The sequence below is a fragment of the Vibrio sp. VB16 genome (genome assembly GCF_015594925.2).
Lineage (GTDB): Bacteria > Pseudomonadota > Gammaproteobacteria > Enterobacterales > Vibrionaceae > Vibrio.
In genome coordinates this window covers 980,415-1,095,757 of the sequence record NZ_CP087591.1, presented here as the reverse complement: position 1 = coordinate 1,095,757, position 115,343 = coordinate 980,415, and the positions used below count along the sequence as shown (strand labels likewise).

At 42.1% G+C, this 115,343-nt stretch carries 91 protein-coding genes and 1 pseudogene (1 of these 92 only partly in view); 31 read left to right on the top strand and 61 right to left on the bottom strand.

What is annotated here, in order from left to right; genetic code table 11:
- The 3 genes from ssnA to mocA form a co-directional block, all read right to left on the bottom strand.
- Positions 1 to 755, bottom strand: the 5' portion of a protein-coding gene (ssnA, locus tag IUZ65_RS21295) for a putative aminohydrolase SsnA (protein WP_195706020.1). The gene continues 574 nt to the left of window position 1, outside the view; only the first 755 of its 1,329 coding nucleotides appear in the window; the start codon lies at positions 753 to 755; its stop codon lies beyond the left edge, outside the window.
- Positions 756 to 769: 14 nt separating this feature from the next.
- The gene (ygfK, locus tag IUZ65_RS21290; RefSeq protein ID WP_195706019.1) at positions 770 to 3,874 is read right to left on the bottom strand and encodes a putative selenate reductase subunit YgfK; all 3,105 of its coding nucleotides are present in this window, start codon (positions 3,872 to 3,874) and stop codon (positions 770 to 772) included.
- Positions 3,875 to 4,449: 575 nt separating this feature from the next.
- Complete coding sequence (gene mocA, locus IUZ65_RS21285) at positions 4,450 to 5,025, bottom strand: molybdenum cofactor cytidylyltransferase (RefSeq protein WP_229638267.1); 576 nt, start codon at positions 5,023 to 5,025, stop codon at positions 4,450 to 4,452.
- 45 nt (positions 5,026 to 5,070) lie between these two features.
- On the opposite strand from mocA, the gene yqeC reads away from it, so the two are divergent.
- Together yqeC and yqeB are read left to right on the top strand one after the other, a co-directional pair.
- Entirely contained in the window at positions 5,071 to 5,913 is an 843-nt protein-coding gene (yqeC, locus tag IUZ65_RS21280; protein ID WP_229638266.1) for a selenium cofactor biosynthesis protein YqeC, read from the top strand.
- 18 nt (positions 5,914 to 5,931) lie between these two features.
- Complete coding sequence (yqeB, locus tag IUZ65_RS21275; RefSeq protein WP_195706017.1) at positions 5,932 to 7,530, top strand: selenium-dependent molybdenum cofactor biosynthesis protein YqeB; 1,599 nt, start codon at positions 5,932 to 5,934, stop codon at positions 7,528 to 7,530.
- A gap of 270 nt (positions 7,531 to 7,800) precedes the next feature.
- Here yqeB and IUZ65_RS21270 read toward each other — a convergent pair whose 3' ends face one another.
- Positions 7,801 to 8,625 carry a LysR family transcriptional regulator gene (locus tag IUZ65_RS21270; protein WP_195706016.1) on the bottom strand — a complete coding sequence of 275 codons (825 nt, stop codon included), beginning with the start codon at positions 8,623 to 8,625 and terminating at the stop codon, positions 7,801 to 7,803.
- 110 nt (positions 8,626 to 8,735) lie between these two features.
- On the opposite strand from IUZ65_RS21270, the gene IUZ65_RS21265 reads away from it, so the two are divergent.
- On the top strand, positions 8,736 to 9,170 hold the full coding sequence (locus IUZ65_RS21265) for a hypothetical protein (protein WP_229638265.1): 435 nt from the start codon (positions 8,736 to 8,738) through the stop codon (positions 9,168 to 9,170).
- 105 nt (positions 9,171 to 9,275) lie between these two features.
- Here the strand turns inward: IUZ65_RS21265 and IUZ65_RS21260 are convergent, their stop codons facing one another.
- From IUZ65_RS21260 to IUZ65_RS23530, 3 genes are all read right to left on the bottom strand, one after another.
- Positions 9,276 to 9,920 (bottom strand): DUF4386 family protein, encoded by a 645-nt coding sequence (locus tag IUZ65_RS21260; protein WP_195706015.1) that lies wholly within the window; start codon positions 9,918 to 9,920, stop codon positions 9,276 to 9,278.
- A gap of 119 nt (positions 9,921 to 10,039) precedes the next feature.
- Entirely contained in the window at positions 10,040 to 10,360 is a 321-nt protein-coding gene (locus tag IUZ65_RS21255) for an isochorismate lyase (protein ID WP_195706014.1), read from the bottom strand.
- Positions 10,361 to 10,550: 190 nt separating this feature from the next.
- Positions 10,551 to 10,820, bottom strand: a complete 270-nt coding sequence (locus tag IUZ65_RS23530) for a GNAT family N-acetyltransferase (RefSeq protein ID WP_231363616.1) — start codon at positions 10,818 to 10,820, stop codon at positions 10,551 to 10,553.
- Positions 10,821 to 11,252: 432 nt separating this feature from the next.
- Between IUZ65_RS23530 and IUZ65_RS21240 the strand changes: the two genes are divergently transcribed.
- Positions 11,253 to 12,584, top strand: a complete 1,332-nt coding sequence (locus IUZ65_RS21240) for an MFS transporter (RefSeq protein WP_195706013.1) — start codon at positions 11,253 to 11,255, stop codon at positions 12,582 to 12,584.
- 139 nt (positions 12,585 to 12,723) lie between these two features.
- Here IUZ65_RS21240 and IUZ65_RS21235 read toward each other — a convergent pair whose 3' ends face one another.
- A complete protein-coding gene (locus tag IUZ65_RS21235; protein ID WP_195706012.1) occupies positions 12,724 to 13,638 on the bottom strand; it encodes a DMT family transporter in 915 nt (304 codons plus the stop codon).
- A gap of 150 nt (positions 13,639 to 13,788) precedes the next feature.
- On the opposite strand from IUZ65_RS21235, the gene IUZ65_RS21230 reads away from it, so the two are divergent.
- Complete coding sequence (locus tag IUZ65_RS21230; protein WP_195706011.1) at positions 13,789 to 14,244, top strand: Lrp/AsnC family transcriptional regulator; 456 nt, start codon at positions 13,789 to 13,791, stop codon at positions 14,242 to 14,244.
- Positions 14,245 to 14,380: 136 nt separating this feature from the next.
- On the opposite strand, the gene IUZ65_RS21225 is transcribed toward IUZ65_RS21230, so the two are convergent.
- The gene (locus IUZ65_RS21225) at positions 14,381 to 15,139 is read right to left on the bottom strand and encodes a substrate-binding periplasmic protein (RefSeq protein WP_195706010.1); all 759 of its coding nucleotides are present in this window, start codon (positions 15,137 to 15,139) and stop codon (positions 14,381 to 14,383) included.
- Positions 15,140 to 15,605: 466 nt separating this feature from the next.
- On the opposite strand from IUZ65_RS21225, the gene IUZ65_RS21220 reads away from it, so the two are divergent.
- A complete protein-coding gene (locus IUZ65_RS21220; RefSeq protein ID WP_195706009.1) occupies positions 15,606 to 17,207 on the top strand; it encodes a cation:proton antiporter domain-containing protein in 1,602 nt (533 codons plus the stop codon).
- A gap of 124 nt (positions 17,208 to 17,331) precedes the next feature.
- On the opposite strand, the gene IUZ65_RS21215 is transcribed toward IUZ65_RS21220, so the two are convergent.
- Positions 17,332 to 17,577 (bottom strand): Rho-binding antiterminator, encoded by a 246-nt coding sequence (locus IUZ65_RS21215; protein WP_195706008.1) that lies wholly within the window; start codon positions 17,575 to 17,577, stop codon positions 17,332 to 17,334.
- Positions 17,578 to 17,848: 271 nt separating this feature from the next.
- Here IUZ65_RS21215 and IUZ65_RS21210 point away from each other — a divergent pair, with 271 nt between their 5' ends.
- On the top strand, positions 17,849 to 18,808 hold the full coding sequence (locus tag IUZ65_RS21210; protein ID WP_195706007.1) for a transposase: 960 nt from the start codon (positions 17,849 to 17,851) through the stop codon (positions 18,806 to 18,808).
- Between the two features lie 245 nt (positions 18,809 to 19,053).
- Here the strand turns inward: IUZ65_RS21210 and IUZ65_RS21205 are convergent, their stop codons facing one another.
- The 12 genes from IUZ65_RS21205 to ygeW form a co-directional block, all read right to left on the bottom strand.
- A complete protein-coding gene (locus IUZ65_RS21205) occupies positions 19,054 to 19,809 on the bottom strand; it encodes a hypothetical protein (protein WP_195706006.1) in 756 nt (251 codons plus the stop codon).
- A gap of 637 nt (positions 19,810 to 20,446) precedes the next feature.
- A complete protein-coding gene (locus tag IUZ65_RS21200; protein ID WP_195706005.1) occupies positions 20,447 to 23,128 on the bottom strand; it encodes a hemagglutinin repeat-containing protein in 2,682 nt (893 codons plus the stop codon).
- A 182-nt stretch (positions 23,129 to 23,310) separates the two neighbouring features.
- On the bottom strand, positions 23,311 to 23,610 hold the full coding sequence (locus IUZ65_RS21195; protein ID WP_231363615.1) for a hypothetical protein: 300 nt from the start codon (positions 23,608 to 23,610) through the stop codon (positions 23,311 to 23,313).
- 37 nt (positions 23,611 to 23,647) lie between these two features.
- Positions 23,648 to 32,383, bottom strand: a complete 8,736-nt coding sequence (locus IUZ65_RS21190) for a two-partner secretion domain-containing protein (RefSeq protein WP_195706004.1) — start codon at positions 32,381 to 32,383, stop codon at positions 23,648 to 23,650.
- Positions 32,384 to 32,398: 15 nt separating this feature from the next.
- The gene (locus tag IUZ65_RS21185; RefSeq protein WP_195706003.1) at positions 32,399 to 34,087 is read right to left on the bottom strand and encodes a ShlB/FhaC/HecB family hemolysin secretion/activation protein; all 1,689 of its coding nucleotides are present in this window, start codon (positions 34,085 to 34,087) and stop codon (positions 32,399 to 32,401) included.
- Between the two features lie 417 nt (positions 34,088 to 34,504).
- On the bottom strand, positions 34,505 to 38,104 hold the full coding sequence (nifJ, locus tag IUZ65_RS21180; protein WP_195706002.1) for a pyruvate:ferredoxin (flavodoxin) oxidoreductase: 3,600 nt from the start codon (positions 38,102 to 38,104) through the stop codon (positions 34,505 to 34,507).
- Positions 38,105 to 38,113: 9 nt separating this feature from the next.
- The gene (locus IUZ65_RS21175; RefSeq protein ID WP_195706001.1) at positions 38,114 to 39,745 is read right to left on the bottom strand and encodes an NAD(P)-binding protein; all 1,632 of its coding nucleotides are present in this window, start codon (positions 39,743 to 39,745) and stop codon (positions 38,114 to 38,116) included.
- 241 nt (positions 39,746 to 39,986) lie between these two features.
- Positions 39,987 to 40,889, bottom strand: coding sequence for a carbamate kinase (gene arcC, locus IUZ65_RS21170; protein WP_195706000.1), 903 nt, complete (start codon positions 40,887 to 40,889; stop codon positions 39,987 to 39,989).
- Positions 40,890 to 40,968: 79 nt separating this feature from the next.
- Entirely contained in the window at positions 40,969 to 42,408 is a 1,440-nt protein-coding gene (gene hydA / locus IUZ65_RS21165) for a dihydropyrimidinase (protein WP_195705999.1), read from the bottom strand.
- 202 nt (positions 42,409 to 42,610) lie between these two features.
- Positions 42,611 to 43,828 (bottom strand): YgeY family selenium metabolism-linked hydrolase, encoded by a 1,218-nt coding sequence (locus tag IUZ65_RS21160; protein ID WP_195705998.1) that lies wholly within the window; start codon positions 43,826 to 43,828, stop codon positions 42,611 to 42,613.
- A gap of 120 nt (positions 43,829 to 43,948) precedes the next feature.
- Positions 43,949 to 45,130, bottom strand: a complete 1,182-nt coding sequence (gene dpaL / locus IUZ65_RS21155) for a diaminopropionate ammonia-lyase (protein WP_229638336.1) — start codon at positions 45,128 to 45,130, stop codon at positions 43,949 to 43,951.
- A 126-nt stretch (positions 45,131 to 45,256) separates the two neighbouring features.
- Positions 45,257 to 46,444, bottom strand: a complete 1,188-nt coding sequence (gene ygeW, locus IUZ65_RS21150; protein WP_195705996.1) for a knotted carbamoyltransferase YgeW — start codon at positions 46,442 to 46,444, stop codon at positions 45,257 to 45,259.
- Between the two features lie 416 nt (positions 46,445 to 46,860).
- Here ygeW and IUZ65_RS21145 point away from each other — a divergent pair, with 416 nt between their 5' ends.
- Positions 46,861 to 48,612 (top strand): sigma-54 interaction domain-containing protein, encoded by a 1,752-nt coding sequence (locus IUZ65_RS21145; protein ID WP_195705995.1) that lies wholly within the window; start codon positions 46,861 to 46,863, stop codon positions 48,610 to 48,612.
- A gap of 105 nt (positions 48,613 to 48,717) precedes the next feature.
- Here the strand turns inward: IUZ65_RS21145 and IUZ65_RS21140 are convergent, their stop codons facing one another.
- The 3 genes from IUZ65_RS21140 to IUZ65_RS21130 all read right to left on the bottom strand — a co-directional run bounded on the left by IUZ65_RS21140 (position 48,718) and on the right by IUZ65_RS21130 (position 50,358).
- On the bottom strand, positions 48,718 to 49,065 hold the full coding sequence (locus IUZ65_RS21140) for an XRE family transcriptional regulator (RefSeq protein ID WP_195705994.1): 348 nt from the start codon (positions 49,063 to 49,065) through the stop codon (positions 48,718 to 48,720).
- 196 nt (positions 49,066 to 49,261) lie between these two features.
- A complete protein-coding gene (locus IUZ65_RS21135; RefSeq protein ID WP_195705993.1) occupies positions 49,262 to 49,876 on the bottom strand; it encodes a fumarylacetoacetate hydrolase family protein in 615 nt (204 codons plus the stop codon).
- 29 nt (positions 49,877 to 49,905) lie between these two features.
- Positions 49,906 to 50,358: a MarR family winged helix-turn-helix transcriptional regulator gene (locus IUZ65_RS21130; protein WP_195705992.1), complete on the bottom strand. Its 453-nt coding sequence runs from the start codon at positions 50,356 to 50,358 to the stop codon at positions 49,906 to 49,908.
- A gap of 110 nt (positions 50,359 to 50,468) precedes the next feature.
- On the opposite strand from IUZ65_RS21130, the gene IUZ65_RS21125 reads away from it, so the two are divergent.
- Entirely contained in the window at positions 50,469 to 50,891 is a 423-nt protein-coding gene (locus IUZ65_RS21125; protein WP_195705991.1) for an organic hydroperoxide resistance protein, read from the top strand.
- A 192-nt stretch (positions 50,892 to 51,083) separates the two neighbouring features.
- Here the strand turns inward: IUZ65_RS21125 and ppnP are convergent, their stop codons facing one another.
- The 3 genes from ppnP to IUZ65_RS21110 form a co-directional block, all read right to left on the bottom strand.
- Entirely contained in the window at positions 51,084 to 51,365 is a 282-nt protein-coding gene (gene ppnP / locus IUZ65_RS21120) for a pyrimidine/purine nucleoside phosphorylase (RefSeq protein ID WP_195705990.1), read from the bottom strand.
- A gap of 573 nt (positions 51,366 to 51,938) precedes the next feature.
- Entirely contained in the window at positions 51,939 to 54,431 is a 2,493-nt protein-coding gene (locus IUZ65_RS21115) for a sensor domain-containing protein (RefSeq protein ID WP_195705989.1), read from the bottom strand.
- Between the two features lie 157 nt (positions 54,432 to 54,588).
- Positions 54,589 to 55,497: a DUF808 domain-containing protein gene (locus tag IUZ65_RS21110; RefSeq protein ID WP_195705988.1), complete on the bottom strand. Its 909-nt coding sequence runs from the start codon at positions 55,495 to 55,497 to the stop codon at positions 54,589 to 54,591.
- A 263-nt stretch (positions 55,498 to 55,760) separates the two neighbouring features.
- Here IUZ65_RS21110 and IUZ65_RS21105 point away from each other — a divergent pair, with 263 nt between their 5' ends.
- Positions 55,761 to 57,716: a PAS domain-containing sensor histidine kinase gene (locus tag IUZ65_RS21105; RefSeq protein WP_195705987.1), complete on the top strand. Its 1,956-nt coding sequence runs from the start codon at positions 55,761 to 55,763 to the stop codon at positions 57,714 to 57,716.
- A gap of 160 nt (positions 57,717 to 57,876) precedes the next feature.
- Here IUZ65_RS21105 and IUZ65_RS21100 read toward each other — a convergent pair whose 3' ends face one another.
- Together IUZ65_RS21100 and IUZ65_RS21095 are read right to left on the bottom strand one after the other, a co-directional pair.
- Positions 57,877 to 59,421 carry a DUF3369 domain-containing protein gene (locus IUZ65_RS21100; RefSeq protein ID WP_195705986.1) on the bottom strand — a complete coding sequence of 515 codons (1,545 nt, stop codon included), beginning with the start codon at positions 59,419 to 59,421 and terminating at the stop codon, positions 57,877 to 57,879.
- Positions 59,422 to 59,688: 267 nt separating this feature from the next.
- The gene (locus IUZ65_RS21095) at positions 59,689 to 59,889 is read right to left on the bottom strand and encodes a restriction endonuclease subunit S (RefSeq protein WP_195705985.1); all 201 of its coding nucleotides are present in this window, start codon (positions 59,887 to 59,889) and stop codon (positions 59,689 to 59,691) included.
- A gap of 318 nt (positions 59,890 to 60,207) precedes the next feature.
- Between IUZ65_RS21095 and IUZ65_RS21090 the strand changes: the two genes are divergently transcribed.
- The 6 genes from IUZ65_RS21090 (at position 60,208) to IUZ65_RS21065 (ending at position 67,068) form a co-directional block, all read left to right on the top strand.
- Positions 60,208 to 61,164, top strand: a complete 957-nt coding sequence (locus IUZ65_RS21090; protein WP_195705984.1) for an AAA family ATPase — start codon at positions 60,208 to 60,210, stop codon at positions 61,162 to 61,164.
- 73 nt (positions 61,165 to 61,237) lie between these two features.
- A complete protein-coding gene (locus IUZ65_RS21085; protein ID WP_195705983.1) occupies positions 61,238 to 62,167 on the top strand; it encodes a DUF58 domain-containing protein in 930 nt (309 codons plus the stop codon).
- Positions 62,164 to 62,643 carry a DUF4381 domain-containing protein gene (locus tag IUZ65_RS21080; protein ID WP_195705982.1) on the top strand — a complete coding sequence of 160 codons (480 nt, stop codon included), beginning with the start codon at positions 62,164 to 62,166 and terminating at the stop codon, positions 62,641 to 62,643. The genes IUZ65_RS21085 and IUZ65_RS21080 overlap by 4 nt, the downstream gene beginning before the upstream one ends.
- 4 nt (positions 62,644 to 62,647) lie before the next feature.
- On the top strand, positions 62,648 to 63,613 hold the full coding sequence (locus tag IUZ65_RS21075; RefSeq protein WP_443083752.1) for a vWA domain-containing protein: 966 nt from the start codon (positions 62,648 to 62,650) through the stop codon (positions 63,611 to 63,613).
- Positions 63,606 to 65,414, top strand: a complete 1,809-nt coding sequence (locus IUZ65_RS21070) for a vWA domain-containing protein (protein ID WP_195705981.1) — start codon at positions 63,606 to 63,608, stop codon at positions 65,412 to 65,414. Before IUZ65_RS21075 ends, IUZ65_RS21070 begins: the two co-directional genes overlap by 8 nt.
- Position 65,415: 1 nt before the next feature.
- Complete coding sequence (locus IUZ65_RS21065) at positions 65,416 to 67,068, top strand: BatD family protein (protein WP_195705980.1); 1,653 nt, start codon at positions 65,416 to 65,418, stop codon at positions 67,066 to 67,068.
- A gap of 34 nt (positions 67,069 to 67,102) precedes the next feature.
- Here IUZ65_RS21065 and IUZ65_RS21060 read toward each other — a convergent pair whose 3' ends face one another.
- The 4 genes and pseudogenes from IUZ65_RS21060 to IUZ65_RS21045 all read right to left on the bottom strand — a co-directional run.
- Positions 67,103 to 67,813, bottom strand: coding sequence for a substrate-binding periplasmic protein (locus IUZ65_RS21060; protein ID WP_195705979.1), 711 nt, complete (start codon positions 67,811 to 67,813; stop codon positions 67,103 to 67,105).
- 165 nt (positions 67,814 to 67,978) lie between these two features.
- Entirely contained in the window at positions 67,979 to 68,443 is a 465-nt protein-coding gene (gene soxR / locus IUZ65_RS21055) for a redox-sensitive transcriptional activator SoxR (RefSeq protein ID WP_195705978.1), read from the bottom strand.
- A gap of 209 nt (positions 68,444 to 68,652) precedes the next feature.
- Positions 68,653 to 71,298 (bottom strand): mannosylglycerate hydrolase, encoded by a 2,646-nt coding sequence (gene mngB, locus IUZ65_RS21050; protein ID WP_195705977.1) that lies wholly within the window; start codon positions 71,296 to 71,298, stop codon positions 68,653 to 68,655.
- A 305-nt stretch (positions 71,299 to 71,603) separates the two neighbouring features.
- Positions 71,604 to 72,054: pseudogene (locus tag IUZ65_RS21045) on the bottom strand (fructose PTS transporter subunit IIA); the annotation flags it as partial.
- Between the two features lie 278 nt (positions 72,055 to 72,332).
- Here IUZ65_RS21045 and IUZ65_RS21040 point away from each other — a divergent pair.
- Positions 72,333 to 73,052 (top strand): GntR family transcriptional regulator, encoded by a 720-nt coding sequence (locus IUZ65_RS21040; RefSeq protein ID WP_195705976.1) that lies wholly within the window; start codon positions 72,333 to 72,335, stop codon positions 73,050 to 73,052.
- Positions 73,053 to 73,254: 202 nt separating this feature from the next.
- Positions 73,255 to 76,053, top strand: coding sequence for a M16 family metallopeptidase (locus tag IUZ65_RS21035; protein ID WP_195705975.1), 2,799 nt, complete (start codon positions 73,255 to 73,257; stop codon positions 76,051 to 76,053).
- Between the two features lie 227 nt (positions 76,054 to 76,280).
- On the opposite strand, the gene pstB is transcribed toward IUZ65_RS21035, so the two are convergent.
- The 24 genes from pstB to IUZ65_RS20915 form a co-directional block, all read right to left on the bottom strand.
- Complete coding sequence (pstB, locus tag IUZ65_RS21030; protein WP_195705974.1) at positions 76,281 to 77,030, bottom strand: phosphate ABC transporter ATP-binding protein PstB; 750 nt, start codon at positions 77,028 to 77,030, stop codon at positions 76,281 to 76,283.
- Positions 77,031 to 77,094: 64 nt separating this feature from the next.
- The gene (gene pstA, locus IUZ65_RS21025; protein ID WP_195705973.1) at positions 77,095 to 77,958 is read right to left on the bottom strand and encodes a phosphate ABC transporter permease PstA; all 864 of its coding nucleotides are present in this window, start codon (positions 77,956 to 77,958) and stop codon (positions 77,095 to 77,097) included.
- Positions 77,959 to 77,963: 5 nt separating this feature from the next.
- A complete protein-coding gene (gene pstC, locus IUZ65_RS21020; protein WP_195705972.1) occupies positions 77,964 to 78,884 on the bottom strand; it encodes a phosphate ABC transporter permease subunit PstC in 921 nt (306 codons plus the stop codon).
- Positions 78,885 to 78,979: 95 nt separating this feature from the next.
- On the bottom strand, positions 78,980 to 79,801 hold the full coding sequence (locus tag IUZ65_RS21015) for a phosphate ABC transporter substrate-binding protein (protein WP_195705971.1): 822 nt from the start codon (positions 79,799 to 79,801) through the stop codon (positions 78,980 to 78,982).
- A 414-nt stretch (positions 79,802 to 80,215) separates the two neighbouring features.
- Positions 80,216 to 80,764, bottom strand: coding sequence for a DUF1097 domain-containing protein (locus IUZ65_RS21010; RefSeq protein ID WP_195705970.1), 549 nt, complete (start codon positions 80,762 to 80,764; stop codon positions 80,216 to 80,218).
- An 11-nt stretch (positions 80,765 to 80,775) separates the two neighbouring features.
- Positions 80,776 to 81,660, bottom strand: coding sequence for a 3-hydroxy-5-phosphonooxypentane-2,4-dione thiolase (gene lsrF / locus IUZ65_RS21005; RefSeq protein ID WP_195705969.1), 885 nt, complete (start codon positions 81,658 to 81,660; stop codon positions 80,776 to 80,778).
- Positions 81,661 to 81,670: 10 nt separating this feature from the next.
- The gene (locus IUZ65_RS21000) at positions 81,671 to 82,312 is read right to left on the bottom strand and encodes a DAK2 domain-containing protein (protein ID WP_195705968.1); all 642 of its coding nucleotides are present in this window, start codon (positions 82,310 to 82,312) and stop codon (positions 81,671 to 81,673) included.
- A gap of 129 nt (positions 82,313 to 82,441) precedes the next feature.
- The gene (locus IUZ65_RS20995; RefSeq protein ID WP_195705967.1) at positions 82,442 to 83,437 is read right to left on the bottom strand and encodes a dihydroxyacetone kinase subunit DhaK; all 996 of its coding nucleotides are present in this window, start codon (positions 83,435 to 83,437) and stop codon (positions 82,442 to 82,444) included.
- 61 nt (positions 83,438 to 83,498) lie between these two features.
- A complete protein-coding gene (locus IUZ65_RS20990; protein ID WP_195705966.1) occupies positions 83,499 to 83,813 on the bottom strand; it encodes a VOC family protein in 315 nt (104 codons plus the stop codon).
- A 324-nt stretch (positions 83,814 to 84,137) separates the two neighbouring features.
- The gene (locus IUZ65_RS20985; RefSeq protein ID WP_195705965.1) at positions 84,138 to 84,494 is read right to left on the bottom strand and encodes a helix-turn-helix domain-containing protein; all 357 of its coding nucleotides are present in this window, start codon (positions 84,492 to 84,494) and stop codon (positions 84,138 to 84,140) included.
- A 144-nt stretch (positions 84,495 to 84,638) separates the two neighbouring features.
- Entirely contained in the window at positions 84,639 to 85,979 is a 1,341-nt protein-coding gene (locus IUZ65_RS20980; RefSeq protein ID WP_195705964.1) for a DEAD/DEAH box helicase, read from the bottom strand.
- A 188-nt stretch (positions 85,980 to 86,167) separates the two neighbouring features.
- Entirely contained in the window at positions 86,168 to 87,280 is a 1,113-nt protein-coding gene (locus IUZ65_RS20975; RefSeq protein WP_195705963.1) for a GGDEF domain-containing protein, read from the bottom strand.
- Positions 87,277 to 87,741: an oxidoreductase gene (locus tag IUZ65_RS20970; RefSeq protein WP_195705962.1), complete on the bottom strand. Its 465-nt coding sequence runs from the start codon at positions 87,739 to 87,741 to the stop codon at positions 87,277 to 87,279. The genes IUZ65_RS20975 and IUZ65_RS20970 overlap by 4 nt, the downstream gene beginning before the upstream one ends.
- A 123-nt stretch (positions 87,742 to 87,864) precedes the next feature.
- Positions 87,865 to 88,461 (bottom strand): hypothetical protein, encoded by a 597-nt coding sequence (locus IUZ65_RS20965; RefSeq protein ID WP_195705961.1) that lies wholly within the window; start codon positions 88,459 to 88,461, stop codon positions 87,865 to 87,867.
- A 537-nt stretch (positions 88,462 to 88,998) separates the two neighbouring features.
- Positions 88,999 to 89,898 carry a dihydrodipicolinate synthase family protein gene (locus tag IUZ65_RS20960; RefSeq protein WP_195705960.1) on the bottom strand — a complete coding sequence of 300 codons (900 nt, stop codon included), beginning with the start codon at positions 89,896 to 89,898 and terminating at the stop codon, positions 88,999 to 89,001.
- Positions 89,895 to 91,598: a dihydroxy-acid dehydratase gene (gene ilvD / locus IUZ65_RS20955; protein WP_195705959.1), complete on the bottom strand. Its 1,704-nt coding sequence runs from the start codon at positions 91,596 to 91,598 to the stop codon at positions 89,895 to 89,897. The genes IUZ65_RS20960 and ilvD overlap by 4 nt, the downstream gene beginning before the upstream one ends.
- A 2-nt stretch (positions 91,599 to 91,600) precedes the next feature.
- The gene (gene dgoD, locus IUZ65_RS20950; protein WP_195705958.1) at positions 91,601 to 92,758 is read right to left on the bottom strand and encodes a galactonate dehydratase; all 1,158 of its coding nucleotides are present in this window, start codon (positions 92,756 to 92,758) and stop codon (positions 91,601 to 91,603) included.
- 8 nt (positions 92,759 to 92,766) lie between these two features.
- Positions 92,767 to 94,047: a TRAP transporter large permease gene (locus tag IUZ65_RS20945; protein WP_195705957.1), complete on the bottom strand. Its 1,281-nt coding sequence runs from the start codon at positions 94,045 to 94,047 to the stop codon at positions 92,767 to 92,769.
- On the bottom strand, positions 94,047 to 94,592 hold the full coding sequence (locus tag IUZ65_RS20940; RefSeq protein WP_195705956.1) for a TRAP transporter small permease: 546 nt from the start codon (positions 94,590 to 94,592) through the stop codon (positions 94,047 to 94,049). The genes IUZ65_RS20945 and IUZ65_RS20940 overlap by 1 nt, the downstream gene beginning before the upstream one ends.
- Before the next feature lie 53 nt (positions 94,593 to 94,645).
- On the bottom strand, positions 94,646 to 95,629 hold the full coding sequence (locus IUZ65_RS20935; protein ID WP_195705955.1) for a TRAP transporter substrate-binding protein: 984 nt from the start codon (positions 95,627 to 95,629) through the stop codon (positions 94,646 to 94,648).
- 18 nt (positions 95,630 to 95,647) lie between these two features.
- Entirely contained in the window at positions 95,648 to 96,310 is a 663-nt protein-coding gene (locus IUZ65_RS20930) for a 2-dehydro-3-deoxy-6-phosphogalactonate aldolase (RefSeq protein ID WP_195705954.1), read from the bottom strand.
- Positions 96,303 to 97,199 (bottom strand): 2-dehydro-3-deoxygalactonokinase, encoded by an 897-nt coding sequence (locus tag IUZ65_RS20925; RefSeq protein WP_195705953.1) that lies wholly within the window; start codon positions 97,197 to 97,199, stop codon positions 96,303 to 96,305. The genes IUZ65_RS20930 and IUZ65_RS20925 overlap by 8 nt, the downstream gene beginning before the upstream one ends.
- A gap of 106 nt (positions 97,200 to 97,305) precedes the next feature.
- Positions 97,306 to 98,022: a FadR/GntR family transcriptional regulator gene (locus IUZ65_RS20920; RefSeq protein WP_195705952.1), complete on the bottom strand. Its 717-nt coding sequence runs from the start codon at positions 98,020 to 98,022 to the stop codon at positions 97,306 to 97,308.
- Positions 98,023 to 98,374: 352 nt separating this feature from the next.
- The gene (locus IUZ65_RS20915) at positions 98,375 to 99,886 is read right to left on the bottom strand and encodes a PTS fructose transporter subunit IIC (protein ID WP_195705951.1); all 1,512 of its coding nucleotides are present in this window, start codon (positions 99,884 to 99,886) and stop codon (positions 98,375 to 98,377) included.
- Between the two features lie 612 nt (positions 99,887 to 100,498).
- Here IUZ65_RS20915 and coxB point away from each other — a divergent pair.
- The 4 genes from coxB to IUZ65_RS20895 are packed head-to-tail and all read left to right on the top strand — an operon-like array spanning position 100,499 to position 104,848.
- A complete protein-coding gene (gene coxB, locus IUZ65_RS20910; protein WP_443083751.1) occupies positions 100,499 to 101,701 on the top strand; it encodes a cytochrome c oxidase subunit II in 1,203 nt (400 codons plus the stop codon).
- The gene (gene ctaD, locus IUZ65_RS20905; protein ID WP_195705950.1) at positions 101,698 to 103,329 is read left to right on the top strand and encodes a cytochrome c oxidase subunit I; all 1,632 of its coding nucleotides are present in this window, start codon (positions 101,698 to 101,700) and stop codon (positions 103,327 to 103,329) included. The genes coxB and ctaD overlap by 4 nt, the downstream gene beginning before the upstream one ends.
- An 8-nt stretch (positions 103,330 to 103,337) precedes the next feature.
- On the top strand, positions 103,338 to 103,952 hold the full coding sequence (locus IUZ65_RS20900) for a cytochrome c oxidase assembly protein (protein WP_195705949.1): 615 nt from the start codon (positions 103,338 to 103,340) through the stop codon (positions 103,950 to 103,952).
- Complete coding sequence (locus IUZ65_RS20895; RefSeq protein WP_195705948.1) at positions 103,949 to 104,848, top strand: cytochrome c oxidase subunit 3; 900 nt, start codon at positions 103,949 to 103,951, stop codon at positions 104,846 to 104,848. The genes IUZ65_RS20900 and IUZ65_RS20895 overlap by 4 nt, the downstream gene beginning before the upstream one ends.
- A 38-nt stretch (positions 104,849 to 104,886) precedes the next feature.
- On the opposite strand, the gene IUZ65_RS20890 is transcribed toward IUZ65_RS20895, so the two are convergent.
- Complete coding sequence (locus IUZ65_RS20890; protein ID WP_443083759.1) at positions 104,887 to 105,081, bottom strand: DUF2909 domain-containing protein; 195 nt, start codon at positions 105,079 to 105,081, stop codon at positions 104,887 to 104,889.
- Between IUZ65_RS20890 and IUZ65_RS20885 the strand changes: the two genes are divergently transcribed.
- The 7 genes from IUZ65_RS20885 to IUZ65_RS20855 all read left to right on the top strand — a co-directional run bounded on the left by IUZ65_RS20885 (position 105,080) and on the right by IUZ65_RS20855 (position 110,632).
- Complete coding sequence (locus IUZ65_RS20885) at positions 105,080 to 105,859, top strand: SURF1 family protein (RefSeq protein WP_229638262.1); 780 nt, start codon at positions 105,080 to 105,082, stop codon at positions 105,857 to 105,859. The two genes, IUZ65_RS20890 and IUZ65_RS20885, sit on opposite strands and share 2 nt — an antisense overlap.
- Complete coding sequence (locus IUZ65_RS20880) at positions 105,856 to 106,431, top strand: hypothetical protein (protein ID WP_195705945.1); 576 nt, start codon at positions 105,856 to 105,858, stop codon at positions 106,429 to 106,431. The genes IUZ65_RS20885 and IUZ65_RS20880 overlap by 4 nt, the downstream gene beginning before the upstream one ends.
- Positions 106,432 to 106,441: 10 nt before the next feature.
- Positions 106,442 to 107,506, top strand: coding sequence for a COX15/CtaA family protein (locus IUZ65_RS20875; RefSeq protein WP_195705944.1), 1,065 nt, complete (start codon positions 106,442 to 106,444; stop codon positions 107,504 to 107,506).
- Positions 107,499 to 108,404 (top strand): heme o synthase, encoded by a 906-nt coding sequence (gene cyoE, locus IUZ65_RS20870; protein ID WP_195705943.1) that lies wholly within the window; start codon positions 107,499 to 107,501, stop codon positions 108,402 to 108,404. Before IUZ65_RS20875 ends, cyoE begins: the two co-directional genes overlap by 8 nt.
- A gap of 197 nt (positions 108,405 to 108,601) precedes the next feature.
- Complete coding sequence (locus IUZ65_RS20865; protein WP_195705942.1) at positions 108,602 to 108,874, top strand: Lpp/OprI family alanine-zipper lipoprotein; 273 nt, start codon at positions 108,602 to 108,604, stop codon at positions 108,872 to 108,874.
- Positions 108,875 to 109,171: 297 nt separating this feature from the next.
- Positions 109,172 to 109,960 carry a ribonuclease H family protein gene (locus IUZ65_RS20860; protein WP_195705941.1) on the top strand — a complete coding sequence of 263 codons (789 nt, stop codon included), beginning with the start codon at positions 109,172 to 109,174 and terminating at the stop codon, positions 109,958 to 109,960.
- Between the two features lie 81 nt (positions 109,961 to 110,041).
- On the top strand, positions 110,042 to 110,632 hold the full coding sequence (locus IUZ65_RS20855) for a hypothetical protein (protein ID WP_195705940.1): 591 nt from the start codon (positions 110,042 to 110,044) through the stop codon (positions 110,630 to 110,632).
- A gap of 23 nt (positions 110,633 to 110,655) precedes the next feature.
- Here the strand turns inward: IUZ65_RS20855 and IUZ65_RS20850 are convergent, their stop codons facing one another.
- The gene (locus IUZ65_RS20850) at positions 110,656 to 110,892 is read right to left on the bottom strand and encodes a DUF1059 domain-containing protein (protein ID WP_195705939.1); all 237 of its coding nucleotides are present in this window, start codon (positions 110,890 to 110,892) and stop codon (positions 110,656 to 110,658) included.
- A 229-nt stretch (positions 110,893 to 111,121) separates the two neighbouring features.
- Here IUZ65_RS20850 and IUZ65_RS20845 point away from each other — a divergent pair, with 229 nt between their 5' ends.
- The gene (locus tag IUZ65_RS20845) at positions 111,122 to 113,563 is read left to right on the top strand and encodes an EAL domain-containing protein (protein WP_195705938.1); all 2,442 of its coding nucleotides are present in this window, start codon (positions 111,122 to 111,124) and stop codon (positions 113,561 to 113,563) included.
- A 26-nt stretch (positions 113,564 to 113,589) separates the two neighbouring features.
- On the opposite strand, the gene IUZ65_RS20840 is transcribed toward IUZ65_RS20845, so the two are convergent.
- Positions 113,590 to 114,486 (bottom strand): L,D-transpeptidase family protein, encoded by an 897-nt coding sequence (locus IUZ65_RS20840; RefSeq protein WP_195706463.1) that lies wholly within the window; start codon positions 114,484 to 114,486, stop codon positions 113,590 to 113,592.
- 319 nt (positions 114,487 to 114,805) lie between these two features.
- Here IUZ65_RS20840 and IUZ65_RS20835 point away from each other — a divergent pair, with 319 nt between their 5' ends.
- Positions 114,806 to 115,150 carry a hypothetical protein gene (locus tag IUZ65_RS20835; protein WP_195705937.1) on the top strand — a complete coding sequence of 115 codons (345 nt, stop codon included), beginning with the start codon at positions 114,806 to 114,808 and terminating at the stop codon, positions 115,148 to 115,150.
- The last annotated feature ends 193 nt before the right edge of the window (positions 115,151 to 115,343 follow it).

Here is a 115,343-nt window from a genome sequence, read left to right as displayed (position 1 = left end):
CTGTCCAAACGTTCAACAATATCCTGGCTGTAATGATGATGACTGTGAGTGACGTCATAGCGGTCTTCTGCTACATGGATATGAATACCACGTCCAGTCGCCTTAACCGCTTCAGACATCATGGAAAGACCTTCATCCGTCACCGTAAATGGGGCATGTGCACCAATATGCGATTCTACAAGATACGGTTCTTCCCCTTTCACTTTAGCGTTGTCAATCAGTTGAGCAAAGGCAATATTCTCTTCAACTCCGGCCATCATTTCTTGCATGCCACCATTACGGTCGGTGGTCTCAAAGCACGTCATTCCACGCAAACCTGCTTTTAAGAAACCGCTACGCAAAGTTTTCAACGAACCAGCGATATAGTTTGGCGAAGCATGGTGATCAATCACCGATGAGCAGCCATTCTTAATCGCTTCCAATGAACAAATCAGGCCACTGTAATACAGCGCTTCTTCATCTAAGGCTCGATCCATACGCCACCAAAGGTTCTTCAGAATCGAAATAAAATCTGGGCTTGGCTTGATATCAGCCATTATGCCGCGAGCAAGACCCGAGTAAAAATGGTTGTGCGAACATACAATGCCCGGCATAACCAATTTTCCATTCATCTCTTTTACCGTCGCTCCGGGGTAATTACCCGACAGATTTGAACCGATCGCTTTGATAACACCGCCATCAAGCACGATATCAACGCTTTCCTTAATCAGTGCAGGTTCTAACTGCACCGCCGTTGCATTTTTTAGTATTAACATTCCTGACTCCTAACCTATAAATCAACGCTACCAAGCAAATAATTATGATGCGCATGAACGTAGCTAATCATTGTCGCTTCATCCGTCATCGACACAGGCATATCCAGTTCACTCTCGTTATTAATGCTAAAGGTATATGTTTCACCTTTTGAACGAACTAATACTTCCTTACCCTCTACGTAGAAGCCTTCATTGGTGCTGTTTGCAAAGTCATCGCGTAGATTAAATATGGTGAATTTGTCTTTGTAAGGCTTGCTGTCCCAAGGGCAAAACTGAGCGCAGTTACCACATTCGTTACAGTAAGCGTCGATGTGCAATGTTTGGAATTGGTCTTTGAAACCTGGAATAGGTAACGATATATTGGCTCGGTTAGGACATACGTCTACACACTTACTACAGATATAATTACATTCCAGACAGCGACTTGCTTCTTGCTCTATGAAGCTTTCACGGTCGGACTCTTCAAGTTCGTTAACGTTGATCATTTGAACTTGAATATCCCCTTTACGTGCATATATCGCCTCGGCCTTAACCTTAGAAGAAACATCGGCGAGGCTTTCTGTTTTAGATTCTCGGGCCAATATCGTTGTTGCAGTTTTCCGACCACTGGAGATAGCAGAAACGATAGATGAAGGACCTGTATGGGCATCACCCATTAAGAAGACATTCTCTACGCCTGTTTCACAGCTTTCTTCGTCAACAATAGGCCAGCCATTTTCACCCATTGGAATACCAATACGACCAAGTGCATCTCGGTTTGACTGTTCGCCAACAGCGGTAATGAGCGCATCCACCTGAAGCTCAATGGTCTCTTGTGTGGCAACTGGACGACGACGACCTTTCTCATCAGGCTCTCCCAATTCCATAACACGAGCGGTTAGCTTGCCATCGGCATCGAATTGCTCTGGATTAGTGAGGAACATAAACTGAACGCCATCTTCAACCGCTTCTTCATACTCTTCTTTGTAGGCGGGCATTTCAGCAATTGTACGGCGATACAGTATGGTTACCTTCTGAACGCCATCAACTTTAAGGGCAGCACGAGCACTGTCCATCGCCGTGTTACCTGCACCAACAACCGCAACATGACTGCCAAGCTCCAGTTTTTCACCGTCATTGAACTGACGTAGAAATTCTAGCGATTTATAGATATTGCTATTGTCACCTGCAAGTGAAATAGGGTTGCCTTTATCCGCTCCTATTCCTAGACAGATATATTTGAAGCCACTTGATTTTAGTGCATCCAAGTCTAAATTCGGGTTGCAACCGTATTCAATATGAACACCATGAGCGGTAACAAAATCAATATCGTGTTGAATCACTTCTGCCGGAATTCGGAATTGCGGAATGATATTCTTTACCACACCGCCCGCGTTTTGCTCTTTCTCAAATATGGTGACTGGATGACCCGCTCGTGCCATAAAGTAGGCAGCGGACAAACCAGCAGGACCGGCTCCGATAACCGCGACAGGGTATTTTTCGCCATCTAAATCGGGTTCATGCCACTTGGCTTTATAGCTTTCCCAACCTTTATCAAGTGCGATTTTTTTCATTTCACGAATGTTCAATGCACCTTCGTAGTCACGACGGGTACAGTTGTACTGGCATTGATGATCACAGATATGTCCGGTAATGGCAGGCAAAGCGTTACGAGAATAAATAACCTCTAATGCTTCGGTGTACTTTTGCTCGCCCAACAGACGAATGTACTCGGGGATATCTTGGCTAATAGGACAGGCAGTGACACAAGGTGCAATATAGCAATCGGTCAATGGCAGCGCTTTTTTGACACTGATTTCTTCTGGTCCACGCCACTCTTTTTGTACGTAATCTGCGACCAGCGATTTTGCCGCTAGTGCTTCAAGTTTCACGAGGTCAACTTTTTGCATTCCCCATTCATCACTGGTTTCTAGCTCTTTCGCGCAGTCCGTCAAGCGAAGATAACCACCTGGCTTCAGCAAGTCAGTTGCCATTGTGATTGGGCGAATCCCCGTTTCAAAAATTTCTTTAATATTAAACTTGCTAGCACCACCGGAATACGAAATAGGCAATGTTCCGTCGAATTCTCGAGAAAGTTCAAGGGCGACGTTAACCGACAGTGGAAACAAAGCACGACCAGACATATACATCTCTTTGTCGGGTAAGCGCCCTTTGCGATTCAAAGTACCAAGTGTGTTAGTTAGCTTAACGCCAAACCCGATATTTTTTGCTTTGCCTAATTCGACCAAACGATGAAGCATTGCTTTCGCGTCTTCTATCTGCAAGTCGTGGCCGAATGACTCTTCGCTTAACGCAATATAGTCAAATCCAGCGTTATCTAATATCTCACGTACACGTTTGAAGCCCAATAAAGTAGGGTTCAATTTCACAAACGTGTTGATGCCCTTCTCTTCGATCATATATTGACAGATCGCTTCTATCTCATGTGGTGGGCAACCATGCATAGTAGATAATGTGACACCACGTGTCAGTTGAGGCGTAATCGTCTCAGTAAGCTGGTTAAGGCGTGGTGAACTAAACTCGTTAGCAAAATCTGGTTTCGCGATAAAACGATTCAATTCATCGATATATGCCCCGAAATTTTCATGCTTACTTGAATCAAGCATGTCATGGATATATTTCTGCATTGGTGCTGTCTGGATCCCAGCAAGGTCATAGCCCACACTCATATTAAAGACAAAAGATTTTGCTTCACCTTCTAATCGTGGAGCAAAAACTTCTTCTAATAGATGCAGTGCAATCCACGCTTTAAGGTATTCGTCATACGCTTTTATTAAAGTGAATTCGGTTGACCATTCGGTGTTAAAGCACTCATCTTCTGCGTCGATACAGGGTTTAGCTATTTCCAACGTATCAAGCTTCTGAACTGTCTTCAGCTCCATGAAACGACCACCCGCTAGCCAAGAACAGATAATATTCTGTGCCAATTGAGTATGCGGGCCGGCTGCTGGCCCGACTGGTGTTTCACAATTCTCACCCCAAACAGAAAGATCTTTGTTGCTCTCCTTGCGATAAAATTGCTTTGCTGGAATCCCAAAAATCGACTGGCTTTCCTTATACTCGCTAAAGATACGATGAAGAAGCTCGCCGAACGGAACGGGACGCATGATGTCTCCCATGATAAATCTCCTTGATGCTATAATTGCTTGTTTGGTTACAGCCAGTACATTTCGTAATGCAATGTGTGGGGCTAAATATGTCGGTCTCAAAGTGATAGGTCGAAAAAAATCAACCAACTATATTTAATAAAGAGCAACTACTGAGCCAGATATTAAAATCGAGATCATCAAGTCGATTGTTCTAAGTTAAATTCGTGACAGAGGTCGAAACTAAGGTCCATTGTGTGAGCGCACGCACCTGAAGATAAAGCGTTTAATAATGAGCAAGATAAGTTGGAAATGATTATGATTCTTAGTCAAAGTAAAATACCTATCAAATTAATAAATAACTATCACTTTGATACCGTTTATTTTGATAGGTATTATCAGAAACAGAAACGTTAAGAAATTATTTAATTTAGAAAGGTGAAATGTGATTTATTCTCAATAACAAGATAAATTCAAATAAACTGCCTAGATTTTTACACAGTATAATTATTAACTGGTGATAGTGGCTTATTATCATTTTGATAATAATTCACTATCAACTCTCATAATGATAATAATAAAATTGGGAATGGTTTAATGCATCAGCTTCAACGCCGACAAAGTGCGTCATAGGCTTCTTGCGTGTCAATATCGAGCAATATTTCTGATTCCTTCATTCCCACATATTTCACTTCGCCACTCTGTATCAATTTCTTCATCTTACTGTCCAAAGGGGCATTGGCTATCTCAGCCGCCATAGAATAGCAGAGTAAAACCGGGTGTCCTGGGGCTTGAACTGTGCCGGGGAAGACCGTACGTTGACCGCGTTCATCCCACACCCTCTGATAGATATCAGCAGAGACACATGGCATATCACCATGACATATAAAGAAATTTTCCGTTTCAACCTGTTTAACCCCATACTGAATGGAGCTAAACATTCCCTGTTCAAAGCCCGGATTTACCACCACAACTATATTGTCGTTGTTCTGATAGCGTTGGGCTAATTCACTACCGCGGTGACCCACGACAAGTATTACTCGAGCGCAAAAGCCAAGTGCATTTTCGATACTTTCATCAAGGATTGTATGGTGAAGGTAAGGTAGCATCATCTTCCAGCGTCCCATTCGAGAAGACAGGCCAGCAGCAGGCATTACGCAGTCTACATGTTGACGTTGAACCATTATTTTACCCATTTATTAGCATTAATCTCATTAAAAGGAGGCCATATGATGATGGGGTTTGACGACCAAGAACGACCTTTTTTATCATTTAAGGCTTCCGTATCAAAGCCGCTTGTTATTTCACTTGTAGGCGGCGGTGGTAAAACATCAACGGCGTTTTGGCTTGCCAATCAATTCAAAAAAAAAGGCCATCATGTTTTTATTAGCACTACTACAAAAATGTATTTACCTGACAGTGAACAAGCTGACAATTTTATTAACCTCCACGACACCAACGAACAACTAATAACATACCAGCACTTGGATTTATTAGAGCCAAGTATCACTTTTTGTTATAAAAATAAAATTAGAACAGATAATAAAAATAACAAAATTAAAGTGTCGGGTGTCACAAGTCAATTTATTGATAATTTAAAAAATGACTCCCCTTTCACAGTTTTTATTATTGAGTCAGATGGTGCTAAACGTTTACCAATAAAGGCACCTAATAGGCATGAGCCTTGCATCCCGAATACTTCGGATATAGTTATCGGTGTCACTGGTGCAGAAATTATTCATACTCGGGCGATACCCGAGAGAATTCATCGATGGGACACGTTTTCTGCACTGACCCAATGCTTGGATGGCGAACTCATTGACCACCGAGTGCTGGGAAACTTGATTGAACATCAACATGGAATGTTTAAGCACGCTCCCAAAGATGCCATCAAAATTTGGTTGATAAACAAGCTGGATCTGGCCACTGATTACGACAAAATCGTAACGTTGGCCAATAAAATTATCAGCGAAACCACAAAACTTGATGCCATCTGGCTTGCGACGATGAACAGTCATACGCCGATTAAAGACGTACTGACGAGAAACTCGCCCATAAAGCGCTCGTCATGAGAACTGAGGTCATGATTAATGAACATTTTTGCAAGAGCAGCACAATTAGAAGAAGAAAACGTTCCATTTGCACTAGCAAGCATCATTGAAACACGTGGGTCAGCACCGCGTCATTCTGGGCAGATGATCGTTAAAACTAACGGCACCATTATTGGCACCGTTGGTGGTGGCATGATTGAACGCTATGTGATTGAACAATCATTGGAAGCGATGTCGGAAAGAAAAGCTCGAGTGGTCAAAGGTCGAATGACACAATCTGGTCCTGAAGCGATGGGAATGGACTGTGGAGGTGCAATGAGTGTGTTCATTGATGTGTATGGCCTTCGCCCTAGCCTTTTGTTAATTGGCGGCGGTCATGTTAATCGAGCGGTCGCGCACGCGGCGCACGTGCTTGGTTTTGATATTACGGTTGCCGACGCGTACGAAGATAGCCTTGCAGAAGAACATTTTCCAGAGGGGACCAAATGCATCCTTGGTAAGAGCATGGAAGATGCTATCGATAAGTTGAACATTACCGAAGAGAGTTTTGTGGTTATCGCCACGAACCACCAAGACAAAGACGCTATCTCAAAGATAGTGAATCGTGATACTCGATATACGGGTCTCATGGCGAGTCGTCGCAAGGTTCAGACTCTGTTTAATCACCTTAGAACATGCAATGTCAGCGAAGAACACATCCAAGCAATACACTCTCCTATCGGGTTCAATATTGGTGCGGAAACCCCAGACGAAATCGCCATCAGTATCATGGCTGAAATCCTTAAGGTTAAACATCAGTCTGCTGGCGGATTAATGAAAGATGATCCCCGTATTAATCGCAATAGATTGGTTCTTATTCGAGGCGCGGGAGATATTGCTACGGGCGTCGCCATTCGTCTGAAAAATTCAGGGTTTAAAGTCGTCATGACGGATATTTCACAACCCACAGTAATACGCTGCACCGTCTCTTTCGCCCAATGTTTGTACGGTGAACCTTCTACCGTGGAAGGGGTCACCGCTAGAAAAGCAAACAATTGTAAAGACGTTTATAAGATAATCGACGACAACGAAATCGCCGTTATGGTTGATGAAGAGTGCTGCTCTATCGACAAACTAAAACCAACCTTTGTGATCGATGCAATTCTCGCGAAACGTAATCTAGGCACTCGCCGTGATATGGCGCCAGTCACCATCGCGCTAGGCCCTGGTTTTACGGCCGGTGAAGATTGCGACGCGGTAATAGAGACAAATCGCGGCCATTACCTAGGTCGAATTATCTATAACGGTGTCACTCAAGCCAATACGGGGATTCCGGGTAATATTGCCGGTTATACTCACCAAAGAGTTATGCGCGCAAGCAATGATGGCGTTATGCATAATCATGTCAAACTGGGTGATATTGTAGAAGAAGGAGATGTCGTCGCTCATGTTGGTGACAACCCAGTCATCGCGCCACTAAGCGGAATGGTTCGAGGGTTACTGAATGAAGGGCTCACGGTCACTGAAGGATTTAAAATCGGCGATATTGACCCTCGAGGAATCGAAGCCGATTATACAACCGTGTCGGATAAAGCCAGAGCCATTGGTGGTAGTGTGTTAGAAGCAATGCTTCACCTAGAACATACTGAATTGAGTTAATCTTTCACGTAAGATTGTTTTATTAATCCATTAAAAAAAATCAAAAAACCACTCTCATACGAGTAATGCTGTTAACTTAAGACATCAAATTCCGTCATCCTCACGAAAGTGGGGATCTAAACCCACCCAGATTCCCGTTTTCACGGGAATGACGACGAATACTTTTTCTCAAGTGAACGGAATTTCCCTCATACGAGTGGTTTTTTAATGGAGGATAACTTGAACTGCCTTTTAACAGCATATGATTTCTTTGCGCCATAAACCTATCGATTATGTGAACTGTATTTCTTTAATGCTTTCTACTAGTTTATTGGGTAGCTTGCGATATGCTAGGACAATAGAACGTGTTATTGGTCTGTCCAAGTCAATGGAAATATACTTTAAATCATCATCTTGCTTGATGTATGATTCTGGTATTACTGCTACCCCTAACCCTAATTTTACTAAGCCTTGCAGTTGTAGATCGTGGATAGCTTTACCTTTGTAAATAATAGATATGTTCTTCTCATTGATAAGACGTTCAAATGCTTTTCGATTGGTACAATAAGGTCTTTCAATAAACTGGAGGCCTTCAAGCGAATTGAGACTGACTTCATCGTTTTTCGCTAATGGATGATCTCGACACACAACTAGTTTATAACCTTCCTGACGAAGTAGTTTAAACTCAAATTGCGACGGTAACCGTTCTTCATCAATGATGGCAATTTGCGCTTGTTCAATAGAGTCTGCGATGGACAAGTTAATATCTAATGACACATTTCTTATAGATTCAATAATGCAAAAATAATATTCAATGTTGATATCTGGTTGTATATATATATGTAGTTCAATTTTGCTATCGGGTATAAAGGCCGCTCTTAATTGTTGGCTTTGCAATAACAAATCAGACGCTAGCTTGTAGAGTTTGTGCCCCTCTTTTGTCGGTTTAATACCCTGTTTATTACGCTCAAAAACTATCACCCCTAAGTTTGTTTCTAATGACTTTATAGCATGAGTAATCGACGGTTGGGAGATGTAACATCGCGATGCTGCTGCAGTAATAGACCCTTCTTCATAGGCGGCCAAAAAGTAATGGAGTGGTTTTATCTCTATCATATAATTTATCTATGGATAACAAATATAATCAATATTATATCTATAAAAGAAAAATTGCTATTTTTGTGTCTACAGATAATACAAAAATTCATCTAACAAGGTCATCTCGTATGGCGACTAAAGAAGGGAACCAGAATATGTTCGAGCGTCACAGTGATATTGCAATCCATCAAGTATTAAACCGATTTGAAAAAGGAGATTTAACATTGCTAGAACTCATCGCAGACGATATCAATCTGCGAATAGACCATTATAAAGATGATGCCGATATTGATTGGCAACAATGTGACAATAAAGAGGGTTTTATCGAAGTATTAGCTCGCTTAGGCACAGAAATTTTTCCTAAAGGAACGACAATTACAGGACTAAAATCAGAGGCATTAGGGAACGGGTGGTATGTGACAACATTTGATCAATCATTTTGGTATGGCTTGGCTGAAGAAGCGGTAAAGAGCCGAACGTATATTGTTTCTCATGAATTAGATGGTCAACTAGATTATTTTCGTGAAAATGTAGGCACACTTCAATATAAAACTGTAGCTTAGCTTGTGAAATGCGAAATTAATTAATACCACAACTTATCTTGATGATTTTTCGTAACACAATCTCCAAACACTACCGTTTCAACAGGTCGCATTTTTGATTGCTTGTTAGCTTTTGCTACTCGTGAGCATTGTTACTCCCAACCAAGTGAACCATACAATTTGGCTTATTCCAAAAATTTCAGTGAGTACTTCAGCAGGGTAAGTAGTGAGGATACCAACAATACCAATGAAAACCCCAAAGTAGTTAAGCATTTTAGGAAGCTCGCCATTTTTTAAGGCGGCAAAACTTAACAATAGAACCCATAGACCCCCAACAACTTCGTTCCCACCACCTAAGCCTTCAACTACAGAATAGATAGTCCGCCAGACTGTCATAGCTTGTTCTGGATCCTTAGCCGAGATCTCCAAAACTGTAGCTAAACCTATATTTGCAATCATTCCGCTAGCAATGACTAAACCCACCCAAACAATCCCAAATATAGAAGCAATTTGTGAAAGGATTGGGCTATTCCCCTTCAAACGGTCATGAATCGCCAGAACTAATACAGCCAAAATAATGCCAAATAGTACATAAATTATGAGATTTACGATGGACAGGACACCCTGATTTTCAGCTAGAAAAGCGAGTTGTTTCACAGTATTAACATCAGTAGGGAAATCCCAGAACGCCCCAAAAAACACGAAAGCTGACACGTAAATAATGGATTCCAAAAGAGCAGCAACTCCTCCTGTTTTTTGTAAATTTTTCACGATATAGACCCCATGTTAATTGAGTATTCAGAAAGCTAACGCCTTGCTAAGCGGATTAAAATGGTTGGTTAAAATCGCACAGCGATAACCAACTGTTTTAATTCCGTTTAAGCAACTTGTTATACGTTTGTTTGCTCGGATGCCCATTCGGACATTTCTTCTTTAATAAAATGATTCACTAAATCTCGATACATTTTCTCAATGGCATCAGGGCTTAGCCCTTCAGATGAAGCCCAAATCCTACGTTGCTCCAACATAGACTTAAAACGTTCAGGAGCTCGTACAGATGTTTCTGAAGTCTTAAACTTCGCAGCCGCTTTAACATACTCAAATCGTTTACCTAAAATAGCGATAATATCTCGATCCATACTATCGATCTCAACGCGAATATCTTCCATACCTGAGCAATTTTTAGGTTCAATCTTATTTTTATAATTCATGGTTACTCCATAACTTAGATAAAATGTATAACGTTTTAATTAAGCTGCCGCCACCACTGAACTTGATTCGAAGAACGTGGCTCCCAGCGGTCAGCTTGAATTTTTTGTTAGCCATTTGCCTTAAATGCTTCATGAAACATGACAATCCCTTGTAGCGTTCCATCGGAAAACGATAACGCAAGAAAAAACTCTAGGGAAACCTATCGTGTATTAATTTTGGAGAATTACGAAAACCGAACCGGTTATAATAATTCGGATCACCCACAAGTGCACAACCTTGAGCTTTAAGTTCTTTCAGCATGGACAACCCATTGATCATAAGCGAATTCCCTATGCCCTGCTTGTAATACTCTGGCAATACAGAAATAGGGCCGAGATCGTACCAGCCTATTGTGCCATCTGAAATAGTTACTGGCAAAAAAGCAATATGCCCAACAATTCTACTATCAATTTCTGCCACAAGTGAAATTGTAAGTACAACCGTGATGTTAAGACAACACAAATATACACTCACGTTATTAGTCAGCACTTTGCTGGCACAATTAGCCCATTGGATTGTCTGTAACGAAACTGTTGCTTTTTTAACTGCTAAAATGGATAAACACTGTCTTTTTGCCATTAGTTCACGTATTTAAAAAACGGTCTTCTCACATCAGGGAAAGGTTGATTCTGACACGTTTCGGGGCAAAAACAATTTAGTGACACTCTGCCTTGTTATTCCTAATTAAGCTTGTGATTTTTCTTCATTCCCACACCGATCTTTAGATGCAAAAAGATGAGTACCTTGGGCTCTCTAAATCAGAAATTTATCGGTTTTCACAACAATGTTGTGATTTCAAAGGCGAAAGGGTCTATACATAGTAATGTGTTATTCAAAGTGTAGACAAAATTAATGACGCTCAAAGAAATCCTTCAAATCCGTAATGTCCGCTACTTCTTAATGTTTCGAAGCAGTTACTTTGCGCGTTTTTATTACCCCGTATTCACCCTACTCTATTTAGATTACGGCTTAACCCTCTCTCAATTTGCCATGCTTAACGTGGTTTGGGCTGCCACTATTGTTCTTGCTGAAGTCCCATCGGGTGCATTTGCCGATACCCTAGGGCGCAAAAAACTCGTGGTGTTATCTTCGGTTGTCATGTTTATTGAAATCACAATGATCGCCGTTGTTCCCACTGGTGACCCCTCTTTAGTATTCATTGTATTTTTGATCAACCGAATTCTAAGTGGCTTAGCGATGGCTTTGGCAAGCGGTGCCGATGAAGCCCTGGCTTACGACACGTTAAAAGAGCAAGGCAAGGAAGAAGCGTGGCCGAGAGTCTTACAAGTCCAGCTTCGTATTTCCTCTAGTGTCGGCATTTTTGTAACACTATTAGGTGCCGCTATGTATGATGTTAACTTTATGGCTAACATTTTCCATGCTCTCGGATTAGCAGAGCCCGAAAGTACCAAAGACCTGATGCGTATTCCCGTTTATGCCACTTTATTTGTCGCGATGATCGCCATTTATTCTGCGATAAACATGAGAGAGGATAAAAAAGTATTGCCAAGCAATCAGACCAAATTAGCAACAACCATAACAAGCCTTAAATTAACGGCAACTACTGCTAAGTGGGTACTCGCTACACCTTATGTTCTATTCATCCTGCTCTACTACAGCTTATTCGAACACACTTCGCGTATGTTTTTAACCATGAACAGCCAATATTATCGTGCTATCGATATTCCCATTATCTATTTCGGCTTGATTGGCGCAGGGATAAGTTTGCTCCAAATTCTATTGGCAGGTCAAAGTCGTAGATTAGCGGAAAGCATGGCTACCAAAAAGTTTATTTTTGTTATGGGTTTAGCGGCTATGGCGACCTATTATTGGATTAGTCTGGGATGGTCAATTTACGGGGTGATACCAGCACTGATCCTAATTTTCATTACTATGACCATGAACATTTTCATTAGTTATCACCTCAATAAAAAGACCGAATCACACAATAGAGCAACCGTATTAAGCTTTAAGGGTTTGATGTTTAACCTCGGATACGGCTCGATTGGCACCTTGTATGCCTACTACTATAAATTGGTGTCTCAGAACTACTCCGAACAGCAAATAGAACATCACATTGACTTCATAGCCTCACTTTCTTCATTTTTCTATTACTTTACGTTTTTGTTTATTTCAATCAGTGCGGCATTTTATTTTAAAGACAGAAAGAAGGCGATTTTTTGATATTAATTATTTATGGACAAACATGAGCCTGCTGAGATCACGCTGACTCGAGAATGGATCGCCTGATTCAGAGAACATCGTATCTACTTCTTTCGCAAGGTTGGTATTTTCTCTCACGTTCCCACGCAATGGAATGTCTCTAAGAACGATTGGATAAGATGACGCCAGCTATTGTCAGAGCTATCCCGCATAAGATAACTATTGATAGCGGCTCATCAAAGATTACAACAGCAAGTAAAGCGGTTAATCCCGGTGAAATAGAACCTATAATCGAAGCTCTGTCAGAGCCCAATTGGTTCACGGCATACGAGAAACCAATCGTCGCCAGAATACCAACGCCCAGCCCCTGAACTAATACAAATGGAAGCGCTTCTTGAAACGAAAAAGAACCAAAATTGGTCGTGACTAACTCAAAATAGATTAATCCCAATGTAATGAAGAAGGATAGATAAGAAAGGATAATTGCTACCGTAATCGGGTTCAGACCTGCACGCTTTAATCCTATTGTATATCCAGCCCAAATCACCGCTGCGCTGAGTAAATAGAAGATACCTCCAGTCATCTCACTTGAGGTATTAACGGTGCGATCTAAGACCATTGTTACAATACCTGCAAGTATCAGTGACAATGAGAAGACTTGCTTAGTTGAGATATTTTTACGATAAAAAACGTAAGAAAGGACAGCAACAAAAAATGGTGAAGTGCCCGCCAATACTGTTCCAACATAAGCAGCTGGTGTCGTTTTTGCCCCCAAAGAAGCCAAAAATAGAAATGGTACTCCTCCAAGTAAAACCAACAGAACATCTGAAAAACGGATTTTTTTTATCGCTTTTAGATGAGAAGGAACCAGTGGAGCCAAAAGTATTAAAGGTACAGCAAACCTTATCAACGCGACGTCAGCAATACTGAGAGGTGAAGCGCCTATAGCACGAACGGTAAGTGAAAACCCTGACCAAATCAGCAAAACCAAGGTCATGACTATATATCCATTTCTTAATGGTGATATATAGTTGAGACTCGATTTACTCGCTTGTGACTGAATAACCTTTTCCATTTAGATAAAACCTGCTTTATCGAACCTGTCATAAGATTATCCATCAAAATTGACGCATTAATTAGGCAATCATTTAGAATAGATTGGCCATTATTGGCTAATTCAACTAAATTATATCTAATTATTGCTTTAAACCGCCAAGGAGTGAATATGGATAGAATAGATCGTCATATGCTGGAAGTACTTCAAAAAGAGGGACGTCTTTCTACAGCTGAACTGTCAGAGCGAGTTGGACTTTCTCCTTCTCCTTGTGCAAGACGTTTAAAGCGCCTTGAGGATGAAGGTTATATTGAGGATTATCAGGCGAATTTGAACAAAGGTCGAGTAGGAATAACGATGACTTTTTTTGTTGAAGTGAGTCTAAGCAATCATCAGGAAGAGTCGATTAAGAATTTTGAATATGTGCTTTCTGACATGAAAGAGGTGATCAATGGGCATATCGTTTCTGGAGGATATGACTACCTGTTAGAAGTCGCAACAGCAGACTTGGCGGGTTATGAGGCATTCACAAGGAAGTTACATAAAATAATCAGCGTAAAAGATATCCATACGCATTTATCCGTAAGACAAGTCACGACTAAGAAGTCATTGCCAATATATCTTTAACGCTGTAATCACAGTAGATATTTTATTCGCTAAAACACAAAGGCGCAATCTGACTCATTGTTGGGTAGTTATAAGTCAACGATATTGCTATTTTAATTAATAAAGGATTAGCTGACAAATACCACTATGTACTGATTTACTCTTCAACAATGTTCGCAAAATCAAGATCATACTTTCTGCTTAATTTTAAGATCTCCCCACTCTCAATCATTTTTTCGAATTCCAGATCAAATTGGATTAAAAAACCATCCAGTATCCTTTTTCTAGAGAATCCATAATATCCCTTATTCACTATAAGAGGTGGTAAGATCATTTTCACTTTATCTTTAATTTTCAGCTCATCGATGAGCTTTGATGCGCTTCGAGGATGGCTTACAAGTAAATCAATTCTATCCGCAAGTAATTTTTGGAAATTAGCTTTTACTGTATTCGTCGTCTCAATTCTTAAATTCCTCTTGTATTGATCAAATTTTGTACCGTAACTCCACCCTCGAGTAAGACCAATATGCAGTCCTTTGAGCGAAGAAAATTCATTGTCCCATTTAAAAGAATTATCTGCCTTAACATAAAATACCATAGGATCTCGATAGAAAGCGTACTTAGTATAATTCATGAACTTTTCTCTTTCAGCGGATTTATAAGGGCCTATCAGTACATCTGCCTCACCACGTTCAATCATTTTTAAAGCCCTCTTAAAGGGGTATATTTCTATTTTGAGATCATGCCCTAGTCTATGTACAATTTTATTTGCTATGTCATAACCTAATCCATAAAAGTCACCATCATGTTTTTGTTCCAATATAGATGGGAAAGTAGTTCCGACAAATAAATACGTTTCAGCAACAGCAGTGCTTGAGATAATGAAAGACAAAATCATAATAAAAACATATTTCATAACCATTATCCTTCGCTCTATATATTCGCTCAGCTAAGCGACATAACATCTTAATCTTACGTATGCGCGTTTCCCCCCTTAGAAGGCAACGATCAAAATACCATTGAGCCGCTGAAAAACAAGGGAGTTGAAGTTATATCTCCAGATAATTTGTCATTAAGCCGTATATGTATCATTTTCAAAATTATGCCTTTAACAACAAACACAATTATCTGTATTGATGTTCAATAGAAAGGCTTAAAACTTAGGGCATTAACAAAAAACACTATCGATTTCCCTCGGTATTTCGCCGTTTTTTTCGTAGGCCAATCTTACAATTAGCAAAAAAAAGCCAAGAATCTCTTCTATCTTTACAAGAATAACGACGATATTGCCACCAAATTAGGCCGAGGTTGTTAAGCTGATTTCTGTCATGTGTGACAACTCGTTGAGTATATTCCTCAGTTAGATAACCATCAGGACAAGCATGGATCCGCAGTTACTTTCAATACACTACAGCGACCCATTATGGATAGCGATAGCCTTTATTTGCGGTCTGATAATAAAAACTTTTGGACTACCTCCACTTGTTGGATTCCTTATCGCTGGTTTTATACTTAACGCGCTTGGAGCCAAAGGCGGCGGATTTCTGGGCGTATTGGCTGATCTTGGTATCACCCTTTTATTGTTTTCCATCGGACTAAAATTAAAACCAAAGTCGCTTGTAAGGAATGAAGTGTGGGGGGTCGCAACGCTGCACATGACGATTTCTACAGCACTTATCGCTTTCTTGTTGATACTTCTCTCCTATACATCTATTCCACTGATTTCAGATTTGAAGGTTGAGGCCGCGTTGATTATTGGTTTCGCCTTGTCTTTTTCTAGCACGGTTTTTGCTGTCAAAGTACTCGATGAAAATGGAACAAACAATACGTTGCATGGGCAGGTATCAATTGGTGTGTTGGTAATACAGGATATTGCAGCGGTAGTTTTTATAGCCATATCGATGAGACATTTACCCTCGATATGGACTTTTTCCCTTATAGCATTGCTCCCACTTAGGTTTGTTCTGTTTAAAGTATTCGATAGAGTTGGGCATGGTGAACTCTTAATTCTTTTTGGTATTACCATGGCACTTATTGGTGCCGATTTATTTGAATTAGTGGGGATTAAGGAGGATGTAGGTGCTCTGGTGTTTGGTATGTTGCTTGCCAATCATCCAAAGTCAAATGAACTGGCAAAACACCTGCTTGGGTTTAAAGAACTATTTTTAGTGGGCTTTTTTCTTAGTGTTGGTATGACGAGCATGCCAAGTGGCAGCGAAGTTATGATCGCTTTATTATTTATACTGTTCCTGCCAGTAAAAATAGCGTTCTATTTTGGTTTGTTCAGTCTCTTTTATTTAAGAAGTTACTCAGCATGGCGAACATCACTTAACCTTGCGAGCTACAGTGAATTCGGTCTAATTGTGAGTGCCATTGCCGTGTCGTCGGGCTGGCTACCCAATGAATGGTTAGTGGTTCTTTCTGTTGTTTTGTCTATCTCATTTATCATTTCAGCGCCATTGAGCAATGCCGGAGAGCGCTTGTATGAACAATGCAAATTAAAACTAAACCGACTGGAAAGAGAAAAACGTTTGGTGGGCGAAGAGAATATTGACTTAGCGCACATAAAGGCTGTCGTTTTTGGTATGGGAAGCATGGGGCAGGCTGCGTATAACGCGCTAGAACCAAATTATTCTGGCAGTATCGCGGGTGTGGAATTAGATAGAGAAAAGGCCGCAAGGTACACAGCCATGGGGCTAAATGTGTTTGCCGGAGATGTGACTAGCCCTGAATTCTGGGTCAGAGCACCAGAACTACACCATGACCTAGAGTGGGTTTTGCTAACACTGCCAAACCATGAGGCAAACATTAACTCGGTCATACGACTGAAAAAGATGGGTTACTTAGGATGTATAGCTGTTACGGCCAAATACCATGACGAAGAGGAGGAGCTAAAGGCACTAGGGGTCACTCACACATTCAATATTTGCACCCTAGCTGGCCTGGGGTTCGCGAATGAGCTACAAACTTTCATTAAGAAATAGTCCGTTTTTCTGCATGATCTGAGCCGCTGATTTTGTTTATTGTAATTAATGCACCTTAGTCACCAATCTAAAAAAACAAATCACTTAATAAAGCTACTCACGGAAATATTATTACATCTAGAGATCACTTAAAGATAACCTCAGTAAAATGTGGATTATCAATTAAAACTTCCAGTTTAGCTATACCATTCAACTCAACCAGAATGTCTGTTTCGTCAGTATTAAGTTTGATACATTCATTACGACTTTCATTACGAATTGTATCAAGAGCAACACCTCTTATCGCTTCCCCCACTTTCATCGTTAATCTGACCGGATAACGGTACAAACAGACTATTTCAATGTAATCATATTCACTGCAACTTATCATAAGACTCACCTCTAAAATGGATTACTTACTGTAAGGTTGAACCACAAGTAGTTGGACAATCAATTATTGAGTGTGTTTCTCTGCTCTTTAATTTTTTTGAGCAAAAAGAACATTGGAACCTTACGAGGAGAACCTTACGAGGACAGGCACCTTATGAAACAGACTTATAATTCTCACTAAATCTTCTAATGCCTCGTAAATCAATGTATTGCATGGGTACCATAACGATTTTCCCGCTATATTGGGCTAAACACCTGACATGGAAACCGCTATGACCACTGCCAGAAGCCAACAAGTCTGTATAGAAGCCACGCCTTATTATCACTGCGTATCTCGATGTGTTCGTCGCTCCTTTTTGTGTGGGTATGATGAACACTCAAATAAAAGCTATGAACACCGAAGAGAATGGATAGAAGCTCGTATCAAAACACTTAGTACTATCTATTGTATTGATATTTGCGCCTATGCAGTAATGAGTAATCATTATCATTTGGTTGTCCATATTAACAAAGGCAAGCTCGACTCGCTGACCGATTTGGAAGTCATTGAACGCTGGTCATTGCTACACGCAAAACCGGTTATCATCCAACTATTTTTGAACCATCAGTTGAAAAGTAAAGCCGAAATCAAGGTTGCTCTCAGTATTATCGAGCAGTGGCGTGAGCGCTTATATAGCCTTAATTGGTTTATGCGTGAACTCAATTTTGAGATAGCGATGAAGGCCAATAAAGAGGATAACTGTAAGGGACATTTCTGGGAGAGTAGATACAAAAGTCAGGCTTTACTTGACGAAAATGCATTACTTGCGGCGATGGCGTATACCGACCTTAACCCCGTTCGTGCGGGTATCGCTAAAACACCAGAATCCTCGGAGCACACTTCCATCAAAGACCGTATAAATGCTCTCGATAACCAACAAACAACCGCACCTAATTTATTCCCTTTTATGGGGAACCCAACCAATGAAATACGCGATGGCATACCGTTTAGATTGATGGACTATATAGAATTGATGGACTGGTCAGGAAAAGCCCTGAGGGACGGTAAGGCAAACATAAATAGCCAATCACCACCTATCCTAGAAAGGCTTAATCTGACCCAGAAAGAATGGCTGACAGTCTGTACTCAGTTGGAAAGAAAGCGCGCTCTGTTAGTTGGCAGTAAAAAGAGTATTCACTCGGCTTTGCCTCAATTGCAACGAAGTCGGATACGAGGGTATCAACTAAACTAACCCAAACTCCAAATTCTTATTTCTATTAAAACAAACAAGATGACTTACCGCATTTTAGACCCTGTCATATTCAATTAATCGCTAAAACTAGATTAATACCGTAAATGGGCAGACTCGCTTCTAAGATCTCACATCAAAACGAACCCGCTTCACAATGATATTAGAGCTAAGAAATCTGTTTGTTTTGCTTTCCTTAAGGTGTATGTCCCCGTATTTTTGTATTTTTTCCGCCCCTGAGGTATCAATTATTTATTAATCTGTTTAAAACTCGTTGGCAGTGTCTGCGTTGGCTGATGAATAAATTTAATGCTGTCTATAATAGGTTTCAATTCTCGCTTAAACCCTCTAAGGATCTCTTCATCGGTTGGAATCGCATCACCATTATAGTTTGCTAACTCATCTCTGCGAATCGATACTTGGGTTGTTGAACTTAATACTGCCAAGTTTCCTGACAACATCACCGGGCACCAATAATCATACCTATACTGGTCAAACTTATCATCCGGCCGGGTAGCCAGCAGCACCACATCCTTTTGTATTTCCACATTTTTAATGCATTTAAGGCCAAAGTAGTCGGCTAACTCACTAGTATAATAGGTAGTGTATCTAAACCCAGAATCTGCGAATGCATTGGGATATGGTGGTGAATCTAAAAGGGCATGATATTTTTGCATTTCTTCATCAACCTTTTCTTGAAACTTATCATTCACTAAAATATTAAAAGCATTACCATGAGGCATGTCGCTCACATCAGTTATATCAAATATAAAGCTATAGCCAACACCAGGATCGTATCGTATTAATGATAACTTCCCCCTGTCTAAATGCTTGTTGTAATAAAATGTTGCTTTCTCTCTTGTAGTGAAAGTAAAGAGCGCTTCCTTAGTCACTTGTTCAGAGACGGTATAAGTAGTAAAAGGCGCGAATGCTTTATATAACGGGCCGGGACTGCTACATCCAACCAGTACTATTAACCCGCTAACGATAATTATTTTTTTCATTCGGGTTTATCCCCACAATTGGTTTTACAGTCGTAATCGGAATGCGGACTCATATCGATAATGCCCGTTGCACTTTTAATCCTTTCAGGATCATACATGGCTTTACTTTCAGATTGTTTATTCTCTTCTTTAATATAATCACCAAAGTTTCCCCCAATAGACTCACTGACTACATCCCCTGAATTTGTATATTAAGGTGCCTGTCCCCATATTTGTTTCACTCAGCCCTAATACCGCAGGGTTTAACAATATATTGCTGTAGTGGATACCGTTGGAATTTGCTGTTTCTGGTGGCGAGAGAGGGTTCTGTATCCCCTCAGCCTCGAATTACTAGATCAACGGTTGGAACAGGCAATAGAAAAGAACAACAACACAAATTACAAAGCTGATGAACCTGTTGAATTGTGTTCCTTCACTACCCTCTTCATATCTGACTAATATCGCTCCTATCGGCATAGTTCTATTGTTTAGAAAACACCAAATTAAAAATATCAGATATACAGAAATTAGTTGAGGCGCAGAAACTTCATTAATAGTTTTAATGCTAAAGACTATTGTGCTTATCCATGTGATAACAATCAGGCTGATCAATGTAATTCTTACTGCTGTACTCATACATTTTCTAGGCCATATTAACTTACTTATTCTGGTCATCTACTAAATACTCATTTATTGCGGTTTTTATCTCTTTGTCTTCAGGGATTGTCTCATTAATTTTCTTAGATACGTCTAGATTATCTAGCAAGGCTTCAACTTTTTCTGCCTTTCCTGGAACTACTAGGTCTTTAATAATTAAACCAAATAATGCTGTCGTACCTTCTTCAGCAATTTGCTTGGTAAGCTCACCTTTGATTCCTGCGCTGGAATAACTCGCGGCTGTACTAATGCCTTGTGCTGTATACATAAGTGGACCTGCAGGTGTCACTAAACTTGCTTTCGTAGCTAAATCACTAGCATCATCCAAGGCCTTCGCACTAGTCGCATCTATAAATGCCTCACTAGCGGTATTATTCACCATATTACTATTGGTAGCTAAGCACCCAACAGTAGCACATGAATGATAGTCCACCGTATAAGATTTGCCGTCTATAGTGTGTGACACTTGGTATGTGCCTTTCTGGGAATTGATCGGTTTACCCGTTAAGAAATCAATTTCAACCGTCTTCGTTTCTGGAGCTTTAAAGAAGTTATAACCTAGTTCTTGGTCCTGCAAGTACTGTTTCGCTGACTCGTCTAACGGAATCGACTCCATATCCTGAACAATGTAACGCCCTTTTCCTGTTCCGTCTTGTCCTACGATCAACTTACCATCACTGCTATCCACGAAACTCTTATCGTTCACTTTGGATGTATCTACAACGTAGGGAGAGACACCTGCATCATACTTCTCATTTTCCTGAGCTTTTGAGTGCCGCATAACATTACGAATTTCTTCAGCAGAATACTGACCGTTACTTTTCGCAGCTAAGCTATTTGCTAGCTCATATTCACGTTTGCTTAAGAATCGGTTATCTACACTGACACCCTGAGTATTATGTTGTATATCAGATTCGATATTATTCGACCGTATTAGTTGTGAACTATCGTTTCCAATATGTTTATTCACGTCACCAGACTTGTATTCCCCTAAACCATAGTTATCCAGTACAAACTGGAAGGTATCCTCAGCATAATTACCAATCAAACCAGTATACTGCTCTTCGTACTCTCCTTTGTCTCCAATCCTTCCCTGATTTATTGAGGCGTGCGTGCCTTCATGTATTATGGTGTTCACAGCATCAGCACCATTGGTCGTCTCGGCATCATTTAGTTCAACTGTAGTTTTTCCATTTTGAACCAGATGATTGCCCTTAGCTCCGCCTTTAAATGCCACAACACGTGCTTCATCAATAGTAATCCCCATCACATCCGCATAGGTTTGTAAGTAAACCTCTGTGGCATACTGTTTAGCCTCAGCGTTTGCTAAATCAAGGTTATTTAGTATCTGCGCTGCTTCTGGATTTTCTTGGGCTATCTTCTTCTGGATGTCTAACTCTTTTTGCAGTACATCCATATGTTCGAAGGTGTCTGATACTTCAACTGATTCATCAGTAACTACATCGGCTAATGACTTACCAGCCAGCTCTGTCCGTTTTATATCTTCCTTAATATCCTTCCTTCCCTCTTCGGTCAGCAAACGGTGATCCAAAGTAACATCTATATCCCCCTGCTTACGGTCAACAGTAAACAAATCCTTTTCGGTATTTAAGGTGTCGCGATTTAGGGCGGTGGTGTCGTGGGAGTTTTCTGAGTCCATGATGGTGACAGTGCCTTGACCCACCGTCGCAAGGGTTTTCGATTTGCTGTAACCCGATTCATTTTTATATTGAAGGTTCGTTGAGTTATTCGTGGCATCAATTTCGCCTCCGTTCAACCCGACGCTGGTACTGATACCCATATTTTGACTTTGGTTGTACTGAGTATTGCTCAAGTCGGCATAGGTGAATGTGTCTGTTTTAAGGTTGAGATTGCCTAGGTCTTTGCCTTCTTCATCTACGGTGGCAATCAACGCCCCTTTTACATCCGTATTATTGGCCACCGTAATCGTGGCGGTATTGCCTGACGTAAGTGTCGTTAAAATGGTTTGTTTACTTCTAGAGCGACCATTAGACACGTTGGTGCCACCACTCGCGCCGGTTAAGTTGCCCGCTTGACCATCCAAATTATTGATTAAGCCACCGGCGTCACCTTCACTGTCCTTTGGCACTTCTCCACCAGAGAAACTTAACCCAGCACTTATCCCCATCCCCTTATTGCTGGCGCTATGCCTGTCTTGCACTGAGGCGATATTTAAATCACCACCAACCGCCACGTTCAAGTGCTCTTTTGCGTCAACATTCGCGCCTTTTATATTGGTATCTTGAGCCGAAGTAATACTAATGTTTTCAGCCGATAATGTGCTGTTCTGATGGGTCGTCGAGGCTGATTTACTTTCGTTTCTGCTCAAGCTAGCATTTAGATTAATGCCTGAGCTGGCACCATAAACGGTCATCGACGCGCTAATAGCACCCGATTCGTTTTTGCTTTTTTGGCTCTGCGTATCAGTAGAGGCGAGTAAATTGACTTCGTTTGCCGCTATCGATAAAGCATCGTTCGCCAACAAGGTCGCCCCTTGGATTTTGGCTTGGTCTCCTTCTTGATTGCCGGCTTGGATACGTATATTTTCGCCAGACAATGTCGAGGCTAACGAGCTGGTTTGCTGATCCGTCGTGCCGGTTTTACTGACTTCAACGTCCAGTTGGATGCCGGCATTAAAGCCATACGTGCCCGTACTCTGCATTGCAGCGACAAGATCTACAAGAACAGCCGCCTTATGTTTCTTCTAAGATGTCACATTAAAACTAACCTGCTTCGCAATAATTTTAGGGCTAAGAAATCTGTTTGTTTTGCTTTTCTTAAGGTGTATGTCCCCGTATTTGTTGCTCGTATTTGAATGATTTCTATATTCAGTTTTTCAAATGCCTATGGACCATCACCACGTAATGAAAGGACTTTGCCATTCAAACTAACCTCTTGTACGCTTATAAACCGTCCTTTTAGTGACTGGTATGATAACGAAAGCTTGTTACCCGATGATAATAACTTAACGGCATCCTTGCATACATACTGACTTAAACCGAAAGAAAACCTCTTTTTTATTTTTTCATTAGAAACAATAATCTCTACTGATTCAGTCGATTTAGCCGTTTCGATACAACGAGACGAGATAATCTCTCCTGTGAAGCTCTTATCTTCCTTCAAAACTGAGATTAGTGAAAACACACATAAAACTAAAACACATATTGATGCATACACCTTATTACTCATTTATATCCTCACCATTCCAGATTTCATTTATGTTCTTGTACATGGTTTCTAAATAAACTTCAGCACTACCAAGTTCACTAGCTTTATTAAGACTGTTGACTATCGCATCAATTTTCTTTTTCGCTTGAGGGATTTTGTGTATATCTTTCACACCATATCCACCCAATAACAAGTCAGTGACAGCTTTCTTCGAGTCATTATCGATATAATCTGGAACTAGATCCATCATCGCTTTCTGTATAGGGTCATTAGCCACATTATTCGATTCTAAGCCTTTAGTTAATACTTCACCTAGGTCACTAGTTGCGATACCTGCTCCTGCACACCCAGCAACATTCCCGCCCACACATCTAACTCCTCCTAAAGCTATTGAGAAGTAGTTTACAACCGCTTCTTTTGATTTAGCGTTGTCGTTAATAATTCCATCTACGTTATTGTATTCTTTTAACGCCTCTTCTTTTATTCCACTAGCCGCTAAATTCTCAATGTGTGGAATATTCATGTAATCTATTTCTCCAGGTTTAAGATCCTTCTCTTTCTTAGTAAAACCGTCACTATTACCTGTAACTAACGCTGAATCATTCCCAATATACGAGTTAGTATTCCCTTGTTTAACATCACCAAGGCCACTGTGATTTAGTGCAAACTCATAGTTACCTTCAGCATAGTTACCAAATAAGTTAGCGTAGTTTTCACTTTGCTTACCTTTATCACCGATGATGCCTTGCTTCTCTAACCCATGCGTCACTTCATGCGCCAAAGTATTCATGTAGTCTTGAGCGTTTTTCATCGAGGTGTCATTGAGAACGATATTACTGCCTTTATCACCTGTGTAATGCGCACCACTAATCGATTTATTAACCGCGATAACCAATGCACTTTCGATGGAAATACCGAACACTTCTGAGTAAGCATTAGCATAATCATTGATGGCATCTTGCTTCTGTTTAGCCGTCGCATTATCAAGATTATTGATGTTAAGTGCTGATTCACCCTTACTCTGAGCAATAAGCAGTTGTACATCCAGCTCCTTCTGCACTACATCCATATGCTCGAAGGTATCTGCTAGCGTAACGGAGTCTTCTGTTGCTACATCCGCTAATGACTGACCAGCCAGCTCTGTCCGCTTGAAGTCTTCCTTAATATCCTTCCTTCCATCTTCACTCAGCAAACGGTGATCAACAGTAACATCAAAATCCCCCTGCTTACGGTCAACCGTAAACAAGTCCTTTTCGGTATTTAAGGTGTCGCGATTTAGGGCGGTGGTGTCGTGGGAGTTTTCTGAGTCCATGATGGTGACAGTGCCTTGACCCACCGTCGCAAGGGTTTTCGATTTGCTGTAACCCGATTCATTTTTATATTGAAGGTTCGTTGAGTTATTCGTGGCATCAATTTCGCCTCCGTTCAACCCGACGCTGGTACTGATACCCATATTTTGACTTTGGTTGTACTGAGTATTGCTCAAGTCGGCATAGGTGAATGTATCGGTTTGAAGATTGAGATTGCCTAGGTCGTTGCCCTGCTCATCTTTTGTGGCAATCAACGCCCCTTTTACATCGGTATTATTGGCCACCGTAATCGTAGCAGTATTGCCTGACGTAAGTGTCGTTAAAATGGTTTGTTTGCTTCTAGAGCGACCATTAGACACATTGGTGCCGCCACTCGCGCCGGTTAGCTTGCCCGCTTCGTCTCCCGTATTATCAATGAAACCACCTTCCTTACCAGCTTTGTCCTTTGGCACTTCTCCACCAGAGAAGCTTAACCCAGCACTTATCCCCATGCCTTTGTTGCTGGCGCTATGCCTGTCTTGCACTGAGGCGATATTTAAATTACCACCAACCGCCACGTTCAAGTGCTCTTTTGCGTCAACATTCGCGCCTTTTATATTGGTATCTTGAGCCGAAGTAATACTGATATCTTCAGCCGATAATGTGCTGTTCTGATGGGTCGTCGAGGCTGATTTACTTTCGTTTCTGCTCAAGCTAGCATTTAGATTAATGCCTGAGCTGGCGCCATAAACGGTCATCGAGGCGCTAATAGAGCCCGATTCGTTTTTGCTTTTTTGGCTCTGCGTATCGGTAGAGGCGAGTAAATTGACTTCGTTTGCCGATATCGATAAAGCATCGGTCGCCAACAAGGTCGCCCCTTGGATTTTGGCTTGGTCTCCTTCTTGATTGCCGGCTTGGATACGTATATTTTCGCCAGACAATGTCGAGGCTAACGAGCTGGTTTGCTGATCCGTCGTGCCGGTTTTACTGACTTCAACGTCCAGTTGGATGCCGGCGTTAAAGCCATACGTGCCCGTACTCTGCGCTGCAGCGATACCTTGCTGTACCAATAAGGTGGTTTTGGATGTGACGTCAGCGGCCGCTAAGACGATGCCCGTGACATACCACGCTTCGTCACTTTTTACTTCAGAGAGCAAATCACTTAGCTCTTCGATATCCTCATACAACACCCCCGGTTTTTTCTGCGCGTATTCTTGCTCTAACGTGCTTAACGTCCCTTCGAGAGCGTCCATCTGTTTTTTGTACTGTTTGTAGTCCTTTTTAGCTTGCTTGAGTTTTTTAGTGGCTTCTTTAGCGGCCATGGCGGCTTTGGCTAATTCCACCGCTTGATGTTGAACCACGATGCTCGCTTCTGCTTTACCGTGTATCTCATCCTTTTGTGTATTTAGGCTATTTTTCGCCTCCTGAATAATGACGTCATCCTTGGCGATTAAACTGATATCACCTGTTTCAGAGCCATTGTCGTCTGCAATAAGTTGGCTGCCTTCTATAACAATGTCCGATTCAGAGGCAATGGCGATATGGTCGCCCGCCTGGATAACGCTGCCCTTGTGGTTGACAGAATCACTCTGCTCGTCCACTTTGTCGTAAGTTGCATCACCCAGATTGATTTTGATTTTCCCATCTTCTACTTCAACCATTTCACCCGAGAGCATCTTGCTCAGCCCCCCTAGGCTAATCGCAAGTTTTTTATCTTCACTGTAGAATTGACTGGTCTCTTTTGCGGCGAATATTTCTACATCGCCTGTATCGGCGGTAAGCGACACACTCTTCCCAGAAACAATATCCGACCCCACCACTTTAATATTACCCGCATCGACAGTCAGATCACCGCCCGACTGAACCACACTGCTTTGGGCGGTTTTGGTTTCTAAGCCCTCTCGTTGGGACTCCATTTCAAACAGGTTGCCACCGGACAGAAAACTGGTTTTCTCGTTCCATTCTTGACTCTGTTTGAGGACCTCTCCGGCGCTGATCAATACCTCGTCGATGGCCGTCAAATTGACGTCGCCATCGGCCACAACTTCACTGGCTAACGCCGCGATATCACGGCCGGCATTGATGTTGATGTCTCGCCCAGATAAAGCGTAACTGCTATTAAGCAAGGTGGCGTCGTCTATGCTGCCTTTGTCTTGGCTGCTTAGCCCTCCGAACCCTTTTTTGATGGTTTGGTTGCGCTCGTACTCTTTGTATTGCTGCGCGGCGAGAACAATATCCCCGTCTGCATTCAATGCGACATTGCCATCGGCATTGAGCGATGAGCCAACGACTTGAATATCGCTGTCGCCTCCGGCGGTTTGTATCGCACCAAGGGCTTGCGCGGTAATGCTGATGTCTTCGCCTGCGGTAATGGCACTGCCTTTCACCGTCTCATTTAAGCTTTCATGAATAATGGTTTTTGAGCGCCCAAAGGATTTTTTCTGTTTTTCTTTCGAGTAGCGATACTCGCTGTCATTAACGGCCAGTATCGACACATCTCCTTTCGCTATGATGCCAACGTTCTGTTTCGCCGTCACATCGCTGCCTATTAGGCTGACGTTTTTGCCTGAGCCTATGGTGATATTTCTTCCAGAGAGACGGCTACCGTCATGTGTTAAGACTTGATGTATCTCGGTTCGATTGGATGCAGTGCTTTTGCGGTAAGATTCGTTTCGCGCCGTATCAATAGTGACGCTCTCGCCCGCAGAGAGAGCCAAGTCGCCTTGTGCTTCTACTGTTGCAGAAGTCATTGCGACGCTTTCTCCGGCATTAAGGCTCATCGCCCCACCCGCCCGTACAGTTGAGCCGAGGTGATTCACCTCTCGTGTCTCTTCTACGCGACGGTTGCCCACGATTCGTTTGTGCGCTTTATCTTCTATGGTGGTGAAGCGAATGTCTTGACCTGCGGTTAAGTGAGCGTCGCCCTTGGCTTTGAGCTCACCGCCTTCATTGAGGATATCGTTACCCGCATTGATGGCTAAATTACCAGAAGAGGTTATCTTGGCGGTTTGGCCGATGTCCGTGGTAATAAAATCGGCGTCATACTGATTCGTTTGTCGCAAGGTTTTGTTAGTAACCGAACCCTCCACCGACGCGATATTGACATTGTCCCCTTCGATTGTCCCACTCACATTTTCAATGTCCCCCTTCGCGAGCAAGGCCACATCGCCTCCGCCAGACAACGTACCCGTGTCATTACTGATGGAGCTGTCGCTTTTAAGGCTTAGCGTGTTATCTGCCAGCATTGCGCCGCTGTTGTTTATCTCACCGGCTTTAATGTCAATATCTCGTCCGGCGATGACCGCGCCATTCGAGATGTTGTCTCGGGTGAGCTGAGCTAAATAGAGTTTTGGGGCCAGTACCGTTTGACCGTTCACTTCAATCTGTTCATACCAGAGAATGTCTTGTGACAGGTTGGCTACTTGCTCTGGGCTTAAGGCAATACCCAGCTCTAGATTTAACCCGCTTTTTTGACTGGCGGCGGCGTCCATTAATTGCTGCATCTGGCCAAAATCATTGCCGACCGATTCATTTAAATAGCGTTTACCGGTCTGTTCGAAAATCGCTTGAGTGACAACGCGCGTATCATAAAACGCGTCGCCCAAAAAAGTGATATCTTTTTCGGGATGAAAGCCGACATTGCCTAAGAAATAATCTGAACCAAGATAATTGCCTAGGTTAGTGAGCAATGGATTGGTTTCGATTAGGTAGCCACTCGCCGGGCCTTTAGAGTAAATAAACAGGCCATTGGGGCTGCTCGGCAGTCTAAAGTCCGGGAAGGGCACATCATTGAAGTTAGGTAAAGTAATGCTTGGTGACGTAATAGAAGACACACCGACCAAACGGACAGCATTAGGACCGGTAACGTTCGCAGAATGGGTGCTTTTTGCTGACTTACTGCTGCCTGATGGGCTCACACGTGAGGCATTGGATTTTATGGTCGAGTTGTTGACTTTGTTGGCGACGTTTAGTGAAACGTTGCCTGTGGCAGTGATGGAAGAACCAATAGTACTAGTAGTCGTCGGATTAACTTTACGAATCGTTCTGTGAAATAAGAATTTAATAGTTCGCCCGCTATCTCGTCTCAGGCCATAGTAATTCGCGTCCAATTTATAATCATAAAAAACATTATGCTCGGATAACAAATAGGCTTTATTACTTAAATTAGTAGACGTTACTTTTACCGTACTGCCGTGTATCTGACTCGCATCATTACTGACATTTTGGGCCTCTATCTCAACTTGATTTTGACCCATAATACGCGACGCGGCACTCGCGCTCGTTAACGTTTGACTTTCATTTTTGGCAAGAAAGGAATGAGAATCTCCGCCTATGACCTTATACTCTGTGGTGAACTTTTCTGCACCTTGATCTGATTTACCACCACAATTATCAGAACAATATGAGCGAGCGGTATATTCTGGCGCATAAAGAGAATGTCCGTCTACCTCAAAAGAACTTCCTCCTGCTCCTGGTTTCGAAGATAGGTTATAATTCGTTAACGTACTCTGAATGTTCAGCGTCGTACGCTTATTGGTCACCGTATCAGCGTATATCGAAATACCCCCACCCAATGACTCTATAGTAGCGGAACTATTGAGCAAGCTACTGCTTTTTTGCTTGGTCGCGTTTCGAGCAATAGTGATATTTTTCTGACTTAAAATATCACTATAGTTTTTAAGCACATTTACATACAAATTGGCATTATTTCCAGCGTAAACCAAGCCTGTATTGGTTATGGTACCGCTCACGGTGGCAATCAAATCGCCCAACGCTATCAGTGCACCAGGGTTGGTTAACGAAGACGTGGCAAGAGTAAGCGCATTCATGGCCTGCAACGTGCCGCTGTTGCTGATGCTGTTGGCGGTTATCTGGGTCGTGTCACCGGATATCACCCCGCTACTTTGGTTGGTTAACCCACCCGTCAGTGTCACCTTAGTCTGCTTGGCGCTGTTTATTTCTGCGCGGTTATTGAGGCTATGAGCCGTGACGCTAAGGTCGCCACCTGAGCTGACATTTTCTGACATCACCAACGCGCCATTCACGGTTAAAGCCATGTCACCATTGGCGCTGAGCTTGCCTTGATGGTTGAGCGTATTGGTCGCGAGGCTCAGGTTTTGATTGGAGGTTAGTTCACCCTGATTGGTCAGGCTTTGCGTGGTAAGTTGCGTGTTGCCTTGGCTGGTCAAGTGGCCTTGATGCGTGAAAGTACCCGCATTAATGGTTATTGCGTCACCGCTGGTCAGTTTTGTGCCCGATGTGGTGGTGAGACCGTTATTGGCGGTTATCGCCAACGCTTGCTTCGACTCTACCGACCCCGTTAAGGCGCTGTTGTCCGTAATTAAGGTCATGTCCCCTTGCGCTAGGGTTTCTCCAGACTGGTTCAAAGTGGCTGACGTAATGGTGAGGTCGCCGCCACTGCTGCTCACGCCCTCTATTGTGGTGTCATTGACGGTCACGGATATGTCGCCGCCGGAGACCAAAGTCAGGCTTGAGCTAAAATCTTGCGTTGTCGCGGTGATATCCGTGGCCGCTTCCACCGTGCCATCCAAAGTAATCGACTCGGTTTGCGTTAACGAGAGCGACTCCCCTGCGGCCAATGTGCCCGATTGGGTGACCGTTTTACCCGATATCACCACCGATTGTTGAGCACTCACCGCGCCACCGAGCACGCTACTTTGCGCGTCAATGATGAGCGAACCTGCCGACTGTGTGGTGCCTGCCAGTTCGACGCTTGGCACTTCAAGTTGCATATCCCCACCGGACAAGAGCGCACTGCCAACCATTGTGTTCAGTGATGTATCGCTCGAAAGGGTGACGGTGCCTGCTGATTGCACCTTGCCGTTAACCGTTAAGGTGTCGGTATTCGCCACCAGGCATTGACCGGCGTTGGTGTCGCCGCCAAGTAAAACCGCGTCACTGTTGATGACCACACTTTGGTTACCGGTTAGCTGCCCGGTTTGATTGAGCGTTTGGGCCGCAATAGAAACGTCTTTACCCTGTGTTGTTCCATTGTGGGTGAGGGTTTTACTGGCATTAAGTGCAATGGTTTGGTTGGCGGTCAACGTGCCGCTTTGGGTGATATTCTCACCCGATAAGGAAACGTCATTACTGGCGCTAAGCTGTGAGCCTGCGGTGAGCGCCAAGGCATGACGGGCGGTTAATGTGGCGTCTTGTACCCCAGCATTCGTCTCAAAAGAGAGCGCTTGCGCGTCCACCGTGAGCGTGGCCGCTTTGAGGTTGCCTGCGCCCGTGAGTGACAACGCGTCACCCTCTACCTTCATCTCATTCGAGACCGAAACGGCCCCTTGATTATCCAGTGTACCCAGCTGCGTCAGGCTGGCCGATTGGCTTGTCACCCGGCTCGTCTCATCAATAGACACCTTGTCCGCTTGAGCAGTAAACTGAGCCGCCTCAGCGTTTGAGTGAATCAACTCAACCGAGCCCGCCGTGAGCGCCATCTCACTACCAGCAACCAGCGTACTGTTGCTCGCCACAATGCGCTTACCCGTTAAGCTCATCTGCTTGCCTGTACTGTGATTGCCGCTCATCTCAATGTGGTCGGAAGTCGATACGGTTAAGCTTTGCGCGCTACTCGTGTTGCCCATGACAACCTTGCCATCGGCCGTAATATGTATGCCCTCTTGCGACGCGGCAAGATTGCCCACATTCACCCCAACCCCCGCTTCGGTTGCGATAAGCGCAATGCGCCCGGCGTACATGCCGCCAAGTGAAGAAGAGTCTATCGATAAGGCGGGTTTACTGACATTATCCGACGCTTTTTTTGTCACCTTATTCGTTTGATAATCAACCGTATTTTGACCCGTCACAATCGTGAGGTTTTGAGCGTGTATTTCTGCATTAATTTCTGCGGTGCGGCTAATGATATCAAAATACGTTTGATTGCTCGCATCTAAGCCCAGCCCTTCAACGGTTACTGAGCCTTGAGACACGTCAAAGCCACTCACTTCACCGTTGGTAAATTCTGGTGTGCCCGTGGATAACGTCACTCGCGGTGTATTAATGAAGCCGCATCCATCGCACGTAATCCCATAAGGGTTGGCGAGAATAACATTGGCGCTGGCACCAAACACTTCGGTGTACCCTTGCAGCTGGCTACGGTTCGCCCCCGTCACTTCGTTGAGTATCACGCTGGCCGCTTGCCCTGTCAGGTTGGGGTTGTTTTGCAATAAACCCCCCAACTGGGATTGACTCAACTGCGCGGTCGAGTTGTTGAGGATGAGGCCGCTTTTATCCACATTGAACTGCTGATATTGATTGTGAGACAGCCCTTTGCTGTTCGGCGCGGCAATGTTCACCACTTCAACGCCGTTGCCAGCCACGGTTGTGGTGGTGTTGGTGCCACCGACCACCACGTTGGCCAATACGGGCTGGATATTAATCAGACCACATAACAGGTAAGTAAGGTGTTTTTTCCAACTTGAAATCGATTTGTCCATGGGTATTGCCCTCACTTACAGGTTTAGGTCTACGCGGTAATAAATAACGACGTCATCCGCGTGTAAACGACTCGGACTTTGAATGGGGAATCCCACCGAAAACGAACTGGCATAATGAGTACCGCGCGCCATCAAAGAGACACTGGCCCCCATAATTGAGCCTTTTTCTAGCGTATCCAATTTATCTTTTTTTATGCCGCCAGTATCCAACGCCAACTGACTGCTCACCTTACCAATCACTGGCCACTGACCCAGTTGATAAGTCAAGTCGTTGCGCCAGTAATACCCTTCGTCACCCGAAATCGAACGACCTTTGAAGCCACGTACCGAGTATTCACCGCCAACGCTCAGGCGTTCACTTCCGTACAAGGTGTCATTGCTCCATTGAGCAAAGAGTGTGCTGCTGGCATTTAAATCCGACATAATGGGGTAGCTGTAGCTGGTCGTGAGCGTGCCTTTATAAAACTGTGCTTCGGATGCCGCACTCGACTTACCTGAATCCTCTTTCCCACCAAACCAATCGGTTCCGAGCACTAACCTTGGTGAAACCGTAAAAAAACCACCGCCTAACCTTGTACTGTGACTCAGCGATAGCGACGCTGAACTGACGTTGCGAGAGCCGGCGCTGAGTAGGTTACCTAATATGTAGTTTTTTTCTCGGCGATGATGCACCCCCCATTTCGTTGAGGACTTACTGACACTGTCTCGATGAAACAGCCAATTCACATCGACGTCAACGCTGTTGGTTCGGCCACTGGAATTAAAGCTAAAATTGTTGTTAGTAAACGTTGTAAAATAATTGCTGTAGGACGTCCGTATGCCCACATTCCAATAACCGCGAGGAACATCTAAGGCAAGATAGGCACTCTCGGAATCTTTGTCTGAGACAAACTGACTGCTTTTGTTTAACGACACCGTCCATTTATCTAACGCATCAAAGACGTTTTCTATCCCGCCGTTAATGCCCGCTTGCTCTTCACCTGTGGATTCTTGGCCGCCGTTATTTATCCCTATCCCGACGTAGCCGAATGAGCCAGCATTGGTTTGAATATCCACAATCGACATCCCTTTAGCGCGGCCGGGCAGTAACTTAATTTGCGCGTTGTAACGTGAAAGGCGGTTTATTTGGTCAAGCCCCTGCTCAATATCTCGTAGGTTAAGTATGGGGTGATTGCGCTGAGGAAAGGCGTTGTTTAAAAACCCTTGAGGCTCACCGTTAAAGAGCACCTTTTCTAATCGCCCTTCTATTATCTCAATGGTGAGCACGCCAGAAGAAAGGTCTTGAGGGACGAGAAAGGCTCGAGAGGTCACATAACCGGCCTCAACGTAGGCATTGGTAATGAGCCGCAGATATTCGTTGATTTCGTTAATGCCTAAACAAGCCGGAACAAAGTCCGTAATGGCAAGCAGTGTGGACGCCTCCATTTGGCTGTTACCGACAAAAGACACCTGCTTGATATCAAAGCATTGCGCTGAAGTTTGTATAGGCGGCGCAAGAATAGGCTGTATAGGGACCAATGAATCAAGCGCTTTCTTGTTTCGTTCGATTTGTTCTAGACGCTCGGCTTGCTCGCGCTCAATATCTTGATTCACTAACGGGGCACCAACGCAATACGTTGAATTTTGAGCTATTAAAGCAACTATAAGCAATGACGTAAACTTACAGCCAAAAATAGAGGAACCATTATCTAATTTAGTGCTCATTGGCGATAACTCCTCATTTTCATTGACTTAATTGATGGAAAAACATGCCCCACACCATATGATTATGGAATTAATATCACAATATAATGACGACAAATTAACCAATGAATTTTTAAAAGTAGATTAGGAACTACATCATGGGCTTTTAAATATATTATTGATACTTGCATAAATAACGACATGGCTAAAAATGACGCCCATTTACTACGTTACATCTACAGGTGAACAGTGCAATATCAGAACTGGGCAATAACCATAAATCTTATGCCTATAGAACATCGCAGAAATTTGAGCTATACAGAAAAAAGAAAGAGGGGTGATAACTTTACAAGAGGGATACAACGTCAATAATAACAACATCATAATAAACACACAGCAACACGAAAGAGCCCGCTAATTCAGCGGGCTCTTTACCATTTAGTGCGTGTCTAACTCGGCATGAGGTGCAATGGAACCTTGTGGCCGCGTTGCCAGCTCTTCATATAGCTGCCACTTGCGTTTCGCAACATGCTGCGCCGTTGCAGTAATTTCTGCTGCGGCTTCTGGATTACTCCTGCGTAATGTTTGGAAACGTTCCTCGTTGTAACGATACTCCTCTAGTGGAATGGTCGGCCTTAATGTATCAAGCGAGAATGGATTCTCACCAGCATCACGAAGGGATGGGTTATAGCGGAATAGTGGCCAGTGACCAGATTTCACCGCTAATTGCTGCTGCTTTAGGCCATCTTCCATATTGATACCATGAGCAATACAGTGGCTGTAGGCAATGATGATAGACGGGCCTTTATAAGCTTCGGCTTCGCGCATGGCCAACAACACCTGCTGAGGGTCGGCTCCTAAAGCAACCCTTGCGACATACACGTTATTGTAGGATATGGCTTGCATGGCAACATCTTTCTTGGTGGCTTGCTTACCTGCACTCGCAAATTTGGCCACGGCGCCTAAAGGCGTTGACTTCGACATCTGTCCACCTGTATTGGAGTACACCTCTGTATCCATCACCAAGACATTAACGTCTGCACCACTAGCAAGTACATGGTCCAACCCACTTGAACCTATATCGTATGCCCAGCCGTCACCACCAACAATCCAAATAGAGCGACGGATCAACTGGTCTGCAACAGACATGAGATTTAACGCAGATTCTGTCGTTACCGTATCTAGCTCAGTTTTTAAGGTATTCACCCGTTTAATCTGAGCCTGAATATCGGTTTCTGTCAGCTGTTCTGCGTTCAACAGCTGATCAACCAACAAGGGATCAAGATGTTCACGATTATCCATCAACAACTGTTCTGCCATTTCGTGTTGCTTAACCGCCGCTAAACGGAAACCAAAACCAAATTCTGCATTGTCTTCAAACAGTGAGTTTGACCAAGCAGGGCCACGTCCATCTGTGTTTTTCGACCATGGTGTCGTGGGTAAATTACCACCAAAGATTGAAGAACACCCCGTTGCATTCGCGACCATTAATCGATCACCAAACAACTGAGAGACCATCTTGAGATAAGGGGTTTCACCACACCCTGAACACGCACCAGAAAACTCAAACAGGGGTTGTAGGTACTGAACACCACGCACATTCGAGAAATCAATTCGAGCTCTATCGTTGTAGGATAGCGTTTCAAAGAAGTCTAGATTCTTCTTCTCTTGCTCCATATATGGGGCTTTCAATTCCATATTGATCGCTTTACGTTCTGGTTGTCCTTCTGACGCTTCTTGGATCACCATAGGACACGCATCAACACATAGGCTGCATCCTGTACAATCTTCTGCGTAAACCTGCAACGTATAGCGAGTATCAGGAAAACCACGCGCGGTAATACCAGCAGACTTGTAGCCTTCCGGAGCCTCATCCAATTTTGATTTATCATAGAACTTGGCGCGAATCGCGGCGTGGGGGCAAACAACACTGCAATTACCACATTGAATGCACGCTTCATTTTCCCATACCGGTATTTTCTGAGCTATGTTTCGTTTTTCCCACTGAGTGGTTCCAGAAGGATAAGTTCCATCCACGGGCAGCATTGAAACAGGGATCAAATCCCCCTTACCTGCCATCATTTGCGCGGTAACTTGTCGAACAAATTCTGGCGCATTGTCAGATACCACCGGTTTAATCTGTTCACTGGCCGTTACTTTTTCTGGAAGGTCTACTTGATACAGATGGGCAAGTGTGTGATCAACCGCTGCAAAGTTTTTCTTAACCACTTCTGGGCCTTTGCGGGTATAGGTTTTTTTGATTGCTTTCTTAATCTTGTCAATCGCCAGTTCTTTTTCAAGCACACCGGACAAAGCAAAGAAGCAGGTCTGCATAATGGTGTTAATGCGATTACCCATTCCGGTATCACGAGCGACTTTGTACGCATCAATGACATGCAACTGCATGTTGCGACTGATCAGTTGCTCCTGCATACGCACAGGTAAACTATCCCATGCGGTTTGCGCCGATTCCGTTGTGTTAAGTAAGAAAATGGCGTTGTCCGCTGCTTTCGCAAGCATGTCTGTACTTTCAACAAAGGTAGACTGATGACAGGCCACAAAGTTAGCCGATTGAATTAAATACGGGCTGTTTATTGGATGATGCCCAAACCTCAAGTGAGATTCAGTTTGTGAACCCGATTTTTTTGAGTCATAAACAAAATACCCTTGTGCAAAATAATGTGGGTCTTCACCAATAATTTTAATCGTATTTTTGTTTGCCCCCACGGTTCCGTCGGCACCCAACCCATAAAACATGGCACGCACAACATCGTTTGATTCAATATCAAAGCGGTTATCTACATCCAAGTGTGAGTGACTGACGTCGTCAATGATACCCACGGTAAAATGGTGTTTGGGTTTCTCTAATGCTGAGTTATCGAACACAGATTTAACCATGGCAGGGGTAAATTCTTTGCTCGATAAGCCATAACGCCCAGCGACCAATCGAGGCATTTTTTCGAAATGCTCTTGATTATCCACCAATGCCGTCAATATATCTTGATACAATGGGTCAGCATTCGCTCCTGGTTCTTTGGTTCTGTCTAGAATGGTGAGTTTGGTTGTCGTTTGCGGTAACGCTTCCAACAAATGCTTGGCAGACAGTGGGCGGTACAATCGGACTTGCAATACCCCTATTTTTCTACCCTGCGCTACGAGATAATCGACGGTTTCCTTAATCGTTTCAACACCCGACCCCATCGCGATGACGACGTGCTCTGCATCGGGAGCACCAAAGAACTCCATCAACTTATAGTGGCGGCCGGTAAGCTCACCCAGTTTTTCCATGCACGATTCTACGATCCCTGGTGTTTTTTCATAATAAGGGTTCACCGTTTCTCGTGCTTGAAAATAAACGTCTGGATTTTGTGCGGTGCCACGAATGAAAGGTGAATCAGGACTCAACCCTCTATTACGGTGGGCTCGTACTAATTCATCGGAGATCATGGCGCGAATGTCTTTATCCGCGATGAGGTTTATCTTGTTCACCTCATGCGAGGTTCTAAAACCATCAAAAAAATGGATAAAGGGAATTCGCGCATCAAGCGTTGCGGCATGGGCAACAAGCGCCATATCATGGGCTTCCTGTACGGAAGAAGAAGCGAGCAACGCAAATCCCGTTCCTCGCGCCGCCATGACATCTTGATGGTCACCAAATATAGACAAGCCCTGTGCGGCCAGTGATCGTGCGGCCACATGAAACACAGCCGAGGTCAGTTCTCCGGCTATCTTATACATATTGGGCAGCATCAACATGAGCCCTTGAGACGCGGTGAAGGTCGTGGTCAAGGCCCCACTTTGTAAAGCGCCGTGCACGGTACCCGCGGCTCCCCCTTCGCTTTGCATTTCTGCTATAAGAGGAATATTTCCCCAGATATTTCGTTGGTCTTCAGAAGCCCACTGGTCGGCTAATTCGGCCATCGTAGATGAAGGCGTGATCGGATATATCGCGCACACTTCACTGACACGATAAGCAATATGCGCCGCGGCTTCGTTTCCGTCGCAGGTATGCATAACGGGGTTATTTTTCTCTATCATGATCAGCTCCTATTCCATTTCCGCCGCGACCATTTCGATCGCATGACTAGGACATTGCGAATAACACGCTTCGCATCCGGTACACTTGTTGTAATCCACTTTATAACCCTTGCCTTTTCCAAGGTGGGTTATCGCGCCATACGGACAAGCACCTAAGCAACCATTACATTCAAAACAATTGCCACATGAGTAACAGCGCTGAGCCTCGAACAACGCCTCTTTTTCTGTCAATCCACCCACCACTTCGTCAAAAGAGGTGGCGCGTTTACTCACAGAAATTGCGGGTTGCTCACTCTGCTCTGCATCGGTTTTGTACCACAAATGCAGCTTGTCAAACTGAACAAGAGGCTGCTTGGAAACCTTGCTGAACAATCGTTTATTGAGAAAGGCATCGATATGAGAAGCGGCTTTTTTACCATGTCCAACAGCAATCGTTACGGTACGATCACAAGGAACCATGTCACCCCCAGCAAACAACCCGTGGTACCCCGTCATCATCTGGTCGTTAACCTCTAGGCTGCCATCCCATTTATGCTCAACGCCTGGAATATTTTCGGTCAGTTCTGTATCGATATTTTGACCCAACGCCAAGATGAGAGAGTCTATTTCTACCGTTTCAAATTGACCCGTTGGATGCGGGCGACCATTTTCGTCAATCGACGTTTTTTCTAGCGTAAATGCGGTGCCGTCGATCCGGTTGATTGTACGTTGCCAATTAAAGCGCACACCTTCATCCATTGCTTCAACACATTCGAAATCATGTGCTGGCATATGTTCCCGGTCACGACGATAGATAACCGTGACATCGGCACCCATTCGACGAGCCGTGCGGGCGGCGTCCATTGCCGTATTACCACCACCATATACAGCGACACGTTGACCCAGTTTTGGCGCCGTATTCATTTCGATCGCTCGAAGATAAGACACGGCATCAATCACCTTGTCTGGATAGTCATTAGGGATATCCACTCCACGACCAACATGGGCACCAATGGCAAGAAAAACAGCATCAAATCGGCCTTTGACTTTCTCTGCTAGTAAATCTTCGACCTTATGATTAAGCACAATTTTAATGCCCATCGCTTCAATACGGGCAATCTCATTTTCAAGGATATCTCTTGGTAAACGGTAGGCCGGGATACCAAACTGCATCATGCCACCTGCCATTGGTGCTGCGTCACGGATTTCTACATCATGCCCTTTTCTCTTCAGGTGATAGGCCGTTGCAAGACCACTTGGGCCTGATCCTACGATGAGAACTCGCTTGCCTGTTGGCTCAGCCTTAAATCTGACGGGCCATTTTTTCTCTAGTGCTTGATCACCAAGGAAACGTTCAACAGCGTGGATGCTCACCGCTTGATCTACATTGGTACGGTTGCAAGCGGATTCACAAGGGTGATAACAAACCCGACCATGAATAGCGGGCATCGGGTTGTTTTTGATAAGGGCCTGAAATGCTTCTTCATACTGCTCTGATTGAGCAAGCGATAACCATTCTTGAATATTACTGCCCGTTGGGCAGGCATGATTACAGGGTGGCAGGGAGTTAGAATAGATTGGAAATTTAGTTCGAACTGGCCCAGAGCCTTTTTTCACGGTAAGGTCTGGTGGTAAGGTCATATCCTTAGAACAATTAATCATAGTATTTTACCTTGTTGTCTGGTCGTTGGTAAAATCAAGAGACGTACTGTTGCGGCGTGAATACGTGGTCGTGGAGGTCTATTCTTAGATTTCCCCCTTCAAACACAGTGCCTAGTGATAAGAATTTTTAGGTAACGTTACGTCTCTGTTTTTACTACCAACCTGATCAGGCCGTTGGATCTTTTCATCCTAAAATCCAACGGCCGAATAAATGAATAAGTATCGTGGAAAAAATGAACGACTATACTGATACGCAGGTGCCTGCTCTCTCATCGAGAACTTCTACGCCTTCTTCAAGCGCACCAATGTAGGCTCGCCCACCAAACGTCGCAAAATCGGCGGCGGCTTCTACTTTAGGTCCCATCGAGCCGGCAGGGAACACGTATTGGCTGAGCTGAGTCGGTGTTGCTGTTCGTAATGCACGCTGTTGATCCGTACCCCAGTCAAGATAGACGGCGTCCGCATCCGTTAGAATCAATAATTTGTCAGCGTTAAGTTGTTTTGCCAACAAGGTGGCGGAAAGGTCTTTATCGATAACACCTTCAACTCCTTGATACCCTATTTCGTTTCGACAAACTGGAATGCCGCCACCGCCACAACAGATCACAATTTGACCCGCCGCGAGCAAGGTATCTATCGATTTCTTGTCAATGATGTTAATTGGTTTAGGTGATGGCACAACACGGCGAACATAATCACCGTCACGTTTCATTATCCAGTTATTCGCTTCAGCCAAAATTCCGGCTTCTTCTTCGTTGTAAACAGGGCCAACAAACTTCGTTGGGTCAAGCATACTAGGATCATTGCGATCAACTTCAATACGAGTCAATAGGCTGGTTACTTCCGTATCAGGAAGAAGGTTTTGTAGCTCTTGAGCCAACATATAACCAATCATACCTTCACTTTCCGCGCCCAACACATCAAGAGGGTATGGTGAAACTTTATCGTAAGCTAAATTTTGCAGGGCTATCAGACCAACTTGTGGCCCATTTCCATGGACGATTGCCACTTGGTATTTGTCGGCTATTTCGGCGATCGCTCTGGCAGCAACTTTAATATTAGCCAGTTGGTTGTCAAAACTTGGCGCATCGCCACGACGTAGTAATGCATTGCCGCCAAGGGCCACAACTGCGATGGGTTTCATGTTAACTCCTTAAATTATAATTATGGTCTGAGCCGTTTTCCGCGACATCTTTCGCCTTTTCATTAGGTTTAAGATGTGATTAACGTGAAAACGGTTGTCGGCGAACAAAGCGGCCATTCCCAGCTTCCCCCATAAATTCGCCATTACACGCGACAACCTGCCCATGGCTAATGGTCATTATTGGCCAGCCTAAGCATTGCATGGATTCATACGGGGTGTAGTCTGTGTTGTCGTGTAATAAATCGTGAGTAATCGTTATCTGTTGCTTAGGGTCAAACAGCACCAAATCAGCATCAGAACCTTTTGCCATATTGCCCTTTTGTGGAAACATTCCGAACAATTTCGCTGGCATGTAACTGGTTAATTCTACAAATCTACTTGGACTCATTCGTCCACTCATTACCCCTTCAGAAAAAAGAAGTGGCATCCGGTTTTCGACACCGGGCAACCCATTTGGACAGGTGCTGAAGTTATCTTTTCCACGCTGTTTCTGGTCTAAGTAAGTGAACGAACAGTGGTCAGTTGCAACGGTATCAATACTGCCGTCTATCAGACCCTGCCACAGTTTTTCGCGCTCTTCGACAGGTCGAAGTGGCGGGCTAAGAATAAATTTCAGCGCATCGTCACGCTCGTAACAGCTCTCGTCGAGCAATAAGTATTGCGGACAAGTTTCGGCCCAGACAGGCTGATGGTTTTGGCGGGCAAGCCGCACATAATCGAGCCCTAGCCCGTTGGATAAATGCACAATATACAGCGGTGCATTATCGGCCAGTTTTGCCAAATTTATCATTCTGGCAATCGCTTCTGCTTCGCACTCTAACGGCCGACTTTGCGCATGATATTTAGGGGCTGTTTTCCCCTCGTTCAGAAGCTGATTACGCCTTAACGTTATGGCGGCATCGTTTTCTGGATGCACAGTAGTGAGGGCATTCACTTTGTTTAGTTGTGTCAATGCGCGTAAAACGGACTCATCGTCAAGTTTGTAACCGTAGGTGAGGTAAAGTTTAAAACTAGAAATACCTTCAACCTCAACCATAGAGGCCATTTCAGCCAGTATCTCATCGTTGATATGCTGAATCACACCATGGAAGCTGTAATCAATAACGGCCGTATCTTTGGCATACTCTTTATAAACCGATAATTGATGATGGAGATTACACCCTCTAGGTCCAAATCCCATATGGTCCACCACCATGGTGGTGCCGCCGCAAGCCGCCGCTCGGGTACCGGTATAAAAATCATCACAACTCTTGGCAATGCCGACATCAATATTGAAATGAGTATGAACGTCTATGCCACCCGGCATTACGTATAAGCCGCTTGCATCGATGATGCGTGTTTCCTCAGGGTAGCTTGAGATGGTTTCGCTAATATCCGCAATTTTTCCATCGACAATCAGTACGTCAGCTTTCTTTTCCTCTAAATGGTCGACCACAATTCCTTGACGAATAAGCATAGCCGATGAAGTTCCGTCAGATTGTGTATCTCGTTGTGTGGAAAAAGAACGCTTAAAAACCATATCGCCACCTTGTTAACGTTAAGACGTTGTCATATTCGTGAATATCTTTTCAAAATACCTGCGAGTGTGAGGTACTTTGAAAAGCGTTCGCTATCGTTAATGTATCCATCCCGAGGAGGATATAAGTCCAGTATTAAGGCAGAGCATACTGAAACCCTCGGGATGGAATTCTTTAGTGACGCTGTCTAAACAGCATCAAATTCTATTTTTTCAACTCTTCTAAATACATTTGGGGAATAACCGCATACATTGCTGCGCAAGTAACCAGATGGTCTTTCCAAGTTTTCTCGTTTGGAGCGTGAGCTTCTGGCTCTTTACCCGGACCAAAACCGATGACTGGAATGCCATAACGACCCATGATAGACACACCATTGGTTGAGAAGGTCCACTTATCAACGGTCGGTTTTTTGTCAAACAACAACTCATACGAGGCTTCCAGAGTTTTTGTTGCAACGTGATCTTCATCGATCAACCATGTTGGGAAATAACACTCAGTTGGGTAGACCAGACCGGTATAAGCTGGACGGTTATATTCGTACATTGACACGACCGCTTTGGCTTCTTGTACTGCTGGTAGCGCTCTGATTTCTTCAAGTGCCCCTTCCCATGATTCGCCCCACGTTAAACGTCGGTCAATAGAAACAGCACAGCTGTCTGCTACTGCACAACGACTTGGAGAAGTGAAGAAGATTTCAGAAACAGTTAGAGTACCTTTGCCTAGGAATGGGTCATCTTTCAGCTTGTGAGATAAGCCTTCAAGCTGGCTTAGAATTGGACCCATCTTAAAGATAGCGTTGTCACCACGTTCTGGAGCAGAACCATGGCAGCTTACGCCTGCAACATCGATTCGAATTTCCATACGACCGCGCTGACCGCGATAAATTTGGCAATCTGTTGGTTCAGTGGATACAACGAATTCAGGACGAATGTTGCTTTCTTCGATGATATATTGCCAGCAAAGACCATCACAATCTTCTTCTTGAACCGTACCCGTCACGAGCAATGTGTACTCATCTTCAAGGCCAAGATCTTTGATAATCTTACCCGCATACACCATTGAAGCCATACCGCCTTCCTGATCTGAAGCGCCACGACCGCCGATTATCTCGTCATTTTCCATACCTTCGTACGGGTCGAAATCCCAGTTGTCCATGTTACCAACACCAACGGTATCGATATGTGCATCCATTGCAATTAGGTGAGGGCCATGACCGATCCAACCTAATACGTTACCCATAGGATCAATTTCTACCTTATCGAAACCGACCTTTTCCATCTCTTCTTTAATGCGTAATACGACTTTTTCTTCATCGCAACTTTCACTTGGAATCGCAATCATGTCACGTAGAAACTGACTCATGTCTGCTTTATAGTCTTGAGCTTTTTCCACAACTTTGTGGAATGGGATAGTCATTGTCATTGTAATGCTCCTTGAACCGAACGGTGGTCATCGTGTTCGGCATGATGATTTGCATAGAGAGTTGATGCGCTCTTTTTGATGACGGTTACTGCGCATTAACCTGAATTTTAATTGTTTTTGTTAAAGCGTTGGGTGTTTGCCTTGCCACAGCACTTCACGATAATGCACTGGGTCGGTATCGCCTTCGGTGTTAATAAGAAGCACAATAGAATCTTGGTCTAATCCAAGTTTCTCCATCAACTTCTCACGCTCGGGGTGATAGTAAATAGCCGCTAACATACCTGCGCCAACCGCGCCGGATTCACCTGATACAACTTTAGGGTCACTGCCTAACGGATTTGCTAACACACGCATACCAAGTGCAGCGATGCTGTCCTGACAAGACACAAATTGTGTAGAGCAGTCACGAAGTACTGGCCAGCCTATTGGGTTAGGTTCACCACATGCTAAACCAACCATAATGGTGGCGAGATCGCCTTCTACGTTGACCATTTCACCTTTATCACTAATACCTGAGCGATAAATGCAATCGGCAAGATCCGGTTCGACAATGACCGAATGAAGCTTGTCTGCCCCGTACATGTCACAAAGATAACCAAGCACGCCACCTGCCATCGCACCGACTCCAGCTTGCAAAAATACATGAGTAGGACGTTCAACATTCTGTTGCTTCATTTGATCGACAGCTTCCGCGGCCATTGTGGTGTAACCTTGCATGATCCACGTTGGAATTTCGGTATAGCCTTCCCACGCCGTATCCTGCACGATCTTCCAGTTGTTCTTGTTTGCCGTTTTAATAGCCAAACGAACGGTATCGTCGTAGTTCATATCCGTCACAATACACTCTGCACCCAAAGCACGGATGTTGTTAACTCGCTCATCTGCCGAACCTTTCGGCATATAAACCACTGCATTTTGACCCAGTTTACTTGCTGCCCATGCCACACCACGTCCGTGATTTCCGTCTGTTGCGGTGGCAAAGGTCATTTTTTCCGATATTTCGTTTCTCAATTTGTCGAAATCAAAATTATTAATATCGAGTGAATACTCTGCACAAAGTAAGCGAGCAATTGCGTATGCACCACCTAACATTTTGAATGCACATAAATCAAAACGATACGCTTCGTCTTTGACTAATATTTTACCAAGGCCAATTTCTTTCGCTAGGCAGTCTAGAGAATGCAATGGCGTTGGTTGGTAACCTTCAACTTTTTGATGAAAAGCACGGGCTTTTTCCGCTTCATCAATGGTGAATAGAGGGGATTGCTTACCGTTATAATGGCGATTATCAGCAATCTCCATTTTTAGAGAGAATGTAGACACGACCAGACCTCATTGAATGAATTAAATGGAATGGGCGGGGAATCTATGTGATGCCCCCGCATAAATGGCTAACATTAGCCAGTTGTCTCGTTGTGGGACATCGGGTTATTTGACGCGTTTTTCGGACTCGTCTAACAACTGTTGTAAGATGTCACCTGGGGCTTGGTATTTACGGTTCAAAATCATGGCCGCAATGATATATGGCTTCCAGCTCGCTTCTTTGTATGTGGCAATGCGGTACTTTTCGAATACAGCTTCGTCCACTTCACCTTCTTTACAAGATACGCCAGTGATATCCGCAGGTAGGCAATGCATATAAAGCGCCTCTCCACCCTTGGTTTTTTTCATCATTTCTTCAGTACAATGCCAATCTTTGTGCTTTGCATTCTGAGCCAAACATTCTTGCTCAAGTGCTTTAAGTCCATCATGATCATCGGCACGTAGAAGTTCTGTACGACGGCCCATAACTTGATAAGGCGCCCATGATTTTGGATAGACGATATCGGCATCTTCGAAAGCTTCTTCCATAGAGGCAACCTGAGTAAAGCTACCACCTGATTCTTCAGCGTTCTTACGTGCTTGTTCAACAACTTCGGGAATAAGGTCATAACCTTCTGGATGAGCCAATGTCACATCCATACCAAAGCGGGTCATCAAGCCGATAATCCCTTGTGGTACTGACAATGGTTTGCCATAACTCGGCGAATACGCCCACGTCATCGCGATTTTTTTGCCCTTCAACTGTTCTAGATCGCCGAAATGTTCTTCAAGCCAGGCTAAATCAGCCATTGATTGGGTTGGGTGGTCGACATCGCACTGTAAGTTTACTAATGCTGGGCGATGAGGCAGAACACCTTCTTTCACACCATCATCAAGTGCTTCACCCACTTCGCGCATATAGGCATTACCCGCGCCTAAATACATGTCATCACGGATACCGATAGCATCTGCACAAAATGAAATCATATTCGCTGTTTCACGAACGGTTTCACCATGAGCAATTTGAGATTTACCTTCATCAAGATCTTGCTGAGCGAGGCCCAGCATATTAATAGCCGATGCATAGGAGAAACGAGTACGGGTTGAGTTGTCACGAAACAGTGAAATGCCCAAGCCATTTTTAAAGACGTTGGTAGCAATATTTTCCTGACGCATTGCTTTGATAACTTGCGCCGTTTTTAATACACACTCTAGCTCTTCAGGGCTTTGTTCCCACGTTAATAGGAAATCTTTCTTATGAAGTTCAGAGTCTAGTTCATTGATTTCCTTTATAAGTTCATTAATGCTTTTCATTTTATTCTTCCCAGTAATTAAAAATTATTATGTCGTTTGCGGCTGGAATTTTCGGTTGGATAAAGTCCATTAAATAAACAGACACTGATTCCTTTATTCCAATATCTATGCCAATAACGTAAGTAACTGGTAAAATAATCTGATAAAGCTTACTACTCCTTTAAATACAATAAGTTATACTTTTTGATCTGTTTTTACTTCGCAATATCTCGTCTATTGAACTATCAATCACTATCAGTGATAGCGACCAAAATGATAGTAGCCAAATAGCGGTTTATCATATTGATATCCGTGTGTGATGCAGTCCTCAGATCCCATTTCATTCTGCCAAGCGCATTGCAAAATCTGACATACATCAATCTTCCTTGATATCAATCTTGTTAACTTGGTATGTCATTTCTTGAGTAGATCTCTATATGCTAAAAAACACTCAGCAATCCGAACTAATGCAACTTCAACCAACGATATTGCGTTTTACACAAATGCTGTCAGCGGTACTTCAACTTGATGCAGAAGTCGTCGATGCCGATTTAGTTCGTGTTGCGGGCACTGGGCCGTATAGCAAACTCTTTGGTAAGAAAGCAAACAAAAGCTCCAGAATATTCAGGTACATCCTTGAGACTCATCAAGAAAAAGTCGTTCTAAAATCACGTACAGATCCAATTTGCAAAGGTTGTGACAATATAGCGACTTGTCGTGAAACGGCTTTTCTGGGCGTACCGATCATGGTTGAAGACCGCTGCGTAGGGGTGATTAGTCTCGTTGCCTTCACTGAAGAGTCACGAGAAAGAATCAAAGACAATGTTTCGTTATTTTCCGACTACATTCAGCATATCTCTCAGGTTGTAGTGGCAAAAGTATTGGCCAGCGACAAGGAGCACGAAGCTGGTCTGGATGAAGTATTAACGAGCCTGATAGAGAATATGGATCAAGGCGTACTCGTGCTAGATGGTAATCGCCAAGTAAAATATGGTAACCAACCGGCTCTTACCAATCTCAATATAGAGCGCGAAGCGTTATCAACCGTAGAAGTTAATATTCAGCCACTCTCTTTGCATAACAACGAATTGAAAGGGAATCAGCAACATATTATTTCTCTTGGTGAACGCCAGGAATTAGTCGTGGGTCAATTTCATGATGCCCGTGGTCACCAATTGTTCCTAATGAGTTTTCACCAACCGAATAAATCGTTTTCGATTAACGAACCGCAACCACAGTTCACCAGTGTCATTGGTGAATGTAAGAAAATGCACCAACTGAAAACCTTAATATCACGTATCGCCAGTAGCCCTTCAAGTGTGCTCATTAATGGTGAAAGTGGAACCGGTAAAGAAGTCATCGCTCACGCCGTTCATGATTTAAGCACTCGCAGTGATCAACCCTTTATCGCTATTAACTGCGCGGCGATACCCGAACAACTTCTAGAAAGTGAACTTTTTGGTTATGTAAAAGGGGCATTTACTGGCGCCTCAACTAAAGGCAAAACAGGCCTAATTCAAGCCGCCAATCAAGGGACATTGTTTCTGGATGAAATTGGCGATATGTCGATGACATTGCAGGCCAAATTACTTAGAGTGTTGGAAGAGCGTGAGGTTAAGCCTATTGGTTCAAATACTTCCATTCCAATCGATATTCGAATCGTGTCTGCGACCAACCGTGATTTCGCCGAAATGATCGCGTCAAACCGATTCCGTGAAGATCTATATTACCGCCTAAACGTAATCCCAATTCATCTCCCTGCTCTCAAAGAACGCGAAGGCGACGTTGAGCTTCTCGTGCAGTTTTTTCTAGATATACATACACGAAAAATTGGTGTTGCTTACCCAGGTATTACCGATGAAACGATGGCTAGGCTCAATGCCTATCACTGGCCGGGCAACGTTCGCGAGCTCAGTAACTTAATTGAATACTTGGTAAACGTTGTTCCTGAAGGTGACACTATCGACGTTGATTTATTGCCCCCTTATTTCGAGCAAACCTCAGTAGAGAAACAATCGACGAGCGTTGTCATTGATGACTTTGCAATGAGCCTTGAAGAGATGGAGAAAATCCGTATTGAAGATGCAATAAGCCGATTGAGTAATCGCAAATTAGTTGCTGACGAACTAGGCATCGGAATCGCTACCCTTTATCGAAAAATCAAAAAATATGGGCTTAATAGCCATTAGCATTCAACCATCGCCTCAACTTGACTAAGGTTGGGGCATTACACGATTGGTGTGGGACCTTCAGGCTTATGGTTGACACACTCTTAACGCACTAGAATAAAGAAATTATTCCATTTTATGAATGTATTCAATAATCACTTCATTACCCTCTACATAGGCCCTCTGAATCTCACCATCGACCGAAAGGCGCGTTTTTAGAAAAGCCGTTTTATTCTTTGCCAACGATCCATTTCTTAGCGATGAAATGGCTTGTTGTGGCTCTATGTGCATGATCTGGCAAAATTGTTTAACAAAATTGTAAGTTAGTGGTGCACTTCCACGCAAAAGAGCTGAAAATTCCATTTGAGATATGCCTAATTTTTTGACCACCTCCATCTGAATTAATCTCATGTTTGCCTTTTTAGACATCCAGACATGGTAGAGCTCTTCTCTGTCTTCTTGTGTAAAATCCACACTATTTTCCTAACGATTAATAGAGGCCATGAATATGCCTTTTAACCTGAGGAAAGTGTCAAATTCCCGTGAAAATTGTTCCTGTGAATTTTTTTTTGGAAGCAAGCGCAACCTAGCTATGTATTCACTTCGAACCCAAGACAAATAAGTAATCACCTCTTCACTTCTCGCCACATTATATGACCGAGAATAGCGCTTAATCAGCAACCCATTCGGCTTCGACAATCACTTTGTCACCACATTTTATGCGTCCAGTGAATATATCACCCTGATAAACAACACCGACACCTGCTGGTGTTCCACTCATAACAATGTCACTGGTTACGAGGTTAGTATAGCGGCTGAGTTCTTGTAAAATTACCTGCGGAGGGTAAAGCATTTGGCTCACATGACCACTTTGAATACGAACCCCATTGATAAACAGCTCAATATTGAGGTCATCGATATCAGCACCATCCAAGGGTACAAATCGGCTCAAAACGGCAGAGCCATCAAAGGCCTTTGCACGTTCCCAAGGCAGTCTTTTTTCTTTCAATCGACTTTGTAAATCTCGTTTAGTGAGATCAAGGCCAAACCCAACAGCCGCCAGCTTTTTACGCCTCACCATAAAACAGATTTCCGCCTCATAATGGAGGGCTTCTTGGTGAAAAGATTGCAATCTATTCGAAATCGACGAGTTAGGTTTGTTAAATACCACCATCTCGTCAGGAATGACATTATTCAACTCTTTTATATGCTCAACATAGTTTCTACCTATGCATAGCACCTTGGACGGTTTCACTTTTTTATCGCCTAACGCTACGGTATTCATCTGCTATATTCCCTACTTATGAATAAGTATCAATCGTTCAACTTACTCAATAACTTCTCGCATAATCGCTTCAGTTCTATTAACTCTTCAACGTCCATATCAAGTTTACAAACCATACCATTAGGCACTAAAAGCGCCTTCTTTCTCAATACTAAACCTTGTTCAGTCAGGTACAACATGCGAACTCTTTCATCATCTAGACCTCGTTTTCTGCTGACTAGCCCTTTACCTTCTAGCCGCTTTAAAAGCGGTGTCAAGGTGCCAGAATCCAGATGAAGTTTATTTCCCAATTCTTTTACATTGATTCCATTGGTCTTCCACAACACCATCATTACAAGGTATTGAGAATAGGTGAGATCAATCTCCAACAAAAGAGGCCGATAAGCGCGAATTACGGCGTTTGCCGCGCTATATAAAGGGAAACAGACTTGATTATCCAATTCCAATGCTTTTTCATCTACGGTAAAACGGCCCGATGTCATAATTTATCCCCAAACAATATTGCGCACAATATACTTGCATTTCAATCTAACTTCGACTTATAATTGAACGCAACTTAATTGTGCGCAACTTAATAACAAGGTAACTTACTATGACAACGATATACAAAACCAAAGCAACGGCATTAGCTGGTCGTAACGGCAAGGTAGCAACAGACGATGGTTTGCTTGAAGTGAATTTAAGTTATCCGAAAGAAATGGGCGGTTCAGGTACGGCGACCAACCCTGAGCAACTATTTGCGGCGGGTTATTCTGCTTGTTTCTCGAATGCGATTCTTCATGTTGCTCGCGAAACTAAAGTCAATATTGACCAAGCACCAGTAACCGCAGAAGTCGGTATTGGACCAAATGCAGAAGGCGGTTTCGCTCTCACTGTCAGCCTAGCTGCAACACTAGATTTACCGCAAGAAAATGCATTAGAGATAGTGCGCATGGCACATAAGATTTGCCCGTACTCGAATGCAACTCGCGGTAACATTGATGTGGCTATCAACATAAACGGTGAAGCCATTTAACCTGAACACTGGTTATACCAAGCTAAGTAAGTTTGTGACCCATTGCGTTTCCAGATTAGTTCTATTTAGAAAAGAAACATCGAAATAGACGTCCACTGCCTATGACGATATTCGAGCCTGCTCCCAATGCGAGTAGGCTCTTTTTTATCATCTATTGACCCAGTTTAGGGGGTCGACACTTGGGTTATCGAATTAAAGATATTCGCAAAGATACGCCGTCGGCTCTTCTACTTTTACATCAAAAGATGAGTCACCAACGACGTCAAAAGCTTGCCCTGCCACAAACGTCGTCCATTGCTCTTCGTCTGTACGCTTGATCGTTAATGCCCCTTTCACTACCGTCATCTTTTCCGGTGCACCCGTGCCAAATGTATATTCACCCGGAGCCATAACGCCAACACTGCTGTCTCCATCTTGCTGAGTAAAACCTAACGACTTAACACCACCGTCAAAGTAAGTATTTTCTTTGATCATTTTACATCCTTGTTGTTTTATTTATTGAACCCATATTTGTATAAGAATTTACACCAATTCACAAGCAATATAGCTAAAATACCCCCGTAGAAAGGCCCCTTGCTACCTCGATTTACGGTCAGAATCTACACCATCCGCTATTCCCTGTTTTACGTAATACTGTTCGGTTAGTGCTAAATACTTCGTCATTCCCGTGAAAACGGGAATCTTGGTGATATTAGATCCCCATTTTCATGGGGATGACGTCGGTTTTCGTGAAAACAGGTCAGTTTTCGTCGGGATAACAGGTGTAAATAACCTTAACCGAACAGCATTCCTGTTTTACGTAATACTGTTCGGTTAGTGCTAAATACTTCGTCATTCCCGTGAAAACGGGAATCTTGGTGAGTTTAGATCCCCATTTTCATGAGGATGACGTCGGTTTTCGTGAAAACAGGTCAGTTTTCGTCAGGATGACAGGTGTAAATAACCTTAACCGAACAGCATTCCTGTTTTACGGGTATAATGGATGGATGTTTTTCTTAGATGATGCCGATGAGGATTACACAGGAAAGACGATAAACTGGGGTTTAGTTAAGCATTTTTCTGTTCCAATAATGGGATGAGTTCTTTCGCTGGTAATGGCCTGCTAAAATAATAACCTTGCGCGTACCTGCACCCTCTTTGTACAAGAAAATCCGCTTGTTCGAGCGTCTCTACACCCTCGGCAATAACATTAAGTGACATCGCGTTTCCAAGTGCAATAATGGCATCGGTAATCGCCACATCGTGCTTATTTTCAGGAAGATTCATCACAAAAGAACGATCAATTTTCAATGTATTGAGCGGGAGTTTTTGTAAATAACTTAACGACGAATACCCTGTACCAAAATCATCCATGGACAACTCTATTCCATGTGCGCGCAACGTTTCCAATTGCTTGACAGCGTTTTCTGCATTACTCATCATAAAACCCTCTGTCACTTCGAGTTCAAGATATTTCGCTTCTAAATCGGCTTCTTTAAGCACCGAAATGACCAATTCGGCAAAGTTGGACCGCTGTAGTTGAGCACCCGCGACATTGACAGCAATACGACCGAATTTGAAACCTTTATCACGCCATTCTATTGCCTGCTTACAGGCTTCCTTTACGACACGCAGTCCAATCTCTTGTATTAAACCGGTTTTTTCTGCAATAGGAATAAATTCATCAGGTGATACTGAACCCAATTTTGGATCATTCCAACGTAGCAACGATTCAAAACCGATTAACCTACCTGTAATCATATCCACTTGAGGTTGATACACCAGAAAGAACAGCTCATGATCAAGCGCATCATGAAGCGCAGCCTGAAGCTTTAGGTGCGATTCCGATTGCTTCGTTAAGGCTTCCGTATAATAGGCATAGTTATTTCGACCTGTTTTCTTAGCCCTGTACATAGCGGCATCTGAGTTGCTCAATAGTAGGTCGCTATCCTCTCCATCTTGCGGATAAAGCGCGATCCCCATGCTACCGGTCAGTCGGATCGAGTCTGTCTTATCTAATCCAATCGGTTTATCAAAAATAGACATGATTTTAGGGGCAATGATTGATATAGACTCTAGGTCGGCGATAGCAGGGAGAAGCAAAACAAACTCATCGCCCCCAATTCGAGAAACGGTATCAACTTCGCGTAAAATACCTTTCAATCTAGAGGCTATTTCACACAATACTTCATCACCCACAAGGTGACCGTAGCTGTCATTAACATGTTTAAAATGGTCTATATCAATGAAGATCGTCGCAAACAGTTCTTGGTTTCGTTTTGCGTGATATATTTCCTGCTTTATTTGATTGGTTAGCTTAGTACGATTAGGTAGATCGGTCAGTGGGTCATGATACGCCATGTGTTGAAGGTCATTTTCTTGCTGTTTCTGTTGAGAAATATCTGAAAATACAGCGACGTAATTACAGATATTTCTCTTATCATCATACACAACACTGATTGTCGAAAGCTCAGGGAAAATTTCACCATTCTTTCGCCTGTTCCATATTTCGCCTTTCCATTGACCTTGATTGAATAGATCCTTCCAAATTTCACGATAAAAACTTTTCTCATGACGACCCGATTTCAAAAACCTCGGATTACGCCCAATGGCCTCTAGCTCTTGATACCCTGTGATCTCGCAGAACGCTTTATTTACATAGATAATCATGCCATCTCTATTGGAGATAATGACACCTTCAATAGAGTTTTCAAAAACCGTCGCGGCAACCAATAATTGATCTTCAATCGCTTTTCTATTGGTCACATTTCGTGTCATACCAATAATTCCAATCGTTTGACCTTGGTCATCCAACATAGGCGCTTTAATCGTCTCTAACCATGTTTTACTTTGAGGATTAACAGCATTAGCGCATTCTTCAACAACGGTCTGCTTTCCCGCAACAACAACCTCGTTGTCTGCAATCTCAAATTTTTCCGCTATCTCAGGATCGAATAACTCGAGATCAGTTTTACCTATAATCTCAGAGACAGGTTTACCCCACGCTTTACTCACTTCACGATTACAATGGGTGTAAACACCGTCTAAGTTTTTTACCCATAAATGGTCGCTAAAACTATCGATAAAACTTTGAAATTCTGGTGTTGAGCGATGGTCAACAATACTGGTCAAATCAACCCGAAACTCTCTTTGATTGTCTCTATATGTATTGACGAGGTCTTGCTCTATTTGACTCACAATCCCTTTCAATAAATCATAATGTTCTACTTGAATTGGCTTATCTTTACTGAAGGCCAATAACACACCAAAATGAGACATGCTTGACCACGTTATCGGTATGCCAACAGAGTAATTAAAGCCATCAACCAAACAGGGTTTTGAATAAATTGCGTTATGGGATAACACAAGCTTAGAAAAGGCATCCACTTCTAATGTATATTTTACGTAATCGATTGATTCTGAAGAATACACAATCGGCTGATAAACATTGTGTTTAACTGTTGTGCACAGCACAAGCTCGTAACCTAATACGTTTTGATAACTAACGAGTACTTTTTTCCAGTTTTTGCGCACTTCTACAGGGACGTCGATTTCTACCATGACCTACTTCTACGTATGTTTAATAATTTAAACTCTGACACCACATACTAATTATAATAGTATCAGTATAAATATAAAGGAATGCGAACTGAAAGGAAGAAATAACCTCGCAATACGTTAACTAACAAACAATTCAGACGTATAAGCGACTACTATTTTAACTTTTTATTAACTTAATTTTGGCAACAATAGAGACAATACCAACCAAAATGACACCAGACAAAAGCCCAATGAGCCCGTTAAAGACTATCGGTACTAGTGATTCTACAACACTGATATGCGGTAAATTAAATAATACGGGTTCTATCAAGTGATGGATGACTGGAATACTGTGGACAACGATCCCTCCCCCCACTAAGAACATAGCTGCCGTACCGACTATTGTTAATAAGTGCATCAATTTGGGTGCACCAGCAACCAAGCCATTTCCTACTGAGACTAAAACACGGGAACGCTTGCGCTCTTGCATATAGAAACCGAGATCATCTATTTTCACGATACCTGCTACCAGTCCATAAACGCCTATCGTCATTAGAACAGCTATCGTGCTCACCACCAAAATTTGAGTCAATACTGGCTGGCCTTGAACCGTACCCAGTGCAATCACTATAATCTCGGCTGACAGTATAAAATCGGTTCTAATTGCACCATTTATCTTCTGTTTCTCATACTCTTCTGGTGATCCAACTTCGCTGAAAACGGGTGCGGAGTCTTCACTTTTTTGTTTCTTATGAAAAAATTTCTCGATTACTTTTTCTGCTCCCTCATAGCTAAGATATAAACCACCAACGAGAAGCAGTGGTGTAATTAGCCACGGAGCGATAGCACTGATAAGCAATGCGGCTGGAACTAAGATAAGTTTATTGCGAAACGACCCTTTGGCGACAGCCCAAACGACAGGAATCTCCCTTTCTGACGCAACACCAGAAACTTGCTGTGCGTTAAGAGCAAGGTCATCACCCAAGACGCCGGCCGTCTTTTTTGCCGCAACTTTAGATAACAGGGCAATATCATCCAATACACTAGCAATATCATCCAGTAACGTTAATAGACTTGCACCCGCCATTTTTCATCCTTTGAATCCAAACCAAGAACAACAATTACAGCACATTTAGGCAAAACGATCCGATTAATATCTCTCTTCTTAACTCAATTCAGTCAACAGGAAAAAATTACGCGTCAAAAAGAATATAATTGTTCATCGATTTGCTCATAAGCGGGCATTCTTATAATTAGCGGTGTAATAACTTCACGTTATGATAAATAGTCTGTTTTCGAATCCTTGTATATACGTTTATACTGATTCTGATGATCGTTCTAAGGATGGATATGGGTAAGATAAGAGAATTAACCGGTTTAATCGAAAACCCAATGCGAAGCCGCATTGGCAAACGAATCACCCTAATTATGGTTCTAATAAGTAGCATGGTGACGCTAACCGCGACAACATTTCAGCTTGCATGGGATTATTCGAGAGAAGTCAATGAAGTAGAGAGTCGACATCAAGAAATTGAAACCATACATGTGCCTCTACTCGCCGCCTCTTTATGGGAGTTTGACCTCAAACTTTTGCAGCAAAAACTTGAAGGCCTGATCAATCTACCACGAATCAATTACTTAGAAGTTCGCTCTGCCAACGAACTTTATTATGCTGGTGACCCGGTAAAAAAGAACGCAATCACGGATGAATATCTTATTGTTTATCAATCCAGTTATCATGAAGATCCGGAAGTTCTGGGTACCCTTCGAGTCGAATCAGATGAACAGGAAATCTACGATTATCTGCTGACACAGTTTCTAATTACGCTCGCTATCAATGGTTTTAAAACACTCATCGTCTGCTTGGTCATAATGCTCGTTATTCACGAGAGCATTAACAAGCGAATATTCTCTATCAGTAAATATCTACAGAAATATAACCCTAGGCATCCAAGTAAGCCGCTTGATCTGCCGTCAGCAAAAGTTATCACCCACGCGTCTGACGAACTCAGCCAACTGGGTAACGAGACCAATAAAATTACCACACGCCTGACGCTCCTATATAACAATATCCGTTATGAACAGGAACGCTTTAGTGATTTTGCTAATGTAGCCTCTGATTGGCTGTGGGAAACGGACAACAATGACGCCCTAATTTATGCATCTATCGAAATGCGGCATAGTTTAGGCATTGATGAGTTCGCCAAAGTGCATTTTAGAGACCTACCTGTGCTGCGCAACGCCAGAACGTTACTCTCAAACATTGAGAAAAAGCAGAGCTTTTCATTATGCCAAGAAACTGTCGTCATTAATGGAATGGCCCACTACCTATTATTTCAAGCTATCGCGAACTATAAAAATGGAAAATTCATTAGTTTTCGAGGTACAACTATTGATATAACGGTTCTACAACAAGCTCAGATTGAACTCGAAGAACTTAATAATAATTTAGAAAGAAAAGTAAGCGAACGAACACAAGATCTTGAGACCAGCATGTCTCAATTAAAACAGACTCAACAGCAGTTGATTGAATCGGAGAAGCTTGCAGCGCTTGGTGGATTGGTATCAGGTGTTGCCCATGAGGTAAATACTCCTCTAGGGATATCGGTCACGGCAGCCTCTATTATTCGTGAGGGCATCGACGATCTAAACCAAAGTTTCGCTAAGCAAACACTCACAACAACCCAGTTTTCCAACCTAATGAAACGACTTGGCGATAGCAATTCTATGCTGGAGAGCAATTTGAACCGAGCAGCACAGTTGATTAAAGACTTCAAGCAAACCGCGGTTGATCAAGTTTCGGAAAGTCGAATATCATTCTCTGTTTATCAGGTACTTGTGTCACTGCTCGCCAGCCTGCACCCAGAGACAAGAAAGATTCCCGTCGAACCGCAGCTTATAGGTGACACGGAATTAGTCATGAATAGCTTGCCGGGCGTTCTCACTCAAGTTGTATCTAACCTTGTCCTTAATAGCGTTAATCATGCTTTTTCCACTCAAACAACACCGGAAATTTCAATTTCGTTTGTTGAAGACGGGGATGATGTGGTGTTTGAGTACCGAGATAACGGAGCAGGAATCGATAAATCTTTACATCAGAAAATATTTGAACCTTTCTTTACGAGCAAAAGAGGTAAAGGCGGATCTGGTCTAGGGCTCTATCTTGTATTCAACCTTATACAGCATAAAATGAAAGGGAAACTAACTTTCGATTCAGAACTCGGTCAAGGTGTACACCTGACCTTCAAATTACCGCGTATACTGGATAATAGTGTGGACAAAAAGATCATCGTTTCCGATGCGTAAATTTTCCGAACAGGTAAGCACCTAATGGCAAATAGAACACATAACTACCTCGTAATGTGGCTTTAAAGAAGCAAACTTCAATAGGCAAAATAAAGGGCGACATTCTGTCGCCCTTTATTTTGCCTATTGATTTATTACGGTGTTGAATTACGCGAAGTCATTAGTCGGGGTGTCTTGCTCTAATTTCAACGAAGTCATCCCAATGTGCAATCATCAAATCAACCAATTTAGGGTCAAAATGTTTGCCCCGTTGATTAATAATCTCCGCTTTTATATCCTCATTCGACCATGGTTCTTTATAACTACGTTTAGAGCCAAGTGCGTCAAACACATCTGCGATAGCCGTTAAACGGCCGCTAATAGGGATATTTTCAGCTTGTAATTTATTTGGGTAACCCGTTCCGTCCCACTTTTCATGGTGGTTTCCTGCAATCTCTTTTGCAACAAGCATCAACTGACGTTTTGAATTACTCAATATCTCAACGCCATAATCAACATGCTTTTGCATAATAGCCCACTCTTCTTTATTGAGTTTGCCTGGTTTATGCAAAATACTATCCGGTATCGCAACCTTACCAACATCATGCAGCGGCGAAGCGTGCTTTAACATTGTGGTTTCTTTTTCCGACAAACCATAAAGCAAACCAAGATGCTCACTAATTAACGACACTCTCTGTACATGAGCCCCGGTCTCTTTACTACGGGCTTCAACGGCATTCGCTAGATTGTAAACCAACTCTTTCGTGGTATCTTGCAGGTCCACCATCAAATTAATATTTTCAAACGTTAAACATATATTCTGCATATATAATTCGAGCAACTGCTTATCAAGCTCAGTAAGCTCAGTAATCAAGTTTATATAAAGAATACTTTTTACACCCTGATCGTCCACACTATAAAAAACGTATGCATCAGGATAATTCTCGGATCGTTCATTATGGATCGCATCTTGGCAACGCAGGGCCACAATTTCTGGTAACAATTCGAGAGAATATTTTGGATGAAAATGAACAAAATCCCCAGTCGCTGCCAATGTCAGGGCGCGAGTGGCTTCACCCTCTTCGCTAGGTTGAACGATACAGTAGAATGCGGAGGCATCTAACTTTAGCAGGCCTGTAAGCTGTTCAAGTACACTCGTCGCATAGGTTTTAAGGGTACCCGTACTCTGAACATTTGCAGAGGCCTTAATGACGCGGCTAAGCCCTTGCTTTTGATCTTCAATTAAACAGATATCTCTATAGGCTCTGAGAGAAGAATACAATAAGGTTCTTAGCTTCTGGGTTGTTAATTCTGTTTTTTCTTTATAGTCGTCTATTTCATATTCACGGATCACGACATCTTCTGGTGCTTGTCCTGCTTGTCCGGTTCTCAGTACGAGACGGGTAAGGTGATTCTTACACTCTGAACGAATATAGTGTACGAGCTCTAGTCCCGCATGTTCGGTCTCCATTACAACATCGATCAAAGCAATGGCAATATTTTTTTCAGAATCTACTATTTCTCTAGCCTGAGCGCCAGAATACGCTGAAATGAGTTCAAGACCACGATCTTGAAATTCAAATCCACTCAACGCAATTTGAGTGATCTGATGCATCTGTTCATCATCATCGACAAGTAATACACGCCACGGAGTTCTAGGTTTTATAACTTTTTCAGTTAGAACCTTCTCACTATTAGGATCGCGTAAATCAGCGAACAACTCCATTCCCACCCCTTAACATAAAAGTTAGACTCTACTGTTTAATTAGATCACAAGTATTAAGATAGAACCCATACCTTAGAATGAGCATTTATACTAAAAAATCAAGCACAACGTGACAAACTGACTTAGGAATTTCTCGAATTGAGACATCAATTTTTATCCTGTAGATACAATTAATCTCACTGATGACATTTTTCGCTACGGGCCACTTTAAAAATAAAAGAGTGACAACAAAATAGTAGCCCTTATATAGAAGTCCAGCCAGTAAACTTAATGAATAGGTTTATCTGAATTTTTATTGAATTGACCGAAATGTTTTTCGAGTACTTCAGGGGTTAATTTCCCTTCTTTCTCTAATCTATTCAGCTCTTCAACCACCGCCTTCTGTTCTTCTAATGTGGGTAGTTTAGTCTCGTCTTCCGTACCCATTTCTAGAGCCATGTTCTCTAGTTCTTTTTCCAAATCACTCATTTTCAAAACCTTACATTACTGTGAATTATGTGAAGTTTACCCATTTCCACAAATTGATTCTAGAAAAACTCGTTTAGCTAGGTAACGATATGGGGTAGCCTAATATCAAATCCGTTCGTTACCTGTTGATTTGAACCGGAAGTCGCTTGAAATGCATTGCCTAAATAGCATATTGTTTATAGCTGCATGATTGTATCAATACCCCTAGGCTAAGGGTTTAGATTCTATATTGAACAAAAATCAAGCAATCAATTCGTCGGTTAGGAACTTATTCTCGTTTCAGACGACAAAGCATTAAAAGCAGGAGATATGTCGTAGATGCATTCAGAAACATTTCAAAGACTTCAAAACTATCTAGATTCACAAATAATCGGACAGTCAGAACTCGTTCAGCAACTACTCGTTGCCCTACTAGCAGATGGGCATATATTGGTCGAAGGCCCTCCGGGCATCGCCAAAACCCGAGCCGTACAGAAACTCGCAGAATGCATTGAAGGAGACTTTCATCGTATTCAGTTCACTCCAGATCTATTACCTGCGGACTTAACGGGCACCGATATATTTAGACCCGAGACTGGGGAGTTCACGTTTCAAACAGGGCCTATCTTCAACTCATTAATTCTGGCGGACGAAATCAACCGTGCCCCTGCAAAAGTTCAAGCCGCGATGCTCGAAGCCATGGCTGAGAAACAGGTTACGGCGGGCAGAAAAACCTACCTTCTTCCCGAATTATTTTTGGTTATGGCGACCCAAAACCCGATTGAGCAAGAAGGCACTTACCCATTGCCAGAAGCACAGCTTGACCGCTTTTTATTGCATTTAGATGTCCAATACCCCACAGCAGAAAGTGAACTGGAAATACTCAGACTGAATCGTGGCGAAGCATTAGGAATGGCGGCGATAGAAAAAGCCCACGTGACGCAAAAAGATATCTTTCAGGCTCGCAAAGAGGTTCTATCTATTCATATGGCGGAAAGTATCGAGCACTATATCGTTCGACTCGTTCTAGCAACTCGTCATCCCGAAAAATATAGCCCTCAATTGGCAGAGTGGTTGGAGATGGGCGTTAGCCCAAGAGCCACTATCGCCTTGGACCGATGCGCAAGAGCGCGTGCGTGGTTAGATGGCCGAGACTATGTCACCCCTGAAGATGTTCAGAAGATGGCCTTCCCAGTGATGAGGCATAGATTGCTTTTAAGCTATCCTGCACAAGCTGAAGGTGTCCATCCAAACCAAGTCGTACAACAACTAATATCAATGGTCGGTAGCGCTTGATGACAGATATGCACACCGCAAACACTCGGTATTTAATAAAAACAGAGAAACGACTGTGGTTGTAAAACAAAGTATGAGCGAATCATTACTGCCAGAACACACCAACGGGGTAACCTTGTCGCTTGCCGAGTTGTTGCAGTACAAAGCGCAAACTGTACGCTGGTTACCTCCAGCCAAGAGCTTATGGTCACAACTTAACGGCCAGCATAACAGTGCGCAAAAAGGTCGTGGGATGAATTTCTCGGAGGTTCGCCAATATCAGGCCGGTGACGACATCCGTTCTATCGATTGGCGCGTCACGGCAAGGACAGGAAAACCACATACCAAGCTATTCCATGAAGAAAGAGAGCAACCTATCATGCTCTATTTAGATTTTGGAAAGTCGATGCGCTTTGGTTCTAGATTGATGCTTAAATCTGTCCAAATGGCCCATATGGCAAGCCTAGTTAGTTGGTTGGCAATAGAACAGAAGGACAGAATTGGTGCCATTCTAGATTCCGGAAGTGCGCTATTTGATATTAAGCCCACGTCGCGAAATAAAGGGCCACTGCAACTATTTAATCAACTGATTAAAATGCACAACCAAATACTAGACACCAATGTTGAAAATGAGCCCTCGTTTTCGAAGGGCTTGGCGGCACTACATCGGCTATGCCCAAAAGGCAGTGAAATCATCATATGCAGTGACTTTACTCGGTTCGATCACAAGGCTGACAAAATACTACTGACACAACTGCGTCAGCACAATAGAGTTCAGTTTATTCAGTTTTATGACCCTTTAGAACTCGGGCAAACCACATTCAGAGGTATAGAGAAAGTAACAAATGGCCACCAGACTCAATGGCTAAATTTTTCGACGAAACAAAACAGGGAGAAACTGGAAAGCGCATTTCAATCTGAACAACGTAAAATCGCTTCTTTGTGTCGCTCGCTTGCGATACCTTATTACTCCATATCCAGTGCTGAACCCTTAATTTCTCAAATTGCCGGAACCAATCAATGACCGAAGCAACTGCTGTAGCCCATCCACTTTCTTTAGAAGCGATACACCTCCCTTCCGTTCCAGGGTTCTGGCCTTTTCCGTGGGGATGGTGGAGCTTATTAGCCAGTTTTATCTTTACCATATTATTTGTCATCGTCATTTGGAAATGGCGAAAACGAAGACTAAGAGCCAAAAAGGCCGCGATTGCTTTGCTCTCGTTAGAGAAAAATCAGATCACACCATCAGGTGCAATGGAAATATTGAGGCAAGCCGTTCTTAGTTATTACCCAAGAGGACGCGTCGCTCACCTATCCGGCGAGAACTGGTTAGTTTTTTTAGATTCACAGGTTAAGACACCTATTTTTGAAACCCATGAGAAAGAGTGGACAACCGCCTTATATCAAAAGGAATCGAGGGTAAATCGTGACATGCTCGTTGCCCAATGCGAAACCTGGTTGAATGCTGCATTACCGCCAAAAAAGGGAGGCCGTGGGTAACCTCATGCATTTTGAGTTTATGTGGTGGGGGATGCTATTTTTGCTTCCTCTTCCTATATTGATCTATTTTTTTGCACCTTCCGTAAAAGAAAATGCGGCGATAACGTTACCTTACCTTCCAAATGAAGGGAGTATCTCTGCGCCTTCAAATTTATTTGCCAAAATTATAGCAGCATTAATTTGGCTTCTATTCGTTTTGTCATGCGCCAGGCCTGTCTGGTACGGGGAACCGATAGAAAGTCAGCCAAAACATCGTGACATGATGCTTGTTGTCGATCTATCAGGTTCCATGGATACGAAAGACATGGCGTTTGAAGACCAATACATTGACCGTTTAACCGCCGTTAAAAATGTACTTACTGACTTCATCAAAAAGAGAAAAGGCGACCGATTAGGTCTTGTTCTTTTTGCCGACCATGCCTATCTACAAACCCCCTTAACACTCGACCGGCACACGATCACTTCTCAACTAAACCAAGCAGTACTAGGGTTAGTAGGCAACAAAACCGCCATTGGCGAAGGAATCGGCTTAGCCACCAAGACATTTGTGGATAGTGACGCGCCTCAGCGAGTCATTATCCTTTTAAGTGACGGTGAGAACACAGCGGGTGTTCTAGACCCTCTAAAAGCGGCCGAGATCGCTAAAAAATATAAAACAACCATATACACCGTTGGAGTCGGTGCCGGAGAAATGGTCGTACAAGAATTCTTTATGAGTCGAAAAGTCAACACAGCAAAAGACCTTGACGAATCGTCGCTTACCAAGATTGCAGAGATGACAGGAGGTGAATATTTTCGAGCTCGTAATCAGGATGATTTAGAGAATATCTACAACACTATCAATGAACTAGAACCCATTTCAGGGGCAACCCAAATATGGCGCCCACAAACTGAGTGGTTTAATTATCCATTGGGTATGGCCTTAATACTCTCTGTTGTACTGGTCGTGGGGAGAAAAATACGTGTCTGACTTTATTTTCCTTACCCCTATTTGGTTGCTAGCGCTCATCCCTTTATTTGGTATTTTGATTTGGTTAACTAAAAGTCAATCTACATCAGGATTGATTGCATCACATATAGCGGAACAAATGGGTTTGTCCCCAACGAAGAGTCGAAGCAAGGGCATTATTTTACTTGGATTTGTTTGGTCAATTGCTATCATCGCTCTTGCGGGCCCAAGCATAGAGAAGGTTGCTAAGCCTACTTTTTCTGTTAATTCCGCGCGAATGCTCATTCTAGATATGTCACGTTCGCTTTATGCTCAAGACATCAAACCAAGCCGTCTGGCACAGGTGAAATATAAGGCACGAGATCTCCTCTCTTACTGGGATGAAGGCAGTGTTGGTCTTATCGCCTATGCTGGTGATGCTTATACCATTAGCCCTCTCACATCCGACGCATCGACGCTGCACAACCTTATCTCCCATTTGTCACCAGAATTAATGCCCTATCCAGGTGCGGATGCGGCAAAGGCAGTCGAACTCGCCGTCAATAACCTAAAACAAGCTGGTTACCCTACTGGTGATCTTGTTTTGATTACCGATGACCTTGATGAACAAGAGACGACCGCTATTCAAGAACAGCTTAATGGTTCACAGTGGTCACTATCCATACTTGCTGTCGGTACGGAAGAAGGCGCACCTATTCCAATGAAAGACGGGGCACTTTTGACAAACAGCGCAGGCTCAACCGTCATTGCCAAGACGAGTATGCGTAATATGCAGAATATCACTAGAGCATTTTCTGGTGCCTTTGCTCCGGTACAAACCACTAATTCAGATATCGAACTGATCGCTAAAGCGACAACAAAAGTCGAACTTTCTGACACTAAAAAAGCAAGTCAAGAAATCGAAGAGCGCATCAACAATGGCTATTGGTTGCTCTTACTGCTGATTCTTCCTGCTCTTACGATTTTCAGAAGAGGGGTTCTCTTTGTGCTTGTTATCAGCACGTTGTCGATAGCAACACCACAACAAGTAGAAGCCTCTCCGTGGATAAATAACGATCAACAAGCCTACAAAGATTTTGAATCTAAAGACTTTAAGGCTGCACTAGATAAATTTGAAGATACGCGATGGAAAGCCGCAGCAGCTTACGAGGCAGGTGATTATCAAACGGCAATAGATCAACTCAAAGAGAGGCAGGAAATTGACTCTCAGTATAACCTGGGTAACGCTTATGCTCAGGCAGGGCAATTTGAAAAGGCAATAGAGTCGTATCAAAAAGTGTTGGCCGAACGCCCAGACTTCTCTGACGCAAAAAGCAATCTAGACAAAGTAAAACAAGCCCAACAGCAACAGCAACAGCAACAGCAACAGCAACAGCAACAGCAACAAGATAAGAACTCACAATCAGACAGTCAACCCGCTGATTCACCGAAACAAAACTCCGATAGCGGTACAGAGCAATCGGACAAAAACAATTCTGGCCCTCAGGAATCTCAGGAATCTCAGGAATCTCAGGAATCTCAGGAATCTCAGGAATCTCAGGAATCTCAGGAATCTCAGGATAGCCAACAGAACGCTAATGACAAGTCATCTTCTCAATCTAAAGGCGAATCGACATCAGCGTCAGAAAGCGAACAGTTGCAAGAAGATCAACCTGAAACACAGGCTTTAGCGGAACCGGACAACAGCCAAGCTGTCGACCCTGAACTACGCAAATTAGAGCAAGTAGAAAACGCCAGAGATCCGAGCCAATTGATTCGTGCACAGATGATTTTGCAGGCGCGTGGCAAAGAAACGCCAAAAAATAACGGTAAGAGTTGGTAACATGAAATCGAAAACTAACATTCACACCCTCATTGTAACGGCCACTAGCCTGTTACTACTGTTCTTAAGCCCACTATCACACGCAGCAGTCATCGCTTCTGTCTCCAGTAATTCAATGGCAAAAGGTGACATATTTACCCTTAAGATAGTTTCTGACAATCGAGTAGACTCTGGAGACGTAGATTTTACTGTTTTAGATAAAGAATTCTATATGGGTCGACCAAGCTTTTCCTCTTCGATGAACAGCTTTAATGGCACCCGCTCAACACGCAGTGAATGGACACTATCTCTCGCCCCACTTAAAGCCGGTCGCCTAACAATACCTTCTTTCCAAGTGAAAGGAGAAAAGACAGACCCTATCTCGATCACGTCTCATATTGACCCCACGGTACCAAAATCTGACGATTTCGTTATGTATCAATCACAGCTCAGTAAAAACGAGATCTATCCCGGAGAGATCGCTCAGTTAGATACTAGACTGATCATCAAAACCGATGCAAGACGGGTACAAGATCCATTATTGGTCCCGCCGACGGCTCTAAAGGGGCTCGATATTGAACCAACAGGCACCGCTAATCGATATCTAAGTGTCATTGACGGTATTGAAGCGACCATCATTGACCAAAGCTACCAAGTAACAGCGAACAAAGCTGGTCAGCACTCTATCACTAGCCCAAAATTTACAGCCACTATCCTAGACAGAAACCCCCTGACCGGCACAACAAGATTAATCCCCGTAGACACAGACTCTAAACAAATTGCGCTTCATGTTCTGGATAAACCAACTGATTTTGTCGGCACATGGTTACCAAGTCCAAATCTCACCCTGTCTCAAAAATGGCTCGACGATAACGGCAATGAATTAACTAACGTGGAAGAAATAAACACGATGGCAGGTTCCGCCATTACTCGAGAAATAGTCATCACGGTGGAGGGAATCGCCCAGTCACAGTTACCGAACATAAAAGTCAACTATCCTAGCGATATCCGTTATTACGATGAGCAGCCCAAAATAATACAAGATGGTAATCAGGTTTCAATGACGATTAAGCATGTGCTCATTCCAAAAATGGAAGGCCATGTTAACCTTCCGTCACTCACTTTGAATTGGTGGAACACAGTAACAAAACAAGTACAAACAGAAAAACTGGCTGGCTTGGTTCTCGCTATCAAACCAAACGAAAACCCAAGCATTACACTCGATTCTAATGACAATCAACTCGCTCAGCCAGTTCAAGTTACAACAGAAACCGTCGTTATCAAAGAGCCCGGTATTTGGCCATATCTCACCGTATTGGTTTCTGTACTTTGGTTGATTACCGTCGCACTCCTTTTAAAAAAGAATAAAAACAATGCACCCAAAAAACCAGTCGAAGACAAAGACACCGAGACTTTTACTAATCTAATTGCTTCAATCAAAGAGAAAGATGGATTGAGGGCGCAAGCAAATATGACGTTGTGGTATAAAGAAAATTCGGGTGTAGACCAGACGATTAAAGCTCAAATAGATGACGAGTTAAGTGCGATGATTGCGTCTATTTACGCAGAAGAAACCTTATCTTGGCAGGAAGATTCTTTGATTACATTGCTTAAGAGTGCAAAAAAAAATCTCTCCAGAAAAAAAAACGAGCCGCCGAGTTTAGCGCCTCTGTAGCCCATTATCGTGACGATACGTTGAGAACATAGATTCAACTCGATTCAATCAGTTCTTCAACGTATTGATTCCATAATTTCAGCAGCTCACCAGACTCCGTCATTTCTTTCATCACCTGCTCAATTTTTATAATCGTTTCTGAATGCCGTTCATTTATATAATGAAAACCACTCTGAACCTTTATCAACTCAGGTATGGCTTCGATGTTGGTATTAGGGTGCCTTTTAAATTCATAACGGGCATTGATTTCACTCACAACGCCAACGTCCACTTTTCCTCTATCAAGCTGCTTTATCAGTATATTCACGTCTTTAAAGAAGTAGATATAAGGGTTTCCCGCAGCGAACTCATTAGTATGTCTGACCCCTTTTACTACCGCTAATTTGCATTCTTCTAACCGATTGACGTCAACAACTTGATGATCCTTGTGTACATACAACCTTGTTTTTACATAACCTAACGGATACGGGATTCGATATAGGCCGATCTTATCGGTCCCATAAGAAAGAATACGCATAATTTCGCCATCTTTTTCACCCATCCCAGCTTCAAACGAGGCACGTTTGCCAGGCAACTGCGTGATTGTCATCTCTATACCTGCTCTTTCATACACTAGAGCAAGTAGTCTCTCGGCAACACTTTGAATGGGACTATAAGCAATTCGTGCGTATTCAAGCGTATCGTCGCTATACCCCGATCTCGGTAAAATAAGAAACGTCAACAAAACCAAATACAGTGACTTCATCGCTACACCATGTACCATTTCGTGTGCCTAACAATTAAGTATAAGCATCATCCGTTATTTTCGGCATTATTAATTTGCTTTTATTAACCTGTCTTTCGCTCATGGCTTAGGCTCTATTGATCTTTCAAGGTGACCTCGCAGAGAAGGATCAATAGAACTCAATAATCAGACCACTTTTTCTGGTGCTCCATCAATCAGATAACGAGGCCCATCGCCTTGTAGAGCAGCTTCATCATTAGGGTTGAACAAACTGCAGCTTTTCAATGAAAGGCATCCACAACCGATACAGGAATCAAGATTATCTTTTAACCTTTGCATCTCCGTGATCCTTTGATCGAGCGTATTTGCCCAATTTTTAGACATTTTTGCCCAATCTTTTTTGGTTGGTTGTCTACCGTCAGGCAAGGCGTTAAGCGCGTGTTTTATTTCTTCTAACGAAACTCCCACTTTCTGTGCAGCACGGATAACTGAAATAGTCCTTAATGTGGCCGCATGGTAGCGTCTTTGGTTGCCATGAGTACGGATAGAACGGATCAGGTCTTTGGATTCATAAAAGCGTAAAGTCGACGTCGCTACTCCGCATCGTTGAGCCGCTTCGCCTATCGTAAAAAAACGCGGATTAACCTTCATTTCAATGTCCATATATAGAAGTAATTAAAGTTAAATTTAACTATAGGTTTATATTGTCACATTTCAATTAACAAAACGAAAAAAAGCCCATCTTTTACGATGAGCTTCGGCACAAATGGTTTAGGGTGATATAAAGTCGAGTTAATGACATCGATAATTGGTTGCCAGTTCCGACACATTAATTTGACCTAGGAACTGGCAAGTACTGTTTAAAACTTCGCTTTGAATGTCTTCGCTTGGCACTGAGCAAGTGTCCCAACGGAACCGTCTGTTACCTCTTCTGCATCAACTTTCACTGTTTCGTCAAGCATGACCTCAGTCCACCCTTTGACATTATTAGTAAAGCTAATGTCATCCGATAGTTGTTCTGTTTCAGATGGATTATACAGGCGTAAGACCAATGCATCGTCATCTTCTGCCTTCTTCAAGACACTAATAACAGCACCACCTTCCTCCTTGTTAAGCAAGCTATATGTTAACGGAAGAACCTGATCCCCAACATTCAATTTCATCGCGTTGTATGGAATCTTGTTATAACAGACTATTGGTGTCACATACTCGCGAGCTTTCGCCATGACGTTTGCACAGATATGATCACCGGTAAAACCGAAGAGTGCAAACTCACATACCAACCTACCCCTTACTTGAGAATCTGGAGCGGGTATCTTGATCCCAGATGGGCGCCCTGGGCGCAGAAGTAAATTTTCCTTACCTAATACACCAACAGAACGGAACAGAGTAAGAGCAAATGTATCACGAACCCCTGAATGTTCACCGGCAATCACTTCAAACTCGCGCAACCCGTTAGTAAATATTGCCATACCGGCGTTGTCATTTTGCACCGCAGCAAAGTTCATCAATTGATAAATAGGCACCGGCGCTTCTTTCCATTTCTCTTCTTCCCACACTTGCATTGCAGGGTCATCAACGGGACGAGTGATACAGCCAAATTGATTATCTGCCACAACCACTTCTGGAGTGAAAGGGGTAGGTATGAGAACACGAATACGATGGTCATCGGCTTGGTTATCAAGTTCTATACGGATTTCTATGCGACGTGCATTGTCTTTGAGAACCACTTGGCACTTCACATCAACATAGCCATTTTGACCCGTGCGAGCTTCACGTTCTGTCAGATTATCAGGCACGTTCATGCGAAACGCGATGTCCGCAACAGATTGGAAACCCTCACGTTTGATGCTTGTTTCTACATCAAACTCATTCGAATACAGAAGCCATTCTTTACGCGATGGCGAATAATCGTATTCATCACCATCATCAGAACCATCCTCTAAACGAAGGACTTGTTCGAATGTTTCGTTGGTCTCTTTATCAAAGACAGACAAAGTGCCATCACTATTTACGGTAATTTTATAGAAACTATTTTCAAGCTTGTCTGCTTTCTGTTCTGCGACTTTTACAGTACCGCTCTCATTGGCTTGAATATGCAGTGTTGTGTAACCCATCGCGGGTACTTTAATGTTCAGTTGGATATCAAATTCCATAAACGGGTCATAGTTACCATAATGAACGATTTGACGATCAACTTTGCCCGGGTCTATTTGACGTTTATCTTGAACAAAATACTCTATTTGGTTGCCATTATCATCAAAGATAGAGAATTCTTGAGCACGTATAGTGACCATTGTATTGACAACGTCATTACGTTCATAAGGCATCAAGTTAAAAAACGCGAGCTTATCGCAATCACCCTGCGCTGGCATATGGTCAACAATCTTACGCTTGTAAAAATGGATAAGGTTCGTTGCCATATCATCGGCAAGAATGTAACGGTTGAGGATCTCCGCGTGAACCTTATCTGAACAACAACAGCCGATTGAATCGTGGGCATGATTTTTCATGCTCTCCTTCCACATCTTTTCAATAAGACCATGATGATATTCGAACCCTAACGTCCAGGCGATAGAAGCCAAAGGCTCCAGAATATTAACTATTTTATTCTCAATTTCGGCATGAATAAGTTTAATATCCATACGAGTTGACGAAATAGAACGGTGAACACGCATGTATTTACCATCGTTAAACTCGCCTTTAATTGTATCTAATTGATCACGTATTGCTTCGATCTTCTCAAATACTTCTTCATAGCGGCTCATATGGAATTCGCGATCTGGATAGATTTCACGGAGCTTATCTATCACATCGAAGATGTCCTTTTGGATAGGCATCTGATCGTGACCGTTTGGAAGTAAAATATCTTTAGTAACAGACGCGGCTTCTAAAACTGGGAAGTACTTATCTAAACGAGCACGCAAACCGGCTTCATCTGTTGGCAAGTATTTACCAATAGCGTATCCCAAAGGTAGAACCTGCGCGGTCACTTCGCTGCCATCGTTACTTTGCCACAAAAACTCCGTTTTATTGGTACCATGACGTTCACTACAACCACGCCAAAACATTGTGCGATCAATACCAAAACCGTTATATATCATCGGCAGTTGTGAACTCATAGAAAACGAATCTGGTAGATAGCCAATCTTCATCACATCACCTAGCTGAAGGCAATCACGAATACCATACATCATGTTACGAACAATAGACTCACCCGATACTTGCATTGTATCTGTCTGAGAATACCAAGGGCCGATAATCAATTTGCCGGCTTGAACTAAGGCTTTAACACGTTCAGTATTCTGTGGTTTTATTGCAAAATAATCTTCTAGTACTGCAGTTTGGCCGTCAAGTACGTAGTATTTGTATTCTGGATCACTTTCTAAACGAAGCATGATCTCTTCCATGTTATTCACGAGAAGAATGCGCGATTCCTCAGTTGTGAAATACCATTCACGATCCCAGTGCATGTGAGGAGTGATATGAACGCGTGATGTAGTCATTATTGTTACCTGATGTGGTCGCTATTAGAGTGCTCAAAGGCGGTGGCTTTGAATCTTGCTCGTCAGCAAAAATTAGAATTTTTAAAAGGTTATATGGGCGCAATATGTGCTGAGATTTAGAGAGTAGATAGCGTGTTATCTTGATCTCTAGTCTTCAGCATCATCTCTGAAAGCTCAGGATTTAAACCAACTCGCGACTCTTTCGAAGAAAGAAGGTGACGCAGTCTTCACACTTATCACTGATGGTGTTGGTGTTGGCTCAGCGTTTACTGCCGGTGCTTCTTCGTCTTCATTTTGGGCATCAAAGATAGCCAAAATCTCTTCCGCCGTTGTGGCGTTCAACACGGCTTCTCGAACATCATCATCAACCAATGTCGATGTTAATGCGGTAAGCAAATGCATGTGGGTTGAACCTGCTTCTGCATTTGGAATAGCGATAAGAAAGATAAGGTTTACATCTTCGTCTTCATCATCTTCATCGATACCAGGCCACTTTAACTCTTCGGTGAGGGTTGCAACGGCAAACGCCGCTTCTTTTACTGCATTTGTTTTACCATGCGGAACAGCCAAACCTTCACCCAAAGCGGTTGCACCATGTGCTTCACGTTCAAATACAGCTTCAAGATATTCTTCAAGGTTATGTAACTTACCTTGTTGGTTAAGTTGTTCTGCAAGCGCTCTAATCGCTTCATCTTTACTAGTGAATGTCGTTTTTATATTGATTAGCGACGCATCGGTAATAGTGGTTAATTTCATGGCCCAGTCTCATCATCGTCAAAGAAATAAGTGTCGATAACACGGTCAAACATCAAAACTAGCGTAGTTTTAATAAACAATTGTTATCGGTTCTGCAATAATAATACACCAGCAATACAAATTATCCGTGATCAATACCACGCTTTGATACAAATTTGTATTCTTGTTGTATTGTATATAGAAAACATGATTAGATTTGAGTTGTGTTATCGTAATTAATTTGTATCATGTAAACAATAAGAATATAGAATTACACTGCCAAAATTAAAGAGGTAGGCATGGCCAGACTTCCAATGTACCGTCAAATTTCTGATGCAATCCGCGAAAAAATCGGCAACGGTGAATATAAGGTTGGTGAAGCCCTGCCTACTGAAGCCAATTTACGTGAAGAGTTTTCAGTCAGCCGAGTTACGGTTAGGCAAGCATTAAAATTACTCATCGAAAATGGAGAGTTAGAGAGCGTTCAAGGCAGCGGGACATACGTAAAAGCCAGTAAGGTAAATTATGATATTTATCAGCAAACTAGCTTCAAAGAAAAATGGGCACATCTGAATGTCTCGACCCACAGCGACGTGATTGCATTTGAAATCACATTGCCCAACCTGAGTATGGCAGAGCATCTAAATATCACAGAGGATGAGCGGATATTTTATATCAAACGTGTACGATATTTGGACGATAATCCTATTACTGTCGAAGAGACATGGATGCCACTAAGTCTATTTCCAGATTTGACTTATGAAGTAATGCGAAACTCAAAATATGACTATATTGAAAATCAAAAAGGTATGATCATCGACCGGAGCGAACAAGAAATTGTTCCAGTGCTTCCACCCGAAAAAGTCTCAGCCTTACTTGGAATAGACCCTTCTCAGCCGATAATTGAAAAACGTACCCGTGGCTATTTATTGGACGGAACGGTATTCGAATACAGCCGCAACTATTTTAAGTCAACCGACTATAAATTTACCCTGATAGCAAAACGCCATAAAGGGTAAGCAAAAACAGAGTGTTTACTTCGCACAATAAACCAGTTAAAGCTGGTTTATTGTTTTGAATATTTTGGCGCTTGTTTAAAACTCTAACTATTAAAGCGCAATTATTACACTATTACTTCTATATCAAACACGTTAAGTTGACGACAATAGCAACGATCTGATATCTATGTTATCTCTCACTAATTCAGATGGTTAACCGTGTATGAAGTCTATAAAAATAGTATTATCAAATACATTACTTGCTCTTCTTTCATTACTCATTTCTGGGTGTTCTTATTCAACAATCCAAACATCAAAAGCCATCATTTCAGATCCACACTGGCACACTGGCACATTAGAAAACGGACTAAAATACTCTTCTTATTACTTGGAAGGTGAACCTGTAGAGATGCGTTTACTTGTAAAGGTTGGCAGCTACAACGAAAACTTGTACGAACTTGGTTATGCTCATTTTTTAGAACATATGGCTTTTAATGGCAGCAAACATTTTAAAGACAACCAACTTATTAATAAATTTGAACAAGAAGGCATAACCTTTGGTGCCGATCTCAACGCTTATACTGACTATGAAGTCACCAGTTACCAAATGTCATTGCCAGACAACCACAAATTCGACGATGCTTTAACTTGGTTTCGTGATATTGGCGATGGATTGACGTTATCACCAGACCAAATTGAACGAGAAAAAAATGTTGTATTAGGTGAGTTTAGAGTCTCCAATACCAATGAAGTCCCACTGTATGATCAAATATATGACGAGCTTATAAAAGAAGCTGAACTATCTAGCTATGATCCATTAGGTAGTGAAGACCACATAAAGACAATAAATAAAGAAAAGCTGGCCAATTTCTATAACAAGTGGTATCTCCCAAACAATACAGAAATCATTATCGTTGGCGACATCTCACCACAAAAAGTAAAACAAAAGGTTAAAGACTTATTCTCTGACTGGTCGTCAAGCACAATGCCGACCAAATTCAAAATACAGCTGGAACACATTAAGGATACTGTACCAACAACATTTGCAGTCCCTACTTCAGATCCAGCATCAATAACGCTGCTACAACCTCTAGGAACGTCACAAGAACAAACTCGACTCGACCAACAACGCATTCTTAATTACATTCTTGCCTATCAAGCAATACAGTATCGCTTGGAGAGCAAAGCGTATGAAAAATCACTTAATACTGATTATGTTTTCGTCGGCGATTTCGATCTATTTCAAGTTAAGTACGGAGAATTAACCGTCGGTTTTTCTGAAAAAGATCGAGAGAAATCGCAAGCGTTTCTCGCAACAGAACTGGCAAATTTGCGTGACCAAGGTATGAGCCAATCGGAATTCGCTATTGTATTACAAACGTTTAATAACGCATTTGATGAGATTGAGAGCGACTATAATAATAGAACGTCTCTAGAGGTCATTAACGAAAAAGAAGCCTCTATTTTAACTGGGAATCCTTATCAATATATTCAAGATACCAAACAGAGCTTTCAACAATTCTTAACTGAGGCTAACTTAGCCAAAACAAATGAGACCATTAAAATAACACTCCGAGCAAATCATCAAAAAATCATATTTGGTACTCCAACGTTGATCGAGTCGCTAGACTTTGCACATTTTCCAACACATAAATATTTCGACACATTCAATACTATTTTTTCTCAAACGAACAACAAAAAACCAACCGAAATCAACAATAAACCGCTTTCGATATCTCTTCCTGCTGGAAAAATATTGTCATTCGAGACGATAAAAAAGGACCTTCATAAGTGGAACTTAGAAAATGGCATCGAAGTCTGGTTAGCGCAATCAGAACAAGCGGAAAATAACGTTTATATAAACTATATCAGCGAAGGCGGATTGTTAAGTGTTGATAAACGCTTCAATCCTGCCTACAACCTGTTGTTAGAAACCTTACAACAAAGTGGCCTTGCAGGATTAAATGTTACCGAGCTGCAAACAAACCTAATAAGTCATGCCACCGATATTTATCCATTCTTAAATATTAATACTCATGGATTTCAAATAGATACAACAAATAAAAACCTAAACAATGCTTTTGCTCTGTTACATTTAAGTGCGACTGAAGCTCAGATTGACCGTTCCCAGTTTGATCTAATACAAAACAGAATCGTCGATGAGAAAAGAAACCTACAACAGTCGCCGATAGGCGCCTATTATTTTGATTTACAAAGAGAGCAATACGGCATAAACAGTGCAAATACGAGCTCAACACCGAATGATATCGCCGCTGTAACTGCGGACTCTTTAGACGAACTTTATCACTTGTTGTTTCGTACTGAACATCCATTTCGACTCGTATTAGCGGCAGACATCACCCCAGAAGAGCTCACACCATACCTTGAGCAATATGTGGCTAATATAGATTATGCCGCGAAGCGACACAGCGGTCAGGAAATAATGCTTTCTTCACATAAAACTGAGTTCGATAGAGCAACATCGAATGAGAACTCCGTCCTTTACGGCGTCTATTTTTCAGAGCAATCATCCGTAGCAGACACCAAGGAGAGTGTTATTAATGAACTAATCTACAAAATCATCGATTCTAGGTATTACCGACTAATTCGAGAAGATAAAGGGTTAGATTACTCTCCCGCCGTTAACCTGAGTAAAATGGACGGTGTTGACACCAGTGAATTATGGTTCGAAATGACATTAGAACCAAAAGATGTCCATCCAGCTAAAGAGGCGATGGTAGAATTATTAACTAACCTTCGTGTCAATGGCGTATCAGAGGAGGAGCTGAAAACAGCAAAAAAACAAGTCACTACCGATATAGCAAAAAACAATGGCGTGACAGACAACTTAGAGAAACTAACGCGTTACCTAACCTTTGGTTATTCTTTGGATGCTTATACTGACCCTAAAATTATAATGGATGGGATCTCAGTCTCCGACCTAAACAAAAGAATAGAGACACTAATAGGAACAAAATCACACCGCATAAACGGATACTTACGTCCACACAATCCTAAGTAAAACCAAATTCTAGGCAAAAAAAACCCCACTCATTGAGTGGGGAAAAGTTTCCATCGCATATTATTATAATAGGTTGCCAGTAATTACGTTATTCGCCGATAAATACGGCGTTATACCAAGTTGAGTAACTTTGTTCTCAATATAAATATCATTCCTAATGTTGTACGAATCATTTTGTAAATTGGTATTGCAATGTGTCGATTGCCACCAACACATCATCGATTCTGTTAACCAAAATCACCATTAACGTAACCTTTCGTACGGTCATCTTGCGGGTTACTAAAGATATTTTTTGTATCATCGTGTTCAACGAGCTCCCCCATCAAGAAAAACGCGGTTCTGTCAGAGATACGACGAGCTTGCTGCATTGAGTGGGTAACAATCACAATGGTGTAATCTTTTTTTAACTCTTCCATCAACACTTCAATTTTGTGCGTTGCAATTGGGTCGAGTGCCGACGTCGGTTCGTCCATTAGAATGACATCAGGTTCCATTGCAATAGTACGAGCGATACATAGACGTTGTTGTTGACCACCAGAAAGTCCAAAAGCGTGGGATTTAAGACGATCTTTCACTTCATCCCACAATGCGGCGCCACGTAAAGAGTCTTCAACAACCGAATCAATGTGTTTTTTATCTTTAATACCCTGAGCCCGGAGGCCGTATGCTACGTTTTCATAAATACTCATTGGGAATGGATTTGGTTTTTGGAAAACCATACCGACCTTGATACGAAGATCGGCAACATCAATATTGCCATACACATCGGTACCATCCATTTCTAACAACCCGGTAATGGTAACCCCTTCAATCAAATCATTCATACGATTTAAACAACGTAGCAATGTTGATTTACCGCAACCTGATGGCCCAATAAGTGCCGTTACTTGTCGAACAGGAATAGGCAGGTTAATAGCTTTTAATGCCTGATTCTCACCGTAAAAAAGATCAAGGTTTTCGATGTTAAATTTGTTCATATTTTCGTCTCTACATTCGTCGATTTCTTCTCGATACAATCATATTCTGCAACGAGCATTTCTATCAATAAGTCGCTGTATTAAAGCGTTTCGCAATAAGCTTGGTAACCATATTAATCAGCAACACAAGTACAATAAGTACCGTTGCTGTACCGTAAGCTTGGTTCCATTCATCAACAGAAAATAGCTCCGTCGTTAACTTATAGAGATGAACGGTTAACGTTCTACCTGAATCCAATAGAGATTCTGGTACGCGCGCGACCATGCCTGCGGTTAAAAACACCGGAGCCGATTCACCAATTACTCGACCAATACTAAGAATGACCGACGTTAGAATACCCGGCGTTGCACTTGGCAATATTAAACGCCAGATAGTATATATTTTTGAAGAGCCTAACGCATACGACCCTTCGCGATACGTTTGTGGTACCGCCATCAATGCCTCTTCTGTAGTACGAATAATAACCGGAAGAATGAGGATACTTAGCGTCAATGCACCGGATAATATTGAGAAACCTAACCCAAGGACACCAACAAAAAAGGTCATGCCGAACAGACCAAATATAATGGATGGTATACCTGCTAGGGATTCAGTACAAAAACGGATTATTTTAACTAGGCGACTGCCCACTTTGGCATACTCAGTTAGATAAATCGCCGTCATTATCCCCAAGGGTGCGGCCACTGAAATAGAGGCAATAACCATATAAATGGTTGAAATGATCATTGGGAAAATACCCTTGTCCTCACCTGTTGCAGTGTAGTCTGTAGAGATAAATTCCCAGTCCACATATTGCAGGCCGTTAGAAAGGATGTACCAAATGATCCAGAACAAGAAACCGACCGTCAGCGCCGCCGCGCCCCAGATTAAAGTGATAAGGACTTTATCCTTGTTCTGGCGAGCTTGTTTAAGTTTTACTGTATCCATAATAATTACTTCGCTCTCTCACGGTTTAGGTAAAGCAGCGCCGCATTTAGCACCATAATAAATACCAGTAACACGACGCCTGTGGCGTAAAGTGCACTCGCGTGAACACCGCTAGCGTAAGACATTTCTATCGCAATATTCGCCGTTAATGTACGTGCTGCATCTAAAATGCCTTCTGGCATTGCTGGTGCATTCCCCATCACCATAATAATTGCCATGGTTTCACCAAGAGCACGACCGATACCTAAGATAACTGCGGTCATGATTCCTGAACGTGCAGCGGGAATCAGTAACTTAAAAATGGTGAACACACGAGAGGCTCCTAACGCTAAGGAACCTTCCTTGTATGAATGCGGCACGGCTCTAATTGATGTTTCAGAAACCGTAATTACCGTCGGCAGAATCATGATACCAAGAACGATAATGCCCGCCAAAATGGTGTTACCAGCGGGGACAGAAAAAACATTTTGTATAAGCGGTACAATGATAACTAGACCGAAGAAACCGTAAACCACTGAAGGGATACCAGCGAGTAACTCAACCGCTGGGCGGATTATATCCGCGAGTCTTTTTGGGGCTATCTCAGCGATAAAAATGGCGGTAAGAACACCAACGGGCACACCAACAATTACCGCACCAAAGGTGGACACTACTGAGGCAACGATCATCGTCAATACGCCATATAGCGCGGGGGGAAGCCAATTTGTTCCTAACACGATGCCAGTAACGCCGGCTTCTTGGAATGCAGGAATACTTTCTACAATGATGGTATAAGCGATCACTGCAAGAGAAAAAGTACCAATAATTGCACTGGTTAAGAATAAGCCATGGAAAATGCGTTCTTTCCAATCAACACCTTTTTTCGTACGTAAACCATTTGATTTAACGCTAGGCATAAGCTTTTCACTATTTGTTGCGATGGTCATATAAAATTCTCACATTTCGATTTATTCGATATGGAAAAGGAAAAGGCTCAGCCCTAAAAGTTAGCGGGCTGAGCAATCATTACAAATGGTCTGGCTTATTTAACAGAGATGTAGCCTTTCGCATCAACAAGTTTCTGCGCGTCGTCGGCTACCATCCAGTCAAGGAATTTTTGAGTTTCAGCAGAAGGTTTGCCTTCTCTGTAGAGGACTAAGAAAGGACGAGCGACTTTGTAGTCACCACTCTTAACATTAGCAACGGTCGCATCAACACCGTCAATTGCAAGCGCATGAACAGATGCATCTACTGTACCTAGAGAGATATACCCGATAGCATATGGGTTAGAAGCGACGTTCGTTTTTAGAGCACCATTACCCGCTGCAACTTGTGCACGTTGAGAGATTGCCGATACTTTTTTACCCGCGATTTTTTGCTTTAGGCTCATGATGTCTTCGAACGCACCACGAGTACCTGATGCAGTATCACGTGTGATAGCAACGATTGGCTTGTCTTCACCACCAACATCTTTCCAGTTAGTAACGTCGCCTTTATAGATAGCCGTTACTTGTGCAGCCGTTAGCCCTTGGATTTTGTTTTTAGGGTTTACCACTACCGCGATTCCGTCACGAGCAACCACAAGCTCTTTAAGTGAATCTTCTTTTTCCGATGCTTTTAGGTTACGAGATGCCATCCCTAAGTCAGCAGAACCATTTTTTGCGGCTTTTACACCAGCAGAAGAACCAGGCCCTTGAACCTCAATGAAAACACCTTCGTGCGATTTCATGTATGTTTCACCAAAAACTTCCATCAGTGGCGTTACACTTGAAGAACCTACAGCTGAGATAGTTTCTTTCGCTGAAACTGGAGTTACTGATAGAGCGCCAAGAAGTGCAATTGCACCGATTACTGTCTTTTTCATCACAATTTCCTTTAGGGGCATAGTTGCCGTATTTGTTTTGTTTGAACGAGAGTAACTTTAGGACTTAAATGTGACAGTTGTGTTTCAGTATATTGAACACTCTGTGACAGTGCGTTTTATTTGGATTATTGGATAACTAAGTTGTTACTTATTGAATATTAAGAATAAAGGAAATTTAGAACATAAAAAGATCAGTAGTTGGCAACGGGTAAAGGGTTAATTTCGTAGGTAATATTACAGCGAATACGAGATATTACGACAAGGGAAAGAATGCGAACTAGCCCGCCATATAGCGTATTTTCGACTGAGCCAATAACGGTGAAACCTTAGATGAATTGAAAGTGCCACAAATTAAAAAGCCCGGGTCCTGTTCTCCGAGACCCGGGCTTTACGGTAAACCTAACTAAGCAAACCCTAATTGCTTGCATGCATATCGTGTGCTGGACTGTGGTTTTCAATATAGGCTTCGTAGCGTCCACGAAGCACGATAGTGATCAGTCCGTAAACAAGGCCAATTACACAGTAAATAAGTTCTGTGATAGTTGCTGACACATAGGTTGCACCATCGACATAAGACATAAATCCAAAGAAGGTACCCGCACCAACAAATAGAGCCGGAACAAAATCAAATGGGGGTATGCGTTCTAAGCAAATACAGAAGATGACCACAATAAAAACAGCGACAGGAAATGCAAAGAATCCAAGGCTAGCCAATACACCGCCCAGCTCCATTATTGCAACCGATGCCACTATGCCAGCGATGTAGCCGAAGAATGCTTTCTTACCCCCCTCAATTGTGCACCCCGCCATAAAGTACATGGCCCATGCTATGAACGCTATCCAACCAAATCCAACATTATTTTCAACAGGCATAAATCCAGCGACCAGTTGGTCCAATATCTGAATGGTAAATGCTAAAAATGCGACGATTACGGGGATAAATAAAAACTGTGAAAATTTCATCTTTGCCTTCCTTAAGCTTGAGCGCTTTTTTCAGTTTCATAGAGGTCATACGCTTGTACTGGCGTCAGGCCGCAATGAACAACACCATTAATGGCTTTTATCATGCCCACCGGACTATCGGACTGGAACACATTTCGTCCCATATCAACACCAGCAGCACCGGCTTGAATAGACCGGTATGTAAGCTCTAGTGCTTCCATTTCGGTGACTTTCTTGCCTCCCGCAACAACAATTGGAACCGGACATGCTGCAACAACTTTTTCAAAATCATCACAGTAATACGTTTTCACTATATGGGCTCCAAGTTCAGCCAAAACACGGGTTGCTAGCATGAAATATCGAGTCGTTCTCGCCATCTCCTTCCCTACTGCAGTCACCCCTAATGTTGGAACACCAAAACGTGCCCCTGCATCAATCGTGTTAACTAAATTCTTTAAACTTTGGCATTCGCCATTTGAGCCGACAAAAACCTGCACCGCGAGACAAGAAGCATTAATTCTAATCGCATCATCAATTTCGACACCGATCACTTCATGGCTCATGTCGTCTTTTAATACTGTGCTCCCTGCACTTGCTCGTAAAATCACAGGCTTATTGTGAATAGGTTGAATACAGCTTCTTAACGCACCTCGAGTGGCCATCAGAGCATCAGCGTAAGGAGCTAAAGGCTCGATTGTCAGGTCCATTCTTTCTAGCCCAGCGGTTGCGCCCATCATGTAGCCATGATCAAACGCTAGCATCACTGTTTTGCCTGTATCCGGTCTAAAAATACGGCTTAGGCGGTCTTTCATTCCCCAATCAACATGATCCATCCCTTTTATATAAAAAGACTGGTTTGCTTGCGGAATATCTAAACCGAAATTTTTGGACAACTTCATACCATCTTTATCTGCCATTTTTTCTCTCCTAGCCTCTTTGTTCTTCTATATAATGAGTAAATGATTCGAAAAGAATCGCCATACTTGTTGCCCCTGGGTCAACAAAACCCACGGCTTTTTCGCCCATGTTTTTTGCGCGTCCACGCGTTGGGATCATAGCGATTGTCTCCTGACAACCTTGCTGTGCAGCCTTAGACGCCATATCAAACATCTGAGCGATACTGGCCCCTTCTTTAGCGTTTATTTCTAATGCTTCAGTCGCTGGAATAAGCGCGTCCAACATTGTTTTGTCACCCTGATGAGCGCCACTAAAGTGAACCAGACGGTCAAGCCCTGCACGAAATGCAGCCGCAACCTCCGAGGGGGAAAGTTCGGGTTCGACCAAGCCAGAGCCGATACCCATAAATAGATTGCCGATTAGCATCCCAGCCGAGCCACCGTCTTGACTCATAATCGTCCAACCAAGCTCATCTACTTGTTTACTCCAATCGCCCACATTTGTTTGCTGCATAGACGCTTCTATGCAATGGCAAACTCGCAGCATGGTGGTTCCGTGATCACCGTCACCAGTTTGTCCATCGAGTTCATTAAGGTGCGGGACTTGCTCCAATAGGCATTTCGCTGCGTGCGCAAACATGCCAAATAACAAATCCTGATTGAATGTGGCCATTATTCTTCTCCTGATTTATGGCTAAACGAATCCCTACGCCAAAGTGCAAAAACACGGCATATAAACTTGAACATTCGTTTTATCGTTTGAAAGAGCTTGCCAGTGAATCGTTGGCAAGCCAGTATTGACCTACTGTTGCGTCCAGTAAGGTGCGTTACATGGCATATCCCAGTAACCTAATGTCTCACCATCAAACTTACTAACACACATCTGGAATCCGGCCATCTCTTGAACCGTGAGTATCTCTTCCACTTTCGAACGTGAGATCGTGGCTCCTTTGTCATTAAGATAAAGATGACTCGCACGCGCAACGATAAACATTTCCATCAACGTAGTGGCACCAGTACCATTAATCATAAGCATAAGATCGTCACCTTTTTTCAGATCGATGGCCTTACAGATCTGGGTTAACATTATGCTGGCTGTATCATCAGCGGTTTGGATCTTCATTCGTCCCCCACCGCCTTCACCATGCTGCCCCATACCAATTTCCATTTCGTCATCGGCGAGGTCACCAATAATCATGCCTGACTGTGGGTGAGTTGCATTACTCATCGCGACCGCTAAAGTCGCCATATTTTGATTGAATTTTTGCGCCACACGGTAGACTTCTTCCAACTCCAACCCGGCCTCTGCGGCAGCACCTGCAATTTTGTATACTGGTACACAACCAGCCAACCCTCGACGGTCTTTGATATCGATATCGATCCCTGCACTGATATCTTCATGGGTAAGCAACATCTTCACATTGATGCCTTCACGTTTGGCCATTTCCATTGCCATATTGGCCGACATCACATCGCCTTCATGGTTAAGTACAATTAACAGAACACCTGCAGGACCGTCAGCCATTTTTAATGCTTCAAATACTTTAGGTGCACCAGGTGCCGCAAAGATATCGCCTACTACAGAGTAATCCAGTATGCCTTCACCTACGTAGCCACTTAACGCCGGTTCATGTCCAGCGCCACCAAGCGTAACGACAGCCACTTTACTCGGGTCTTTTGGAGTGCGACGACAGACAATTTTGTCTGAGACCACTTTTACTTTTTGAGGAAAGGTTAGAGCTAAACCTTGAAGGAGCTCTACGGTGATATTTTCACTATTATTAATAAATTTTTTCATTGTAGGGTTCTCTTAATACGTTATTTGATACACACGTTATTCGTAATCTAATGGCTTTATTTTATAAGAATTGCATCAGTTCTACGGGCGCTTCATCTTCCATTACAAATGCAATCTTTAATGAGTCATTTGCATTAAATGGTTCTAAAAGTACTTTTTTACCTTTCATTGCTTCTTCTAAGTCACTCACTTCATAAGCAATATGTGCGGTTGTTTTTAACTCTTCTGGCATCGGGCTGTCTTCAAGAAAGCGCAACCATTCGATACGGTTTTCACTTTCGTTGAAATCGGTACAGTACAAACCGATATCTGCATTTAACACTTCACCTGTGTGCTCGATATTTGAAGGTATTCCTATGTGATTAAATTTTTTCATTTCTCGCTCCTTGGGTAAAACACTTCTTTTTAGGTAACGAGGCTAATATAGACAGCTCTCAACATTAAAAGCGTGATGTGTATCAACTAAGGAAAATATTTGTAACTATTTGATTTAATAGAATATTTGATATTATTAATATTATTTTTTGAGCAAGTGCAACAACACTGATGGATATTTGAAAGTGAGCAAGTGCAACAGATATAGATCGTAATTTACAGGTTACTTCTATTTTCTCTTAGGCAAGTGCAACAGATAGGCAAGGGATATGAACAGGAAATGATGGGCAAGTGCAACACGTGATTTATGTCTCAATTTTTAAAACTATTCAGTTATAAAGCAATCATCAATCAATTTATCAATCTGCTCAATGGTAAGTTCAGAATGATAATGAAGAATAAATTCCTGACACTGTTCTCGTTCCCAACCAATACCAACGAGCTCTTTTACTAGCTCTTCATACTGTTTTTCTACAATTTGAGTGTGAAATTTTTTTCGATGGATCGCCATACGTTGAGCGAGTTGAGGCTCGTAGCCATAAGGGCCTGAGTTTCTGGAGAGCTCTCGACTTACCGTTGCACGGTGAACGTCGAGAATATGAGCGATATCAGTTTGAGATTTTCCTTCTTTTCTAAGTGCCCATATCTGCAATCGTTTTTCTTCGTTCAACTGCTTATACACTGTAATCCCTCTTAAGATTAGCCTCGCCTTAATGCCAATAGAGTGCAATAAATAAAAGTTATATTCTGTGAGAAGTCGTTTATAACCGCATTAAAAAAGCCCCACTAACAAAGATTAGTAGGGCTTGATATTTTTTGAGTAATCTTACTCTTCAGGCGTTGATGATTCTGGTTTCGCTGCTTTCTTTTTTGGTACAAATACATCATCACCAACTGCGACAGTTTTATAAAACGTCTTATCTCGCTTAACGGGCTTCTTAGCCACTTTCTTCGCATTTGGATGCTGTTTCTTCTTCGAACTATCGCCTTTTTTCACAGCAGGCTTCGGAGGTTTAATTCCTTTAAATTTGCCTTTCAGCCCTTCTAATTCTGCAAATTCAATGTCTTGCTGAAGGAATGACTCTACACGTTTAAAGCTGTCCCAATCTTTCGGACCAACCAAAGAAATCGCATTACCTTTGTTGCCAGCACGACCTGTACGGCCAACTCGGTGCACATACTCTTCCATATGCTTTGGCATATCAAAGTTAACGACATGCGTAACATTGGCAATGTCCAACCCACGAGAAGCAATGTCTGTCGTCACAAGTATTTTATGAACAGCACGTTCAAACTGACTCATGATAGAATTACGTTGTGTTTGGTTCAGGTTACCACTCAGTGCTACCGCTTTAAGCTTCTTCTCGTTCAGTTTTTCTGTCAAACGCTCAGTATCTGCACGTGTTGCTGTGAACACAATGACTTGGCGATACTCAGCTTCACTAATAACCCGGTCTAAAATCGCTTCTTTATGGTCTAAATGGTCACAGAGATAAAATGATTGCGTAATATCCTTGTGCTCTTCATTTGAAAGACCGATTGAAATTCGTTTCGGATCATTTAGCATCTCTGAGGCGATTTCATTCACTTCAGCATGATCCATCGTAGCCGAAAACATAAGTGTTTGACGACGACGATGTTTTGCTAATTTATTGATTTTAAGTAATTCAGGTGCAAAACCTAAATCGAGCATCCGGTCCGCTTCATCCAAAATCAATGTGTCAAGCGTGTCGATAAACAGTGACCGATGTTCAATATGATCGGCCAAACGACCAGGTGTCGCGACAATGAATTTTGGGTGTTTTCTTAGCGCTTTAACTTGGTCGTTAAAGTTTTCCCCACCGACAATAAGAGTCGCGGTATAAGAAAGGCCACCTAACATACCACGCAGCTCACCATAAACTTGCTTAGCAAGCTCACGAGTTGGCGCAAGAATAACGGCTCTAGGATCTCTCGCTGAGAACGATTTGGTTTTTAGAGACTTATGCAGCATTGGCAACACAAACGCCAATGTTTTTCCTGACCCAGTTTTTGACGATGCCATTAAATCTTTGCCAGCAATCGCAACAGGAATTGCTTGCTGTTGGATGTCTGTCGCTTGTTTGAATGCGAAATGGTTAAGGTTTTTCAGTAAACGATTATCTAGGCCGAGGTCTTTAAACTGCAAAAGTTTGTTCTCCGATTTTAAGGTAAAAAATAGCGCGCCATAATAACGCAGATCCCTATCTAATAGATAGCGATCACAAAAATTATTATCGTTTATTTTTTAGTCAAATGATCGATTTGACCGAAGAGTCGTCTTTACAGAGTCAATTGGGATAGCTCAAATTACCTTGAATAATATCATTCAATATATCAACTATCGGCTGTTGCCTCCCGATGGGTAAACTTCATTTGATACATTCTCTGATCGGCGTGACGAATGAGTTCGTCAATATGAATACTGTCATTTGGGAAGTTTGCAAAGCCTATGCTGGTAGAAAGCTCGTAATGGGTATCTTCATGCCTAAACGGGCGATGAAATATTGACTCGAGTACTTTACAAAAATCGTCACCCGAGCTCAAAAATTCTTCTGGTACTACAACAGCAAATTCATCGCCACCAATGCGAAATGGATAAGATTTCATGCTTCGATTCAAATTAAGACGCTTAGCGACTTCGATTAGGGCTTTATCGCCTACCTGATGCCCATATTTATCATTTATTTGCTTGAAGCCATTTAGGTCTAAAAGAAAAAGGTTAAATGACTTATTTTCATTGTTTAATTCATCGACCACGTTAAACAGCGCCAATCGATTTGGCAATGAAGTCAATGTGTCCGTCAACGCAAGGCACCGACTATATTTCAGCTCCTTGGCAAATATCAATCCAATAATGGATATGCAGACGACCAGTAACAGAAGTAACGCTGTTTGCATCTGCTCTAAATTGTTTACTTGATTTCGCCTTTCTAAATACAGAGGACTTGCTATACGGAAATTTCGATTTATATAGTCGACTAACTGTTTATGTATCTCAGTGGTTCTGTTTACAAATTCAGTTGAGCTCTTCGATTTCGTTTCATCAATAGCCTTCAGTAGAGGTTCAACCTTTTTGAACTCATCAAATAGATCTGTAAAAAAAGGTCTCGTCCCTGTCAATGCCATAAAATCATCTGATTCTGCCCCCATCAACAATAGGTCAAAGCGGCTCCATGCAAGGTCGTATTTAAGTATGACACTTGGCAGATGATTGTCACCATCGCCTAAATGGCTCGCATTCGATGCAAGCTCTAATAACTCTTTATTTAACTGAAAAAGAAACCATGTTGCTTGGTTTTGTTGGCTAGAAAAAGAAGCCACCAGTTTCTTGGTTTCCCCCAATATGTAAATATTGGCTATCAATATAATGGTCGCAAACATTGACAGCAACAACTTCGCTGTACCTGAGTAAAGATGAGCCTTTTTAATAGAACGTTCTATTTTCATAGGCTATCGATTTGAATTTTTTCTAACTGCCAGATCATCTGAGCGTGATATAGGCTGTCATCAATTCTCGGAAAATCAGAAAGCGAGTATATTATCCAATAGGGTCCTTTTTCTCGTATTGTCATTTCCTTCCCATCTTTTAGATAGGCGATAATAGGATCAAATTTTTCTATATCACTCTTAACAATCTCGACGGAATAGTCATTTAACGCGCGGAAGGTAACAATATCTGGGATGGCTCCAAACTGTTTGGTCAGAAAATACTCTAATGAGACACCCGTAAATTCCGCTTCACCAGTAAACCAAGGCAAATGGGTTTTATAGCTTATTGAAGGCATGGATTTAAGTTCATCAAACGTGACTATTTTTACTGGCTTATTTGAAACTTCTAGAATTAAATCACGTGCTAAGCCAACTGGGCTTAGCAATACCACCATTAATCCAAAGATAAGAACTCGCATGTAATCTCCTACATATCAAATCTTTATTATGTCGAGATAAATTATAGGCCCTGTCACGTTTAGTTACAAATTAGTAACACCTTATTAACCCACCTAAACGACATGAGTAGCGCATCATTGCGTCTATGCGGTATTGTGATTCTGCTCTAGCATCTCTAACAACTTCGCATGAGTTTTGTTGCTTTCTTCTAAAGATTTCGCCGTTATCTGAATAGAATTTGCCATGCTTGCGACATTACCCGTCGCCGCCAATATAGTGCTCTGCATAGGTCGAATGACAAACCAATACAAACAGGCAATGACAATCGCTAACCCGACCACGACCAAGATTAGCACGATGAGTATATTCATTTTCAGATCACTCAGAAATACCCGGGCATTTGCGACAACAGATTCTCTTGCTTTGGTAATGGCCTCTGGCAGTGCTTCCACTACTTCTGTTGATGACATGGCCAACTGACTAATATTTCCTGACGTTGAGGTAATTATTGCCGCTTGTTCTGGCGTAAGTTCTTGGTTATCGGATATCCGATTTAACGCTTCAATTACCTGCTTCATGGACTGATTGGTAATCAATATCGCTTCTTCAATTCCCTTCGTATCCACCACAATATCTAACTCAATAAGTGGCCCACGCATTTCGGGTTCGACAACCAATTCATTTTCAGCAGAAGAGAAGCCACTAAACATCAAACAACAGACCACTAACATTCGAAACATCACGCAATATCCCTATTAAATAAGTATTTATTATCATCAAAGAAGACTTTAGCGTATCTACAAGGCAAATGTGTATTTTTTTCAGAAAAGAAAAAGCCTTTATCTGATAGTTGTCTTGTAGGTAGGTTGATACTAAACACTAGGCAAGCAATCCATTTAAGAACTTCAGAATACTTTTATTTAGTTACAGTGATCAATTGAAATTACACTAGTTTTTTAATAGATTTACTTACATATGCACCTGAACGATTTTTTGTCATCAACTCAGACCTCTCATCAATATCCATAGTTAAAACGACATATCCCTCATATTCGTCTTTCCAATTCTGCTATCATTCGTATCACTTTGAATTGATGTTCACTTCTATAGCAGATAGAATTATCCGTTATAGAGATGGATGATTAAACTAAACCAGAATACGTTGAATGACACCTGAGTATTACATTCAGATCAAAATGAAACAAAGAACGATACCAAGCTTCCTCAATGACCAATTTATATAATCAATTAGATATTAAAACATAAATATTTCACGTTCAGAGGAGATTGAATTCTCTTAAAAACATATCGATATCTTGAATATCTAATTCAGTAAGAGGGTAATCAGGTTTGCGGCAATAGCCGGTAGAAATAATACCTCGCCTAGTTAATATTTCTTTTTCTATTGATATAATATATTCACAATTCGACATCCATTTATTTATATATTTCAATAATTTATTGTGGAGAGTTCTTGCCTTTTCCCGCTCACCATTTCTCCACAATTGATAAGTTGACACATATATTTCAGCAAATGAGCAACCGGGCATGACTCCTTTGCCTCCGTTATCAAGCATGTCTAACATGTACAAACCAGCATAGCCATTCATAATAACCGCGTCTGGTATACATCTCAGTAATTGTTTTGTATATTCAACTGGTGGATTACACTCAATTTTGAATACCACATTAGGGTGATTATCACTGATTTTTTTCATATCTTCAGGCGAAATCGTCATTCCTGTTTCTGTTGGAGCATACTGAATAAAAACAGGTATATCGACCGAACCTAGCACACTTTTAATATGACTAATTATATGTTCTGAGCTCGGATTTAAAAAAAATGGAGGTAACAGCATCAATGAATCAAAACCTTGACGCTGGTATTTTATGGCTTGTTCTACTGCTAATTCTGTTGCGTGCTCCGTAATAGAAATGCAACTGAGTATTTTATGTTTTGAAGTTATTTCATGGAAACAATCAGCTAGATTTTCCTTCTCATATAAATTTAGTTTGTAGAATTCACTGGCAATTCCAAACAAGGTCAATCCATTGCAACCTATATTTACCAGATGTTCTACCAACCTTCTAAAACTCAAAATATCAACTTTACCAGAAGCATCGAATGGCATTGCAACAATGGGGTTCACACCTATAATATCTTCAGGCTTTATCATTTTAAAATCGCTCCATATGCTGCAGATGAAACTCGTTCTCGGTATAAACGTAAAAAACCTTTAGGTATTTCTTTGTGCAAACGAGTCCAAGAATTTCTACGGGTACCTAACATTGCATCATCGACATGTAACGTGATTTTTCTTGTTGTTAAGTCCAAGCTAATTTCATCACCATTATTTACTAATCCAATCAAGCCACCTTCATAGGCTTCTGGTGATATATGTCCTACAAAGAGACCACGGTTTGAACCAGAAAATCGACCATCCGTAATTAATGCACAGCTCTCTGATAAACCCATTCCCTCGAGTAATTTCATTGGCTTATACATTTCAGGTAACCCTGGGCCCCCTGTCGTTCCTTCATAACGAATTACTACAACACTACCTTCTTGAATTTTATCGTTCATTATCGCCTCAACAGCAGCCTGTTCAGACTCAAAAACGACAGCTTTACCAGTAAACTTAAACATAGCTTTAGGCACAGCAGCAGGCTTAACCACCGAACCCAATGGAGATAAGTTACCTTTTAATATACCAACGCCAGCTTCTGGTAAAAAAGGATTATTTAATGTTCGAATTAATTCTCGATTAGTCGAGATCTGAATACGTTCCAAACACTCCTGCTTCGTACCTAAAACCGTGACCGCATCTAACTCAAGCAAAGAGGAAAGCTCCTTCTCTACCGCTGCCACACCTCCAGCCTCAAAAAAATCAATCATATCGTATTTAGATGCAGGATAAATCGATGCTACCAAAGGAATTTTCTGACTCATTTTATCAAAAATATCAAGGTCTAATTCACCTAACTCTGCTTCGTAATGAATGGCCTGAAGATGAATAATTGCATTCGTCGAACCACCCGTTGCTAGGAGCGTGCAAATTGCATTATGTATACCTTTTTTAGAAATAATCTTCCGTGCAGTCAACCCTTCTGCCAACATCTCAACAATACGAACACCGCTCTGATAGCCAACTTCTAATCGTTGTGGATGCACGGCAGGAATAGTTGAAGTTTGAGGTAAAGTCATACCTAATGACTCAGATAGACAACACATGGTATTGGCCGTGCCATACATAGCACACGAGCCAATAGTTGGCTCTGCCAGATCTTCTATTTTGCGAAACTCTTTGTCATCTATCTGCCCTTTGTTTTTCCAACCTATCGCTTCAGTAACAATATTTCCATCCCAATGTTTCCCGGCGTACTCTGCCGGATACATTGGTCCTCCATTAACTAAAATAGCTGGAATATCCAATCGAGCCGCGGCCATTAGCATCCCCGGTACAATTTTGTCGCACGAGCCAAGTAACACCATTGCATCAAAATTATGAGCCCTGACCATCACTTCTATCGACGCAGCGATGACTTCACGGGCGGCCAATATATAACGCATACCAATATGGCCTTCCGCAATTCCATCACAAGGAGCGATGGTGCCAAAAGTCATCGCTGTACCTCCGGACTCTTCGATACCTCTAATCACTTCAGCTCCAACCACGTCCAAATTCGCATGACCTGCAGTTGCATTAGTATAACTATTTACTACAGCAATGATTGGCTTTCTAAGGTCACTATCACTGTGACCCATGGACTTGTACAAAGCACGCTTAAGTGCACCATTGTCTTCTTTCAGTATCTCGTTGTAATGAGAAGTTAAATCCCCTACACCACACGAACCACATGATCCGCAATTACTCATCTTTACCACTCCGCAAAAGAACCATCTTTGTTTGACCAATGAGGGTTTCTCCATTTCGGCTCAGTTAACGCCTTTTCATGTTGTTCTCTCATGAATTCTTCCTCGATTTCAATACCAAGACCCGGACCATTAATATTCAAGCAATAACCGTTATCAAACTCAAATACATCTTTATTCTCGACATAATCAAGAACGTCACAACCTTTGTTGTAGTGCATTCCAATACTCTGTTCTTGAATAATTGCATTTTGACAAGTAGTGTCAATATGAACTGAAGAAGCTAAGGCGATCGGGCCAAGTGGGCAATGCGGTGCTAACGCCACATCATAAGCTTCCGCCATTGAGGCTATTTTTTTAAGCTCAGTTAAACCACCACAGTGACAAATATCCGGTTGAATAATATCAACGCCTCCATGCTCCAATAGCTTTTTAAATTCCCAGCGTGAGTGCAATCTTTCACCCGTAGCTATTGGAATTGCGCCATACTGAGCAATTTCATGGATACAATCAAAATGCTCAGCAAGTACAGGTTCTTCAACAAACATAGGCCGCATAGGTGCTAACTCTTTCATCATGATTTTCGCCATCGCTTTATGAACGCGTCCATGAAAATCAATACCAATCCCAAAATCTTTGCCCATTGCATCTCGTAAACCTTGAACTCGGTCCAGCAACGCATCAATTTTACTAAAGTCATCAATAAAATTGAGTTCTGCCGTCCCGTTCATCTTTATTGCATTAAATCCAAGCGCTTTACGTTCTTTAGCCATACGCACTACATCATCAGGCCTATCACCACCTATCCATGAATATGTCTGTATTTTGTCTCGGCACTTGCCACCCATTAATTGATATACAGGGGTATCTAACGCCTTTCCTTTAATGTCCCATAATGCTTGGTCAATACCTGATAGCGCGCTCATCATCACGGCGCCACCGCGATAGAATGTCGAACGGTGTAGGTAGTTCCAATGAAGTTCAATATCCCTTGGGTCTTTGCCTATAAGGTATTCCATTAATTCATCAACACAGGTGTGAACAGTATGTGTCCGCCCTTCTAGGCTTGGCTCACCCCAACCAACTATACCTTCATCGGTAATTATCTTTAGGAATCCCCAACGAGGAGCAACAATAAATTTTTCATAACCTACAATTTTCATGACGTAACCTATTTAAATAAATCTGGTAAAAAAGTAATAACGCCGGGCATAAATACCAACGCGATTTGTACAAGTAACATACTGATTAGAAATGGAATTACAGCGCGAGTTAGTTGGACCATAGATGATCCAGTAATGCCTTTTGCGACAAATAAATTGACACCAACAGGTGGCGTGATTAGAGCAAGTTCAGTCCCCACGATAAGAATGATGCCGAAATGGTATGGGCTAATACCGAGTTGAACTAAAATAGGTAAAAACAACGGTGTATAAATTAAAATCTGTGCAGCCGTTTCAATAAATAAGCCAGTAAACATAATCAAGGCGACAAAAATTAATAAAATTATTGTTGGGTTGTCCGTTAATTCTAAAATTGCTTCCCCAATCTGTTGCGGAATCATGCTAATGGTCAAATACCGGGCAAATGCTGTGGCAAAACCTAAAATAATGATGACACAACCGGTGGTTAGCGCGGCTCTTGATACCGTAGGAATCAGATCCTTAAAACTCATTTCTTTGTGAATAAAGAAACTTACAATCAACGTATAAATAACCGTAATACAAGCCGCTTCCGTTGCAGTAAAAATACCTGAATAAATACCACCTAAAATAATAATTGGTGTTAACAACGCCCATTTTGCATCAAGGAAAGTTTCTTTTATTTTTGATAGTGAAAAGTCTTCGTCTTGCCCTTTATAACCACGTTTTTTCGAAATAATATAAACTGTAAGAATAAGACCAAAACCGATCATAGCTCCGGGTGCAAAGCCAGCTAAGAACATATCGCCAATAGATATTTCAGCAGTAACCGCATAAATAATCATTGGTATAGATGGTGGAATAAGAATCCCCAGAGATCCTGCCGATGCCGTCAACGCTCCAGCAAAATGACGGTTGTAACCTTTCTCTATCATCGAAGGCACCATCATTGAGCCGATTGCAGCGACTGTAGCTGGTGACGAACCCGAAATGGCTGCAAAAAACATACAAGCCACAACAGTAACGATCCCTAATCCACCAGCCGTACGACCTACTAAACTAGAGGCAAAGTTAACTATCCGCTTAGAAAGCCCACCTTTTTCCATCACAAAACCCGCCATGATGAACATAGGGATTGCTAAGTAGGTAAAAGAATCCAGTGAGGTAAATGCCGTTTGGGCAATGAACGAAATAGGAATATCTGCGAGTATCAACGCGAAAGCAGTACACATACCGATGCTAATCGCAATTGGCATTCCTATTGCGAGTAAAGCGATAAAAACGAACATAGTAATTAGAAATGCTTCCATTATTTTATTCCTCGTTCATCTTCTATTTTTCTCAATGCTTCTTGTGCTTCACTGAGCGCATATTCATGTTCAAGATTGCCGTTAATTCGACGGTATACTCGTTGAATTAATCTCAGTGCGATTAAATAAAAAGTAAACGGAATAATCGCGTATACCCAACCTGCTTGCCATTCAAGAGCAGGTGTTGTTTGTTCAATGCTGATAGCATCCATTGAAATATGTAAACCGAAATATCCCAGCCAAATCATAAAAGCAGCGAACGACAAATCAATTATAGAATCTAATATTTTTTTACTACTTCCTTTTATAACTCCATCTATAACTTCTACACGAACGTGAGCACCACGGACGACAGCAAGACTTGCAGAGAAATAAACTAATGCAATAAAAACATATCTAGATAATTCTTCAGTCCAAGAAAGTGAGAAATTAAAAACAAACCTAAATAATATTTGTAAAAAACACAGGATTATTAAAGAAATAAAAAGAAGTGTACTTATATATTCCTCAATATTGTCTAAAAATGAAGTTTTTTTATTAATCATAACGAAACCATATATTAAAATAGGGCTGCATTACACAGCCCTTGAATGAAAAATTACTGCAGCTTAGTCACTTCTTTTGTTAGTTTCTTATATAATTCTGGATTAATTTTGGCTGCATATTTTTCTACAATGGGAGCCACTTTTTCATGCATTTCCGACTTCACTTCCACGGATAACGGAGTATAGATTAGACCTGCGTCAATCATATTCTGTAACGATTTTTCATCTTGAGATTTCACAGAAATACGCATGTGCTCAATAGCTATACGAGCGGCTTCTTGCATCGTTTTCTGCTCTTTCGTCGTTAAACCATCATAAAACTTCTTACCAACGACGAATACTACCCAAGAGTAAACATGACCAGTATTGGACACGTATTTTTGTACTTCATACAACCGCTGAGAATAAATGTTTGTATAAGGATTTTCTTGTCCATCAACAACACCCTGTTGCAACGACGAGAACAGCTCAGAGAAAGCCATTGGTGTTGGATTAGCACCTAGTGCACGAAACGCGTCAAGATGAGCCTTGTTTTGCATAGTACGCAGCTTTAGACCTTTCATGTCAGCCACTTTTTCTATAGGACGAACATTATTAGACACATGACGGAAACCAAAATTACCGAAACCAAGACCAACGTAGCCGGCATTATCAAGTTTAGATAAGAGCTCTTTACCCCATTCACCGTCTACTATCTGATTAGCAATATTTTCGTCTGGGAAAATAAATGGGAGAGTTAAAATGTTAAAGTCCTTAACTATATTACCAAGTACAGCTGGTGAAGGTAGGTTCATTTGAGTTGCATTAAACTTAACCTGTTCAAGCGCTTCCAAATCGCTACCTAATTGGTTACTTGGGTAAACTTCCACATCTATTTCGGTATTATCTTCAATGTGTTTTTCAAATTTCTTCATTGCAACAAATTCAAAATGAGATTCAGGCACTCCAATTCCGATACGCATATCTTTTGCTTGAACATGTAATGACATGGCCATTAGAGGTATAGTTATTAAGGCAGTAATTTTATTTAGTTTCATAGGGTAACCTTTTAATTTTTATGTGTTATGTGTTATGTGTTGTATATTGTTCCAACTATCTCTATACGCTTTAGCACGTATATTTAACTCTAAGGGCTTCATACCCTTTTTATACAAAGCTGACCCTAAACCGAAACCATCTGCACCCACTTCTAAGTAAGATTTCATCTGTTCAGAGTTTGCTTCAATACCTCCAGTGGGACAGCAGATCACTTCAGATGGTAATACTGATTTGATCGCTTTCACCCCTAATGGTTGAATAAGTTCCGCTGGAAAGAATTTTAATGCTGTAACGCCACAATCTACCGCTGAAAACGCTTCTGTTGCAGTTTGTACTCCTGAAAAAACCACGCAATCATGTGTCCTTGCCAAACGAATAACATCTGGATTCATGTTGGGTGTCACAATTAATTTGGCACCAGTTTGAAGAACAGGTTTTAGTTTCTCGATATCCGTCACTGTCCCTGCCCCAATAAAAGCTTTATCTCCATACTTTTCCACCAATTTCTCAATGCTAAATATTGCTTTAGGTGAGTTCAATGGCACTTCAATAAAGCGAAAACCGTTGTCAATTAAAACCTCAGCCATATCCAACACTTCGCTTGGTTCGACACCACGTAAAATTGCAATTAATGGCAGTTCTTTAAACCATAGGTTTTTTCTTAGTTGGTCACTATTCATTGTTATTCCCATTGTTATATATTTTATTCATACCCTTCAAAAAACAGTCGTCACCATTAATAACTTCAAATTTAATATTTAGGTGATTTAATGAGATAGTATAAATGTCTGACAGTTTTTTAGATCCAATTAAATAAAGCTTTTCAGATGCATCAACGCAAGAAAACTCATGACCTATAAGCATTCCTGAGATATAACAATGAACGTGACACTCTTCTATTTTTTTAAATAGCCTTAACGTTCTTGCGCTAAACAAAACATGATTTAGAGGATGATTTTTACCTATATCTATGCCTCTAATAAAGCTCTCTTCATTAAATTTCTGTTCAGGTAATGATTTGCTCAAAATACTATGGTCGGTCAATATTGAATATAGCTCTCCGGTCATTATTGTTGAATAACGATCTAGTTTTCCATTCTGCCAGTATGCGTGCTTACTATGAGTGCCATATAAAATTGCAGTAAAATCTTGTTGGACTATTTCGCTTAGTCCGATCAATTGAACTTCTTCACCTCGCATTACCTCAAAACTACCAAAGCCATTCTCATAACTTACACCCGATACAATCTTACCTTTGTTGCCAGAGAGAAGTTCTACCTCATGAATGTTTTCAAGAAGATCATTTACTGAAGCGGGAGCACAAACGTAAGGGACTTCGAGCCAACCCTGCTGTGAACCAACCATACCAGCCATGATTACCGGTAATGACCCGAAACTTTGGGTCCAGCGCTCTATTAATCCGTCAAATATCGACGGATACTGACCTTGCTCAACAGATAGCAACCCCCTTGGTTGTTCGATTGTATCTATGCATTCACCGTTAACGGACATTAAAAAGGCCCTAAAATTTGTCGTTCCCCAATCTACAGCAATCCAATTAGTTTCCATTCCAACCTTCTCTTTATGTATTACCTGAATGTTCACCTTGTATTACAAGGGCTATTAAACTAAACGACCACGATAGTAATCATCGCAGCGTTTAATTTATTTCTGTTTATTTTATATAGTCGCTACTACTCAATACTTTTGTTGTCTTAGCGATGGAATCCATAATAATTCCCCTCATCGTGTCTCTGGCTAGTTGCGGTTTACGCATCCTAACTGCGTCCATCACACGAAAGTGATCATTAAGTGCTGGTTTACTCAAAATTACGTTCTGTTCCAATGTTCTAGAAAAAGAAACTTCCATCGTAGTCGTTAACGCATCGCCCAGCGATATCAAAAATGGATTCTTAGTAGCCTGCAAAAGTTGTTTATGGAACTCTATGTCACCAATGTTGATTTGCGCTCTATTTTCTTGTTTCAGGCCAGAAGCCATCATATTGTAACTTTTTTCAAGAGCTGCAAGATTATCTCCAGTCGCGTTCAATGCTGCTAACGCTGCCGCATTTGGTTCAACCATCAAACGAACTTCTAATAAATGAGGGATAAAAGTATCCGATTCTTTATACTGTGTAACCCAACGTAATACGTCATGATCTAGCCAATTCCATACATCAGGTAAATTCGCCACACTACCAACTTTTGGCGTTATAGTGATCAAGCCTTTACTCGCCAGAGTTTGCAATGCACTTCGAATTGAAGTTCTTGAAACACCTAAAGATTGCGCTAATTCATTTTCGCCTTTTAAAAATGACCCAGCTGGAATGTTTTCTTTTAGAATGTCATAAACAATCTGGTTTATAGCTAGTTTTGATTTAGATTCCGTCATTTGTTGTATTCATTTGTTGTATTCATGTGTTTGCTTCTTGTAATACATGGTAAGCATTTGACAGGATAAATTTGTGATTTAATTAACATTTTGACTATTAAGATCAATTCCCCTAATAATTAATCATTATCTAATGCCTCTTTGTCGCTAACAAAAGGAACAATGTTGCAAGTACACTATGAGAAATAATATAACGTTATTAACCAATCTTTTTAGCAGATGTCGTAACTGCTCGTGTAAATTTTACCTTTATACTTATAAAAAAAACCCATCCGAAAGGATGGGCAGTAGGCACACTATTGAAAGCACAAGACAATGAGTCAATGAGTGCCGATAATGCCAAATGTCTTTATTACGCTTGTGCTTTTACTTTTACCTTACCTTGTTTACCCACCATTTTAAGAGCGATAGTGAGGCCCATAGAAACGGCAACACCGATGATAAAGTAGGTTAACCATGCCATAGGCTCGCTAATTACAGGTAGCATGAACACCGCACCACCTGCAATCGTGCCGATTTGGATCTTGGATGAAAGAATAAGAGCAGCCGCAACACCACCACCAATCATATGAGCAGGGATAATGCGCATTGGGTCTTTAACAGCGTAAGGGATTGCACCTTCCGTAATACCGCAGAAACCTAGAATTGCGGTAGATGGACCTGCAAGACGATCTTCTTTGTCGAAGAAGCGAGGGAGTGTAATCGCCATGATACCAAGAGACATACCGGGGATACATTTTGCGGCAGTAAACGCGGCGTAGAACTCAGTGTTACCGTTTGTACCGGCACCAATACAGAATAGGTAGGCGGCTTTGTTAATTGGACCACCCATATCAAGGTTAGACATACAACCGAGGATGAAGCCAAGGATGAGTAGGTTAGAACCGCTCATTACGTTTAGCCAATCAGCTAAAGAAGTGTTTAGGAACGCAAAGAACTTACCAGGCCCGACTAGCATGAATAGAATCGTTAGTACGCCAGCAACAAGCGGAGTAATAATAAGAATCTTAACTGATTCTAGTACTTGAGGTACCTTGATTTGACGGACAAGCATAACAAACAATGCGGCGGCTGCACCCGCAACAAGACCACCAATGAAACCACCACTAACGATCGTTAGTTTACCGAAAGTGCCACCCACGGCAACATAACCACCAACGAAGCCTGGCGCTAGGCCGGGTTTACCTACCATACCGTAGGCAGTAAATGCAGCAAGAACACAAATCAACAGTGGATTAAATGCTTTTAGTGCAATGTAGTATAGATAGTGAACAATGCCTTGGTGTGTGGTTGCAAAGTCACCCATGAATTCTTTGTCAGCAATCTGTTCACTTGTGAGGTTGTAAAGGTGGGTATAGTCGTAACCATAAAAAAGATTGAGTAAACCAACACAAAGGCCGCCAATAATAACAAGAGGGATAATGTGAGATACACCAGATAGTGCGCCCTTGTACCAATTTTTTAAGAACTTAACAACGAAGTTACTATTGCTATCATCAGACTCATCAAATGCCACGGTAGAAGCGCTAGTAACTTTAGAGGCTTCACCACCTGCTGCTTCAATTTTTTGTACCAGAGCATCAATCATTGCATCCGCTTTCTTGACACCGTCTTTAACTTTACCTTGAACAGATATCAGCCCTTCAAAACGTTCCATTTCCGCTACACCAACATCTGTGGCGAAAATGATACCTGAAGCTTCAGCGATATCTTGTGCCGTGATGCGGTCATCAATACCGTTAGCACCTTGTTTTTCTACTTTAATATCATAACCGCGCGCTTTCGCTTTTTTTTCTAACGTTTTAGCCGCCATATAAGTATGAGCGACCCCAGCAGTACATGCAGTAATTGCTAAGATTTTCATCTTGTTATCCTTTATCTCGTCTCTCTATCGTCTCGTATTAGTTGCGAACTTTATTGATGGCCCTTTCAATCTCTTTAGAAGAGGTACACAACTATTTCAGAAATATATGAGTTAGTCACGACTTACTCAGTAGCTATATATTCGTACTATTTGTCCTAACTTTCCGTGATAGTTATCACATAAGAGTTATTTTATGTATTATAAATGTATTACTTTAAATGCGACCACTTTAATACAACCAAATAATACAAAGAAATTACGATGTCAATACAAGAAATACAAGTCATGTTTATTTTTAACTATTTGTTTATAAAGAATATTACCATCAAATCTTACTTTTATTCTGCTTTTTATTACAGAATGAAAATAACTTCTATTCATTTTATACGATCTACTTTCTAAAACGAATTGAAAAAAAAGGTAGTTAATATTAAATTTTTACTCAAAAAAAAAGCACACAAATGTTGCTCTCGATAACACAATAATTGCGACGGCAATTTACTCTGTCACCTTGAACAATTCCTATTATCAAACTAGCATTCATTAACATAATCATAACAATTACAACCAGTGCAGTATGTTTCCAGCGTTATCATCAAAGATTGACGTGGGATGCACTCGACTAAGATGGGGGGATATCGTTTGCATCAACTAGCTACTGTCCGAAAATTGTTCATTTACTTACTTTTACTCTCGCTACCAGTTAAAGCATTAGCTCAGACTTCACTCAACATGACACAAGGTGTGACAGACATCAGCGGCAAAGTGTATGAATTGCATATGTTGATCTTCTATATATGCTGTGCCATTGCTTTTGTTGTGTTCGGTGCGATGTTCTACGCCATTTTTAATCACCGTAAATCTAAAGGCGCTGTCGCTGCCGACTTTCATGAAAGCACAAAGGTCGAGATTATATGGACAGTTATCCCTGTTATCATTTTGATCGCGATGGCGATTCCTGCAACCAAAACACTGATTGCAATGGAAGATACAAGCAAATCAGACTTGACTATAAAGATCACAGGTTCGCAATGGAAATGGCACTATAGCTACTTTGGTGAAGAAATTGAGTTCTTCAGCTTACTCGCCACCTCTTCAGACGAAATTGACGGCATTAAAGAGAAAGGGGCGAATTATCTACTTGAAGTTAACAATCCACTCGTCTTACCTATCAATAAAAAAATCCGTTTTTTACTCACTTCCGACGACGTTATCCATTCATGGTGGGTGCCAGATTTTGCAGTAAAAAAAGACACCGTACCCGGCTTCATCAATGAGGCATGGACAAAAATTGATAAACCCGGCATCTATCGCGGCCAGTGCGCAGAACTTTGCGGCCAAGCCCACGGCTTTATGCCTATCGTCGTTCACGCGATGGAGGAAGATGACTACGAACAATGGTTATTAGGTAAACGTCAGGACGTCGAACGCCAAAAAATCGAGGCTGCCAAAGCATTGGCAAACAATATGCCATTAGATCAACTCATGAGCATAGGTGAAAAAGTATATCTGGAACGCTGCTCAGTATGCCACCAACCAAATGGAATGGGTCTGCCTGCCGTGTTCCCTGCTATCAATGGAAGTCCTATCGCTACAGGTGATATTTCTCTCCACATTGACACCATCGTTAATGGGCGCTCCGGCACCGCTATGCAAGCATTTGCTCTTCAACTCACCGATCAAGAAATCGCTGCCGTTATCACTTACCAGCGTAATGCTTGGGACAACAAAACAGGTGACGTGATTCAGGCTTCCGATATCAATGCATTTAAGAATCCAGCTGAAGCAGATAAAAATTCGGAGGAAGAGCAATGAAAACTTCTATAGAAAGCAACAACATCGGCTCGACAATCGAATCAGAATTGGTGGCGTCAGATACCGCATCCTCCCATGACATCCATCATGCGCCTAGCGGTTGGACCAGGTGGGTGTTTTCAACCAACCACAAAGACATAGGTACGCTCTATCTTATTTTTAGCCTAACCATGTTCTTCATTGGTGGTGCGATGGCAATGGTGATCCGTGCAGAACTTTTTCAGCCGGGGTTACAACTTGTCGAGCCAAACTTCTTCAATCAGATGACGACGGTGCATGGACTGATCATGGTATTTGGTGCCGTCATGCCGGCTTTTACTGGCTTAGCCAATTGGATGATCCCAATGATGATCGGTGCGCCAGATATGGCGCTACCTCGCATGAATAATCTCAGTTTTTGGATATTACCTTTCGCATTCTTAATCTTGCTGGCATCGCTTTTTACTGAAGGCGGCGGTCCGAACTTTGGTTGGACATTTTACGCACCACTTTCTACCACTTATAGCCCTGATAGCACCGCATTATTTGTTTTCTCGGTTCATATTATGGGTATCAGTTCTATCATGGGCGCGATCAACGTTATCGTCACCATTTTCAATATGCGCGCGCCGGGCATGACACTAATGAAGATGCCGATGTTTGTGTGGACATGGTTGATAACGGCCTTCCTACTCATTGCCGTTATGCCCGTGCTAGCGGGTGCGGTAACCATGGTATTAACTGATAAGTACTTTGGCACCAGCTTCTTTGATGCTGCTGGGGGTGGTGACCCAGTCATGTTCCAACATATTTTCTGGTTCTTTGGTCATCCAGAAGTGTACATAATGATCCTACCTTCTTTTGGCATTGTTTCCGCCATTGTTCCCGCTTTCTCTGGTAAGAAATTATTTGGCTATAACTCCATGGTCTACGCGACCGTTAGCATCGCATTGATGTCATTTTTAGTGTGGGCACACCATATGTTCACCACGGGTATGCCCGTGTTTGCTGAACTGTTTTTTATGTATTGCACCATGTTGATTTCGGTACCCACTGGTGTGAAAGTGTTCAACTGGGTAGCCACCATGTGGCGTGGCTCACTTACCTTTGAAACCCCTATGTTGTTTGCTATCGCATTCATTGTTCTGTTCACCATCGGCGGGTTTTCTGGGTTGATGTTGGCCATTGTTCCGGCAGATTTCCAGTATCACGACACCTATTTTGTGGTCGCCCATTTTCACTATGTTCTGGTTTCTGGTGCCGTATTTTCCATCATGGCAGCGGCCTATTATTGGTTACCAAAATGGACCGGAAATATGTACAACCAACGCCTTAGTCTATGGCATTTTTGGACATCGCTTATCTCGGTAAACATTCTGTTCTTCCCGATGCATTTCCTTGGTCTTGCCGGTATGCCACGCCGAATACCCGACTACGCTATCCAATTTGCCGACGTGAATCAGATTGTTTCCATCGGAGGATTCGCATTTGGTCTATCACAGTTGCTATTTCTTTGGGTCGTCATTAAATGCATAAAAGGCGGAGAGAAAGCACCTGCAAAACCGTGGGAAAGAGCTGAAGGACTAGAATGGACGGTCCCTAGCCCTGCCCCTCATCATACGTTTGATCAACCACCAAAAATTGATTAGGTGTCGTCATGGGAATAGGTAAAAAAAAGGACAAGCAAAAAGCGAACAAAGCGCTGACGACCAAACTACTGTTTGCCGTCGTGGCGATGTTCGGCTTTGGATACGCGCTTGTGCCTCTTTATGATGTCATGTGTGATGCTTTAGGTATCAATGGAAAGACGAATAGAGTCGCGATAGATCAGCCCCATGGAATGGCTATTGATCTATCTCGAACTATTGACGTAGAGCTTATGGCTCACATTCCGTCTGGTATGCTTTGGCAAATGAAACCAAAAGTTCGAACGCTCCAAGTTCACCCAGGACAGGTGATACAAACGGCGTATCTCGCCAAGAATTTGTCGAAACAAGATTCGATTGTACAAGCGGTACCCTCAGTCTCTCCGGGCATAGCAGCTACCCATTTTAACAAAATGGAGTGTTTCTGTTTTACTCGTCAACCACTAAAAGCAGGGGAAAGTACCGAGCTTGGGCTGGTATTCTATATCGAGCCAGATATCCCCGACTCCATTCATACTCTTACACTTTCTTACACCGTATTCGACATAACCGACTCAGTAGAAAAAGAGCCAAAAAGTGTCGCCATGCTCACTAATTCAACCGCGACACCAAGGAGATCAGAATGAGCGTAGAAGCCCCCCATTCGCAACATCCTACTTACTATGTCCCAGCCCAGAGTCATTGGCCGATCATTGGCGCTATCGCTCTATTTCTGATCGCGGTAGGTGCAGGGGTAACCGTCCAGTATAAAGGGACCGAGAGCCTTGGGTCTGTCATCGGTAAAGGCGTATTAACCATCGGGTTCTTGGTTCTATTGTATATGTTTGCGGGATGGTTTAAGAGCGTGATCACCGAATCTCTCTCTGGCTTGTATTCAGATCAGATCGATCGTTCATTCAAACAAGGCATGAGTTGGTTTATTTTCTCAGAAATTATGTTTTTTGGTGCTTTTTTTGGTGCCCTATTTTACGCGAGGATGGTTGCCGTGCCTTGGTTAGCGGGTGCAGATAACAATGCGATGACTCACGAAATTTTGTGGCCCGCATTTGAGGCCCTTTGGCCCTTAACCAGTACACCTTCGGGCCAGTCAGTCGAAGCCATGCCGTGGCAAGGAATTCCACTTAAAAATACGATAATCTTATTGCTCTCTTCAATCACACTGCACTTCGCTCATGTCAGTTTAGAAAAAGGCCGCCGCACAGCATTGGTTTTCTGGTTAGAGATAACCATCGTGTTAGCGGGGCTGTTTCTGTTCTTCCAAATCGAAGAATACATCCATGCCTACCAAGAACTCGGACTCACATTGCAATCTGGCATTTATGGCAACACCTTCTTTATGCTGACCGGATTTCACGGCCTGCACGTCTTATTGGGATCCATCTTTTTGATAATTCTGCTTTGTAGAATTGCGTATGACCATTTTACACCTCGAAACCATTTTGCGTTTCAAGCCGGAAGTTGGTATTGGCATTTTGTTGACGTGATCTGGCTCTGCCTATTTGTATTCGTTTATGTGCTATAGAAACGGTTTGATTCACGAATACAACGTATTTTGGATGATCAATAAGGACGAACATTGGGCTCTATTAAACCTGAGCTCAAAGCAATAATAAGTAATATAACGACACCTACTGATACCATAAGTCGGCGGCCTAAAAATTGACTCATGGAAGGGTTTTTTTCACCATCAGAAGGTGATGATTTCACCATATAATAAAGGGCTATCGCCAAGTTGCCGATGATGAAAAGTAACATGAATATCAGTGCTGTTTTGAAAGCAAAAACCATAGCATCTCCTATTGCTGTGTTATCCCACTCCGTCTCGTATTGGGTTGCAGCACTGTTAACTGTGGTTGTATTTTTTCTATTGGTCAACTTAGGATTATGGCAATTAAGTCGAGGTGAGGCGAAACAGCAGCTTGAACAACAGTTAGAAACGAGAGCAGTACAAACTCATATCCCCCTTAGTGAATTGACCGATTATTCGGCTCCTGTCACTGGACTAAAAGTATCCTCAGCCTTCAATACCAGCGATAACCCTTTGATCTATCTTGATAATCAAACCCATAACGGCCAAGCCGGTTATTTGGTGTATCAAATTGTTAAGCCTCATAACCATAACGATCACCTGTTGATCGAGCTCGGATTTATACCAACGGGGCATGATCGTTCAGTACTCCCTGTTACCCCACAAACTTTACAACAAGAGCGTTTAACGGGTCGGCTGTATGCTCGAAGCTTGAATAAGCTCAGCTCAGACCTGATGCCCGAAACTATCAAACATCTTAGAATTCAAAATTTGAACTTCAAACAACTTGAAACCAAACTTATGGTTTCTTTATTACCTTTCGCTATGCAACCCGATCAAGTAGAAGACTGGCCTCTCCCTCAACCATGGAAACCGATACCCATGGCTTCATCCAAACACTTCGCTTATTCAGTACAGTGGTTTGCGATGGCAGCCGTTTGGTTACTGCTCATGTTAACCATTTTCTATAAAAAATTACGAGCCATTAACAGGGATATATCATGACCATCTCACTAGAAGAAAACCCCACCAATAGCCGAACCAAAGGCCGAATCGTTTTGGTTTCTCTTATTCTCATGTTCATGATTCCAGCCATCGCGGCTAAATTAATATTGACTCAACATTGGTACCAGTCAGGTGTAACAAACAAAGGCGTCCTGATCGAACCAAGACTCACTTATTCAATGCTTAAGATAGAGATGCCCGTAAGCAAAATTTGGCACATGGGAATCGTCATCCCTGCTGAGTGTGATGAGCTATGTAAACAACAGGTTTATTTACTCAACCAAAGCTTTATCGCACTAGGAAAATACCAACCTAGAGTTAAAGCCGTCCTTTATGTCACCGAAAATAGTGACCTTAATAGCTTATCCAGTCTACGTGATTCATTTACAACCATTAAAGTGACCGAAAACTTTATGAACTACGTTGATTCGTCAGAGTATTTGTTAGTCGACCCTCTCGGGCAATTAGTTATGAAATATCCTCGACAGTCATTAGAAAACGAACTTTTTAAGCAGCATAAAGAACTACTTACTGATTTTCGTAAGTTATTAAAACTTTCTAGAGTCGGATAAGGATACCGAAATGCAGAACGAACCTCGGGTTTTATTATTGGTATTAAAGCTGAGTATTATATTGACTCTGTGTGTCATCGTTTTGGGTGCCTATACTCGTCTATCCGACGCAGGATTGGGCTGTCCGGACTGGCCGGGGTGTTATGGTCACCTTAGTGTACCCACTTCCACGACTGAGATAGCAAAAGCGAATCAACTCTACCCTCATCTTGACGTTGTCGAGAGTAAAGCATGGCCAGAAATGATTCACCGCTACTTCGCTGGCTCTCTCGGCTTACTTGTTTTTGCTGTCACGTGGATTTCACTGCGGCACAACCGTGTCGGCTTCATACTTCCAATCTCACTATCGATAGTCGTCATAGCACAAGCATTACTCGGCATGTGGACCGTCACCCTTAAACTCATGCCTATCGTGGTGTTAGCTCATCTGTTTGGTGGTTTTACATTACTCAGTTTGCTGGTGCTTCTGTACACCAAAATACGTCTACGTAACGTTGCCCCTGCACAAATTAACGAACCGTTACAAGGCGCTATAAAACCACTCGCACTGATCACCTTGTTTTCAGTCATCGGTCAGATATTTTTGGGTGGCTGGACATCAGCCAATTATGCTGCGCTAATGTGCACCAGTCTTCCGATTTGCCAAGGCGAATGGACGCAATATCTTAATTTTAAAACGGCGTTTACACTCATCCAATCTGGCCATGATAATTATGAATTTGGCGTATTAGATTACGCGAGCCGAATGACCATACATATCAGCCACCGCATTGGCGCTTTTGTCGTCGCCATCGTTGTATTGCTATTTCATTGGCAAGCAAGGCAGAGCGCTGATCCATTTCTTCGCCACCTATCACATTGGCTCCTCTTTTTGTTACTGATTCAAATAACATTAGGGATCAGTAACGTTTTACTTCAATTACCATTACCTATCGCTGTTCTGCATAATCTTTGCGGTGCACTGATTCTCATTACCACAGTCAGAATCAACTACGTTATTTACGTACACAGTAAAAACCACAACATTGCAACTTCTCACTCTATCGAATCACATATTAGGGGGACTCATGAATAAAACACTTGTCGCAAGCAGTACGGCTGAATTTGAACAACCAAAATGGCGTCTTTACCTCTCGCTCACCAAACCAAAAGTGGTCGCACTTATGTTGCTTACTGCGGTTGTAGGTATGTGTTTAGCCGTGCCCACTTCGTTACCCGTACAGCAAAGCCTACTGGGTCTTTTGGGTATTGGCGCGATGGCGGGTTCTGCTGCCGCATTTAACCACCTAATCGATAGAAGAATCGATGCTTTGATGATGAGGACTCAAAAAAGGCCGCTCCCATCGGGAAATATCAACGCTTATGAGGTTTCGCTTTTTGCTTTCGCATTAGGAGTCATTGGATTTGCCGTGCTCTATATAGGTGTTAACGCATTAACTGCATTTCTCACCTTGGTGAGTCTGCTCGGTTACGCCGTGGTTTACACCATGTACCTAAAAAGAGCCACGCCGCAAAATATTGTCATAGCAGGTATTGCAGGCGCGATGCCTCCTCTATTAGGTTGGACCTCTGTTACAGGAGAACTCCATGCTAACGCGTGGTTATTGGTGATGATTATTTTTGTTTGGACCCCGCCTCATTTCTGGGCACTCGCGATCCACCGAAAAGATGAGTATGCCAAAGCTGATATTCCTATGCTCCCCGTTACTCATGGAGTGGAATACACAAAAACAAGTATTTTGCTTTACACCATTTTACTATTTTTGGTTTGCTTATTACCGGTTCTTGTCGGCATGAGTGGAATGATATATTTGTCGATTGCAACGGTATTAAGCAGTGGGTTTATCTTTCATGCATGGCAGCTTAAATATAACTGTAAAAACAGCACAGCAATGGATACATTTAAGTTTTCTATTTATCACTTAATGCTTCTATTTGTTGCTCTTTTGGTTGATCACTATCTGAATTTGTAAAAAAATTCGTTTTTATGGGTATTTTTTGTCGGTCAAATCGCACTAAATTGTCTTATTAATGAGACGGATACAATTTTACAGTGTAAATAGTGATGACGATGCAAATCTATTTACTAATAAACCCTATCGGATCAATAAGATCAGAGCTACACTAAATTCGAGTTAAAAAAAGATGACATTACATAACAGGAGTGTGCATGAATAACAAATTACTAATAGCAGTCGGTATGGGTTCTCTTCTTTTACTAGGAGGCTGTGCCTCTGGACCCGATGAAGAAACAACCAGTCAACTTGCCGCGCTATCTTCACAAGTAGATGAGTTAAGCAGTGAAGTTTCTTCGCTTAAATCAAGTCAATCAGCTGCTGAGATGAAAGCAGGTAAAGCGACTGATGCAGCTATGTCAGCTCAAGATGAAGCAGCTAGAGCAAACGAGCGAATCGATAATATCGCTCAGTCTTATACGAAGTAGTTTTCAAATACTAAGTAGTGATAGACAGCTTTACTAAATAGTAACAACACAACGCTAAGCCCTAACTTTTGTTAGGGCTTTTTTTATCTACGGATTACAACCAATATCCATCAAATTGATTATGTGATTAAAATGAATTCGGTTTGCCAAACTGATCGAGACATGTGAGCGTAAACACTTTTCATCTAACCTATCTTTTAGTGGTACTGGTATAAATACCTAGTATCTCAATTGAAATAACGCGAATAGTGTAATACATTCGCTCTGTCTCTAATTCATTAGGTTTAAAAGCATAATTTGGCAAAATTCTATGTCGTTTGGCAAGGCCGTAAAACGGGTATTTTTACTGATTGGGCAACGTGTAAGACTCAAGTTGAAAAATTCCCTGGGGCTCGTTATAAATCATTTCCGACTCGCATTGAGGCTGAAGAGGCATTTAGCCAATCAGCGAACACCGGAATAATATCCAAATCGCCCGCCGTTAAGTCCAAACACGGAAGCAAATCTATCGCAGGCTCTAAAAAGCCTAAAGCCTCAGCTCTAACCGATGAACATATTGACGCCATGCCTTATGAGGTTAAGATTTTTACCGATGGGGCTTGCGAGCCAAACCCTGGTGAAGCGGGCTCGGGTATTGCTATCTATCATTCCAACAAGCTTGCTGAGCTATGGTTTGGAATCTACCAAGCGGAAGGGACCAATAACACGGCAGAACTGAATGCTCTTCATCAGAGCTTATTGATCAGTCAAGCCTATCTGGATAACAACAAAACCGTTGGTATTTATAGCGATTCTAGTTACTCAATCCAGTGTTTAACCACATGGGCGAAAGGATGGGCAAAGAATGGATGGGTTAGGAAAGGAGGCGAGATCAAAAATATCGAGCTTATTAAAGAGATGTTTGCTTTGTACCAAACCCTAGAGAGTAAAATAGCCATCCACCACGTCAATGGGCACATTGGTGTAGAAGGCAATGAACTCGCCGACAGAATGTCTATTTTAGCTATCGAAACGAAACAAGATAAGCTGAGCTTATACACTGAAGCGCTAGATATTGACACTATTCTTAAAAAACGCCGCGGATAAATCAACGCTAAATAAATCGATATATAATGTTGTTGATATCAACAGTAATTATACATGCTAAGCAGTAAGGAAAGACCCAGAATGAGTAACCTCACTCAAGAACAAGAACACGCCATTACTCTTTTTAAAGGTAACCTTCATCTTCCTGATGGCGGCTTCCATCGCCTTATCCTTGCACTTTGCATAGAATTTCAATTGCCGTTTCAAAAGGTAAGAGCGGTATTGAAAGAATCACAGGTCTTTGTAGAACACAAAATCGTTAATGAGTTCGAAAGTGTAGATGAAAACACATTAACCAAAGCAAACTGGCTAAGCATTATCAAACAAACGTTGTCATCTTTGTCAAAGGATAACAAGCCGATTATGGAAAGCCTCGTTAATAACCTGCACTACATAACCGCTATAGACAATGCAAATAAGCCAATAGAGAGTGAACACGATCGTGAGATGATTATCGCGGACCTATCTCAAGCGTATGAAACGGAAGTATACAAGCCACTATCCGCTATGCTTTACACCTCGGATTTATATTGGTTATTATCCAACGAGATAATCGAAATGGATGACGTTCGCTGCCAACCATTTCAAGACTACCCTCAACATATCGAGGCAATAATGCACCTGACTACACTTCTTCAACGCGTCGCTTCACTTTCCTTAACGATCAAATAGATCGCAACATACCCAACTCGAACCTAATCAGATTCGAGTTGGTCAAATTCGCTTCTCTTACTATCGAACCAAACCTTCATCGCTTCAGGGTCTGACATCAATTGTTGAATTCTAGCCATCGCTTGCAAATGTTGAGTATCTTGTTGTTGAAACATCACCATTCCATGCTGTTTACTTAGCTCGACCAACTCTTCAAAAGTATTGGCACTAAATACTTCATCACAAGCACCACCTAGTTGTTTACACGTCATCGTCTTCATTATTTCATCCTCTTCAGGCTAAGTTTGCCTCTTGCATGTCGGTTAATTGTAGTTCAAATACCATTGACATTGTCGGTATGTACACTTCTCTACATTCATTTTAAACCGCAAAAAAATGACGGCATTATCAAAAACAAGACCTACGCACCTAATCACTTAACCCTAAGCAATATTTGTCGTTATACTCATAGAATAATAATATGTAATTGGCTAGAAAAGAGACCGTCCTTTGGGCTTTATTAAAAAATACAAAACCACTATCAGTATGTTGGTTGTGTGGTCGATTTTGATTGCTGGCTCACTTAGCTGGAATATTATCGCTGCGAGAGAAAACATCATAAGCCGGGCCTATAGCGAGGCAAAAACGTCTATCAATAAAGACATCACATTTCGCTTATGGGGCTCGTCTCATGGCGGCGTTTATGTGCCTGTCTCGGACAAACAACAACCAATTAAGTGGTTAAGCCATATCCCAAACAGGGACGTCAAACGCCCAGATGGTACAATGCTCACTCTTGTGAATCCTGCCGCGATGCTTCGTCAGTCATCTGAGAAGTATGCCACATTATTTGGTATACAGAGTCGAATTACATCCTTAAAGCCGATCAACAAATTCAATGCACCTGACGCTTGGGAAACACAACAGTTGACCGCATTTGAACAGGGTGTCATCACAGAAAGTTGGGATACAGAGTTAATCGATGGAGTACCTAATCTTCGCTACCTGAGAGCCATGAACGTTGAAGAAGGGTGCCTTAAATGCCACGCCTCACAAGGCTATCGACTTGGTGATATCAGAGGTGGTATCGGCGTAAGTTTACCTCTTACCGAACACTATCAATTAGTTGAGCGATCCATTAACAATCTATCAGCTAGCCATTCTATCCTTTGGGTTTTAGGTGGATTGGGTATCTTCTTATACTCAAATATATCCTCTTCTCAGGTCAAGGAACGTCAACAAAGAGACATAGAAAGAGAAGAGTCGGCCGAGGTTCTAGGCCTTTATGCTAGCGCCTTTTCCAGCAGTGGTGAAGCCATGTTGATCATTGACCAGGACCAAAAAATCATCAATGCAAATCGTGCATTTCTAAAACACAGTGGTTATTCAATTGGGGACGTTATTTCCAGAAACTGGGCAATATTGCACGCGGATAATACGCCAATTTCGACCTATCTTGAGATGACGAATACGTTAGAAGACAAAGGATTTTGGCAAGGTGAATCCTACGGCCGGAAGAAAGATGGCAGCGTATTTCCTAAATGGCTTTCAATTTCCAAAATAAAAAAGGAATGCAGTGATTCATCCTTTTATATCAGTACCTACAGCGATATTAGCGAACGAAAAGAAGCGGAAAAGGAAATTGCCCATCTTGCTCATTTCGACATTTTGACCGACCTACATAACCGCTACAGCTTAGAAGAGAGGCTAGAACGGGTGCTGGAGCGAGCCCAAAAATATCACTACAAAGCGGCGATGTTGTTCATTGATCTTGACCGATTTAAGACGATTAACGACTCACTTGGTCACGCATTTGGCGACAAACTGATCATAGAAGTGGCGCACGAACTTTCCAAAATAAAGCGAGATCAAGATACCCTTGCACGGATCGGGGGTGATGAATTTGTACTGATTCTCCCTCAAGTAACTGATACTTCAGATGTTGCTCTTGTTGCTCAACGGATCCAAGAGAAACTAAACAAGCTCTATCACATTAGTAATCGTGATGTGGAGACCTCTGCCAGTATTGGTATCTGTTTATATCCAGATGATGGCACGACGACGGTCGAACTGATGAAAAATGCCGATATCGCCATGTATCAGGCAAAACTAAAGGGGCGAAATAACTACCAATTTTTTACCACCGCTTTGTCCCAAGCAGCGGATGAAAGGTTGAAACTAGAGAACCAAATGCGAGTTGCACTGGAGTTGGGTCAATTCGAAATCTACTTTCAACCTATCGTGAACACAAACTCTCTGTCTATCGTTAGTGCAGAAGCACTTATCCGCTGGAAACATCCAGAGCACGGGTTCTATCCACCCGACAAATTTATACCCATCGCAGAGGATACTGGATTCATTCACACCCTTGGCGATTGGATATTAAACGAAGCTTGCCATTCATTCTCTCAAATAAAACAGCGTGGCTGTGGCTTAAAGAAAATATCCATCAATCTTTCAGTCAACCAACTGCAATCCACTAAACTGATCGACAAAGTAAACAAGGCAATGAAAAAATATGGTATTTCAGTCGGTGAACTAGAATTTGAAATCACTGAGACAGCCGCAATGCAAGATCCAGACTTTGCCGTTTCACAACTTACCGCTCTCAGTAATCTAGGTATCTCATTGGCTATCGATGATTTTGGCACAGGTTATTCATCGCTGAGTTATCTGAAAAAATTACCTATCCAAACCCTCAAAGTAGATAGGACGTTTGTTAGCGATATAGGAAAGGATACCAATAATGAAGAGATCTGTATTACAACGATTTCGTTAGCTCACAACCTGGGACTGCAGGTCGTTGCAGAAGGGGTTGAAACAGAAGAGCAGATCGCCTTTTTAAAACAGCACCACTGTGATCGCTTACAGGGTTACTACTTTAGCCGACCCGTCCCCATAAACGAACTTTGTCTATACATAGAGCAAAATACTGCACCGCCAAGAATATGAAGATAACCTCCGTTTTCAAACGAAAACTATGGTCCTGCTATCTCTATAGGGATACCACTTTGAACTAGAATCGCCGCTTTCGCTTTATTTTTAGACATTCCAAACTCATCCATCCAACCCTCTAGATTTTTGGGTACAGCTAAGGTTTTTTTCTCACCGTTGCTTCTGGTCAAAGGTTCATGAACTTCCATAAATACACTGCTATCAGGTTCTAACGTCATTTTCACAGGCGTATTCACTACTCTCACTTTCTCTTTACGAGAGACTTGATGAAATAACCAGTCAATATCTTTTGGTTCCATTCGAATACATCCAGAGCTTACACGGAGCCCTATACCAAAATCTTTATTGGTTCCATGAATAAGGTAATCTCCTACTCCATACCCTAAGCGTAATGCATACAGCCCCAGAGGATTATTTGGTCCTGCAGGAACAACCTTGGGTAGTTCAATACCATTGGCCAATGACTCAGCTCGAATTGTCTGAGTGGGTGTCCACGTTGGATCTTTAATTTTTTGGTTAATGTAAGACGTCATTTCTGGAGTATCACGACCAATACGACCGATACCGACAGGAAAAACATGCACATTTTTTTTGTCTTTATCAAAATAATAGAGCCGTAATTCTGCAAGGTTAATCACTATTCCTTCGCGGTCTTTGGAAGGTAGAATAAAGAGTGAAGGTATTGTAAGGACAGTCCCTTCTTCTGGTAAAAAAGGGTCAACGCCTTGGTTTGCTGCCATTAATGATAGAAAACCGACATCATATTGTTTTGCAATACCGGCCATTGATTCACCCTGTTCCACCAAGTGATTCTGTATTCGACCAACAAGTTGACTACCGTCGGTTGGCAGTCGATAACTTGCGGCTTGCAGTGGCGCAACAAACAGTAGGCTAACCAATAAAAACCATCTAGATATCATCAAAAATTTGTTCCTTTCGATTTAAAAACGCAACGAATACACTTTATAGTAACCAATTTACTCGTTTCCATTTATTGGAGGAAGTCCCTGTTTCGATATAACACCCATACTACTACATAATTGGACAGACGAAATGTATGAGATCTTATGAATCATCATTTCTTAAATTTATTGAAGTGAAGAGTGTATGCAAGCTGCATAACACCAAAATTTCCTGAGCATCCTGATTATCTTTCGGTCACAATATAAACAAAGGTAACCAATTGATTTTAATAAAATGTTAGTATAGTAACTTACCTTACACGACAGGCTTAACCCCATGGAAAAACTATTTAAACTGCTCATTTTTGTTGCCCTATCCAACGTATTCTTTGTTGGGGCTATTTTCCTAATCGAGTATCAGACTGGCATTCTAGCGGTTAAATTCATATCGGATTACTTCTTCTATAGCATGATGGCGCAGTGGCTTATTGGTACCTTTTTTATGGTTTCTACACCGACGAATACTCGCTATATAAAACACAGCCCAAATTTAGCAACAAGCAAAGCGGCATCAATGAATGATGGTGCAGGTGAACAGGCATTTACTTATGTTGATCTACCTTTAAGTCAGAAATTGTTTTTTTCTGGTTCAGCTAGCCTTCTATTTTGCTTGGTGCTCTGATGACTAAAGAAACGAACGGCATAGGCTGACACCATTATAAACCAGATTTTTCAAACACGAAGAATAACTAAAATTTCACAAAAACAGCCTATTTATTCACGTATGTACGAAAATCGCGCAATGATCAAGTTTCCCAACCTCTATAATTTTTATACTCATTGACTTGATTCAACCTATTTTCGAATCGGCTATC

Excerpts from the sequence above, each read along its gene's own strand:
- nifJ (WP_195706002.1), bottom strand. The coding sequence starts at position 38,104 with ATGATAGAGAAAAATAACCCCGTTATGCATACCTGCGACGGAAACGAA.
- IUZ65_RS21085 (WP_195705983.1), top strand. The coding sequence starts at position 61,238 with ATGAGCGAATCATTACTGCCAGAACACACCAACGGGGTAACCTTGTCG.
- IUZ65_RS20925 (WP_195705953.1), bottom strand. The coding sequence starts at position 97,199 with ATGGAAACTAATTGGATTGCTGTAGATTGGGGAACGACAAATTTTAGG.
- IUZ65_RS20990 (WP_195705966.1), bottom strand. The coding sequence starts at position 83,813 with ATGAAAAAATTTAATCACATAGGAATACCTTCAAATATCGAGCACACA.
- IUZ65_RS20835 (WP_195705937.1), top strand. The coding sequence starts at position 114,806 with ATGGAAAAACTATTTAAACTGCTCATTTTTGTTGCCCTATCCAACGTA.
- IUZ65_RS21010 (WP_195705970.1), bottom strand. The coding sequence starts at position 80,764 with ATGAAATTTTCACAGTTTTTATTTATCCCCGTAATCGTCGCATTTTTA.
- IUZ65_RS21230 (WP_195706011.1), top strand. The coding sequence starts at position 13,789 with ATGGATAGAATAGATCGTCATATGCTGGAAGTACTTCAAAAAGAGGGA.
- IUZ65_RS21270 (WP_195706016.1), bottom strand. The coding sequence starts at position 8,625 with ATGATAGAGATAAAACCACTCCATTACTTTTTGGCCGCCTATGAAGAA.
- IUZ65_RS20880 (WP_195705945.1), top strand. The coding sequence starts at position 105,856 with ATGACCATCTCACTAGAAGAAAACCCCACCAATAGCCGAACCAAAGGC.
- IUZ65_RS21060 (WP_195705979.1), bottom strand. The coding sequence starts at position 67,813 with ATGAAGTCACTGTATTTGGTTTTGTTGACGTTTCTTATTTTACCGAGA.
- IUZ65_RS21130 (WP_195705992.1), bottom strand. The coding sequence starts at position 50,358 with ATGACATCGGGCCGTTTTACCGTAGATGAAAAAGCATTGGAATTGGAT.
- IUZ65_RS20920 (WP_195705952.1), bottom strand. The coding sequence starts at position 98,022 with ATGACGGAATCTAAATCAAAACTAGCTATAAACCAGATTGTTTATGAC.
- IUZ65_RS21210 (WP_195706007.1), top strand. The coding sequence starts at position 17,849 with ATGACCACTGCCAGAAGCCAACAAGTCTGTATAGAAGCCACGCCTTAT.
- IUZ65_RS21105 (WP_195705987.1), top strand. The coding sequence starts at position 55,761 with ATGGGTAAGATAAGAGAATTAACCGGTTTAATCGAAAACCCAATGCGA.
- IUZ65_RS21115 (WP_195705989.1), bottom strand. The coding sequence starts at position 54,431 with ATGGTAGAAATCGACGTCCCTGTAGAAGTGCGCAAAAACTGGAAAAAA.
- IUZ65_RS21265 (WP_229638265.1), top strand. The coding sequence starts at position 8,736 with ATGGCGACTAAAGAAGGGAACCAGAATATGTTCGAGCGTCACAGTGAT.
- IUZ65_RS21080 (WP_195705982.1), top strand. The coding sequence starts at position 62,164 with ATGACCGAAGCAACTGCTGTAGCCCATCCACTTTCTTTAGAAGCGATA.
- mngB (WP_195705977.1), bottom strand. The coding sequence starts at position 71,298 with ATGACTACATCACGCGTTCATATCACTCCTCACATGCACTGGGATCGT.
- pstB (WP_195705974.1), bottom strand. The coding sequence starts at position 77,030 with ATGAACAAATTTAACATCGAAAACCTTGATCTTTTTTACGGTGAGAAT.
- hydA (WP_195705999.1), bottom strand. The coding sequence starts at position 42,408 with ATGGTTTTTAAGCGTTCTTTTTCCACACAACGAGATACACAATCTGAC.
- IUZ65_RS21215 (WP_195706008.1), bottom strand. The coding sequence starts at position 17,577 with ATGATAAGTTGCAGTGAATATGATTACATTGAAATAGTCTGTTTGTAC.
- yqeC (WP_229638266.1), top strand. The coding sequence starts at position 5,071 with ATGATGATGGGGTTTGACGACCAAGAACGACCTTTTTTATCATTTAAG.
- IUZ65_RS21255 (WP_195706014.1), bottom strand. The coding sequence starts at position 10,360 with ATGAATTATAAAAATAAGATTGAACCTAAAAATTGCTCAGGTATGGAA.
- IUZ65_RS21190 (WP_195706004.1), bottom strand. The coding sequence starts at position 32,383 with ATGGACAAATCGATTTCAAGTTGGAAAAAACACCTTACTTACCTGTTA.
- IUZ65_RS21090 (WP_195705984.1), top strand. The coding sequence starts at position 60,208 with ATGCATTCAGAAACATTTCAAAGACTTCAAAACTATCTAGATTCACAA.
- lsrF (WP_195705969.1), bottom strand. The coding sequence starts at position 81,660 with ATGGCAGATAAAGATGGTATGAAGTTGTCCAAAAATTTCGGTTTAGAT.
- ygfK (WP_195706019.1), bottom strand. The coding sequence starts at position 3,874 with ATGGGAGACATCATGCGTCCCGTTCCGTTCGGCGAGCTTCTTCATCGT.
- IUZ65_RS20960 (WP_195705960.1), bottom strand. The coding sequence starts at position 89,898 with ATGATAAAGCCTGAAGATATTATAGGTGTGAACCCCATTGTTGCAATG.
- IUZ65_RS20895 (WP_195705948.1), top strand. The coding sequence starts at position 103,949 with ATGAGCGTAGAAGCCCCCCATTCGCAACATCCTACTTACTATGTCCCA.
- IUZ65_RS21000 (WP_195705968.1), bottom strand. The coding sequence starts at position 82,312 with ATGGCCACATTCAATCAGGATTTGTTATTTGGCATGTTTGCGCACGCA.
- IUZ65_RS21065 (WP_195705980.1), top strand. The coding sequence starts at position 65,416 with ATGAAATCGAAAACTAACATTCACACCCTCATTGTAACGGCCACTAGC.
- IUZ65_RS21235 (WP_195706012.1), bottom strand. The coding sequence starts at position 13,638 with ATGGAAAAGGTTATTCAGTCACAAGCGAGTAAATCGAGTCTCAACTAT.
- ppnP (WP_195705990.1), bottom strand. The coding sequence starts at position 51,365 with ATGATCAAAGAAAATACTTACTTTGACGGTGGTGTTAAGTCGTTAGGT.
- cyoE (WP_195705943.1), top strand. The coding sequence starts at position 107,499 with ATGAATAAAACACTTGTCGCAAGCAGTACGGCTGAATTTGAACAACCA.
- mocA (WP_229638267.1), bottom strand. The coding sequence starts at position 5,025 with ATGGTTCAACGTCAACATGTAGACTGCGTAATGCCTGCTGCTGGCCTG.
- IUZ65_RS20965 (WP_195705961.1), bottom strand. The coding sequence starts at position 88,461 with ATGTTTCGAATGTTAGTGGTCTGTTGTTTGATGTTTAGTGGCTTCTCT.
- IUZ65_RS20885 (WP_229638262.1), top strand. The coding sequence starts at position 105,080 with ATGAATATCAGTGCTGTTTTGAAAGCAAAAACCATAGCATCTCCTATT.
- IUZ65_RS20995 (WP_195705967.1), bottom strand. The coding sequence starts at position 83,437 with ATGAAAAAATTTATTAATAATAGTGAAAATATCACCGTAGAGCTCCTT.
- IUZ65_RS20850 (WP_195705939.1), bottom strand. The coding sequence starts at position 110,892 with ATGAAGACGATGACGTGTAAACAACTAGGTGGTGCTTGTGATGAAGTA.
- IUZ65_RS20900 (WP_195705949.1), top strand. The coding sequence starts at position 103,338 with ATGGGAATAGGTAAAAAAAAGGACAAGCAAAAAGCGAACAAAGCGCTG.
- pstA (WP_195705973.1), bottom strand. The coding sequence starts at position 77,958 with ATGGATACAGTAAAACTTAAACAAGCTCGCCAGAACAAGGATAAAGTC.
- IUZ65_RS21095 (WP_195705985.1), bottom strand. The coding sequence starts at position 59,889 with ATGAGTGATTTGGAAAAAGAACTAGAGAACATGGCTCTAGAAATGGGT.
- IUZ65_RS21160 (WP_195705998.1), bottom strand. The coding sequence starts at position 43,828 with ATGACAATGACTATCCCATTCCACAAAGTTGTGGAAAAAGCTCAAGAC.
- IUZ65_RS21110 (WP_195705988.1), bottom strand. The coding sequence starts at position 55,497 with ATGGCGGGTGCAAGTCTATTAACGTTACTGGATGATATTGCTAGTGTA.
- IUZ65_RS21135 (WP_195705993.1), bottom strand. The coding sequence starts at position 49,876 with ATGAATACCGTAGCGTTAGGCGATAAAAAAGTGAAACCGTCCAAGGTG.
- coxB (WP_443083751.1), top strand. The coding sequence starts at position 100,499 with ATGCACTCGACTAAGATGGGGGGATATCGTTTGCATCAACTAGCTACT.
- IUZ65_RS21035 (WP_195705975.1), top strand. The coding sequence starts at position 73,255 with ATGAAGTCTATAAAAATAGTATTATCAAATACATTACTTGCTCTTCTT.
- IUZ65_RS20930 (WP_195705954.1), bottom strand. The coding sequence starts at position 96,310 with ATGAATAGTGACCAACTAAGAAAAAACCTATGGTTTAAAGAACTGCCA.
- dgoD (WP_195705958.1), bottom strand. The coding sequence starts at position 92,758 with ATGAAAATTGTAGGTTATGAAAAATTTATTGTTGCTCCTCGTTGGGGA.
- IUZ65_RS20855 (WP_195705940.1), top strand. The coding sequence starts at position 110,042 with ATGAGTAACCTCACTCAAGAACAAGAACACGCCATTACTCTTTTTAAA.
- IUZ65_RS21040 (WP_195705976.1), top strand. The coding sequence starts at position 72,333 with ATGGCCAGACTTCCAATGTACCGTCAAATTTCTGATGCAATCCGCGAA.
- IUZ65_RS20915 (WP_195705951.1), bottom strand. The coding sequence starts at position 99,886 with ATGAAAATCTTAGCAATTACTGCATGTACTGCTGGGGTCGCTCATACT.
- IUZ65_RS21225 (WP_195706010.1), bottom strand. The coding sequence starts at position 15,139 with ATGAAATATGTTTTTATTATGATTTTGTCTTTCATTATCTCAAGCACT.
- IUZ65_RS20890 (WP_443083759.1), bottom strand. The coding sequence starts at position 105,081 with ATGTTACTTTTCATCATCGGCAACTTGGCGATAGCCCTTTATTATATG.
- IUZ65_RS20840 (WP_195706463.1), bottom strand. The coding sequence starts at position 114,486 with ATGATATCTAGATGGTTTTTATTGGTTAGCCTACTGTTTGTTGCGCCA.
- IUZ65_RS21075 (WP_443083752.1), top strand. The coding sequence starts at position 62,648 with ATGCATTTTGAGTTTATGTGGTGGGGGATGCTATTTTTGCTTCCTCTT.
- IUZ65_RS20970 (WP_195705962.1), bottom strand. The coding sequence starts at position 87,741 with ATGCGAGTTCTTATCTTTGGATTAATGGTGGTATTGCTAAGCCCAGTT.
- IUZ65_RS21125 (WP_195705991.1), top strand. The coding sequence starts at position 50,469 with ATGACAACGATATACAAAACCAAAGCAACGGCATTAGCTGGTCGTAAC.
- ygeW (WP_195705996.1), bottom strand. The coding sequence starts at position 46,444 with ATGAAAAGCATTAATGAACTTATAAAGGAAATCAATGAACTAGACTCT.
- IUZ65_RS20945 (WP_195705957.1), bottom strand. The coding sequence starts at position 94,047 with ATGGAAGCATTTCTAATTACTATGTTCGTTTTTATCGCTTTACTCGCA.
- IUZ65_RS21240 (WP_195706013.1), top strand. The coding sequence starts at position 11,253 with ATGACGCTCAAAGAAATCCTTCAAATCCGTAATGTCCGCTACTTCTTA.
- IUZ65_RS20875 (WP_195705944.1), top strand. The coding sequence starts at position 106,442 with ATGCAGAACGAACCTCGGGTTTTATTATTGGTATTAAAGCTGAGTATT.
- IUZ65_RS21205 (WP_195706006.1), bottom strand. The coding sequence starts at position 19,809 with ATGAAAAAAATAATTATCGTTAGCGGGTTAATAGTACTGGTTGGATGT.
- dpaL (WP_229638336.1), bottom strand. The coding sequence starts at position 45,130 with ATGGAGATTGCTGATAATCGCCATTATAACGGTAAGCAATCCCCTCTA.
- IUZ65_RS21175 (WP_195706001.1), bottom strand. The coding sequence starts at position 39,745 with ATGATTAATTGTTCTAAGGATATGACCTTACCACCAGACCTTACCGTG.
- IUZ65_RS21100 (WP_195705986.1), bottom strand. The coding sequence starts at position 59,421 with ATGGAGTTGTTCGCTGATTTACGCGATCCTAATAGTGAGAAGGTTCTA.
- IUZ65_RS20865 (WP_195705942.1), top strand. The coding sequence starts at position 108,602 with ATGAATAACAAATTACTAATAGCAGTCGGTATGGGTTCTCTTCTTTTA.
- ilvD (WP_195705959.1), bottom strand. The coding sequence starts at position 91,598 with ATGAGTAATTGCGGATCATGTGGTTCGTGTGGTGTAGGGGATTTAACT.
- arcC (WP_195706000.1), bottom strand. The coding sequence starts at position 40,889 with ATGAAACCCATCGCAGTTGTGGCCCTTGGCGGCAATGCATTACTACGT.
- IUZ65_RS20975 (WP_195705963.1), bottom strand. The coding sequence starts at position 87,280 with ATGAAAATAGAACGTTCTATTAAAAAGGCTCATCTTTACTCAGGTACA.
- soxR (WP_195705978.1), bottom strand. The coding sequence starts at position 68,443 with ATGAAGGTTAATCCGCGTTTTTTTACGATAGGCGAAGCGGCTCAACGA.
- IUZ65_RS20940 (WP_195705956.1), bottom strand. The coding sequence starts at position 94,592 with ATGATTAATAAAAAAACTTCATTTTTAGACAATATTGAGGAATATATA.
- IUZ65_RS21200 (WP_195706005.1), bottom strand. The coding sequence starts at position 23,128 with ATGCAGAGTACGGGCACGTATGGCTTTAATGCCGGCATCCAACTGGAC.
- ctaD (WP_195705950.1), top strand. The coding sequence starts at position 101,698 with ATGAAAACTTCTATAGAAAGCAACAACATCGGCTCGACAATCGAATCA.
- IUZ65_RS21185 (WP_195706003.1), bottom strand. The coding sequence starts at position 34,087 with ATGAGCACTAAATTAGATAATGGTTCCTCTATTTTTGGCTGTAAGTTT.
- IUZ65_RS21015 (WP_195705971.1), bottom strand. The coding sequence starts at position 79,801 with ATGAAAAAGACAGTAATCGGTGCAATTGCACTTCTTGGCGCTCTATCA.
- IUZ65_RS21220 (WP_195706009.1), top strand. The coding sequence starts at position 15,606 with ATGGATCCGCAGTTACTTTCAATACACTACAGCGACCCATTATGGATA.
- IUZ65_RS21145 (WP_195705995.1), top strand. The coding sequence starts at position 46,861 with ATGCTAAAAAACACTCAGCAATCCGAACTAATGCAACTTCAACCAACG.
- IUZ65_RS20935 (WP_195705955.1), bottom strand. The coding sequence starts at position 95,629 with ATGAAACTAAATAAAATTACTGCCTTAATAACTATACCTCTAATGGCC.
- yqeB (WP_195706017.1), top strand. The coding sequence starts at position 5,932 with ATGAACATTTTTGCAAGAGCAGCACAATTAGAAGAAGAAAACGTTCCA.
- pstC (WP_195705972.1), bottom strand. The coding sequence starts at position 78,884 with ATGACCATCGCAACAAATAGTGAAAAGCTTATGCCTAGCGTTAAATCA.